The sequence below is a fragment of the Caulobacter sp. 602-1 genome (genome assembly GCF_003931565.1).
In the GTDB taxonomy this organism is placed as follows: Bacteria; Pseudomonadota; Alphaproteobacteria; order Caulobacterales; family Caulobacteraceae; genus Caulobacter.
The window spans coordinates 168,778-280,070 of record NZ_RRYI01000003.1 but is presented as its reverse complement, the minus strand read 5'-3'; the positions used below and the strand labels follow the sequence as shown (position 1 = coordinate 280,070).

Sequence of the window (111,293 nt, the reverse complement as noted above, 5' to 3'; positions counted from 1 at the left end):
CGGCCCACTGGCTGACGCGCGGGGTCGCGGTGACGGCCATGACTAGGCCGCGCACCATCCACGACTTCGGGGCGTCCTTTCCCAAGGCGTTGTTCGACCAGCAATATCCGGCGCCCGGCTCGCCCGAGCTGGCCGCGCGGGTGCGCGAGGTCCTCAGTCCTACGCCTGTAGCCCTGGACGAGAGTGGCTGGGGCCTGGACCACGGAACCTGGTCGGTGCTGGGCAAGGCGTTCCCGGACGCCGACGTGCCGGTGGTGCAGCTCAGCATGGACGCGACCAAGCCGCCGGCCTGGCACTTCGAGATCGGCCAGCGCCTGGCGCCCCTGCGCGACGAGGGCGTGCTGATTGTCGGCACCGGCAACATCGTCCACAACCTGCCGGCCATGGACTGGGGCGACCGGAACTGCGCGCCCTACGACTGGTCGCAGCGGTTCAATGACTACATCAAGACCGCCATCGCCGAGGACGCCCCGCAGCGCGCCGTCGACTTCGAGAGCCAGGGCCAGGACGCCAAGCGCTCCGTGCCGACGCCCGACCACTACTGGCCGCTGCTGTACGTGCTGGGCGCGCGCCTGCCCGGTGACGTCCCGACCTTCGCCCCCGACCATATCGAGCACGGCTCGCTGAGCATGACCTCGGTCACGCTCTCCACCCCCCATTTGGCCAGCGTCTGAGGACCGAGACCCGATGCCCTTCATCTGTGAACCCGGCCAGACCCGTCCCGACGTCATTCCCGGCGCCCTGCACACCCTGAAGGCCACGCCCCAGACGGTGCACTGGGGCTATTTCGATCCGTCGACCCCGCCGTCGCTGCGGATCAAGAGCGGCGACCTCGTTCAGGCCGAGGCCATCACCCACCACGCCGGCGACGCGCCTGAGTTGATGATGGACGAAGGCGTCACCCGGATCTTCAAGGAGATCCCCGAGGAAGACCGCAACCCGGGCGTCCACATCATGACGGGGCCCATCCATGTCGAAGGCGCCAAGCCTGGGGACGTGCTGGAGGTGCGCTACCTGCGCATGGTTCCGCGCAACAACTACGGCTCCAACCTCGCGGCCAACTGGGGCTATCTCTACAAGGAGTTCGGCGAGAAGGAGCGGGTGACGATCTACGAGCTGGATCCGAACACCAACACCGCCAGCGCCCTCTACGCCTACGACTTCGAGGGCAAGTACCTGATCCCGGGCACGATCACCCATTGTCCCGAGTGCGACCGCCAACCAGCCCTGAAGGGGATCCGGATTCCGGCCCGGCCGCACCTGGGCACCGCGGGCGTGGCGCCCGCCGTCGACGGCCGCGTCAGCACCATCCCGCCCGGCGAGCACGGCGGCAACATCGACAACTGGCGCATCGGGGCGGGGGCCACGATGTACTACACGGTGCAGGTCGATGGCGGGCTGTTCTCGATCGGCGACCCGCATGTCAGCCAGGGCGACGGCGAGCTGTCCGGCACGGCCATCGAGAGCTCGCTGAACGTCCTGATGCAGATCGTGCTGCGCAAGGACATCCAGACGCCCGGTCCGCTGCTGGAGACCCCCAAGTGGTGGATCGTCCACGGCTTCAACGAAGACCTGAACCTGGCCATGCGCGACGCCTCGACCAAGATGCTGAGCCTGCTCAGCGACCAGGTCGGCCTGTCCAAGAACGACGCCTATTCGCTGATGAGCGTGGCGGCCGACTTCGGGGTCACCCAGGTGGTCGACGGCACCCAAGGCTGCCACGTCAGGATCCCGCGCGACATCTTTCCAAAGCTCAAGGCATAGACCCATGAAGGCCTGGTCGTTCAGCACCGAAAGCCATCCCCGCGCCGAGCGCGCGGAGGCCTGGCGCGAGGCGATGAGCCGCCTGGGCCTGCCGATCGAGGGACTGTCGGACAACGAGCCTGCGGCGGCGTCGGTCGTCTGCCTGACCTCGCCGCTGGGGATCGAATTCGCTCTGGTCGAGGCCGGCGCCCAGACGATCGCCGGCCGCCTCACGGCGCAGCCGGCGGCGATCTGGCTGGCGGTCCTGCTGCATGGCGAAGCCACGCTGGTCACCGACGAGCTGGCGGTCAGCGTCGGGGCGGGCGACATCGCCTTCGGCCCGACGGGACAGGCGGCGGCCTTGCGGCTCGACACCCGCTCGCGGCTCCTGTTCGTGCGCGCGCCACGCGTGGCGCTGGACCACCGGCTGATCCGGCCCTTCAACCTGCGGGTCGGCTGGCTGGACGGATCCAAGGGCGTGCCGCGCATCCTCTCGAGCCTGCTGCGCGCGACCGCCGAGGAACTGGAGAACCTTTCCGTCGACCAACTGCGGCCGGTGGACCTGGCCTTTACGGAGTTTCTCGCGCAATGCCTGCTCGAGCAGGGGGCGGCGGTCTCCGACGCCTATGAGACGACGACCCCGACCGCGCACCTGCAGCGACTTTGCCAGACCATCGAGACCTTGTTGCCCGACGCCGAGCTGTCGCTGCGGCGTGTCGCGGACGAGGAGGGGGTCTCGCCACGCTACGTGCAAAAGCTGTTCGCCTCGGCCAACGAGACCTTCAGCCACTATCTGCGATCGCGCCGGCTGGAGCGGTGCCGGATCGATCTCGCCAGCCCACAGCACGCCCGGCTGTCGATCTCGGAGATCTGCTTCCGCTGGGGCTTCAACGGCTCGGCCCACTTCAGCCGGGCCTTTCGCGAGCAGTACGGCCTGTCGCCTCGCGAGTTCAGGCAGGGCCGCGGTCATGCCGACGCCGAGGCCTTGAACTGAGGTCGCCGCCGCCAAAGTGCTCCCGCTTTGACCTTGATCAAGGGATGCGCGCATAAGGTTGGGTTTCATCATTCCCGGGCGATCGAGCTTCGCTCTTGGACGCTCAGGGCGAGGCCGCGGTGTCGGATCACAAGTTTGATTGGGCGCTTGACGAACTCTGGTCTCGCCGCCTGCCCGCGCCGCCATCGCCGGCGGCCCAACCCAGCGGCTTCGCGGGCGCGCGACTGAGTTTCGAGGAAGCGGAAGTCTCGCTCCGGGCCGCCGCCGACCGCCTGGCGCTTCCCCAGCCTCGGCTGGGCGGCGACGAATTCAACGTTCTGGCGATCTCGGGCGGCGCGGCGGGCGGAGCCTATGGCGCCGGCGCCTTGGTGGGTCTTGGCCAGGCCGGATGCCGTCCCCGGTTCGACATCGTCACCGGGGTGAGCACGGGCGCCCTGATCGCGCCGTTCGCCTTTCTGGGCCCCGCGTGGGACGAGCGGCTTAAGGAGGCCTATACCGGAGGGCGGGCGGCCGAACAGTTCCGGTGGACGGCGCTCGCGGGCGTGCTCCAGGGTGGGCTGCTGAGCGCCGAGAGCCTTGATGGTTTGATCGCTCCGTTCATCGACGAGGCTCTGGTCGACGCCGTCGCCGCGGAACATGGCCGCGACCGCCGCCTGCTGATCGCCACCACCGATCTCGACAGCCAGCGTCCGTCCATCTGGGACATGGGCGAGATCGCGCGCCGGGGCGGATCCTCCGCCGTGGAGATGTTCCGGCTGGTTCTCGCCGCCTCGGCCAGCCTGCCGGGCCTGTTTCCGCCGCGGCTGATCCACTGCGAAGCGGACGGCCAGTTCTTCGACGAACTGCACGTCGACGGCGGCGTCACCACGCCGCTGTTCATCCTGCCCGAAGCCCTGCTGCATTGGCTGCGGGTCGGCCGGCGACTGCGGCGCGGTCGCGTCCACGTCCTCATCAACACGGTGATCGATCCATCGCCGCGCACGACATCACCGAGTCTGCCGGGCGTCCTGATCCGCAGCTTCGACACGATGCTACGGGTCTCCTATCGTCAGGCGCTGAATGTCGCGACCACGTTCTGCATAGGCAACAACATCCCCTTGAGCGTCGCCTCGATCCCCGCCCGCCCTGCCGCGACCGCCAACGGCTCCATGCTCGACTTCGACACCGAAGCCATGAAAGCCTCCTTCGAGGCCGGCCGAGCGGCCGCCGCGAAGGCGGACTTCTGGAAAAACCCCGCGGTGCGTCTGGAGCCATGGGAAGAGTTCCTCAACGCGCTGTGACGCTTCCGCGCTCGGCGAAGCGCGCGCCAGCGATGAGGAGGATCGGCCTCGCCTTGCGGGCCGTAGCTCCGCCGCTTTCCGCCGAGGTTCGCCTCCGGTAGGATTTTCAAGCCGGTTGAACATCGATTAGAGAAGCTTGGCCTCTGGGCAGGAAATCTCCATTTCAATTCCCATCATTTCGATAGGAATTCTAATCCCGCAAACGCGGCGCGTTCTCCCGGCGTCGACAATGGGGATAGACCAGTGATCAAGCGTCTTCTTATCGGAACCGCCGCTGGCGCCCTAGGCGCGGCTTTCGCGGGCTCCGCCTGGGCTCAGGCCGGCGTTCAGGCATCCGGCGACGCCGCCGTGGAGCAGGTGATCGTCACCGCGCAGCGCCGCGAGCAATCGGCCCAGGACGTGGGCGTGGCCCTGTCCGTGATCTCCGGCGAGCAGCTGGTCGCGCGCGGCGTGGCCACGGTGAACCAGTTGCAGTACGCCACGCCGAGCCTGGAGATCACGCCCCAGTTCGGTAGCGGCCAGCCCAGCTTCCGCCTGCGCGGCGTCGGCTTCGATGACTACGCCTCGAACAACTCCTCGACCGTCGGCGTCAGCGTCGACGAGGTGGCCTATCCGATCCAGGCCCAGACCCAGGGCCTGCTGTTCGACATCGCCCGCGTGGAAGTGCTGCGCGGGCCGCAGGGCACTCTGTACGGCCGCAACACGACCGGCGGCGCGATCAACTTCATCACCAACCGGCCGACCCCGTCGCTGTCGGCCGGCTTGACCGCGGAGTACGACAACAACGATGAATTCAAGGCCGAAGGCCATGTGTCCGGACCGCTCGGCGACACGCTCAGCGGTCGCCTGGCCTTCGTCACCGACCAGGGCGGCGCCTGGCAGAAGAACCGCGCCACGGGTCAGAAGCTGGGCGACAAGGACACCAGCTCGGTGCGCGGCCAACTGGCCTGGACGCCGAACGACAAGGCTGACGTCCTGCTCAGCATCCATGCCGGCTACGACAAGTCCGAGCCGACCGGACTCTATCTGTTCAATCCTCTGGGCTATAACGCCAGCCTGCCGACCATCCCCGCCGACGCCAGCCGCAAGAACACCGGCTGGGGCGGCTCGGCCGCCTTCGCGACGCTGACCGGCATCGCCGCGAACGCCAAGCCATTCCATGACACCAAGAGCAGCGGCGTCTCCCTGCGCGCCCACGGCGAGACCGGGGGTGTCGACCTGGTGTCGATCACCGCGTACGAGAAGCTGCGCCGCAAGGAATATAACGACTGGGACGCCTCCCAGTACGCCTATGCCGGGACCTATTTCGATACCGACGCCAAGGTGTTCTCACAGGAGCTGCGGGCCTCGTCGAAGACCGAAGGCCCGCTGCAATGGCTGGTCGGCGGCTACTATTCGCGCGAGACCATCGATGAGGCCTTCTATTCGGACTTCTACCAGTCGCTGCTGTTCGACACGCGCACGACCTACAGCCAGAAGGTCCGATCGGCCTCGCTGTTCGGCCAGCTGGAATACGCGCTCAGCGACAGGCTGAAACTGGTGGCCGGCCTGCGTGGCGAGGATGAAAAGCGCCAGCAGTTCGACTTCGTCACTGCCGGCGTCTTCGCCCCCGGCGCGCCGCCGACCAACTTCAGCCCGACCGACGACAAGTCGCTGAAGAACAAGGCGGTGACCGGCAAGCTGGCCCTGGAGTACAAGCCGGTCGACGGCGTGTTGCTCTATGCCAGCGTCAGCAAGGGCACGAAGTCGGGCGGCTTCACCTCTTACAATCGCGGCGACGCCGCGGCCGTCGACGGCTTCAAGCCCGAGACCCTGTGGGCCTACGAGACCGGGTTCAAGTCCAGCTTCGCGGCCAACACCGTCCAGCTGAACGGCTCGGTGTTCTATTACGACTACAAGGACCAGCAGGTTCAGTCGGCGATCTACGACATCAACAACGGCCCGATCGGGGCCATCGTCAACGCTCAGAAGTCGCACATCTACGGCGGTGAGCTGGAGCTGACCTGGCGCCCGGTCCCGGATCTCCGGATCGGCCAGTCGCTGGGCTACAAGACCGGCAAGTTCGACAAATACACGAACGATCTGGATATCCCGGCCAGCGTCGCGGCAGGCCACGCCGTTTATATCTCGCGCACCGGGGCCAAGGTCGGCTTCCCACCGCTCAGCTACGGCGGCGACGTGTCCTATACCTGGGCCGTCGGCGACTATGAGGTCGAGGCGCAGGGCAACTACGCCTTCCACGACAAGACCAAGCCGCTGCTGCTGGGGTCGCGCTACGATGTCGACTCCTACTGGCTGGCCAACGCCAGCGTGACCCTGTCGCCGGCCAGGGGACCGTGGGCGTTGACCGCCTTCGCGCGCAACGTCTTCAACACCAGGTACGACCTGACGCGGAACTTCTTCCTGCCGCTGATCGACGTCGCCGCGCCGGGGCGGCCGGCGACCTATGGCGTCCGCGCCCAGTATCGCTTCTAGTTCAGCACCCGCCCGCCCAGGAGCCTCGAACGATGTTGAAGACCCTGTTGCTGATCCTGGGCGGCCTTGCTGTCGTGGTCGTCCTCATAGGCTTCGTCGGCTGGCTGCTGCTGCGCGGCCCCGACATCCCCTACGAGACGCTCGAGGCCAGATACGCGACCAAGGCCTCGCGCTACGCCGACCTGCCCGGCGGCGTGCGCCTGCACTACAAGGACGAAGGCAAGGCCGACGGGCCGCTGCTCGTTTTGGTTCACGGCTTCGGCGACTCGCATTTCTCGTGGGAGGGCTGGGTCGCCCGGCTCGGCGATCGCTACCGGATCATCACCGTGGACTTGCCGGGTCACGGCCTGACCCGCGCGCCGGACGGCTATGTCGCCTCGGCCGATGGCTTCGCCGATCTGGTCGACGCCCTGGCGGCCAAGGAGAACCTTCCCAAGTTCGCCATCGCCGGCAATTCGATGGGCGGCGGCGTGGCCTGGCAGGTCGCGGTGCGCCATCCGGACCGCGTCAACGGTCTGATCCTGGTCGACGCCGCCGGCTGGCCCTCCACGAGCCTGAAGAAGCCGCCCCTGGCCTTCAAGCTGCTGAAGTATTCGTGGGGCCGCGCCTTCCTGCGCTCGATCGACAACAAGCCTCTGATCCGCTCGGGTCTGCGCGGCGAGGTCGGGGATCCGGCCGTGATCACCGACGCCTTCATCGATCGCTGGGCCGAGCTGCAGCGCGCCCCGGGCCACCGCGCCATCCTGATGTCGATCCAGCCCGGCAAGCACAGCCAGGCGACCCGGGAGATCCTCTCGACCATCAAGGCTCCGACCCTGGTTCTGTGGGGCGAGATCGATCCGCTGATCGAGGTCGCCGGCGCCCACAGGTTCGCGGAGGCCATCCCTGGCGCGAAGCTGATCGTCTATCCGAAGGTCGGCCATCTGCCGCAGGTCGAGATCCCGCAGCGCTCGGCCGACGATACGGCCGCCTTCCTCGCCGAGGCTGGCGTCCGCTAGAGTAGCCTTATGCATAGCGACTATCTCGGCAATCCGGTGAGCCCGACGTCCGACACCGCCCTGGCGGCGATCGACACCTTCGTCGACGGCTTCCTCAGCTACGAGACCCAGGCGGCCGAGGTCATCGGCGCGGCCGAGGCGCATCCGGATAGCGTGCTGCTGAACGCCTATGCCGCGACGCTGTGGCTGCTGCTCGAAGCGCCCGAGGCGGCCGAGCGCGCCGCGCCCTACCTGGCCCGCGCCCGGGCGGCGGTGGGCCAGGCCCATCCGCGCGAACAGGCCTTCGTCGCGTTCGTGACGGCGTGGTCGGCCGAAGACATCCCCGGCGCCCTGGCCATCGCCGACACGATCCTGGCGGCCTGGCCGCGCGACCTGCTGGCGCTGAAGCTCTCGCAGTATCACGCGTTCAACCGGGGTGACTTCCCGGCCATGCTGCGGGCGGCCAGCGCCGTCCTGCCCGCCGCCGGGGACGTGGCGCAGCTGCATGGCATGTTGGCCTTCGCCTATGAGCAATGCCACCTGCTGGACGAGGCCGAAGCCGCCGCGCGGCGCGCGCTGGACCTTAAGCGTAAGGAGCCCTGGGCCCAGCACGCCCTGGCCCACGTGATGCTGACCCAAGGCCGCGTCGCCGAGGGCGTCGCGTTTCTGGAAGGCGTTCGCGACACCTGGACCGGCCTCAACTCGTTCATGGATACCCACCTGTGGTGGCACCTGGCCTTGTTCTATCTCAGCCAGGGCCGGCTCGACGCGGCGCTGGCCGCTTATGACGACCACGTCTGGGGGCAGGAGAAGGACTATTCCCAGGACCAGATCGGGGCGGTGTCGCTGCTGGCCCGGCTGGAGCTGGCTGGCGTCGACGTCGGCGACCGCTGGGACGACGTGGCCGATCGCCTGGCCGCGCGCGCCGACGATGTGGTCCAGCCGTTCCTGACCTTGCAGTACCTCTACGGCCTGGCCCGCGCCGGTCGGCCGCAGGCCGATGCCCTGCTGGCCGCCGTGCGCCGCGCGGCGCTGGACGCCCCCGACCATGTCCGCGAGACTTGGCGTGAGGTGGCCTTGCCCGTCGCCGAGGGGCTGGTCGCCCATACGCGGGGCGACTATCCGAGCGCCCTGCGTGGCCTGCGCGCCGCCTTGCCGCGCCTGGCCGAGATCGGCGGCAGCCACGCCCAGCGCGATCTCTTCGAGCAATTGATCCTCGACGCCCTGATCCGGGCCGACCGCCTGTCGGAAGCTCAGCAGGCGCTGGAGCTGCGGCGCGGCTTCGATCCCGACGGCGTCCCGCTGAACCGCGCCCTGGCCCAGGTCTATGACCGCCTGGGCCTGCCCGCCGAGGCCGCCAAGGCCCGGGCGCGCATCGCGTGAAGTTCCGCGCCGTTCTCGGTCTGGCGGCCGCCTGCCTGCTGGCCCTCGCGCCGGCGGCGCAGGCCACGCCCAAGGACACGCTGACGGTCGCGCTGCAGCTGGAGCCGCCCAACCTCGACCCCACATCCGGCGCGGCGGTGGCGACCGACGAGGTCGTCTACGGCAACGTCTTCGAAGGCCTTGTCCGCCTCGACGCGCAAGGGACGGTCAAGCCGTTGCTGGCGACCTGGTGGGAGGTGTCGCCCGACGGCCTGACCTACACTTTCCACCTCCGCGACGGCGTGCGGTTCCAGGACGGGACACCCTTCGACGCAACCATCGTCAAGTTCAGTCTGGAGCGCGCGCTCGGCCCGGCTTCGACCAATGTCCAGAAACAGGCGCTGAGCGTGATCCGTCAGGTCGAGGCCGTCGACCCGCGCACGGTGCGCCTGCGTCTCTCAAGCCCCGACAGCAACCTGCTCTACACCCTGGCCTGGGGCGACAGCGTGATGGTCTCGCCCAAGTCGGCAGGGAGTCTCGCCACCGCCCCGGTGGGCACCGGCCCGTTCAGGTTCGCCAGCTGGCGACGCGGCGACACGGTGACCCTGGTCCGCGACGACGGCTACTGGGGTCAGCCCGCCAAGCTGCGCCAGGTGAAGTTCAAGTTCATCGCCGATCCGGCGGCGGCCTATGCGGCGATCAAGACCCACGAGGTCGACGCCTTCCCCGACTATCCGGCGCCGGAAAACCTGGCTCAGCTGCGCGCCGATCCGGCCCTGAAGGTGGTCACCGCCTCCAGCGAGGGCGAGGTGATTCTGGCGATAAACAACCGCGCCGGCCCGCTGGCCGACCTGCGGGTGCGCCGCGCCCTGCAATACGCCCTGGACCGTCGGGCGATCATCGACGGGGCGATGTACGGCTACGGCACGCCGATCGGCAGCCACTTCCCGCCGCAGAACGCCGCTTACGTGGACCTCACGGGCCTCTACCCGCACGACGTCGCCAAGGCCAAGGTGCTGCTCGCCGAAGCAGGCTATCCCAACGGCCTCGACCTGACCCTGAAGCTGCCGCCGCCCAACTACGCCCGCCGTAGCGGCGAAATCGTCGCCGCCCAGCTGGCCCAGGCCGGTGTCCGCGTGAAGATCGAGAACATCGAGTGGGCCCAGTGGCTGGACCAGGTCTATGGCCGCCACGCCTTCGACCTGACCATCGTCAGCCATGCCGAGCCGATGGACTACGCCATCTATGACAAGGCCGACTACTATTTCGGCTATCATAGCGAAGCCTTCCACGGCCTGATGGAGGCCCTGAAGGGCGCGACGGACGAGGGCCAGCGGGCGGCGATCCTGGGCCAGATCCAGCGCCGGATCGCCGAGGACGCGGTCAACGGTTTCCTGTTCCAGTTCCCGCGTCTGGGCGTGTTCGACGCGCGACTGAAGGACTTCTGGGTCAACTCGCCGACCCAGAACATCGACCTGCGCGCGGCCTCGTTCGACGGCGTCGGCGGGGCGGAAGCCATCGCCAGCGACAAGGCCGGTCCGGCTGGGGCGATCGTCGGGGCCGTGCTGGCGTTCGCCTTGGTCGGGGGCCTGATCCTGCTCGCTGTCCGTTTCGGCGCGGCCTATCTGGGCGGCCGGGCGGCGGTGATGGTCCTGACCCTGCTGGTCGCCAGCATCGTGGTCTTCGCCATCATCCAGGTCGCGCCGGGAGATCCGGCCGCGTACATGCTGGGCCTCAACGCCAGCCCCGAGGCGGTGGCCAACCTGCGCCAGCAGATGGGGCTGGAAGGTTCGGCCGCGCAGCGCTACTTCGACTGGCTGCTGGGCATGCTGCGTGGCGACCTGGGCGTCAGCTACACCTACCAGACCCCGGTCGCGGCCCTGGTCGCCGAGCGGATCGGCGTCTCGCTGCCCCTGGCCACGCTGGCCCTGATCCTGTCGGTTGTGGTCGGCGCGCCGATCGGAGCCCTGGCCGCCGCCCGGCGGGGCAAGGCCGCCGACGCCCTGGTCATGGGCCTGACCCAGGTGGGCGTCGCCATCCCCAACTTCTGGTTCGCCGTGCTGCTGGTCATGGTGTTCTCCATCGGTCTGCGCTGGGTGTCGGCTGGCGGCTTTCCCGGCTGGGACGCGGGCCTGGTCCCGGCGCTGAAAGCCCTGGCCCTGCCGGCCATCGCCCTGGCCGCGCCGCAAGCCGCGATCATCGCCCGCGTCACCCGCTCGGCCCTGATCGACACCCTGGCCGAGGACTATATGCGCACCGCTCGCGCCAAGGGGCTCACCGCCAGCCAGGCGCTGTGGCGGCACGGCCTGCCCAACGCCCTCATCCCCGTCCTGACTATCCTGGGCCTACAGTTCCCGTTCCTGCTGGCCGGCGGGGTGATCATCGAGAACGTGTTCTTCCTGCCGGGTCTGGGGCGTCTGGTCCTGCAGGCCATCACCCAGCGCGACCTGATCGTCGTGCAGGGCGTGGTCATGCTGCTGGTCTTCGCCGTGGTGACGACCAACTTCCTGGTCGACGTGGCCTATGTGCTGGTCGATCCCCGCCTGCGGAGGCGCGGATCATGAGCCGTTCTCGCCTTTCCGCCACGCTCATCGTCGGCGGCGTGATCAGCGTTCTGTTCGTCGTCGCCGCGCTGCTCTCGCTGGTCTGGACGCCCTACGACGTGACGGCCTTCGACATCGGTCACCGGCTGCAAGGCCCCTCCGCCGCCCACTGGCTTGGCCTGGATCACTTTGGTCGCGACATCGCCTCGATGATCCTGCTGGGCGCGCGCAACGCGCTGTCCGTCTCGCTGGTGGCGGTATTGCTGGGGGCGGGCGTCGGCGCGCCGCTGGGCCTGCTGGCCGCCGCCCGTCGGGGCTGGATCGACGAACTGGTCATGCGCGCCTCGGACGTGGTCTTCGCCTTCCCCGCCCTGATCCTGGCGATCCTGATCACCGCCGTCCTGGGGCCCGGCGCGATCAACGCCGTGATCGCCATCGGCGTCTTCAACGTGCCCGTGTTCGCCCGGCTGACCCGAGGTTCGGCGCTGAGTCTGTGGACCCGCGACTACGTCCTGGCCGCCCGCGCGGCCGGCAAGGGCGCGACGCGGATCTCGCTGGAGCACATCGTTCCCGGGTTGCTCAGTGTGCTGATCGTTCAGGCGACCCTGCAGTTCTCGCTGGGCGTCATCGCCGAGGCGGGGCTTTCGTATGTCGGTCTCGGCGCCCAGCCGCCAGCCGCTAGCTGGGGCAAGATGCTGGCCGACGCCCAGACCCTGGTCGCGGTCGCGCCGCTGCAGGCGATCTTCCCCGGCCTGGCCATCGTCATCACCGTGTTGGGCCTGAACCTGCTGGGTGACGGCCTGCGTGACCGTCTCGATCCGCGCTTGGACGAGGACCGCTAGATGGCCCTGCTCGAGATCCAGGACCTGAAGCTGACGATCGGCGACGCGCCGATCCTGCGCGGCCTGTCGCTGAACCTGGAGGCCGGCCAGGTGCTGGGCGTTGTCGGCGAGTCCGGCTCGGGCAAGTCCATGACCGCCCTCTCGATCCTGGGCCTGCCGCCGCGCGGCGCGGCGATGGAGGGCGCGGTCCGGTTCGAGGGCCGTGACCTTGTCGGTCTGCCCGACGGCGAACTGTCGCGCCTGCGCGGCGACCGCATCGGCATGGTGTTCCAGGAGCCGATGACGGCCCTGAATCCGGTGATGACGATCGGCGCTCAGGTCGCCGAGGTCGCGCGCCTGCATCGCGGGGCCTCCCGCGCCGAGGCCAGGGCGGCGGCGCGCCGGACGCTGGATCGCGTGGGCCTGGCCGACATCCCCCTGACCCGCTATCCGCACGAGCTGTCGGGCGGCCAGCGTCAGCGGGTCGCGATCGCCATCGCCGTCGCGCTCTCGCCCCGCCTGCTGATCGCTGACGAGCCGACCACGGCGCTGGACGTCACCACCCAGGCCGAGATTCTCGAGCTGCTGCGCCACCTGGTGCGCGAGGATGGCGCGGCCCTGATCCTGATCAGCCACGATCTGGCCCTGGTGGCTGAGGCCGCCGACCATGTCGCGGTGATGAAGGATGGCAAGATCGTCGAGCAGGGCGACACCGGCGCCGTCTTCAAGGCCTTGGCGCACCCGTATACCCGCGCCCTGGCCGCCGACGCCGAGCGGATGCCGATCAGGACCCGGGCGCCGGACATCCAGGCCGCGCCGATCCTGGAGGCGCGCGGCGTGGTCCGCGACTATCCCGGCCGGCGCGGCTTTCTCCGCGCCGGCCGGCCCGTGCGTGCGCTGCAGGGCGTCTCCCTGGAGATCCGTCCGGGCGAGATCGTCGGCCTGGTCGGTGAGTCCGGCAGCGGCAAGTCGACGCTGCTGCGCGCTCTGCTGGCCCTGGACTCGATCCAGGGCGGCGAGGTGCTTCTGGCTGGCGCGCCGTTCACGCCGGCCTCGCCGCGCCGCCGGCGACGCGCCATCCAGCTGGTCTTCCAGGACCCGAGCGGCAGTCTCGATCCGCGCTGGACGGTCGAGCGGCTGGTGGCCGAGCCTCTGCACCTGCTGGAAGCGAAGCTCTCGCCCCCGGCGCGCCGCGCCAAGGTCGAGGCCGCGCTGGCCAAGGTCGGCCTGCCGGCGCAGGCCGCCGATCGCTATCCGCACCAGTTCAGCGGCGGACAGCGCCAGCGCATCGCCATCGCCCGCGCTCTGATCGTCGAGCCCGAGGTCATCGCCCTGGACGAGGCGGTGTCGGCCCTCGACGTCACCGTCCGCGCCGAGGTGCTGGACCTGCTGGCCCGGCTCTCAGACGACCTGGGCGTGGCCTATCTGTTCGTGACCCACGACATGGGCGTGGCGCGCGGCCTGACCGACCGGGTGCTGGTCATGCGCGAGGGCCAGATCGTCGAGACCGGACCGACCGCCGAGGTGTTCGCGGCGCCTAAACATCCGTATACGGCGCAATTGATCGCCGCGACGCCGAATCTGGCCCGAGCGCTGGCCGCCCGCCGCTAGCCGCGCGCGGCGTGGACCCCTCGGGCGATGGCGCGGGCCACGCAATCCCCGGCCGCCGAGCCCAGTCGCGCCAGGCGATGCGCGCGCGCCTCCGTTCCGAGCGCCACCGCTCCCGAGGCGGCCGCGAACACCACGTCGCCGTCGAACGGCGTGTGGGCAGGGCGCACGGCGCGCGACAGGCCGTCCTGGGCCATCATCGCCAGGCGCTTGCACTCGCCAGCGGTCAGGTCGGCGTTCACCGCCACGACGGCCAGGGTGGTGTTCGCGCCTGGCGTCAGGCGGCCCTGGCCCGCCAGTCGCGACTCGTCCGGCATGGGCTCGACCGCCCCGGCCGGTCCCGTGGGAACACGGCCGCCGAACTCGCCGTCGATCTCGAACGGCCAGGCCCAGAAGGTCTCGCCGTCAGGCATGAGCACCGAGCCCACAGGGTTTACGGCGACCAGCGCCCCGACCGTCAGACCGTCGCCCAGGTCCAGCGAGGCCGAGCCTAGGCCGCCTTGGACCAGGCCAGCTCGCGCGCCGCGTCCGGCCCCGACCGCGCCCAACGCGAAGGCTTCGCCGGCCGTTTCAAAGGCCGCCTGGCCCAGACGCCGATAGGGCGGATCCAGCGCCCAGCCCTTGTCGCCGCCATTGGCCAGGTCGTAGAGCACGGCCCCGGCCACGATCGGGGTCCGGGGCGTGTCCGGTCGCAACAGGAAGCCCTCGCCCGCTTGCGACAGGGCGGCGGTCACGGCGTCGGCGGCGGCCAGGCCGAAGACCGATCCGCCGCTGAAGGTCAGGGCGTGCAGCCTGGAGTAACCGTTCTCGGGCGACAGGGCCGCGGTCTCACGCACGCCCGGCCCGCCGCCGCGCACGTCGACGCCGGCTATCCAGCCCCCCGGGAAGCGCACGACGGTCACGCCGCTACGCGCCGCCTCGTCCGTGGCGTTGCCGACCGTCAGGCCGGGCACATCGGTGAGCAGATTGCGCGGACCGGGTCTAAGCAAGGCGATGTCCTTCCAAGGATTCGCCGGCACTCTAGCGAAGCCGCCCCCGCCGGGCCTAGTCTTCCCGCATGAGCGAGCTTCCTGATCTGACCGCCGTCGAACTCTCCCGGCTCTATGGTGACGGGAGCCTCTCACCGGTCGATGTGACGACGGCGGTGCTGGCGCGGATCGAGGCCTGGGAACCGGACCTCGCGGCGACCTGGGCGCTGGACGGGAAGGGCGCGCTGGCGGCGGCGCGCGCGTCCGAGGACCGCTGGCGGCGTGGAGAGGCGCTGGGGCCGCTCGACGGCGCACCCGTCACGATCAAGGAGCTGATCGCCACCCAGGGCGTACCCAAGCCGATCGGCTCGGCCGCGTCCGACCTGGTTCCAGAGCCTGTCGACGCCCCGCCCGCCGCCCGCCTGCGCGAAGCCGGCGCCGTGATCGTGGCCAAGACCACCAATCCCGACTTCGGCATGCTGTCGTCGGGCCTGTCGAGCTTCCACGCCCTGTCGCGCAATCCCTGGGACCTGGCCAAGACGCCCGGCGGTTCCAGCGCGGGGGCCGCCGCGGCCGCTGCGGCGGGCTATGGGCCGCTGCACATCGGCACCGACATCGGCGGCTCCATTCGCCTGCCCGCCGGCTGGTGCGGAATCTTCGGCTTCAAGCCCAGCAACGGTCGGATCCCGATCGACCCGCCCTATATCGGCCGTTGCGCCGGCCCGATGACCCGCACGGTCGAGGACGCGGCCCTGGCCATGTGCGCGCTCAGCGCACCAGACTGGCGCGATCACATGAGCCTGCCGCCGGCGGACATCGCCTGGACCGATCTCGACATCGACCTGAAGGGCCTACGGATCGGCCTGATGCTGGACGCCGGCGTCGGTCTGCCGGTCGAGCCGGAAGTCGCCGAGGCGGTGACCGCCGCCGCCCGGGCCTTCGAGGCCGCCGGCGCGATCGTCGAGCCGTTCGCGCCGTACCTGACCCGCGAAATGCTGGACGGCCTGGACCTCTTCTGGCGCACGCGCTCACTGAGCGACCTGGACGCCCTGCCGCCGGAGCGGGCCGAGCGCTGCCTGCCGTATATCCTGGACTGGGCCCGGGCGGCGCGCGGGGCCGACGGCCTGTCGGTCTATCGCGGCTTCAACCAGATCCAGCGCATGCGCGAGGCGGGCGCCAAGGCCTTCCAGCCGTTCGACTTCCTGCTCTCGCCAACCGCGCCCATGCCGGCCTTCGACGCGCATCTGCCGTCGCCGACCAATGACCCGACCCGGCCGTTCGAGCATATCGGCTTCACCGTCGCCTTCAACATGACCGAGCAGCCCGCGGCCTCGATCAACTGCGGCTACACCGCCGAGGGCCTGCCAATCGGGCTGCAGATCGTGGGGCGGCGCTTCGACGACCTGGGGGTCCTGCGCCTGTCGCGCGCCTATGAGCGACTGCGGCCGGCGCCGAGACCCTGGCCGACTAGGCCGTTCAATGACAGCCGGCCTGGGTCGACGCCAAGCGCCTGAGCCCCGCCAGCACGCAGACCTCGCCGCCGAGGGCTGTGTTCCGCACCTGTCGCGCGCCCAGGGCGGTGGCGTATCGGTCGCCGAGGGCGCGGGCCCCGATCAGGATCACGCGCTCGGCCTTGAAGGCTGCGGCGCCTTCGGCCACCTCGGTTCCGATCGTCAGGCCCGACAGGAAGCCCCGCGCCCAGGCGCCGGTGCGGCCCTCGCGCAGCTGAGCGCTTCGGGCTTCGAACAGGGCGCTCAGCAGGTGGCCCGCGCGGGCGCGCTCCAGGCCATGGGCGAAGCCGGTCGCCTCGTGCTCGGCGTTCTCGACGGCGTCCGCGCCCAGCAGCAGGCTGGAGCGGGTCGAGAGCAGGGCGAAGAGTTCGCCGGTCAGGAAGGTCTGGAAGCGCACCATGCGGCCGTCCCGCGCCTGGCACCACTTGCCGTGGGTTCCGGGCAGCACGAACACCTGATCGCCCTCGGCGAGCTCGGGATACAGGGCCATGGCCCCGAACACCTGGGTCTCCTCGCCACGCATAACGTCCGGCGCGCCGCTGGGGGCGATCCCGGCCACTCCCGGCGCGACCTCAACCAGGAGGCCGTCCAGCGTCACGGTGGCGGTCTGGCGGACCCAGTCATCGACGCCGGCGGGACATTCGACATAGGGAGCCTCGACCACGCCGGTGCGCGAGCCGGCCATGCCGGCCAGCACGACCCGTGACAGGCCGCGCCGCGCGCGCCAACTGGCGACCGCGCCCAGCAGGGTCTCGGCGGGAGAGGCGCTGAGCCCGCCGATGCCCGGGCCCTCCACGGACTCGAGCTGGGTGTCGCCGTCGTACAGGCCCAGGCGGAGACGGCTGGTGCCCCAGTCACCGAAGGCGATCAGGTCAGCCATCAGGCGCTGGCCTTCCAGGCGGCGACGAAGGCGTCCGCGGCGATGCGGACCTCGGCCGCCGTCTTGCCGGGCTTGTAGAGCGCCGAGCCCAGGCCGAAGCCGTTGGCGCCGGCCGCGCGCCAGGTCGCGACATTGCCGGGCTCGACACCGCCGACCGGGAAGACCGGCGTCGTCTTCGGCAGCACCGCCTTCATCGCCTTCAGCATGGCCGGACCCGCGGCCTCGGCCGGGAACAGCTTCAGGGCGTCGGCCCCGGCGGCGATGGCCGTGAAGGCCTCGCTGGGCGTGTAGAAGGCCGGGAACGAGATCAGGCCGGCGGCCTTGGCCTCGCCAATCACGGCGACGTCTGTGTTCGGCGAGATGATGATCTGGCCGCCGGCCCCCGCGACATCGCGCACGGCCGGGGCGGTCAGCACGGTGCCGGCGCCGACAATGGCGCGGTCGCCGAGCGCCTCACGCAGGCGACGGATGCTGTCCAGCGGCGAGGGCGAGTTCAGCGGCACTTCCAGGCAGAGAAAGCCGGCGGCGACCAGGGCCTCACCGACCTCGACCGACTCGTCGGGCGCCAGGCCGCGCAGGATCGCCACCAGCGGAAGGGTCGTCAGGACTTTGGTCCACGCGGTCATGCGCTCTGCCTCCAAAACTGGCCGGGCGTCAGGCCGCGCGCGCCGGCATGCGGCGGTTCAGCCGAACGTGAAAGCATAGGCCTGGGCGCCGGCGTCCAGGAACCTTATCTCGAAGGTTCGGTCGTCGATCGCGCCCTTCTGCCGGACCAATTGATAGAGTCGCTGGCCGGTAATCACGCCGTTGCCGGCCGCGTCGGTGTCCATGCCGTGGTCGGCGCCCGGCGGCTTGCCGTCGAGGGTCATCTGGAAGCGGACCCTGGCGCCGTTCGCCGCTGGACCTAGCACCAGGTGCAGGTCGCGGGCGTGGAAGCGATAGGCGATCTTGCCGCCGGCCACGTTCAGGCCCGCCTGCTCGGCGCCGATCGTCCAGTCGCCGGCCAGACCCCAGGCGTTGAGCTTCAACGGCTCGGCCAGGGCGTAGACGTGGCGCGCATCACGCACCGCCCCGCCGGCCGAGGCGAAGTTTTCTGCGCGGCCATAGCCGACATAGGTTTCCGGCGAGCCGACGTCTTTGCCATTCGAGGGCGCCTGGGCGCCGGTGGCCTTGACCGCCACCAGGCCGCCTTCGACCCCGGCGCGGCCGGCCTCGGCCAGCAGCTGCTGGATCACCCGCTCGGACTGGTCGTAGTCGCCTTCGCCGAAGTGGTGGTGGCGCACCCGGCCCTGGGCGTCGATGAAGTAGTGGGCCGGCCAGTACTGGTTTCCGAACGCGCGCCAGATCGCGTAGTTGTTGTCGACCGCCACGGGGTAGCCGATCTTCAGGTCGGCGACGGCCTTGCGGACGTTCTTGACGTCCTTCTCGAAGGCGAACTCCGGCGCGTGGACGCCGATCACCACCAGGCCCTGGTCCTTGTACTTCTCGGCCCAGGCCCGGACATAGGGGATCGAGCGCAGGCAGTTGATGCAGGAATAGGTCCAGAAGTCGACGATCACGACCTTGCCCTTCAGCTGGGCTTTGGTCAGGGGCGGTGAGTTCAGCCAGGTCACCGCGCCGTCCAGCGGCGGGGCTGCGCCTTCGACCGGCAGGGCCTCGCCCTGGCCGGGCTTGGCGCGCATCATCATCGCGCCGCCGGGAGCGCCGGACATCATGGCCGGATTGGCGGCCATCATGGCGGGACTGCCGCTCATCGCGTCACCGCTGGCGGGCAGCAGGACCGACTCCCGCTGAGGGTGCAGCCTGTTGACCAGGCCCTGCTCCAGCGCGGCTGTGCTGGTCTGCGAGACGCGGGTCAGGAAGCCGGTGTCGACACCCAGCGCGATGGCCGCCACGGCGACCAGGATCACCGCCCCGGCGCCGCGCCGGATCCATTCGCTGGCCCCCAGCGAGCGCTTCATCACCGCATAGACCTTGCCGCCGACCAGCAGGGCCAGGCCCAGCGAAGTCGCCGCGCCAGCCGCGAAGGCGACCAGCAGCAGAGTCGTCTGGGCGTTGGCGCCCTGCAGGGCCGCGCCGGTCAGGATCAGGCCCAGCACGGGACCCGCGCACGGCGCCCACAGCAGGCCGGTGGCGACGCCGAGCAGGGCCGAGGCCAGGACAGTCGAGCCGCCGGCGGCCTCTTGCGCGTCGGCGCGCTGGGACAGCTGCCCGCCCAGGGCGACCAGCGGCCGGGTCAGGCGGTCGGCCAGGCTCGGGATCAGCAGGGTGAGGCCGAAGAAGGCCATCAGGGCCAGGGCCGCCCAGCGGCCGTACTGGTTGACGCGCACCGCCCAGCCGCCGCCCACCGCCGCCAGGGTGGCGATCAGGGCGAAGGTCACGGCCATGCCGGCCAGCATCGGCAGGCCGCTCCGGACGAAGGGCTTGTCGGCCCGCGCGAACACGAACGGCAGGATCGGCAGGATGCACGGACTGACGATGGTCAGCACGCCGCCCAGATAGGCCAGCAGGAACAGGATCATGGGAACGCGGACTCTAGACGGCGCGGAAGGTCAGGGCGACGCCGTTCATGCAGTAGCGCAGGCCGGTGGGTTTGGGGCCGTCATTGAACACGTGGCCCAGGTGGCCGCCGCAGCGCCGGCAGTGAACTTCCGTGCCCCACATGATGCTGCCGCCTGCGCTCTTGGCCGTGGCGTTGGGCAGGGGCTGCCAGAAGCTGGGCCAGCCGGTGCCGCTGTCGAACTTGGTGGTCGACGAGAACAGCGGCAGGTCGCAGCCGCGGCAGCTGTACGTGCCCTTCCTGTAGTTCTTGTCGAGCGGACTGGTCCCGGCGCGCTCCGTGCGGGCGTGGCGCAGCACCTCGTAGGCGTCCGGCGGCAGCATGCGCTTCCATTCGGCGTCGCTGCGGGTGACCTCGAACGTCTCGGCCCGCGCGCCGAAGCCGGCCAGGCCCAGGGCCGCTCCAAAGGCCGAGAGGCCGCCCGCGGCCAGAAGGTTTCGTCGCGTCGTCATCGCAAATCTCCGTTTCGCCGTCCGCGATCAGATACGTCGCGGCGAGCCGAAAGGTTACGCGCCGCTCGCTGATTTCGCCGGGCCTGGTTTCAGCGAGGCGCAGGCTGACGGAGCGGAACGCGGTCGATCAGCCCGATTTTCCATAGACCTTGACCAGATAGGCCTGGGCCTGCTTGGCCTCGTCGTCGCTCAGCTCGGCGCCGTTCGCGCGCATCCGCTGGATGACGCTGGTCCATTCCGGGGCGGTGTGGCGCGCTTCGGTGACCATATCCAGGTCGTGGCATGACTGGCAGGTCTTGGTGACGACGGCCTTGCCGGGATCGGGGGGCAGGTTGACCGGGGCGTCGGCGGGCGCCGAGGCGCCGGCGGTGGTCAGCCCACACGCGAGGGCGACCCCGATCATGAGCGCGTCTTTCAGAGGCTTTCCGAGCATGTTCCCTGAGGGGCCCTCCAGTGTCGGCCTGCGCGGGGCGGGCGTCAGGTCCGACCCGCGCCTCCCTCCAGATTGGTCAGGCCACAATAGGCAAATCGTGGCCCAGATCCACGGCGATTCAAGGGTGACCCGATATGCGCCGCGCGTCGCTCCGCAGCCACCATTCGGCGATCAGCAGGTTGGGAACCCAGCACAGGAAGGATATCGCACGATACCAGGGCAGGAAGGGCAGGTCGAGAATCTGAACCGTTGGCAGGTAGAGCCGCAGGGTGACGGCCGCGAGCGTCAGGGCCCAGGAGCGGATCATCCAGCGGCGGTGGTCGACAAAGCGCCTGTCCAGCGCGGCGCGCCAGCCCAGCAGGTTCACGGCGATCCAGATCACGGCCAGGCCGCCGAAACCGGCGGTGGCGATCGGGCCGGCGAAGGATCCTGGCGCCAGGATCAGGCCCGCTACGCCGCCGACAAGGCAGCCCAGCACATAGACCCGGCCGATCCACCGATGAGCGCCGCTTTTGCGAAGTCCGGGCAGGAACTGCAGCGAGCCTAGCAACAGGGCGATGACCGCGCCGGCGACATGCACGACCAGCCATGGCAGGCCCAGCGCATTGCCCAGGGCTTCCTTTATCGTCGTGGGGGGATGCAGCAGGTAGCGCGCGGCATAGGCGACAATGCCCAGGCTCAGGAGAGCGCCCAGGCCCCACAGGGCGCGGGCGGGCCAGCGGGGTGTCTTGATCAGGGGCGTGGTGTTCACGGTCGGTCCTTCGGCGGTGGTCGCCGAACCTCGTTGCGGCCCAAGCGACGTCTCGCTAGGCCTTGTTTCGCGAACGGCGCCAGGCTTGCGCGAATGGGACGGCATGAACGAGGAGGCGACGATTCCGGTGGGCGGTGCCGCCGCGCGGCGGTGGGCGGTCGATGTCGCGACAATGGCCGTGATCGGCCTGCTGATGGGCTTCCTTGGCCCGTTCGCGTCCGAACGCGCGCCGATCGTGGGACGCTATGTCTATTGGCTGATCTGCATGGTCGGCGGCGGGTTGATCGGCGTCGTGCTGGACGAGAGGCTGGCCCGTCGCGTGCCTGAAACGTGGCGACGCGTGGCGGTGGTCTCGGTGCTGATGACGCCGCTGGTGTCGTTGCATGTGCTGGCGACCGAGCACCTGGTCATGGGCGGTCCGTTCGGCTGGGCGGGCTATGGACGGCTGCTCTGGCAGGTGTGGCCGATCTCGCTGGCGGTGATGGTCGTGCGGGCCCTGGTCTGGCGCCGCCTGCCGGGTCGGGTCGAGACGCGCACCGTCGTCGCCCCGCCGCTGCCCGAGGCCGAGGCGGCCTTCCGCCGCCGGCTGTCGGCCAAACGGCGCGGCGCGCGGCTGATCGCCGTCGAGGCCCACGACCACTATCTGAAGGTCCACACCGACGCCGGCGAGGACCTGATCACCCTGCGTTTCGCCGACGCCTTGAGCGAACTGGAACGCGCGCACGGCTGGCGCGTCCACCGCTCCTGGTGGGTGGCGGCCGAGGCGGTCGAGGCGGTTCGCTGGCGGCGCGGCGCAGGCGTGGTTCGCCTGACGGGCGGCCTGGAGGCGCCGGTCAGTCGGACCTATGCGCCGGTCCTGAAGGACGCCGGCTGGTTCTAACCCTGGCGGACGGCGACGCGATCGGCCATCGGACGCGGACCGTCGGGGAAAGCAGCGTCGTCCAGCTCAAGTCATCGAACTAAAGTTTTTACGCAACAGTGCGTCTGTCAAGCTTCCAAAGCAATTGTCGGCCGGCCCCGCGCTCTGTAAGCAAGCCCCTTGCTGGTCGCCGTGAGGCGTTTTGGAAGGTCGCGAATGCCGAGTCCCTTGATGGCGGCGCTAAAGGATGTGGGAGACGGCGTCCGTCTCGCGCCCCTGTGGTGGCGGCTCGGCCTGGACCAGACGGCCTCGCGCTTCCAGCGGTCGATCCTGGGGCCGTTCTGGATGGCCTGCAACCTGCTGGTCGTCGCCTTCGCCCTAGCCTTCCTGGTCAGCGCCCTGATGGGCGTGGACATGTCGAAGAGCTATCCGCAGGTGGTGGCCGGTCTGCTGGCCTGGTCGCTGGTCGGGACGACCATCGCCGAGGCCCAGGCGATCTTCCTCTACAACGCCGGCCTGATGCAGAGCCAACGCCTGCCACTGACATTCTACGTCTTCCTGCACGCCCAGAAGGCGGCGACGAACTTCCTGTTCCAGGCGATCGCGTTCTGGGCGGTTATGCTGATCATCGGCCGGTTCGCCGTGCCGCACTGGACGCTGATCCCGGCCGTCGCCCTGATGCTGGTCATCGTCTGCCTGCAGGGCTTCATCATCGCCGTGCCGTCGACTCGCTTCCGCGACGTGGCCTACATGATGAGCTACGTCGTCCAACTGCTGTTCTACGTGACGCCGGTGTTCTGGATGACCGCCAATGTCAGCGCCAAGCACCGTTGGGTGGTGGAGCTGAACCCGCTGGCCCATCAGGTCGAGCTGCTTCGCGCGCCGCTGACCGGTCATGCCCCCGCCGCCATCGACTGGTATTGGACGCTGGGAACCACCGGCGTTCTGTTCGTGATCGCCTTCGCGCTGCTGGCCTTGTTCCGCAAGCGCGTGGTCTTCTGGCTGTAGGAGACGGCGATGACGCACCAGATCAAGCTGACGAACGTCGACCTCGACTATTTCGTCTACAGCCTGCGCTCGCAGTCGCTGCGCAGCGCCGTGTTCAACCTCGCGGTCGGCGGCAAGATGTACAAGGCCGCCGGCGACGTCGCCGCGGTCAAGGCGCTGCACGACATCAATCTCGAGATCAACGAGGGCGACCGCATCGCCCTGGTGGGCCATAACGGCTCGGGCAAGACCACCCTGCTGAAGGTCATCGCCGGCATCTATCATCCGACGCGCGGCGAGCTGTCGATCGATGGCGACATCACCTCGATGATCGCCATCAACGCCGGCATAGACATGGAGGCCACCGGCCTTCGCAACATTCACAAGCTTGGCCTTATGCGCCGGCTGCCGCGCAAGGTGATCGACAGCCGCGTCGACGCCATCGCCGAGTTCTCGGGGCTGGGCGATTTTCTCCATCTGCCCGTCCGAACCTATTCGGCAGGCATGCTGGCGCGTCTGATGTTCACGGTGGCGACCGAGTTCGAGGCCGACATCCTGGTGCTGGACGAGTGGCTCAGCGCGGGCGACGCCGCCTTCGTGCAGAAGGCCGCCGACCGCATGCAGCGCATGGTCGAGGACGCCAAGATCGTGGTGCTGGCCACGCACGACGACGACCTGGTCCGTCGGGTCTGCAACCGCGTGTGCGAGCTGCAGGCCGGCAAGATCGTCTTCCTCGGCTCGACCGAGGACTGGCTTGTCCACCGCGAGGCCAACGCCGCATGACCGCTCGTCTCCTCGCCCCCCGTCTTTTGGCCCACGAGGATCTCCGCGGCCTCGCCCCCGAAGTCTGGCTGGCGCGCCTGAAGCGCTCGGTCGTCGAGCGGGTTCAATGCGGGCTGACCTATCCCGACTTTCCGTCGGCGGAGATTCAGCGTCAGTTCGTCGGTTCGGCCTATGAGGACGCCCTCGACGAGGCCGGCAAGTTCTACGCCTTCGCCCAGGAGGCCATGGCCGACCGCGCCTACAAGACTTCGGCCGGACAGGGCTATCTGGACTTCGGCTGCGGCTGGGGCCGGATCGGCCGGTTCTTCCTGCGCGACTTCGACGCCAAGGACATGGTCGGGGTCGATATCGATCCGGACATGGTGGCCTTCTGTGCCGGGGCCGACCTGCCGGGCCGCTTCGAGACCATCGCCAACGGCGAGCCGCTGCCGTTCGCCGACGGCCAGTTCCGGCTGGTCACGGCCTATTCGGTGTTCACCCACCTGCCGCCGCACCTGTTCCGCGCCTGGCTGGGTGAGTTGCTGCGCGTGCTGGCCCCCGGGGGGCAGCTGGTGTTCACGGTCGAGCCGCCGCGTTTCCTGGACATGGTCGAGGCGATCGAACCCGACGCCGAAAACGCCTGGATGGCGGCCCTGTCCGTCTACAAGGACCAACTGCCCAAGCTGCGCGCCGATCTGGCCAACGAGGGCATCGCCTATCTGGCGTCGGGCGGCGGCGACTACCGCGGGCCGGACGTCTATGGCGAAGCGGTGGTGACGACCAAGTTCGTGGCCAAGGAAGCCGCCCCGCACGGCGGCGAGGTGGTGCGCTACATCGACGACCCGGCCCAGTTCTGGCAGGCCGCGGTTGTGATCCGCAAGCGTAACCCGAACGCGCGGCGGGGCTTCTTCGCGCGACTCATGGGCAAGGCATGAGCGCCCTGCCGGCAGGTCTCAAGCCCGGCCGCGACGTCACGGTCCAGGGTCTGGACGCCCAGGGGCGTACGATCCTGGCGGCGGCCGGCGGCGATCCGCAGATGGTCTGGACTCCGACTCGAGAACAGCGCGCGGGCCTGCGCGCCGCCAAGGCCGTCCGGATCGACCTGAAGCTGGAGGCCACCGAAGGCCAGTTGGTGGGTCCGGCTCTCTATGCCGACTGGGGTGACGGCTTTTCCGACGACTCCTACACGCGGCTGAAGGCCGGCCCGGACGGCTGGTTCGCCTCGCTGCCGGCGCGCAGCTTCCAACTGATCGGCGTGCGCCTCGACCCGTCCGAGGGCGAATGCCGGTTCACCGTGTCCGACTTCAAGGTCACGCGCATCGGCGACCTGGGCCAGGATCCGCGCGGCCTGCGCGGGGCGGCGATCCAGGCGGTCAAGCCGCTGCTGGGTCCCTTGCGCGGCCCGGCGGGCGCGCTCTGGCGGCGCGGCCGGGCGCTGTTGCAAGGTTCGCGCGCGCCGCGTGGCGGCGGCGACGCCGGACCGGCGCAGGCGACCTACCTCCATGCGATCGCGGTCGCCAGGAACCTGCGCAGCCCGCACTTCGCCGCGCCGATCGCCGCGCCGATCACCCTGCCGGCCGACGCGCCGAAGGTCATCGCCTTCTACTTGCCGCAGTTTCATCCGTTCCCGGAAAATGACCTCTGGTGGGGCAAGGGCTTCACCGAGTGGACCAACGTCTCCAAGGCCCAACCGCAGTTCCTGGGCCACTACCAGCCGCGCTTGCCGGCCGATCTCGGCTTTTACGACCTGCGCCAGCGCGAGGTGTTGGCCCAGCAGATCGAGCTCGCCAAGGGCGCGGGCGTCTCGGCCTTCTGCTTCCACTACTACTGGTTCGCCGGCAAACGCCTGCTGGAGCGGCCGATCGAGCTCTATCTGGCCGATCCGACCCTGGACCTGCCGTTCGCCCTCTGCTGGGCCAACGAGAACTGGACGCGGCGCTGGGACGGCGACGAGAGCGACGTCCTGATGGGCCAGGAGCATTCGCCCGACGACGACCGCGCCGTGTTCGAGGACATAGCCCGCTATATCCGCGACCCGCGCTACCTGAAGGTCGGCGGCAAGCCGGTGCTGGTGCTGTATCGCCCGGAAATCCTGCCCGACAGCAAGGCCACCACCGACCGCTGGCGCGACCAGGCGCGGGCCATGGGACTGGGCGAGCTGCACCTGCTTTGCACGACGGCGTTCGGCTTCCAGGACCATGCCTCGCACGGCTTCGACGGGATCATCGACTTCCCGCCGCACGCCATCGTCGAGGGCGAGATCACCCGGCAGGTGACGCCCCTGCACGCGAACTTCACGGGCAAGGTCTATGACTATCCGGTGGTGGTGCAGTCCAAGCTGGACGAGCTGACCGCCGTCCCGGCCGCCTTCGTGCCGGGCGTCATGCCGGGCTGGGACAACCAGGCGCGCAAGCCCTGGGCCGGCCACGCCTTCCATAACGCCGACCCGGAAAGCTACCTGACCTGGCTGTCGGGCGCGCTGAAGCACGCGGAGGCCAGGCATCCGCGCGGCCAGGCCATGGTCTTCGTCAACGCCTGGAACGAGTGGGGCGAGGGCGCCTATCTCGAGCCCGACCGCTGGTTCGGCCACGGCTATCTGCACGCCACCCGCACAGCGCTGGCCGCCTATGCGCCGCGCCTGACCGACGCCCATCCGCGGGTGGCGGAGGCGCAGGCCGGGTTCGTCAAGCGCACCGAGGCGGTGACGCTGCTGCACCTGTTCTATCCGGAATTGATCGACTGGTTCGCCGAGCGCCTGGCCGCGAGCACCGACGTGCTGGACTTGATGATCACCGTGCCGGAGACCTGGGGCGAGGCGGATCTCGCCCGCGTCAGGGACGCCTTCCCGGCCGCGCATCTAGCCATCGCCGAGAACCGGGGGCGCGACATCCGTCCGTTCGTCGAGACCCTGCGCCGGGCGCGGGCCCTGGGCTATTCGGTGTTCTGCAAGCTGCACTCCAAGCGCTCGCCGCATCGGGCCAAGGGCGACCAGTGGCGCGCGGAACTGGTCGATGGCCTGCTGGGCGGCGAGGCGGCGGCCCTGGCCCTGCGCGCCTTCGCTCAGGACCCAAGACTAGGCCTGCTGGCCTCGTCGGAAGCGCGGATGCGGATCGGCGATCCCGACGTGATGGACAACAATCGCGCGGCGGTCGAACGCCTTGCGGCGCGCATGGGCCTCAAGCCCCGGCCCGAGACGCCGTTCGCCGCCGGCTCGATGTTCTGGGGGCGGACGGAAGCCTTCGCGCCGCTGTCCGACCTGACCGACGCCGAGATAGGTTTCGAGCCCGAGCTGGGGCGTGTCGACGGCACCACGGCCCACGCGATCGAGCGGCTGACCGCCGCCATCGTCGCCCGCGCCGGCTATCGGGCGAGCTTCGAACTGTGAGCCCGATCAAGCGTCTGGTCCGCCGGGTCGGCCGCAAGCTGAAGGCCATGGTTCCTGAACCGCCGCCGCCGCCGGGCCTGCTGCTGACCACGGTCGAGGAGGGCGAGGCCCTGTCGCGTGTCGCCGATCCTCTCAACGGACGACCCGGGACGATCGGTGCGGCGGGCGGTGGCTTCGACCTGGCGCGGGTCGAGACCGTCTGGTGCGCGCCGGCCTTTGGCGTGGTGCTCGACGAAACCGGACGCGTTTTCGCCGGAACGGCCCGCGAGGCGCGTCGACTGACCCCGACTTTGGACCGCCTTCCAACCGCCCGGCGCGAAGAGGGCGAGACGCGGCTCGTCCCGCCGGACGACGCCCAGAGTGTGTCCGCCGCCACGGTCTTCATGGGGTGGGGCGCCGCCCACAACTACGCCCAGTTCCTGCTGAGCGCCCTGCCGACCCTGCTGGCGGCCGAGCGCGCGGGCGCCTTGGCGCGCTTCCCGGCCATCGCCCCGCCGCTATCGCCGTGGCACACCGACCTCCTGGCCCTGGCCGGCGCTCCTTCGCCGACCGAGGTCGACGCGCCACTGGTCAAGCTGAGCGAGGCCGTGTTCCTGACACCGACCGCGCAACGCCCTGGTCTGGACGCCATTCGCGCCCGGATTCTGGCCCAGGTTGCGCCGGCCGCCGACGCGCGCCGCATCTATGTCAGCCGTCAGGGTTCCCTGAAGGCGCCGCAGGAGACCGAAGCCTGGCTGGAAGAAGGCTTGGCCGCGCGGGGCTTCACGATCGTCAGGCCCGAGACGTCTTCGGTGCGGGAGCTGGTCGCCCTGTTCCGGGGCGCGGAGGTCGTTGTCGCGACCTCGGGCACGATTCTGGCCAATGTCCTATTCTGCGCGCCCGGCGCCAAGATCATCGAGATCCAGCCCACCCCGCCGGCCGAGCCCTGGGCTCGCGACCTGGCCGTTCAGGTCGGCGCCGCGTGGCATGGGTTCGTGTCCGGAATGGGGATCATCCCGCCGGAAATCCCGTTGGAGCCACGCCTGCGCCCGGCCTCGGCCTATGGCTGGCGGCTTGACGTGACCGCCTTCCTGGCCTTCCTCGACGGGCTGATCTAGGACTCCAGGGTGGTCTCTTCGATCGATCTTTCCGGCGGCGAGCAGGTTCCTCTGGCCCAGGCCCTGCACGGGCCCGACCGGGTGGCGCGCACGCTGCTGATGCGGGGCGGCGCGCCGATCCCGCCGCGTCCGATGCTGTGGCCCTGCGCCGGCGACATGCTGAATGGCCTGCACGCGCTGGGCGATCTCGTCTCGCCCGACATCGACCTGCTGGTCGCCAAGCGCGTCGTGGCCGGCGGCACCGGCGCCCACCTGAAGCTGGACGGCCAGCTGATCTACGCGGAGGGCGCGTACCCCTACTACATCAAGCACTGGTACGATCACGACATCACGCGGCCGGCCTGGGATTTCGACGCGCCGGCGCGGATCAGCCTGGATCGGGCCTTCGTGATCACCCACTTCAACTTCGTCTGGGGTCACTGGCTGACCGAGATGTATCCGAAGCTGTTCGTGATCCGGGCCCTGAACGCTGCCGGGATCACCGCGCCGTTGGTGTTGCCGCGCACCGCGCCGGGCTATGTCTTCAAGATCATCCGGATGATGCTGCCGGCGCAGGAGATCGTTACCTACGATCACCGCGACGAGGCGGTCGAGATCGGCGCCGCCCTTCTGCCGCACATGCTGCATCACAACTACAGCTTCCACGACTTCCTGCGCTGGAACCTGGAGCGCGAGGCGCTGGCCTGGCCGCGCGGGGCCGGCGAGGACATGATCTTCGTCAGCCGGGGCGGGGTACGCACCAGCCAGTCGTTCCGCGAGTTGGCCAACGAGGACGAGATCGAGGGCATCGCTCAGGATCTCGGCCTCATTCTGCTTCGCCCCGAGACCAAGAGTTGGGCCGAGCAGGCGCGGATCTTCTCACGGGCGCGGCTGGTGGCGGGGGAGTTCGGCTCGGGCCTGCATAATGCGCTCCTGTCGCCCGAAGGTTGCCAGGTGGTGTCGATGAACTGGCTGGTCGAGGTGCAGTCGCGGATCGCCAACTTCCGCCGCCACGATGTGGGCTACATCCTGCCCGCCGATGGCGAGGCGCGCCTCTACACGATCGCGCCGCAGGAGAACCAGCCGTTCACAATCGACCCCGACGAGTTCCGCCGCAAGTTGAGCACCGCGGTCGAGCGGGCCGAGACCCGCAAGGCCATGGCTGGCTGGGACGACGGCCCGCCGCCCGGCGAGCCGGAGTTCCTGCTGTGAAGGCGCTGATCCTCGCCGCCTTGCTGGCCGCCGCGCCCGCCATGGCGGCCGAGCGCGTGTCGTTGCTCAAGGCCTGCGAGACGCCGAAGGGGATCGAATTCCAAGGCGGCGGCTACGGCGGCATCTCGGGCGTCGACTACGACCCGCGCGCCGGGCTCTGGGCCTTCATCAGCGACGACAAGTCCGAGCACGGGCCGTCGCACTTTTTCCTCGGCAAGCTGGACGTGCGGCCGGGCAAGGCCTGTGGCCCGGAGCTGACGGCGATGGTTCCGTTGCGCCGCGAGGACGGCGAGACCTTCCCCGACCGCAAGGCCGGGACGGAGGCGGCGGACGGCGAGGCGATCCGCTTCGACCCGCTGAACGGGGAGCTCGTCTGGTCGACCGAAGGCGACTTCGACCACGGCTATCCGCCGGCCATCCGTCGCATGAAGGCCGATGGGACCCCGGTCGCGCGCCACGTCGTCCCCGACGCCCTGACCTTCCACGACGGCGGCGAGACCGGCGCGCGCAAGAACGCCACGACAGAGGGAATCAGCTGGTCCGTGGGCGGACGGTCGTTGTGGGTGTCGATGGAGGGGCCTCTGGTCCAGGATGGCCCGATCCCGTCTGTCGCCGGGGGAGGGCTGACGCGGCTGAGCCGTTTGGACCGGTCCGGCAGGCTCGTCGCCCAGTACGCTTATCGCATCGACCCGGTGCAGGTCGCCTCGCCGGTCGGTGTCGGCGACAACGGGGTCAGCGAAATCCTGACTCTGGACGATCATCGCCTGCTGGTGCTGGAGCGCTCGGGGATCAAGCATGCCGACGGCCGCTACAGCTACCATGTCCGCCTCTACCTCGCCGATGTGAGCAAGGCGCTGGACGTTTCCAGGGTCGATAGCCTGCTGGAGACGTCGGTCCGGCCGGTGGAGAAGCGGCTGTTGCTGAACTTCGACACGCTTGGGATCCGGATCGACAATCTGGAGGCCATGGCGTGGGGGCCGCGCCAGGCGGACGGGGCTCGGACCCTCGTCCTGGCCTCGGACGACAACTACGACGCCAGGCAGATCAACCAGATCCTGGTGCTGCGGTTCACGCCGTAGGCGGGGCGGCCTGTCGACCGCCCCGATCACTTACGCCGTCGCGTCTTCCTTCGGGAAGTCGGTCGACACCGCCACCGCGCGCCAGTCCTTCAGCACGGCCAGATGCGCGGCCGCCACGGCCTCGGTCGCCGCCGCCGTGTCGCTGCCCAGCGGCAGGCGAACCGGCGGGTTCGGGACGTCGACAAAGTCGATCAGCACGTCGGCCAAGCGTTGAGGGTCGCCGGGCTGATTGTGGCTGATCTGGGCCGCGTGGGTCCGCACCGCGCCGGCCGTCGCGTGATAGTCGGCGATGGCGGCCGGGCTGACGCTCAGCGAGGTCGCGTCCAGGAAATCGGTGCGGAAATAGCCCGGCTCGACGGCCGTGGCGAAGATTCCCAGCGGCGCCAGTTCGGCGGCCAGCGCCTCGGTCAGGCCCTCGACGGCGAACTTTGTCGAGCAGTAGACGCCAAAACCGGCCGCCGAGCGTAGGCCGCCCACCGACGACAGGTTCAGGATCCGACCCGAACGTTGACGGCGCATGTGCGGCAAGACGGCGCGGGTCACGGCCAGCAGGCCGAAGACGTTCGTGCGGTACAGGGCTTCGATCTCGGCGCCAGTGGCCTCCTCCACCGCGCCCAGCAGGCCGTAGCCGGCGTTGTTGACCAGCACGTCGATGCGGCCGAACCGCTGGACCGCGGCCTTCGCGGCGGCGTGTCCTTGGGTCTCGTCGGTGACGTCGAGGGGGACGGCCAGCAGATTGGGGGGCTCGCCGAGGCGGTCGGTGACGGTCTTGGGGTTGCGCGCGGTGGCGACGACGGCGTCGCCGGCGGCCAGGGCCTTTTCCGCGATCAGGGCGCCGAAGCCGCGCGAAGCGCCGGTGATGAACCAGGTACGCATGTTCGTTTCCTTCGTTAGGCCGGGGCGGTGGAGCCGCGGCGACGGAGGACTGTCTAGACCTCGGCCTTCGATGAGATAATCATCGCAGTTGTCGTCGACATAGTGAGTTGTAATCATCAATGCGGCCCGTCGTTCCCGCCGATCTGGTCAGCTTTCTGGCCATCGCCCGCCACAAGAGTTTTCGCCGCGCGGCCGACGAGCTGGGCTGCACGCCGTCCGCCCTGAGCCACGCCTTGCGCGGCGTCGAGGAGCGGCTGGACCTGCGCCTGGTCAATCGCACCACGCGCAGCGTCGCCCTGACCGAGGCCGGGGAGCGGCTGTTCGCCCGGGTGTCGCCGGCCTTCCGCGACATCGACGACGCCCTGGACGACCTTAACAACTTTCGGGGACGGCCGATGGGCGCGCTGCGCTTCAACGCCTCGCGCGGCGCGGCCCAGCTGGTGCTGTTGCCGGCCGTGGCCCGTTTCATGGCCCTGCATCCAGGGGTGAAGGTCGAGATCGTCGCCGACGGGGCGCTGGTCGACATGGTGGCGGAAGGCTGCGACGCCGGCGTGCGCTTCGGCGAGACCATAGCTCAGGACATGGTCGCCGTGCCGATCGGCGGCCGCCAGCGCACCGCCATCGTCGCCACGCCGGCCTTCTTCGAAGTTCATCCCAAGCCGACGGCGCCCGAACAGCTGAAGGCGCTGCCCTGCATCCGCTTCCGGTTCGCCAGCGGGCGACTCTACGCGTGGGAGTTCGAACGGGACGGCGTCGAGCTGAACATCGAGGTCGATGGTCCCCTGACCCTCAACGATCAGGAGCTGAGCATTCAGGCCGCCCTCGACGGACTGGGCGTGACCTTCGCCTTCGAGGACCAGGTCGCCGACCTGATCGCCCAGGGACGTCTGGTGCGCGTGCTGGAGGACTGGTGCCCCTATTACAGCGGCTTCTATCTCTACTATCCGAGCCGACGCCGGGCGCCCGCGCCGTTGCGGGCCTTCATCGACTTCCTGAAGGAGGAGGGGGCCTAGTTTTCGGAGTGGAACTTGCCGACGGCCTGGCGCAAGGCGCCGATATTGATCGGCTTGGCCAGCACCTCGACGCTCTCGAAGCCCTTGCGGGGCAGGTCGCCATAGCCGGTCGCGAACACGAAGGGCACGCCCTGCTCGCGCAGCGCCTCGGCGACGGGAAAGACCATCTCGCCGCCGATATTGACGTCCAGCACCGCGCCGTCGGGTCGCGGCTGGTCGCTGCCTAGAAAGGCCAGGGCGTCGTGCACCGCGCCGAACGAGCCGGCGATTTCGTAGCCCATGTCGCCGAGCATGTCCTCGACCATCATGGCCACCAGGGCCTCGTCCTCGACGATCATCACCCTGGAGGATTTCATGCGGCCAGGCTCAGCCGTTCCGACAAGGGGGCGCGAAGCGTGTAGACGAAGCCTGACGGAGCGAAGTCCATGGTGGCCGCGCCGCCCAGATCGCGGGCCAGGCCGCGTTGGATCATCTGCGAGCCGAAGCCGCGGCGTTCGGGTAGGGCGGCTACGGGCGGACCGTCGACCTCGCGCCAGGTCAGGGTGAGCATCGGCGGCGCGGCGGCCTCGTCGACCGACCACCGGATCACCACCCGACCCGCGGACGTCGAAAGAGCGCCATACTTTGCCGCGTTCACGGCCAGCTCGTGCAGGGTCATGTGGACCGAGACCGAGGTCTCGGCGCTGAACGTGATGGCCGGGCCGACGATGTCGAAGCGCTCGGCCCGGTCGACCGTGAACGGGGCCAGGGCCTTGTCCAGGATCTCATGCATTCCGGCGCGGCCCCAGGCGCGGCGGGTCAGCAGCTCGTGGGCCTGGGACAGCGCCAGGAGGCGGTCCTCGAACACCTCGGCGAAGGCTTCGGGCGAGGGGGTGGCGCGGAGGGTCTGACGGGAGATCGACTGAACGATGGCCAGGGTGTTCTTCACCCGGTGATCCAGTTCCTGCAGCAGGAACGTGCCATGGTGACGGGCGTCGACCAGGCTGTCATGCAGCCGGCCGCTTTCCAGGGCCGAGGCGGTGGCGCGGGCGATGACCTGCAGCTTCTGCACGGTCTCTGGTGAAGGCGTATGCGATTCAGCCCAGTAGGCGCCGATCGCGGCCACGGGGTCTTCCATGCGCACCGGCGTCATCACCAGGCTTTTGACGAAGGTCGGGCGGTAGGCGTCGTGGGGGATGCGATCGTCCAGATAGATGTCGGAGATCACCACCGTCTGGCGGTTCAGCATCGCCCAGCCGGAGATGCACGCGGTCAGGGGAAAGCGCTTGCCCTTCCAAAGCGGGCCGATCGCGTCCTCGTCGAAATACCAGCACTGTTCGTTGTCACGCAGGACGAAGGCCACGCCGTCCGCCCCAGAGATGCGTCGGGCCGCCTTGCGAACGACGTCCGCCACCTCGGCGAGCGTACGCGTCGCCGACAGCGCTTCGATGGTTTCGATGAGCGTCATCAGGCCCGTATCGGGCGCCGCAACCTCGTCTCGGAGCGCTAAATCCAGCATGTCTCGAGCGTTGCACGTTGATTATGGTTGAAACCCTAACACGCAGACGGCGCCGGACAAGCTGAGCCGCTAGTCCGCGATGCGGGCGATCGCACCCGTGGACGGGACGCGCTCTCATTCGACGGCCTTGGGACCGAGGGCGAACGCGACGAGGCCTTTGGAGAAAGGCGGCGGGGCAAGGCGTCAGCGGGGATTGGCGCTTTCTAGGCGCGGAGAAGGGGGCCCGGGGCGATCGGTTTCATTCCACGTGTCGCGCGTCAAACGGTCGCGGCGAACCGCGACCGACCCGTGGAGGCGACGCTCAACGTCGAGCGCCCGAGACGTGTCGCCGCGACGGGCGTCGATCTCTGTCAGGATGCGGCTGTCCAGCGCATCTCGCGATAGACGCCGTCGTCCGCGATCGTCTCGAAGCCCAGGCGATCATAGAGCGCCGCGGCCCGCGCGTTGTCGCACGCCACCTGCAGTGCGAGCGCCGCTCCGGTCGCGCGCGCCTCGTCCATCAGCGCGGTGATCAAGATCGAGCCCAGGCCCTTGCTTCGCCACGCCGGCGCCAGAGCGATATCAACGAGACGCATTTGGCCATTCGTCCGATTGCTGATCATGCGCCCGATGGGCGCGCCGTCCACCTCGATGATCTCGCGGCGCGCCCCGGGATACTGGGCGGCGTAGCTGGCGCTCTGAGCCAGGAACTGCTGGCGCATCAGCATGTCCAGCACCGGAGCGGGCAGGTTGAGCGGCGCAAAGTGCTGGGCGCGGGCGGCGATGAAGAGGTTCAGCAGCAGCGCCTGATCGGACGCTGCTTCGGCGCGACGGACGGGCGGCGCCGCTTTACCTTCGAGGTTTTCAGACGTCATAGTTGAGTCTCAAAGACGTAGAACCTGTAGCGAGCACCCATTCGATGTCAGACGCCTTCGTCGCTCTCACCGCCGACTCCTTCTCACCGCACGTCGGCGCGCTTTTCCAATTGGGCGACACCGAGCTGTCGCTGACTCTGGTCGAGGTTGATGTCCAGGACGCGCCGGCCGGCGAGCGCGCGCCCTTCACTCTGGTCTTCCGAGGTCCCAAGTCACCCTGGGCGCCGGAAAACATGTGGATGCTGAAGGGGCCGGACGGGACGACGCACGAACTCTATATCGCGCCAATCCACACCCCGGACCCCAGCTGCCAGGACTATCAGGCCGTGTTCAACTGAGCCGTCTTCAGACCAGATCGTCCGCGCGCCGGCCTGGGAGGAGCGCGGATGCCATCGCTGTCGAGATCAGTTGCGTGACGGGAAGATGCCGTTGAGCGCGATACAGACGGTCAGCGCCAGGAAGGGCTGGCGGTTCTCATGCGGTTGCGAGCCGCCTTGGGAGCCCAGCGAGCGGGGGTCCATGGGCGTCAGGCTCGCGGTGTTGGCGCTGTAGGGCAGGAAGGGCGGGGTCGAGCCGGAGCTGGCCTTGCCCGCGGCGTTGCCGAGGATCGTATTGTTCGTCGGCAGAGAGACGTTGCTCGTCCCGGCGACGCTGGTGTTGGCGTTCAGGACGTGGAAATGCTGCGGCATCTCGGTGCTGATCAGCGTGTGCGTGAACTCGCCGAGCACCGCGCCTAAAGGCAGGCTATCGCTCGTATGGAGGGGGGTGCGGGCGCGCAGGTCGGGAAGGGCGAAGTTGTTGACGCCGTTGCCCCCGTACGTCGTGCCCAGAAGCGAAAATAGCGCCTGGTTCTGCTGGATGGACAGCAGCTGACCGTTGCACAGCGCCCAGTTCTTGGGTGCGAAGTTGAAACTCATGATGCGAATTTCGCCCATGTAGTAATCGCTCATGGCGATACGCTCCGAAGTTTGAAGGCGGCTAGTTGCGCGCCGGGAAGACGCCACGCAGCGCGATGCAGTAGTTCAGCACCAGCGAAGGCATCATGTTGTTGTGGGGCTGGCTTCCGCCGGCGGCGCCGATCGATTGCGGCGGCATCTGCACATTGGGCGCGCCGGTGCTGTAGATCAGGCCCTGGCTGTTAGACTGGAAGTTGCCTGAAAAGGCGCGCGCCAACTGGTTGTTGGTCGGCGTCAGCGTCGTGCCATTGGCGCTGGAGACCGACAGGCCGTGCGTGTGCAGCGGCATCTCACTCTGCAACAGGGTCACGCTTTCCGACCCGCCGGTCTGGCCAAGGTCATAGACGCTGAGCCCCGGGCCCGGCTGGTTGCGGCCGGTATGGAGCGCCGCCAAGCCCATCAGGTTCGGCAGGGCGAAGTTGCTGGTGCCGTTGCCGCCATAGGTCGTGCCCAGCAACGAGAAGAGCGCGGTGTTCTGCTGGATCGGCAAGAGCTGACCGTTGCAGAGCGCCCAGTTTGCCGGCGCGAAATTGAAGGCGAAGATGCGGATTTCCGCGACGAACTGATCGGACATGAAGATTTCCTCGAGCTGGCGCGGTCAGTTCTGCGACGGATAGATGCCGTACAGCGAGATGATGAAGTTCACCGCCAGGTACGGCTGCATGTTCTCGTGCGGTTGAGAGCCGCCGCTGGAAAGCGTGCTGGCGCCCGAGGTGACCACCTGGTTTCCGCCGTAGGTCCCATAGGGATAGAGGGTGCTCCCGCCGGGGCCGCCCGTCGCGAGCATCGTGCTGGCCGTGGGCGCCCCCGTATCGCCCGTGGCCGTGGTGGCCGCGACCGGGTGCGTGTGCTGCGGGATCTGGCTGGTCGTCAGGGTGACGGTTTCCACGCCGCCCTGCTGGCCGATGACGTAGGTTTCGCCTTGCGACGCGCCCCAGTGGGTCACGACCCGTCCGCGCAGGTCGGGAATGCCGAAGGTGTTCTGGCCGTCGCCGCCGTACGTCGTGCCGATCAGGTTGTAGAGCGTGTCGTTCTCGGCGATCGACATCAGCTGCCCATCGCAGAACGCCCAGCCGACCGGAGGAAAGTTGCCTCCGAACATGCGGATTTCGCCAATATAAGGCTGACTCAAGACGGACCTCCCCAAATTCCAGCGAACGCTGATTTTTCGCCAGGATAGGGGTTGCGCGCAGATAGTACAGGGAAAAGAGATCGCCCTATGGACGCATTTTCGCTTGCCGCGGCGGCTATGAGGGGGCGGCGACTTCCGGAGCGGCGAGTCCGCCATGCAGGGCCCGCTTGAGGCGGTCTCGATCCAGAGCGCCTTCCCATCGCGCGACGACCAGGGTCGCCACGCCGTTGCCGACAAGGTTGGTCAGGGCCCGGCACTCGCTCATGAAGCGGTCGACGCCCACCAGCACGGCCAGGGCCGCGATCGGGATGTCGGGCACGACCGCCAGGGTCGCGGCCAGGGTGATGAAGCCCGCGCCCGTGACGCCGCTGGCGCCTTTCGAGGTGAGCATGGCCACGCCCAGCAGGGCCAGCTCCTGCCCCAGACTGATGGGGGTGTTGGTCGCCTGGGCCAGGAACAGGGTGGCCAGGGTCATGTAGATGTTGGTGCCGTCCAGATTGAAGCTGTAGCCCGTCGGGATCACCAGGCCGACCACCGAGCGGCGGGCGCCGGCGTTCTCCAGCTTCATCATCATCTGCGGCAGCACCGACTCCGACGAACTGGTGCCCAACACGATCAGCAGCTCCTCGCGGATATAGGCCAGGAACCGCAGGATGGAGAAGCCGCAGGCCCAGGCGATCAGGCCCAGCACCACCAGCACGAACAGCAGCGAGGTGATGTAGAAGGTCGCCACCAGCGCCCCCAGCTGGACCAGGGCGCCGATACCGTACTTGCCGATCGTGAAGCCCATGGCCCCGAACGCGCCCAGCGGCGCCAGGCGCACCACCACCTGGATGACGCCGAAGAATAGCTTGGCGGCGTCCTCCAGCACGTTGGCCACCTTGTCGCCGAAGTCGCCCAGCCGCGTGCAGGCGAAACCCGTCAGGATGGCGATCAGCAGCACCTGCAGCAGATTGCCCTCGGAGAAAGCCCCGAAGAAGGTGTCGGGGATCAGGTGCAGCAGGTAGGCGACCAGACCCTCGCCATGCTTGGCCTTTTCCAGGTAGCCGGCGGCGATCGACGGATCGAGCGTCTTGGGATCGATGTTGAAGCCGGCGCCCGGCTTCAGGGTGCGCCCGACCAGCAGACCCAGCGCCAGGGCCAGGGTCGAGACGACCTCGAAATAGAGCAGGGCTTTGAGGCCCACCCGGCCAAACGCCTTGATGTCCCCCATCCGGGCGATGCCGCCCGCCACGGTGCAGAAGATCACCGGCGCGATGACCAGCTTGATCAGCTTGATGAAGCCGTCGCCCAGAGGCTTGACCGCCACGCCGATCTTCGGCCACAGCGCGCCGACCAATATGCCCAGGGCGATGGCGATCAGGACCTGGACATAGATCGATTTCAGATGCCGCAACGCGTTCGTCCCCCGGAGAGCTTCGCTCAAGCCATTTGCCGGGGTTCGCACGCCCGCCATCTTGCGCTATTGACCCTGCGCCTCGCACGCGGAGGCCCAGTAGCTCAGCAGGATAGAGCAGCGCTTTCCTAAAGCGAAGGTCGGGGGTTCGAGTCCCTCCTGGGCCGCCAGCGGTGTATCGTTGCAACTTAACGCCGCCCCAATTGCAACTTAACACTGACGATAGTGCGAGGCAGTCGCCGGTGCGGTCGTCTCCGCCGCGAAGCGGGCGGCGAAATCTGACTCTTCTGAGAAGTTCGGAATGGCCGCTGGCAAGTGGGCTGAAACGTAAATTTTTTGCGCTCGGCGCGTTGGGTTCGACTCAAGAGAGACGTTCGGAAGACCTTGCGGCTGGTGTTCCTCGCCGACCGGTTCGATCCCCAAGCCGGTCAAACAGGGCGCAGTAGTCCTGATGGTCATCGTGCTCGACCGGAATCAACTGGAAGCGCCCGGAGTCGCGAATCCGCATGAAATTGCCCGGGATCGCCCGGAACCCGTCGAGGTGGAAGACCGATCAGGGCTGCGCCGACATAGAGCAGGATCACGCCCGACCAGCCCAACCCCTCGGCCAGGGCGCCGGCGCGCCGGGCGAGCGCGACAAACACGCCGCCGCAGACCCATGCCCCGATGGCCGTCCAATAGACGATCGTGATCTCGCGCGAGAAGCGCACCGGTGGCGCCAGTTGCGGGATGCGCTCCATAAGAATGTCGATGGGGTAGGGGTTTTCCGCCGACGTTGGGGCCTGGGAAGAAGATCTGCTCACGGAACCCTCGCGGTCACGGGCGACAACAATTTCGGCACCCCCGCTCGAACTGCGCCCTTGGCGTTAATGTCAGATTGAAACTCTCAATAGTTGCGCTAAACTCAGCGGGCGAACTGCCTGGTGCCCGGATCCGGCTCGTCCTGACGAGGGCCGCGTGGCGTCCCCGAACCGGTCGGCTCGCGCCAAGCGCGGGGGCGCAATCATGCTGGCTATCTACCGCCGTGGCGGTGCTTTAGGATTTCTGGCGAGTTTGATGATCGGCGGCCTGGCCCGGGCGCAGGAACCGCCGCGGTCGACGACGCCCACCATCACGCCGGCGCAGGTCGAAGCCCAGATCAAGCTGCTTCAGGCCCAGGCCGAATTGGGTCGAGCGACGGCCGCCGAGGTGAAAGCCGCGCCGCTGGACCAGATCGTCCCAAAGCTGAGAACCGCCGAGTCAGAGGGTCTGGCCAACGCCTGGCTGCCGCGTCGCCGGATCACGGACGCGAGCGCCGAAACTTCGACTTCCGTCAGCGAAGCCGATCGCCAGCAAGCGCTGCACATGCTGCAGGGACAGGCCGATCGGCAAGACGAGTTGGCAAGAGACCTTCGCCGAGCCGTCATCCGGGCACGCGGGTCGGCCGAAGAGTTGGTTGGCCGCATCCAGGCCATCAAGCCGAGCACGGCGGTCGGGATCATGATCTCCGCGCCTGTCGATCCCGCGTCGGGCAAGGTGGGCGGAGAAGTCGCATCACCCATCTCGCTGTTCGTCTACGGCGTGGGGGCGGCGGCCACAGCCGATTTTCCCTCTGTCGCCGCGGTCGTTATGCGGCACGATAATGTCGACTGGGTCGGCTGTACGGGTACGCTCATATCCGCCCGGGTGGTCCTGACGGCGGGCCATTGCCAGGACGTCGGGGACCCCGTCAGCGTCTTTTTCCAAGGGGTGGGCAGCCGCGACATCGTCCAAATCGTCCGCCATGAAGACTACGCTCTGGTCGGCGCCATCCAGGAGCCTGTCAACGACATCGCGCTCCTGATCCTGTCCGAACCCGTCGTGCAAATCCGCCCCGCCGTCCTGGCGGCCTCACCGACCGAGATAGGCGCCCTGGGCCGTATCGTCGGCTTTGGATCGCGCAGCGTGCTGGCGAGCAACGGCGCGGCTGATGGGTCCAACGGCATCGTAAGGGAAAGCGGCCTGAAGCTGTTTGGGCAGATCGAGACGACCGGATGTACGGCGACCCATCAGCCCAATCGGGTGTGCTGGCAGTTCAAAGGTGGCCGCAACGCCTCCACCTGTACCGGCGATTCCGGCGGCCCCTTGTTCGTGCAGCAGGGCGGGGAGGTCGTCCTGTCGGGCGTGACCTCCTTTGGTCTTGGTGGGACCTGGGAAAATCCATGCCCGCCGTCGGTGTCCCCGGTCGATACCGACGTGGCTCCTTATGTTCCCTGGATCCAGGCCAAGCTTGCCCTGCTGGACGCCAGTCCCGGTGCGCCGGTCGCTGACGCGCTCGCCGCCGCTGATAATCCCGATCTGCGCTATGTGCTGCGCAAGAAATACCAGCGGGTCTCCTCGGCGACCAAGCCGAGCGCCTACGCCTTTTCGGTCGCCGCGCCGCGCGATCTTCGCCTGACGATCAACGGCACCGACCTGGGCGCGACAGGGCGACTGGTCGTGCGCGATCCCAAGGGGGCGGTGGCTTGCGACACCATGATCGCGCCGATGCTGCTAACCTGCAGCCTGCCGGCGGCCGCGCCGGGCGATTGGGTCGCCGAACTGACGGCCAGGGCCGGCCAGGAAATGCAGGTCGCCGCCGTGGCCTTCTAGCTTTGCTTTAGTCCCGCCGCAGCGTCGGTTCCATGCAAGACAAACCAAAGGAGGGGGTCATGAACGTGAAGTCCTGTCTGGTCCTGATCGCGGGCGCGCTGAGCCTTGGGGCCTGCGCCAGCATGCCGGACGCAAAGGTCAGCTACTACCTGCCCAAGGCCGAGACCCGTGTGCAGGTGTTGCAGACCATCGCCTGCAACGAAAAGAAGGACCTGGTGATCGGCCATGATGTCTCGCAAGTCACCGAATTCAAGGCCGACACCGATCGTGCGCGCGGCTCGGTCCGCCTGAAGGATGTCGACGGGACGTTCTCGACCGGCGAGTTCACGTTCGTCTTCACCGAGGACAATCGGCTCAAGAGCGTCAACGCCAGCTCGACCGGCAAGGGCGAGGACATAGTCAAGGCTGCCATGACCCTGGCCAGCAGCGCCGCCCTGGTGCTGGGCGGCCCGCCATCGCCGACACCGACGCCGTGCGAGTACATCGCCCTCCTGGCCAAGGATAAGCCGATCACCCTGAAGTACTTCGCCTCGACCAGCTACGGGGCAGGCGCGGATGAAAAGCTTGAGGCGAACCCCTTCGCTCCCACCGGCCTCCCGGCCCTGACGGCCTCGCAGGACTTCATGCCGGAGGGGGGCAGCGAGCCGGCAGCGACCTTCCTGAAGGACCGACTCCCCGTCTTGAAGCTGCGGCTGAAGGACCAAACCGAGGTCCCCGCCGCGGCGCTGTATGAGCCGACCGACGACAAATTCGCCTCGCTCACCATGACCCGGCAACAACGGCTGCTCCTGGAGGTGGTGGACGTCAGGGACAGCGCCAATCCGGTCGTGATCTGGACGCAGGCCGTCACCGTGCCCAATCCCATCCGGCGCTATGACCTTCGCGTGCCGCAGGCCAAGACGTTCGGCAAACAGACTTTCGCGATGGTGCAAAGCGACTCCGGCGCCCTGACGACCTTGACCTACACCAAGGAACCTGGGGCCGCCGGCGCGGCCAATGCGCTGAACGCCGGTCTGGAGCCCTTCAAGCCGGAAACCGATACAGCGAGAGCCGCGGCGCTCAAGGCTGAAGCCGATGTCATCCTGCAGCAGCAAAGGCTGATCAACTGCAAGGCCAAGCCCGCCGAATGTAAGTGACGAGCGCCGCGGAAGTTACTTCCGCGATGCGCCGGTTGCTTCAAAGCGATCGAGTTGACGCTGCCGTACTGAGTGACGCGATGTACTGGTCAAGGCCGCTTCGTTCGGCACTTGTCCGTCTGAATGAGCACGACGAATCACTCAGCTGGGTCCACAGAATCGCATCTTTCGTTGAACTGTCTCGAGTGGTGTTGATCGTCCAGTTTCTGGAGGCGCACCAATGTCAGCATATGGCGCGTGCATGCCGCCTAAGTCTCAGGGCGCCAGGATGATCTTGCCGAAGCCGCCGCCACGCTCCAGCCGCCGATGCGCCTCGGCCACCTGATCCAGCGGCAGAACCGTATCGATCACCGGCCTCAGTTCGCCTTTCGCCAGGCGCGGCAGCGCACCAGCGGCGAAGCGGGCGACCATGGCGCGCTTCTCGTCGAGGGTGCGCGACTTCATCACTGTGCCGATCAGGCGCAGGTGGTTATGCAGCAAGAGGTCCAGCGGGATCGCGGGGTCGGCGTCGCCGCTGAGGATCCCGACCTGCACCAGCCGGCCACCCGGCGCCAGGCTGCGCAGGTTGCGCGCCAGGTACTCGCCGCCGATGAAGTCAATCACCGCGTCCGCGCCCGCTCCGCCCGTCAGGCGCAGGGTCTCGGCCTCGAAGTCGGCGGCGCGGTAGTTGATCACCGCGGTCGCGCCCAGGCCGAGCACATCCAAAGCCCGCTCGGCCGACGCCGTCGCGTAGACGCTCGCGCCCAGCGCCCAGGCGATCTGCACCGCGGCTGAACCAATGCCGCCGGCCGCGGCGTGGACCAGCACGTGCTGTCCTGGGCGGACTTCGGCCAGATGGGCTACCGCCTCCCAGGCGGTGACGAAGGCCTCCCGGCCGCCTGGACTAGCGGAAGTCCGCTCGGAACCTTGACGGCCATGCCGTGATCGACCCGGGCGAACTCCGCATAGGCGCCGCCGCCGACGATCGCCATCACCGGGTCTCCCACGCTGAATCCCGTGACCTCGGCCCCAACCTCGATGACTTCGCCGGCGAGCTCCAGGCCCAGCAGGGGGCTCTCGCCGAAGCTCTGGTCACCGTAGAAGCCGGTGCGCTGCATCAGGTCGGCGCGATTGACGCCGGCGGCGGCGACGCGGACCAGAAGGTCCGTGGCCCGCGGCTCCGGAGCGGGCGCCTCGACCAGCCGGAGGACATCCGGCGGGCCGAAGCGGTCGTAGGCGATGGCTCTCACGACATGGCCTCGTCGGCGCGAGCCAGAGCGCGGCGAGCGATGCTCTCGGCGAACATCGGGGTTTCGCGACGATTATGGTCGCCACCGGCGGCTTGGCGCGCGGCGGCGGCGTGGTCGTAGTCCAGGCCATGCTCGGCCAGGAAGTCCATGAACACGTCGGTGGGGTGGGCGGTGACGCGATTGGTGTAGCGGGTGCGCTTGTCGTCGATGGCTTCGGCGATCAGCTCCCAGATGACATTGACCTGGGTGCGGCCGTTGGCGGTGAAGACGTCCGAGATCGAGTTCATCCGGCAATAGGTCGGGCCGGCTTCGTCGGCCACGTAGTGCTGGACCACCAGGCCCGAGCCGATCTGTTCGACATTGATCGACATGCGCCGGCCGTCGTCGGTGGTGGTCACGCCCGCTGCGACGTGATCGGGCGCGCAGCAGCGCAGGTATTCGGCCTCGGGCAGGGTGAACAGCCAGTCGGCGATGTCGATCTTTTCGATCGGAACGTTGATCTCGTGGCTATAGGCCGATTGCGAAAGGATGCGATCGAGGACAGTGACCATGACGGTTGCTCCTGGTTGTTGGTTCGGCGGGCGGAAGCGCCGCGTCCGATGAGCCAGACCATGCGACCAGGGGCGGCGCGTGATAACGCAGCCATTGCCCGCAACCGTTTTGCCCCTGGAGCAAAGATGAAGGATCCAAGGTTCGCCGAGTTCGTGGCCGTCTTTGTCGATGTCGTGCGCGCCGGCAGCTTTTCCGGTGCGGCGCGGCGTCGGGGGGTGACGCCTTCGGCGATCGTCCGGCAGATCGACGCCCTGGAGCACGGCTTGGGCGTCCGGGTGCTGGTTCGCTCGACCCGGGCTCTGGCGATGACCGACGCAGGCCAGAGGCTGTTCGAGCGGGGGCAGCGGCTGATCGACGATCTTGTCGACGTGCACGCCGAGATCGCCGCCTTTGACGGCGCGGTCGCTGGCGTACTGCGGGTCGCCTGCTTTCCCACCTTCGGCAAGCGCTACGTTCTGCCGGCGGCTGGCGCCCTCATGCGCCAGCACCCTGGCCTATCGGTTGAGCTGGACCTGACCGAGCGCCTGGCCGACCCAGTGCTGGATCGCCTGGACGCGGTCATCCGCATCGGACAGCTGACCGACAGCGGCCTGATCGCCACCAAGCTCGCCGATCAAGCGAGACTACTGGTCGCCAGTCCGGACTATCTGGCCCGATATGGCGCGCCCGGCTCTGTCGAGGACCTGCGCGGCCATCGGGTGCTCGACAAGTTGCATGGGGCCGATCTCTTGGGCTGGACGGACCTTCTGGGCGGCGCGGCTGGTCAGTCTAACGGCGGTCAGGTCGTGTTCCGATCCGACGACTTCGAGGCGCTGCGGCTTGCCGCCCGGGAAGGCGTCGGCATGGCCTTGCTGCCCAGCTGGGTGACGGGGCCGGATGTCCGAGAGGGCAAGCTCGTTCGACTTCAGTTGCACGGCGAGCCTTGGAATGCGCGGCCGAGCGGCATCTACCTGCTCAGGGCGCTGCCTGAGCCCTCCGCTAAGTTGCGAGCTTTCACCGTCGCTCTGCGCGCCGCCATAGGGTCTCCGCCCGTCTGGACGCCGTAGCGCTCCGGCAGCGTCAGGATGTTCGCCAATTCGAACTGGCTGAGGGTCGCCTTTCTGGAGGTACGCCAATGTCTGGTATTGGCGCAATCCGGCCGGCGCCGGGCCGCGGGGGACAGGGCGTTCGCGCAGCGCGCCCACGTAATCTCCCATGGGACGGCTGGCGTTAGAACCTTAAGGTCAAGGCTCGTCCACTGTACAAGACTGTACGATCGGTCGACAGCGGCCTGAGCGCGCTTGCTCCGGCGGCGCCGATCACCACGATCTTGAGCTTTCGCTGCTTGACCATGCCGACGAACGCGCCGCGCTGAGGTCCCACCGTCAAGGTCCGCGTCGCATCGTTCCAGTTGAGGTCGTAACGCGCCGATTGGCCTTGCTCGTAGGTGTAGGTTTCGTTGTCGTCTTCGTAGAGCGTGAACTTGCCGTCCGCGCCGGGATAGACGCGGACCTCGTAGGGCGCGTCGGGGCGCTCGGTCGCGTATTGCACGACTGGCCCCATCGGGATGATCGCGCCGGCCCGGACATAGAGCGGCACGACGTCGAGCGGCGCCTGGCGCGCGATCGTCTGGCCGCCGCGGTAGCGCTGGTCGCTCCAGAAGTCGTACCAGTCCGCGCCCTTGGGCAGATAGGTTCGCATCGTCAGGTCGCGAGGCGCGCTCATCACTGCGGCGTCCCGCTTCAGTTCGCTGGGCGTGCGCCAGACGAAACGGAACACGCGGCCGCCCTCGGGATGGGAGAACTCCAGCCGGACCGACAGCTTTTCGCCCTTCTTCAGCGTGCGCCGCACCAGACGCGTGCGGGTCGCCGCGCGGGTCCACTCGTCGATCGCCGTCTCACCGCCCAGGGCCAGGCGCATCCCGTCGTTGCCCGTCAGCCCGATCTCGTACTCGCCGTCTTCCGGCGCGATCAGCTCACCCTCCCATCGCGCGGAGAAGTGGCTGAGCGAGGTCAGGCCTGGCGGAAGCTCCGCGAGGGGCGGGTCGGGCCAAGTGTGGTCGATCTTCGCATCGACCGCCTGGCCGCGCGGCGTCTCGAAGTTCTCGCCCGCGAAATACCGCACCGCCAGGCCCGACTGGCCGTCGGCCGTGCGCAAATGCTGCGCTGGCACCGTCGTGGGGACGGATGGGAGGATATTGTACATGGCCCGCGTGACGGGGTGGACCAGCAGCGAGGGGCCAAACATGAAGCTGTCGTTTATATCGAACGTCGCGGGATCCCGCGGAAAGTCCATCGGCAGGGCGCGCATCAAGGTGTATCGATCGGTCGTGACCTTGGCGCTGAGGCTGTAGGTGTAGGGCAGCAGCCGGTAGCGCAGATGGGTGGCGTCCAGCAGCGCCTTGTAGACCGGCGGATCTAGCGTCTTGAACAGATAGGGCTCCCGCTCCACGCTGGTCCCGTGGACCCGCATGATCGGGTTGAAGGCCGCGTATTGGAACCAGCGCGCGTAGAGTTCGCGCCAAGCGGGGTTCTTCTCGCCGCCGGGAAAATCGGTGACGAAGAAGCCGCCGGTATCCTGGGTCCAGTAGGGATTGCCAGTGATCGTGACGTTGACGCCGCCCGCCACCTGCTGGGCGAAGGTCTTCCAGCTCGCATAGATGTCGCCCGACCATGAGGCCGCGGCCGTGCGCTGCGCGCCGGCCCAGGCCGACCGGGTGAGCGTGAAGACGCGCTTGTCGCTGGTCGCCCGCTGGCCCTTGTAGGTCCCTTCGGTCGTCAGCAGGGAATAGGGGTTCAGGTAGCGGGTGAAGTCTCCCATGGCGTTGACGCCCAGGGCCTTGGTGTCGCGGACATTGTCGACCGGGTTCCACATCGCCGAACTGACCTCGACCTCGGTCCCGTCCATCCATAGGGCATCCACGCCCTTGTCGAGCAGGCCCGACTTGATGTGCTTGAAATAGATTTCCCGGCCCAGCGGGCTGTAGGCGTCGTAGACGCGCGCCTGCTTGGAGATCCAGTGCGGCGGCTTGAACCGCAGACCGTGCTGGTCGAGTTCTCGGCCCAGCGCCGTGTCATTGCCGACCGAAGGCCAGATCGACACCATCAGCTTGAGGTGAAGGTCGTGGATCGAGCGCGTCATGCCCACTGGATCGGGAAAACGCTCGGGATCCCAGGTCATGCCTGACCACGTCCCATCCTTGTCCGACCCCCAATACTGCCAATCCTGGACGATGTAATCGAGCGGGAACTGGTCCTTGCGAAAGGTGCGCGCGACCTCGAGCAGCTGTTCCTGAGTCTTGTAGCGCTCCTTGCTCATGAACAGGCCGAACGCCTGCTTGGGATACATCGGGGCGTCGCCCGTCAGCCACCGATAGGCGCCGACCACGCCGTCCATCGTGTCGCCGGCCATGAAATAGTAGTCGACGCCGCCCGGCGCGCTTTCCGCCCAGAGGCGTGCGCCTTGCGCATCGTCCTTGAAGCGCATCTGCGAATAGGTGTCCCACAGGACGCCGTAGCGCTCGGTCGAGACCATCACCGGGATGATGATGCCGACATTGGTCTGCACCAGCAACAGGTCCTTGCCCCGGCGGTTGACCTCGTCGTCGCCGGTGAAGCCGAAACCGTAGACGCCTTCGCCAGCCTTGAGCGTGAAGCGGTTCTCGACCTCGTAGGTCGGCGCGTCGCTGATGGTGCGCTTGTCGATCGACTGAGGGGCGTCTGCCTTCTCGCGCGTAAGCAGTCGGCCCGAGGCGTCGTGATAGGTCAGGGCGCCGGTGCGCTTGTCGATGACGACGCGCAACTTCTGGCCGACCAATTCCACCGCGTTCGGCGCCTCGCGCACCGTGAAGGCCACAGTCTCGGGCTGGCGGATCACCACGAGGCTCGGCGCGGTCCAATAGGTTTGGCCCAGATTGGCGTTCACCCGAACGACCGTCGGCGAATAGAAAAGCACCGACTTGGTGACGCCGTTCAGCTGGAATTGCACGCCGTTGCGCAGTCGCTGGAGACGGAACGCGGCGCCGGTCGCGGGCGCCAAGGCCGGCAATTGACCCAGCACGTCCAGACCGGTGGGGGGCGGGGCCTGCCTGGCCAGCGCGGGGGTGGCCGCGACCATGGCGACCATTGCCGCCGCAATCATCCAACGTGTCTTCATGCCACACCTGCCCCGCGGTCGCGTTGTCGTCACTGTTCGAAGCGCCAGTAGTCGAAATCGAACAGCGGACTGTCGCCCGAGCCCTTGAACACCAGGAACAGGTCCCGCACTCCAGTCGCCGCCGTGACAAGGGTCGACTGCTCGCGCCACTGGCCCGCCGCGCCGGTCGCCTCGACCCGCAGCGTGCCGATCACCGGGCCATCGACCCTGTCGAGCCGCAGCTCGATGGCCCCGCCGGGCCGGCCGTTGGCGAGGCTGGCGACGAAGGTCTTGGCGCCGATCCGGCCGAAGTCGACGCCGGCGACCTTGATGTAGCTGCGGTCGGTGATCCGCGTGACGTATACCCCCGCACGATCGTCCTGCGCCGTCGTCACCCCCGGCGCCCAGGCGTATGGCCGGTCGCGATCGCGTTTGAGGCGGGAAGTCCAGGCGATCGTCTCTGCCTCGACCCGCCTGTAGGGGTTGAGCGTCCCGATCTGCGGCGCGCTGGCCTTGTCCCACCAGCCCAGGTTCGGAATGGTCCCGTCTGCGTTGTAGTCGAACTTGGCCACCGACACCGATCGGCGTTCGTGATGGATCGGCGTCAGCGCGAAATTGTGCTCGTAACTGAAGCCGAAGACATAGGAGCCGCCCTTGTAGTCGATAATGCCCGGGTGATTGCCGGTCGCGCGCGGGTCGTGGTCCATGATCGGACCCTTGTAGGTCCATGGCCCCGTCGGCCTGTCGCTCATCGCGTAGCCGATGCCCTCCGGGCAGCAGGTCGAGGCGAAGGCCATGTAGTAGCGGCCCTGGCGCTTGTAGAACCACGGCCCCTCCTGGTAGTCGCGCACACTAGGCTCGACCTTGGTGATGGGCCCGGAATAGGACACCATGTCCTTGTTCAGCTTGACGTACCAAAGGTTCGGGTTGCCCCAGTAGAGATAGGCTTGGCCGTCGTCGTCGATCCACGCCGTGGGATCGATGTTGTCGCGAGCTGGCCCGATCAGCGGCTTGCCAAGCGCGTCCTTGAACGGTCCCGCAGGATTGTCCGCCACCGCCACGGCGATCACATTCTTGGGCGATCCGGCGACGCTGATCGGGACGTAGAGATAGAACTTGCCGTCGCGAGCAATGACCTGCGGCGCCCAGGCATCGTTGGTCTGCACCGCCCAGGGGAAGGTCTTGAGCGAGGCCACGACGCCCTGGTCGGTCCAGTTGGCCATGTCCGTCGAGCTATAGAGCCGCCAGTCGAGCATCTTAAAGCCCTCGGCGTCGTCCTCGTCATGGCTCGTGTACAGATAGACAACGCCGTCGTGCACGAGCGGGGCCGGATCGGCGGTGAAGCGGGTCTGGATGATCGGATTGTCGGCCCGCGCCTTGGTCGCGAACAGACCGATCATCAGCGCGGCCAGCGCGAACAGGACAGGTCTCGCGAGCAGAAACGCCTGCGCGTCGCCGCCGGTCGGCCGCCGAGCCGCGAACAAGTCCGTCGCGCCGCTCATTTGGCCGCTAGGCGCCGGTGTCCGGATTTGGCGTTCTCGTGGCGAATGCAACACCAGCCTATCATTGAACGCCTTCCCCTTTCTTTTGTCTGACTAATGCTAGCGTAGCCATCGAGGCATGCGAAGCCTGAAATGTCGCGAGGTAACAGGCGTGGTGGGGCCCGGCGCCCTTCTAGACCAAAGACGTAGAGGGACGCCCACCGGGCGCCACCGTCCAGGGTTAGGGCGCGGATCGCAAAGGACCCGTCGGGAATTCATCCAGCTAGCGCCAGACGGCCTAAACTTGTCGGACTAAATATCGGACCTGGCGTTCGGCCGTGGATTTGCGCCCCTCGCCCTCGCCCTCGTTCAACGATCCGAGCCATCTCGCCTTTCGTCCCGCGGCCTGAACGTCGCCTTCCTGGAAGTGCGCCAATGGCAGCTACTGGCGCCATCCGGACTTCGCGAGCCTCCTGCGTCGCGGGGCCTCACCCCGCGACGCCGCCATGCTGCGAAAGCGCGCCGCCCATGCGGCGCCGGCCTATTCCGCTGCGCCGATGATCGCCTTGGTCAGGCCGTCGGGATCGGTCAGGAACGGCAGGTGGCCCGTCTGGAGGGTGACGGTCTTGCGCACGGGCGTGGCCGCCAGCATGCGGTCCTGGAAGGTCGGACTGATGACCTGGTCCAGGGCGGTGCGAACATAGACCTTGTCGATCCGGCCGAACCGGTCGTCGCTGATGCTGACGGGCGTGGCCAGCGGGGCCAGTGGCTCGTCCAGGATCAGATCCGGCAGCTTGGCCTTCAGGCCCTCGGGGCCGTCATTGGCGAACAGTTCGGCGCGGGCGGCGTAGTCGACGACGGCGATCGCCTTGTCATGGTCGATGCGCAGATTGGGGCCGATCCTGGCGTCCGGATCCTGCTGAGCCAGCGACACCAGGGAGTCGCCGTTCTTGGGCAGATAGGCGGCGACGAAGACCAGGGTGCGGACGCTCTCCGGCGCCTGCTCGGCCGCGGCGGCGGCGACGATGCCGGCGAAGCTGTGGCCGACCAGCACGGCGGGACGCCCCAGGACGCGCAGGGCGTTGACCACGGCGTCGCGATGCAGGTCCAGGGTAACCTTGCCGGGCTCCATCGGCGCGCCGGGGCGGCCCGGCAGGTCGACGGCGGTGACTTCGTGGCCGGCGGCGCGCAGCCGGGCGGCGACATGACCCCAGACCGGCGCGTTTGCGAAGGCTCCGTGGACCAGGACGATCGGCGGCTTTTCTGCAGCCATGGTGACGGCGGGTGAATTCGTGGTTTCGATGGTCATGTTCGTATCCCCGTGAAGCGAAAAGTGGCTTGTTTCAGCCTGCGTCGATGGGGGACAACCTGGGCCCCGCGGTTTGGGCGGGATATGCCGTCGCCTCCGAATAATATGATGGATCGTCCGGAATGACCCAAGACTTCGGCATGTCGGCCGCGCGCAATGACGTGCTCTCCGAGGTGCTCACCCTGATCCGGCTGCGCGGCGAACTTGTCTACACCGCCATTCTCGGGGCGCCGTGGGGGCTGCGATTCCAGGCAGGACCGGCCCACTTCCATTTCGTCGAGAGCGGCGAGATGTGGATCACGCCGACCGGGGAAGGGCCGATCCTGACGCGGGAGGGCGACCTTGTCCTCCTGCCCCAGGGCAAGGGGCACGTCATGACCGACGCCCTCGGCTCGCCGGTCGAAAGTATCGAGACGGCCGCCGCGGACCACTTCGACCGCGATGGCCTGGTCCTGCGCCACGGCGGCGACGGGGAGGGGGTCAGGCTGGTCGGCGGCTTCTTCAGCTTCGAGGGCAGTCCGCTGCCGGCGATCATGTCGTCCCTGCCGTCGCTGATTCATATTCCCAAGGGCGAGAACGGCGCGCCGCCCTGGCTGGCGGCGATTTCGCGGTTCCTGTTGGCCGAGGCGCAGGAGCCGAATCCGGGTTCGTCGCTGATGATCTCGCGCCTAATCGATCTGCTGGTGATCCGCACCCTGCGCAGCTGGGCGGCCAGCGAGGCCAATCGGATGGGCTGGTTGGGCGGCCTGGGCGAGGAGCGCATCGGCCGGGTGCTTAGCGCCATGCACGCCGATCCCTTTCATCGCTGGACGGTCCAGTCGCTGGCCGAGATCGCCCGGATGTCGCGCTCGATCTTCGCCGAGCGCTTCACCGCCGCCGTGGGCGAGCCGCCGCTGCGCTACCTGTCGCGCTGGCGCCTGACCATCGCCGCCGACCTGTTGCGCAGCGGCGGGCTGAAGGTGACCGAGGCGGCCTATCGCAGCGGCTACGCCTCGGACGCCGCGTTCAGTCGGGCTTTCAAGGCGCATTTCGGCTACGCGCCGAGCGAGGTTCGTCGCCAGTCGCCCGCCTAGCTCGAAAATCCGGACGATGGAGCATGCCATCCGGAGGCCCGAACATGGCCGGAAGACGACCGCGCCGCCTAAGTTCCTCCTCGCCGCACCGATGAAGTCCGCGGAAAAGATTAGAGGAATGGGAACGATGAAAACGATTGTCGCCGCTCTGGCCACTTCCGCCTTCGCCCTTGGCGCCAACGCCATGGCTGCAGAAAAGCCGCCCATCGTCCTGGTGCACGGCGCCTTCGAGAACGGCCAGGTCTGGGGTCATGTCACTGCGAAACTGCAGAAGGACGGCTATCAGGTCATCACCGTCGACCTGCCGGGCCGCCCCAGCAATCCGATGACACCGGACAAGGTCAGCCTGGACGCCTACCGCGACACCGTCGTCCAGGCTCTGGACCAGGCCAAGCAACCGGCGGTCGTGGTCGGCCACAGCTTCGGCGGCATCGTCGTCTCCGCCGCCGCCGAGCAGGCACCCCAGAAGATCAAGACGTTGGTCTATTTGGCCGCCTATCTGCCGCAGGACGGCGACTCGCTGGTGTCGCTAGCCCAGCGGGACCCGGACGCCAAGATCGGCCCGCACCTGCAGATTCAGAAGGACAAGGGCATCGCCTCGATCGAGTATTCGGCGCGCGCCGACCTGTTTGCCAACGGCGGACCCGAGGGCCTGCGCAAGGCGATCCCGGACCTGATCCTGGACGAGCCGCTGGCCCCGCTGGCTACTCCGGTCAAGGTGACCGCCGCCAACTTCGGCAAGGTCGACAAGGTCTATATCCACACCGCCACGGACCAGGTGATCAGCCCGGCCTTTCAGGCTAAGATGGTCGCCGCCACCCCAGTGCGCGTCGAGTATACCCTGCAGACGGGCCACACGCCGTTCCTGACCGATCCGGACGGCCTCGCAGATGCGATCGAGAAGGCCGCCCAGTAGACCCTCCAGGCGCACGAAAGGGGGGGAAGGGCCAAGGCTGTTCGCCCCTTCCCATCGTGCAGCGACATCAGAGATGATCAAGTCACCCACCGGTCCGCGCGGTATGCGGGCGTCTCCGAACCGACCCCGAAGGGAGCTTCCCATGCTGCGCGCAGCGCTCACCGCCGCTATCGCCCTGACCCTGGCCGCCCCGGCCGCCGCCCTGACCCAGGATGTTTCCAGCGAGACCCAGATCGCGCCGGAGTTCCGCCTGAAGGGTGACACCGTCTCCTTCCCCTTCGTGATGGTCCGCGAGTTCCCGTTCGTGGAGGCCAAGATCGCTGGGGTGAAGGGCAAGCTCCTGCTCGACACCGGCGCGTTCGAGGCCCTGGTCCTGAACCACAACCACCTCGACCTGCCCGCCGGCCGCGTCATCGGACGCGGAGTCTTCGGCAGCGGCCAGACCTACGAGAAAGTCCTGCGCCCCAGCGTCGACAACGTCCAGCTACCCGGTGGGCTGAGCTACGGCCGCGTCACCACCTTCCGCAGCCAGGACGCGGCCCAGCTGGAGCGTATTACCCCCGACTTCATCGGCTGGCTGGGCTATCAGTTCTGGGACGGCTACGCGGTGAAGGTCGACTACAAGGCGTCGAGGGCGACCTTCTACAAGGGCGGGTCCAAGGCCTTCCTGAAGGGCGAGACGGTGGTCGCCGCCATCCTCTTCGAGACGCTCAAGCTGCCCAACAATCCCGTGCTGACTGCCAAGGTCGGCGGCCTGGATTTCGAGACCGTCCTCGACACCGGCCAGTACGGTAACCTGTTCGCCGACAAGGCGACGCTGGAGCAGTTGACGGCCGCGGGGGCGATCACGCCCGTCGCCGGCGAGGACGACGCCATCGACATCAAGGCGGTCCAGTTCGCCAAGGGCCCCTCCATCCCGCTTGCCAAGATCGGCGGCCATCCGATCGAGGACGCGGCCCCCTTCGCCAAGGCGATCGGCCTCACCTCGTCCCGGATCATGAGCCTCGGTTACGCCTTCCTCCAGCAGTACAAGACTGTCTGGGACTACCCGAACAAGACGTTCTATCTGCTCAAGCGGTAGGCCCCTCCACCGTCGATCATCTTGTGATCGGGCCCGCCGCCGAATGTCAGCTTCTTGGACACTCGCCAAGTTCCGCTCCTGGCGCTTTGCGGCACGCCCGCATTCGGCCGCGGCGCCAAGTTCTGCTTCTGCGCAGCGTGGACTTCGCGTCGAGGCTCTGGCGCGCATTGGGGGCGCAATTCCGCGTCGACGTTCGAAGCTCATCTATCTCGGGTGCGGTCGCGACCGAAGGAGAAGTCCGGGAAAACCCATTGATGGCTGAATGCCCAGAAGCCGACAACCAGCATGGTCACGCCAATATCTGCCAGGCCGTCGCCATAAGGGCCACTCCAAGCGAGCAGCATTCCAATCAGGGCAACTGCGACGGCCAGGTCCCAGGCGCCTTTCTGGATCGCCGCCTTCTCCTCTCGTTCGAGCAACGCGCGGACTGCGATTCTTTTGGCGCTGTGATCGACGAAGTCCGGGTCCGGCTCGCGCGGCGGCTCGGGCAGCGACGACGCAAGCAGCGCGTCCAATTCCTCGTTGGTCATTCGACTTAGCCTCCAGTCGTCAGGAACGCGCGCAGCTTGGCCTTGCCGCGCGAGATCAGGCTCTTGAGCGTGCCTAGCGGCAGATCGAGCATCGCGGCGGCTTCCTCGTGGGTCCATCCCTGGCCGTCGCAAAGCGCGATAGCGGCGCGGGCCTGCGGGTCCAGGCGCTCGAGCGCGGCCGCCAGGTCGAGACCCAGATCGCCTCCGTGGGCTTGGGTGTTCGCCAATTGCTCGGTCGCGGTCACGTCGCGCTTGGCGCGCGATGTGACGCGCCGGCGCTCATCGAGAAACAGTCGCCACCCGATCTGCGTCAGCCACGCAGCATAGCTCCCGCCCGCCTGAAACTGCGCAGCGCGCTCCCAAGCGCGCACGAAGGTGTCCTGCGCCAGATCGTCGGCGTCGGAGGGGCTGGCGATCCGGCGTAAGAACCCACGCAACCGCGCTTCGTGGCGCGCGACGAGCAACGCGAACGCTTTCCGGTCTCCGTTGGCGGCGCGCGCGTTCAAGAGGGCGTCGTCCACCACCGGTCAATCGCGTTGGCGGCGGAGCGTTATGCCCCCCCAGACCGTCATCAGCGAACCGACGAGTAAGGGAAAGGCGCCGACGCCGAAGGCCATTCGGCGGATTGCGCTGTCAGTCTGGATTAGCGCGAAGAAGGCGCAGGCCAGGGCCAGGGCGAGAAGCAATGATCCGTTGCGAAGGTCCGACAGCCCGCGCTCGACGCGGGGACGGTCGCCCAGTGCGCGGTCGAGGAGGTCGATGTCGATCGGCAAGCCCGCGTCGATAATGCGGCGGAGCGTCTTATGAAGCATCGCCAAGCGCACCAGCCGCAGCGCCTGGATAAGGCCCGTCAGCGCGATGATGGCGATCGCGACGCTGACAATCGTCGCTCCCGCGAAATGGGCGTCCAGCATGGCGCTTCCTCATTGAGCCTGTCTTCAGACGAACCTCGGGCCGCTGGCGGATGCAACGTTGGGGAAAGAAATTTTCGGCTTCGCCGCATCTCGATAGGCCAGCGTCGCCGTCATGCCCTGACCGAGAGCTGTTGGCTCTTTGCAGGACTAGCATCATGCCAAACCGTCGCCTTCTGCTTGTCGCAACCGTAGCCATTGCCTTGACCGCCGGAAGGCGCGCCATCGCGTCGACGCCGGTCGGCCTGGACATGGAGGGGATGGATCGGTCGGTGCGCCCAGGCGACGACTTCTACGCCTTTGCAAACGGGACATGGCAGCGCGCAGCGACGATCCCACCGGATCGAGCCTGGACGGGGGCGCCGATCACGATGCAGGACCGGACGGCCGCCGACATCCGCAGCATCATCCAAAATGCCGCCAGTCGGCCTGGATCGCGGATGGGCGATCTCTATGCGAGCTACATCGATCAGTCGACGATCACGGCGCATGGCCTTGCAAAGCTTCGGCCCTGGCTGAATCAGGTTGCCGCCGCCGCCGATCATTCTCGGCTGGCCGCGGTGATGGGGCGGCTCGCGCCCTATGACGTCGGCGGACTTTTCGCCATCGGCATTGGCGAAGACGACAAAGCGCCTGGCGCCATGGTGGTGACAATCAAACAGGGCGGGCTGGTCCTGCCTGGCCGCGACCTCTATCTCGCCGGCGGCGGAGCCAGCGTGCGCCTGTCGGCCTATCGGTCGTATCTGGAGCGCATCCTTACCCTGAGCGGCGTCGATACCGCCCTCGACCGCGCGGACGCGATCGTAGCGTTCGAGACGGCGCTGGCCCAGGTTCATCGGGCGCCCAGCGACGCCCGCAACGCCGACGCGTCCTACAACGCCTACACCGTCACCGATCTTGAGCGGGAGGCTCGGGGCTTCGACTGGAGGTCATGGCTGGGCGCGATGAAGCTGGACGGCCGCCCACGCTATATCGTCGCCCAGCCCGACGCCCTAGCGGGCGAAGCAGCGGTATGGGCAAGAACGCCAATTCGTGTCCTTCAGGATTATCTGCGCGTCAGGGTGCTGACGACCTACGCCCGCTATCTGCCGCCCGCCTTCGCCGACGCGCGCTTTGCCTTGTTCGGGACGGCGCTGGCTGGGACCGCCGAGCAGCCCCCCCGTTGGCGCCAAGGTGTGTCGCTCGTGACCAACCTCTTGGGCGACGACGTCGGGCGGGCCTATGTCGCGGCCCACCTGACTCCTGAGGCGCGAGGGCAGGCCGCTCGTCTGGTCAAGAACATCGTGGCCGCGTTGGACGCTAAACTGGCCGCGGCTGCGTGGATGACGCCGACAACGCGGATACGGGCGCGGGCGAAGCTAGCCCAGACCCGCCTTAAGATCGGCTATCCGGATCGTTGGCCAGCCGGCGCGCAGGTTCCGATCGCGCGCGATGACTTGATTGGCAATGTGGCCCGTCTCAACGCCGCGCGGTTCGCCGATCTGGTCGCCAGGCTCGACCGGCCGATCGATCGCGACGCCTGGGTGGCCCCGGTCACCGTCCCCAACGCCTTCGCCAGCGCCGGCGCCAACGAGATCATCCTCCCCGCGGCCATTCTTCAGCCCCCGCTGTTCGATCCGAAGGCCGACGCGGCCGTCAACTACGCGCGGATAGGCGCAACGGTGGCCCACGAACTGTGTCACCTGTTCGATGACCAGGGGCGCAAATACGACGAGCATGGCGCCCTTCGCGACTGGTGGACGCAGGCCGACGTCGAAGCCTTCCAGCAGCGCGAACGAGCGCTGATCGCCCAGGCTTCCAGCTACGAACCGCTCAAGGATGTTCCGGTGAACGGCGCACTGACGATCGGCGAGAACATCGCCGATCTAGCAGGGCTTGAGGTCGCCTACGCAGCGTTTCGTAATCTTCCCGCAAGCGCCCGGCCAATGCTCGACGGCATGACCGCCGATCAACGCTTCTTCATTGCGTGGGCGCAGGCTTGGCGCTCCGCCTATCGCGAACCCTTCCTAAGGACCCTGCTCCAATCCGACGCACATGCGCCAGGGCGCGAACGGGCGCTGACGGTCAGGAACATGGATGCCTGGTATGCGGCGTTCGGCTCGGCGGCTGAGGGCCGGCTCTTCTTGCCAGAGCACGAACGGGTGCGCTTCTGGTAGTCGCCAGCCAAGGCGCGGCGGCGCCCCGCTTTGACGATGAGGGCTGGGGCGCTCATTGGCCACTCCAGTGTGGAAATCAGCCAAGCTGGGCTGCGGTCAAGTTTTCGGCTTCGACATAAGAGGCATTAGCGCGGAGGTCGATGGCTACGGCGGGGCCGCTATCGTTTCGTCATCGGGCCGGACGGCATGTGAGTGGATGAAAGGCGCTCAGCTTCGGCGGGCGCGACCCCCTCACGGATCAGCGCCTCCGTGAGAGCGCGTTCCCGAGGCGCGGTAACGTCGGGAGCAACCCCCGTCCCGTCCCATCCGGATGATCCTGGAAAGTAGCTACGGCCAACCGGAATGAAGGCAGAATAACCGCCCGGCAGCTCCACGGTTCCACCGTAGCTTCCCGCTCCAGCGGTCGTCTCGCCGATGAGAAGGCCCCGGCCCGTTCCCTTGAGCACGGCCGCGAGATGCTCGCCAGCGGACACCGTCCGGCCGGAGATCAGATAGTAGATCCTTGCGGAGCGCCATGGCGTATCAGCGCCAAGCACGGCGCGCTGCTCGAAACGTCGAACCGCCTTTGGAGCCTCGACGCGCACAAAAGCCGCAGAGGGGCGTCTTCACCGTCGTCCTACGCCCGCGCGGGTCTCCATCACCATGAGGGTTCCGGGCTTTGAAAAGATCCGGGAGAAAATCTCGTTCATCTCCTCGAGCCCGCCGCCATGGTGAGTGCGGCCATCGATGATCAAGGCCTTGGCCTCCTGGTGGGCGTCGAGGAACCGCGCCACATGACGGGCCTCGTCGCCGCCCGCGAAGGCATTGAAACGGACATAGGCGATGTTGGGCGCGATCCAGCCAGCCTGTTCCATCGGGTCGGGGCGGGGCCGTCGCGGCGGTGGCGTGGCGGCGGTTGTCGCCGTGGTCTCCGGCTTGTCCGCTAAGGTGAAGATGTCCGTCCGGCGCCACCGCCTGCAGGTCCGCCGTTACGGTTCTCGCCAGGGTTTCGGCGTCGGATATGTCGGCGTAGCCGCCCGCGTCGAGCTTGCGGCGCAGCATGGCCGCATAGGCCTCTCCTCTCTCAGGAAAGACAAAGCGTTGCTCCAGGGCCTCGGCGAGGCGGCGCACGACCGCCGTCGTCGTGGCGGGGGTTTGATCGGCCGCGCCACAGGGCGTCGCACCAATCGTTGCGGCGGCGACCAGCGCGAGCAGAATTTTCACCATCGTGAGCCCCCAAAAATGCCAAGGTTGCGCGTAGGAGAACGTCTTCTAGCCCTGCGGCGACGCTCTTAGGGCGCGAAGTCGGGGCCTTGCGCGCATGAAACCTGCAGAGAGGGGAGCTATGCCGCCGACAAAGATGTCATCGCCCGACGGGGCTGATCTGAAGCTCATGGATCTTCTGCAAGGCGACAGCCTCGCGACCGCCGAGCAGTTGGCGCGACACGTGCCCCTGTCGCCAAGCGCCATCACCCGACGCGTTCGCCGTCTTCGATCTGATGGATGGATCGAACGTGATGAGGCGGTGGTGGCTCCAAAGCTCCGCGACGCTCGCCTACGCGCCATGGTTCTCGTCCAGGTTCAGGAGCATGCCGAAGCGCGTGGAATCGCCGCGCTGCGTGCGCGCCTTGGTGCGTCGCCCGAGGTGCAACTGCTGGCCGACAGCACGGGCGAGAACGATGTGGCGCTGTTGATTTCGGCGCGGGACATGGCCGACTTCAACGCGTGGACCGCGCGGATGCTGGAAGGCGACCCCGCGGTGCGACGATATGAGACGCTGGTGATCAAGCGTGTCTACAAGCAGACGAATTTCGTACCGCTTCTGGAGAGCCAAAGCAGCTCAATGCAAACCGGTTGAAATGCGCCAGCGGGGCGTCGTGCGCATAGCTCGGAGCGCGCTGATGGTCAGAGCGCCCCGCTCCATCCCAAGGAACATGCCCAGGCGATACGGTCAGGTCGCCACCAAGAGTTGGAACAGGTCCTGGTAAATACCTTGGCATCGAAGTCGATGACGAGCTGGAGATGTCTGAGCAGATCGACGTCAAGCGATCAGCTCAATAACTTGGGGCAGTTCCAGTGCACGAGGCACCGGCGTTGAATGTCGCGTTTCTGGACCGCGCGAAGGTCAGCAATTGGCGCATACCCTCCAGTCCACGGGCGGGCGTATGACGAGCAATCAGTTAGCATGACTGTTCACGAGCTGCCTGAGCAAAGCGGCCGGGTCGTGTTCAAAGGCTTCTTGGAGCGGTCGGGGACCCCTGCGTGGCTCAGCATCACCCGGATGTCTTCAGGAAGGCTAGAACAGAGCGGTTGAATGCCGCCGGCTGCTGCCACGGTGCGAAGTGGCCGCTGCCGTTCAGGACGTCGAGTTCGGCCCCGGGGATGGCGCGCGCAATCCAGGCCGCATGCTGGGGAAGGATGAACTCGTCGCTGTCCCCCGTCGCGATCCTCACCGCACGGGCGTGAATGCGGGCCAGGTGGCTCATATCGTAGTCGAGGCGCGAGCTCTGCATCACCCTGACCGCTCGCGACAGGCCAGCAAAGTTCGGGGCCGGCGAAAGCTCGGCATAGTCGGCCGCAAGGCGCGGTCCGATCTCCTTGAGGATCGGCGCGTCGCCGGCGTTGGGCCGCACGCCCCCATGGTTCATGTTGGCGCCGAAGGCATAGATCAGCCCCAGGTCCGCGGCCGGATCCATGGCCCGCACCAGGGCGATGATCGCACCGTCGCTCCAGCCGACAAGCGCGGGCCGCCGAAGGCGCAGGCGCGCGATCAGGGCGCCGACGTCTGCGGCCATGAGTTCATAGGTGAGGGGCGCCTTGCCCAGGGTGCTGTGGCCATGGCCGCGGCTGTCCATGAGGACGACGCGGTATCCGGCCTGCACCAGCGCGGAGAGCTGGCCCCTCCAGGCCCTGTGGCTCGACAGCCCCCCGTGGAGCAGTATCACCGGCGGGCCTTCTCCGACCACCCCGTACCAAAGCCGGGCGCCATCGCGCTGGAAGTAGCCCTGCGCCCACATCGGCGGCAGGCCCGTCGCCCGATCGGTTTCGTCACCGCGCCGGCGCGCGCATGCCGCCAGGCCGCCGAGCGCGAACGCGGCCAGGCCGCCGGCCGCGCTCGTCAGGATCTGCCGCCGGATCACCAGGTCACCTGCAGGCCGTCGATGCGGCGGATGCCGGCGTAACCTTCGATTCTGGGCCTAGGACCGACCAGCCTCAGATCCGGCAGGCGACGGCTGAGCGCTATCAGGCCCTCCTCCAGCTCCAGGCGCGCAAGGGCCTCGCCGATGCAGCGATGGGCGCCGCCGCCGAACACCAGATGCCAGCGCGGATGGTCGGTGCGGTCGACGACGAAGGTGTCGGGATTGGCGAACCGGGCCGGATCGCGCATCGCCGACAGGGTCGAAAGCGACACCAGGCGGCCGGCCGGGATGACCCCGCCGTCCAGCACGATCTCCTCCATCGAAAATCGCGGGACCGAGCCGACGGACGGCTCCAGGCGCAGGGCCTCGGTGACGGCGGCGCGGGCCAGGCCCGCATCCTCGCCCAGCCGCCGCCAGGTACCGCCCGCCTGGGCAAGAATGCTGACCTGCAACGCCATCGCCGCCCGCGTGGTGTCGCTGGCGCCGATGATCAGGGTGACCAGCTGGGCGGCGGCCTCGGCGAGGGTCAAGGCGTCCATGGCGATCGCCGCCAACATGTTGTCCAGCAGCTCCGAGCCTGGCGCGTGGCCCCTCATGGCGCGGGTCAGGCACTGTTCGACATAGGCGGTCAGCCGGGCGGCCCCGTCGACCATCGCCGCCATGTCCTCGCCCGGCAGGGCGGGCGCGAAGGCCGGGGAGACTTGGTAGACCCAGTGGGCGAAGGCCTGGGCCTCGCCCGCCGGAGCCCCAAGGAGGCGGCCCATCACCAGCGGCGGCAAGGGCGCGCAGAACGCGGCCATCAGATCGACCTGGCCTGCAATCGCTCCTTGTGCCTCGACGCCATCGATTAGGCTTTCGGCCGCTGATCGAACGGTCTCGCGCATGGCTTCCACAGCGCGGAACGCCAGGACCCGGGACATCGGGGTGCGCCGGCGCCGGTGCGCCTCGCCCTCCGACATCAGGAGCGACTCGACCATGAGGTCCTGCAACGGTCCTGCGGGGACGCCGCGGATGCGGGTGTAGAGCGCCCCGTCGATCTGGCGCGTGCGCAGGTCGGTCAGCAGGCTCTCGACATCGGCGGCGCGTAGCACCAGGCACGCGCCGTCCTCGCGCTGGATGACAGGCGTCTTGGCCCGCCAGTAGCGAAAGACGGCGTGGGGGTCGCGCTCCAGCTCGGACGAGGGAACGAACGGCGGCATGTTCGGGGCCGCGTCCTTGGTGGCGAGCTCTCGGCTTCGCGGGGATGACGTCATCGTGGGGTCCTCGGCGAAATGGTCGCAAGGCCCTACGAATGGCGGCGACCGATCGCTCCATCCTGCCCACCGGCGATCACCCTCACGCTGCAAGACACGCGCTTGTTGGTGACCACTGTAACCGTTCTTTGCGCGCCCTAGCGCGACTTGCGATCCAAGACGTCCATCGCCCGCCGCAACCGCCCGTCGGTGACGCGCAGCTTGATCTCGTCCGACACCAGCGAGGCCAGGTTGGTGAGGATCGCCTGCTGGGTCTCGTCCAGTTTGCGCGGCTGGGTGTCGATCACGCAGAGCGAACCGAGGGTGAAGCCGTCGGGATCGATGATCGGACAGCCCGCGTAGAACCGAAAGTGCGGTGCGTCGACGACGGCCGGATTATCCGCGAAGCGCTCATCGGCCGAAAGGTCTTCGGCCACCATGCAGCGTTGCTGCAGGATGGTGTGATTGCAGAAGGCCCAGCTTCGGGGCGTGTCTGCCATATCCAGGCCATGGCGCGACTTGAACCACTGGCGGGTCGGGGTCAGCAGGGTGATCAGCGAGATCGGCATGCCCAGCGTCTGGGCCGCCAGCCAGGTCAGCCGGTCGAAGGCGTCCTCAGGCGGGGTGTCGACAAGACCCGAGCGCTCCAGCGCCAAGAGACGCTGGGCTTCGTTGCCGGGGAGGGGGACCAGCGATCCTGCTTCCGCCGCCACCGCGACGGCCACGGGTCCTCGTACCGCCGCCTCGGTCGCCGCGGCCAGGGTGTCCAGATCCTCGATGAAGACGACCCTGCCGCCACTCGTTACGGCGAAGGTGGCGGTCGCGGCCTTGGGGCCGACCAGGAGGATCGCCGTCTGCGACAGCGCAGGATCCGAGGCCAAGGCCCGCAGTAGGTCGGAGGCCATTGGCAACGAGGCCGCGTCGATGACCACGGCGGCCGGTGAGCGGCCGCCGATATTCAGCAAGGCCGAAAAAGGTTCGGGATAGGCGTCGACGAAGCAGGACGGCGCGCTCGCCAGTCGCGCGGTCAGCGCCGACAGGGAGGCGGGACCGGCGATGACGATCACCCGCGCCGATACCGCGAGGGCGCTCGCGCCTTCGCCGGGCACCAGCGCCAGGACGTCAGAGCGATAGACGCGGCGGTGACCGCCCGGCGTCTTCCAGGACGGGATCGATCCGCCTTCGATCAGCAACTGCGCGGTGCGGACCGACACACCCAGGATCTTCGCCACGTCCGTGGTGGTCAGGATGTCCTTGTCGGGTGTGTCCATCGTCTCTCCAGGCCTTCTGCCGCGCTGCACAGATGCTCGCAGCCCCTTGTCTTGACAAGGTCTAAATTCGATGTATTTGCTGAAATCGATAGATTTGATACGTCATTTCGAGTTTGGAGTAAGGCCATGATCAACTACCAACCTAGTGACCATCCCGATTTCGCCGCCCGCGCTGCGGCCAACCAGGCCGAGCGAGCCGCCGATCTCAAGACGACCTACGACTTCATCGTCTGCGGCGCCGGAAGCGCCGGCTCGGTGCTGGCGCGGCGGTTGGCGGAGAACCCGGCGGTCCAAGTGCTGCTGATCGAAGCTGGCGGCAGCGACGAGCGCACCAGCGTGATGGAACCGGGGGCCTGGCCGACCAATCTGGGGACCGACACCGATTGGGGTTTCATGGCCGAGCCCAATCCGGCGCTGAACGGCCGCGCCATGCCCATGTCGATGGGCAAGGTCTGCGGCGGTGGCTCCAGCATCAACGTCATGGTCTGGGCCCGCGGTCACCGTAGCGACTGGGACCATTTCGCCGCCGAAAGCGGCGACGCCTCGTGGGGCTATGAAGCCGTCCTGGGCCTTTATCGCGAGATCGAGAACTGGCAGGGCGCGGCCGATCCTGCTCGGCGCGGCTCGGGCGGTCCGGTGTTCGTGCAGCCCGCTCCCGATCCTGGTCCGGCGGCCTATGCCATGATCGACGCCGCCCAGGAGCTGGGCATCCCGACCTATGCTTCGCCGAACGGCCAGATGATGGAAGGGGCGGGCGGCTGCGCCATCAGCGATCTGGTGATCCGAAACGGCAAGCGCCATTCCATGTTCCGCGCCTTCACCTATCCCTTCCTCGACCGTCCGAACCTGACCCTGCTGACCGATACCCAGGTCAATCGGGTGCTGATCCAGGACGGGCGCGCCTTCGGCGTGGAGGTGCTGCGCAACGGCGCCCTGCACCGGTTCAAGGCCGCGCACGAAGTGATCCTCTCGCTCGGCGCCATCCAGACACCGACCGTCCTGATGCGGTCGGGCATCGGCGAGGAGGCCGAACTGCGCGCCCACGACATCAAGCTGGTGAGCAAGCTTTCTGGCGTCGGCGCCAACCTGCAGGACCACGTTTCGTTCGGCTGCACCTGGGAATACCGCGAACCGATCGCGCCCAGGAACAACGGCAGCGAGGCCACGCTCTACTGGAAGTCGGACGCGGCCCTGGCCGATCCAGACCTGCTGTTCTGCCAGGTCGAGTTCCCGGTCCCGAGCCCCGAGACCGCCCCCCGCGGCGTTCCCGAGCACGGCTGGACGATGTTCGCAGGCCTGGCCCAGCCTAAGAGCCGCGGCCGGGTGCGGCTAGTTTCGGCCGATCCGAACGTCGGGCCGAGGATCGAGCTCAACACCTTCGGTCATCCCGACGATCTGAAGGCGGCGCTCGCCTGCGTGGAACTCTGCCGGGATTTGGGCAACACCCAGGCCTTCGCGCCTCTGGTCACCCGTGAAGCCATGCCCGGGTCACTGAACAAGGCGGACATGGAGCAGTATGTGCGTGATGCGGCGGTGACCTACTGGCACCAGACCTGCTCGGCCAAGATGGGGCGTGACGCCATGTCGGTGGTCGATGCCGAGCTGCGTGTTTATGGCATCGAAGGTCTGCGCGTCGCGGACGGGTCGATCATGCCCACGATCACCACCGGTAACACCATGGCTCCCTGCGTGATCATCGGGGAGAAAGCCTCGCGCTACATCCGCGCGACCCACGGCCTCTAAGCTCTGAGACGACGACGCGGCGGCGACTTGCGAAGGTCGCGGCCGCGTTCGCTACGCAAGCCCCGATTTGCAGGAAGCCGCAAGCATGCCCCACGCTCAAAGGCACGTCCTCGTGGTGGACGACGACCCCCAGTTCCGCGACGAGTTTCAAGGGTACCTTAGCGCCTACGCCTTCAAGGTCAGCACGGCCCCGGACGGCGCGGCCATGAAGCGGATCCTGGCCGCCAGACCCGTGGACCTCGTGGTCCTCGATCTGGAGTTGGGCGCCGAAAACGGACTGGATCTCATGCGCGGGGTCATCGACCGTGACGAGGCGCCCGTCATCAGCCTGACCAGCGCGCCCGGGGAAGGCCCCGACAAGGTGGTGGCGCTGGAACTGGGCGCGGACGACTGCATGAGCAAGCCCGTCAGCCCTCGCGAGCTGCTCGCCAGGATCCGCACCGTGCTGCGGCGCGCGGGGCCGGCGCGTTCGACGCGCCTGCGCCAACGCGTTCGCTGGCGTTTCGTCGGTTGGGAAGCCGACACGCGCCGGCGAAGCCTGACCGCGCCGGAAGGCGACACGGTCAAGCTGACGGCCGCCGAGTTCAACCTGCTCGTGGCCCTGCTGAAGGGGCCGGGCCAGGTGCTCAGCCGTCAGCAACTGGTGGCCGCTTGCCGCGTGCATCCCGATGAGGTCACCGACCGCAGCATCGATGTGATGATCCTGCGGTTGCGCCGCAAGCTGGCCGCCTGGCCGGGCGGTGAGCGCATCATCCGCACCGAGCGCGGGCTGGGCTACGCCCTTGCCGTGCCGGTAGAAATGGCCTGACGGCTCCCACCCCGTCGAACGGCGCGCGCGTTCAGATCGGCTCGACCTCCGCCCTGAACGCATAGCCCACGCCATGGATCGTCGCGATCACCTCGGGGCCCGGAAGGCCGCGCTGCAGCTTGCGGCGCAGCCGGCGGACCCGGGTGTCGATACTACGGTCGAATAGGTCGGCGTGGCCGCGCGTGGCGTGCAGGAGATCGCCGCGCGTGAGCACCTTCTGCGGCGCCTGCAGGAAGGCCGTGAGCATGGCGAACTCCCCGCGGGTCAGTTGAACCGGCGCCTGCCCGTCTTGATGGAGGAGGCGCGTGGCGCCGTCCAGGTCCCACGCGCCAAAGCGCAGGCGCGTGCAGGAAGCGCCCATGGCGCCTCGCGCGAGACCGCGCCGGCGCAGAATGGTGCGAATACGGGCGGTCAGCTCGCGAAGGTCGATCGGACTGGCCAGATAGTCATCCGCGCCCAGTTCCAGCCCGAGGATAAGATCGGCCAGATGCCGTCGATGGGCCGTCACGAGGATCAGCGCGCCGTCATAGCGCGCTCGCAGGCGACGCATGATGTCGAGCCCATCTTCGGCGAACGTGTCGAGGTTCAGCACGACGAGGCTGGGTCGATTGTCCAGCGCCGCGAGCAGCGCGATCTGGTCCTGGGCGAGCGCGACCCGCATGCCGGCCTGCCGCAGGTACGCGGCAAACCGCTCGGGCAGCACCTCCAGCCCCCCGGCCGCCAGAACGCGCGGCTGTATGCAGAGGAGCTCATGGCCCGCCGCGAAGGTCTGTGGGGAGACGGAGGGGCCGGACGCATCCCTCCGGCCTTGGCGGGGGCGGTTGCGATCGCCGCTCATCTCGCCCCGCCCAGGTCCCGGGTGTCCGTCAGCTTGACGACCAGAAGGCCGACGACGACGCCGGCGACCACGTCGCTGGGCCAGTGGGACCGCGAAAAGATCCGCTCGGCGCAGATCACGACGAGCGCGGCGAGCGCGGGCAGACTCAGCGACGGCCGCCAGCGCACGAGGGTCAAGGCCAGCGCCGCGGCCACGGCGCTGCTGCTGGACGGCAGCGACTGGAAAGCGCGATCGAAGGCGCCGGGAGCGAACGCCATCGGGTCCGCGTCCGCCCCGCCGGGCCTGGCGCGCCCGATCATCAGCTTGAGCACCAGGCTCGCGCCCAAGGCGAAGAGGCCCGTCGCCAGCAGGCGGGCGAGCACCGGCGCCTCCGCGCCGAGCTTGCTCGCCTGAGGGCGAGGCCGCCGCGCCGCAAGCTTCGCCAAACCGGCCGATGCGCCGAGCAACCCCAGCAGGATCTCGGGCTTGGCTAGAAGCCACAGGGGGTGGTCGAGGATCGCGGGCGGCGGATGCGCGGCGAGCCGGCGCTGGGTCCAATCGTCGAGCGCCGGCGCGGCGGCGACGAAGAGCAAGGCGCTCGCCAGGAGCGGGCCGCGCGGCGATCTTGCGCGCGAGCGTTCGGGGCCGACGGCGCAGGAGGTCGGATCGCGCCCGGTCTTGAGAGGTTCTGGCGACATGAGCCGACCCTCGTGGGCGCGCGTGTCGGCTCCATTGCGGAAAACCGTAAAGCCGTTACGGCGGTAACACGACGGACGCCGATCAAGCCTTTGCCGGGCTGCGGCGAGGCAGTTCGATACGCTAGGCTCGCTCGTCGCCCCCGCCGGGTATCTCTCTATGGATTGCGTAACGCGATGACCGAAAGGCAAAGACCGCGCATGTCGAAAGTCTCGCCGCATCCAGGTTCCAGGTTTGGCGCGCTCTTCGCCGGCGGCCTCATCCTGTTGGCCTGGCCGAGCGCTGGGCTAGCCAAGGCCGCTCCGCCGCCGGCCGCTGCCGGCGACCAGACCGCCTCGGCCCTTCGGGCTCGGATCGGTCCGCCGCACGACGAGACCCTCAAGGCCTATGTCGAGGCGGGCGCGAAGGACGCCAAGGCCCATGTCCTCACCGACCGCGAATGGACCTTGATCGAAAGCGCCATCGCCGATCTCCCCGTCTTTTACCGGCAGGTTCTCGAGCGACGCCTGGCGCGCTTGAGTTTCATCGACGCGCCGTCCAGCACCGGGACGGCGCTGACGCGGGCTTCGGAGGGACCGAACGGAGAGCTGATGTTTGACATCACCATCCGCGCCGAGGTGCTCGACAAGTCGCTGTCGGAGTTCCTGACCCAGAAGGAGGCGATGCTCTTTTCCCCGGACGGATCGGGCTACAGCGTCAAGGTCACGGCCGGCCAGGCGTCCGCCCTGACCTACATCCTGCTGCACGAGACCACGCATGTGATCGATCGCGCGCTGGACATCACCATGGCCGGCGGCCCCTTCAAGACGGTTTGGGTCGACTATCGCGGTCTGGCGCCGCCCTATGCGCAAGGTGCGATCGCCCATTCGGTCTATCGGCGCGAGCCCAAGCTGCCTCTGTCGCAGAGCCCAACACTCTATCGGGCGCTGGCTGGGGCGCCGTTCGTGTCGCTCTACGCCACCGCGTCGGCCGGCGAGGATTTCGCCGAACTCTTGGCCTGGCGCGAGCTCTCCAGCCGCTTCGGGACGCCGCTGAAGTTCCAGGTCCTGGACGGGCGCGGCGTCGAGGTCGTCTCGGTCGAGCCGCTCAAGTCTGCGGCCGTACGATCGCGTTTCGAGGCGGCGCAGGCGGCTCTGGCAAATGCGCGGGCGGCCAGCCCGGACAAGCTCTGAAAGATCGGCGGCGGGCTTGCTGGCCCGCCGCCGTTCGGCCGGCTGACGCCGGAAATCCCGGCGCGTGTCTTGGGGGACGTCGATCGCGCCGGTTGGACCGGAAGGACGCGCGCGTGACAAGGGGGAAGCGTCGCGTCGAAGGTGTCGTCCCTTAAGGTCGGGGGGAGGGAACGAAGGACGAGCGCCTTGAGCGTGTCCGTCCCGATGCTCGAAGGACGGATGGGCGTGGCGCTTTCTTGAGATTGACTGTCGCCTTTGCCGGGCAGGTGTTCAATCAAAGGGCGGTTTCAGCGGTAATAGTCGCGCAGATTGTTCGAGCGCTTCAGTGACCTCGGCGTCGCCCTACCGCTTAGGCATGGGTGGACAGCACTGATGCGATCGCCGCGGCGGCGAAGGCGAAGCTGATGATGAGGCGGCGCAAGAGACGAGACATGGAGCTCAGGGTGCGTCCGGTGCGACCGGGACCATGTCGATGACGGGCGTCGAAGGCCTTTCGCCGGGCGCCAGGCGCTGCGGCGCGGGCGGCCCTGCCGGCCGGAGCGAGCGGATATAACGGTAGAGCGAGCGGTGGTTGCCCGAGCTCATCGCCCGGGTGATCGGCCAGGGCATGGGCGGCGCATCGCTGCGGTGCGCCAGCATGGCCACCCAGTCGTCTTCCGAGACCGTCTGCGTCGTCAGGCGCAGGTTGCTGGCGTAGGTCACACCCCAGGGGCCGCGGAAGCCCACCGGATTGCCGGTCAGCCACTGGGACTCGGGGAGCTTGCCGTCCGCCTGCAGATAGCCTGGCGTGTGGCAGTCGTTACAGCCGCCGATCCGGATCAGGTAACGTCCGATCTCAATGTCGCTGGGGCCCGCGACCTCGGTGGTCGCCGGTGCCGGGGCAGGCGGCGCGCAGGCGCAGAGCAAGCCGGTGAAAACAAGCGGCGCGAAGACTTTCATGGTCGACTCCATACGAGCGATGTCGATCGCTTGATGGAGCGCGCCGGCTACCCGGAAAGGTCGGGCCAGGGTCTTCGGGTTTCAACCGTAACCCGACGGGGCAAGGCTCAGATCTGAGGAACCTGGTCGGCCCGCGCGCGGCGGCGCAAAAGTGCTCGAACGCCGAGGGCGAGGAAGCCCGCCGTCAGGCCCCAGAACGCCGAGCCGATACCAAGCAGCGACAGCCCGGAGGCCGTGGCCAGGAAGGTGACGATCGCCGGGTCGCGGTCGGCGGTCGGGGCCAGCATCGCTTCGAGCGCGCCCAGCAGCGCGGGGATCAGAGCCAGCCCGGTCAAGGCCGCGATCGCGGTGTGCGGCAACGCCAGGAAGACGCCGACCAGGAACGGCGAGAACAGCGCCAGGAGGAGATAGAAGCCCGCATAGATCACGCCGACGACCCACCGCCGCGCCGCGTCCGGGTGGGCTTCGGGATTGGTGCAGATGGCCGCGGTGATGGCTGCGAGGTTCACGCCATGGGCGCCGAATGGGGCGGCCAGCAACGACGCCAGGCCGACCCCGGCCAGCAGTGGGCGCGGCGGAGGGCGATAGCCGGCCGTGCGCAGCACCACCAAGCCCGGCAGGTTCTGCGAGACCAGCGTGACCAGGAATAGCGGCAGGGCCAGGCTGACGATCGCCGCGGGCTGGAAGACCGGCGCCTGAGGCGCCAGGGTCCCCAGCACCTGGTCGGAGGACGGCAGGGACAGGCCGCCGCGCGCCAACGTCAGCGCCACCCCGGCGGTCAGGGCCAGAAGCAGCGCATAGAGCGGCGCGCGCTGGCGCGCCGCCAGGAAGGCCGCCAGAAGCACGCCGACCAGAAGCGGATCGACCGAAGCTGTTCGAAAGAGCGTTAGGCAGAACGGCAGCAGGACGCCGGCCAACATGGCCGAGGCGACGGCGCTGGGGATTTTCTCAGCCAGCCGGCCCAGGGCCGGGACCAGGCCGAGCACGATGGCCAGCAAGGCCGCGACCACAAAGACGCCTACGGCTACGGGCCAGGAAACCTGGGCGGTCGTTCCGGCCAATAGGGCCGCGCCGGGCGTCGACCAAGCCAGGACGACGGGCATCCGCAGGCCTAGCGATAGCGCGCCGCCGGCCAGGCCGATCCCCAGGCACAGGGCGGTGACGGCCGATCCGGTCTGTTCAGGGCTCGCGCCCAGGACGCGCATGGCCTGCACGACCAGCGCCACGGTGCCGCCGAACCCGATCAGGGCGGCGATGACAGCGGCGGACCAAGCGGTGACGGGGGGCGTTTTGAAGGTCATGGGCCTTGTCGCATAGCAGGAGAGCGGCGGCCGTTTCCAGCCGCGCCCACGCAAGCGGACGCCGGCGCGTCTGGCGCGCCGGCGTCCGGCCCATCGGGCCTCGGTTGTGGTCCTACTTCGCCTTGGACGCGGCGGTCTTGGCGGCCTTGTCGATCACGTCGGCCACCGCTTGCGGACGGCTCAAGAAGACGACGTGGCTGCCCTTGATCTCTACGGCTTCGGCGCCGATGCGGGTGGCGGTCTTGCGCAGCAGCTTGGGATCGATGGCGCCATCCTCGGTCGCCACGACGAACCAGCTGGGCTTCACGCGCCAGGCCGCCTTGGTGACCTTGTCGCCGAAGGCCGACATGGCGATCGGCACTTGGCTGTCACGCATGAAGGCGGCGTCGGCGTCGTTGATGTCGGCGGCGAAGCCGGCCTTGAACTTGGCCAGATTGACGAAGCCGAAGCCGTCCGATTGCGGCTCGATCACGAAGCCGGGAGGGGCCGGGATCTCGGCGAACTGGTCGCCGGTCGACTCGCCGGTATCCGGCGCCAGGGCGGCGACATAGACCAGGCCCGCGACCTTGGGGTCGTTGCCGGCCTCGGTGATCACCGTGCCGCCGTAGGAGTGGCCGACCAGGATGGTCGGGCCGTCCTGGCGGGCCAGGACGCGACGCGTGGCGGCGACGTCGTCGGCCAGCGAGGTCAGCGGGTTTTGAACGATGCTGACCTTGTAGCCCTTGGCGGTCAGACGGTCATAGACCCCGCGCCAGCCCGAGCCGTCGGCGAAGGCGCCGTGGACCAGGACAACGTTGCGAACCGCCGGAGCGGGTGCGCCGTTCGAGGCTTCCGTCTGGGCGTGGGCGGCGCCGGCCAGGCCGGTCAGGGCGGCGGCGACGAGGAGGGTGCGGGCTTGGCGGATCATGGTGGTTCTCCCTGTTTGGTCGGTTGAGTGTGTAAATTATTGCGATAACAGTTATCGCGATATGTATTTTGTAGAGACACCTCGAACGGCTGTCCAGAGAAAAGTTATCGCGATAGCTATTTTTCTGATTGAACCTATATGAGGGGAAGGAGATCGCCATGAACCACAGCCCACCGCCCTCGCTCGACGATCAGCTCTGCTACGCCATCTACTCTGCGGGCATCGCCATCCAGCGGACCTACAAGCCCCTGCTCGACATGCTCGGTCTGACCTACCCACAGTATCTGGTCCTCAATCTGTTGTGGGCCGAAGACGGGCAATTGGTGGGGCGGCTGGCCGAGCAGTTGGCGCTGGAGTCCAGCACCCTGACACCGTTGCTCCAGCGTCTCGAGGCGGCGGGCCTGGTGAACCGAACTCGCGACCCCGCCAGCGCCCGCCAGGTCATCGTCGCCCTCACGGACGCAGGACGGGCGATGCAGCAGAAGGCCGGTTGTCTGGGCGCGGCTCTGCTCGAAGCCTCGGGCCAGTCGCCAGACGCGCTCAACGACCTGAACGACAAGGTCCGAGCACTGAGGAACGACATCTATGGCGCTATCGGCGGATGGGGGCAGGAGCGTCCTCTCCCAAGACCGGAAAACAACCTTAGAGCGCTGCGAGGGTAGACGGTGGGATCGTTCGCCCATCCCTGTTTCAAGCTGTGCCGGCGCGCCTTCCATCGAAAATCGAGCGCGCCGAACGCGGTTACTTCGATGTGGACGCAGCGCCCTCAAAGAGCGCGCCGAAATAATCTCCTCGACGCCATGCCGGTCGCCGGCGCTCGTCGGCGATCGCGCGCACAATGTCGAAGTTGAGTTGGACGAAGTTGGCTGCGGCCTCCCAATCCAGCGGCTGGGCCAGGTCATCCGACGGTTGATGATAGTGGTTGCTGCAGTAGGTGGCGCTGGCGGCCTTGCCGGCGCCAGCCGGTCCGGGATGTAGGAACAGGGACGGGACGCCAGCTTTCACGAAGCTGTAGCTGTCCGTCCGCGCGAACAGGCCCTGCTCGGGCTCTGGATCGGGGGTCAAGGTCAGGCCCGCATGCTGGGCGACCCTCCTTGCCACATCGCCTAGAGTGCTGTGCTCGCCGCCGAAAGCGACAGGGTCCGTGAACTTGTAGGTCAGGATGACCGCGTCACGCCCCATCGGTGACGACGCCGCCAGCCTTCGAGCAGTGACTTGCGGCCATTCTAACTAGGCGCTTCCCACCACACGGCACTCGTCCCCTCTTAAGACGAATGTCGTCGCCGTTCCGCGTACTACATGTCGAGGAGGCGGCCCTGGAGTTCGAGGTGCTCGAAGCTGGGGGCCGATGCGCGCACCTGGATGCGACCGAACGGGACCTAGTTGGCGCAGACTTCGTCGTCGGCGACGCCGTGATCGAACTGAAGATCCTCGAAGAAGACGGCCTCGACAATATCGAGCGGCGGGACAACCGTTTCTCGTTTGAAGGTCTCCGGAAAGACCCGACGCTTCACGCTCATCAGACACTCCTCTCCAGCTCCGAAAAGCTAGCATGGGTGTCCACTCAAACGAGGGAGGATCACGACTAGCGCAGCCTAGGTCCAAAAGCGCGTCGGCGTGTTCGGCGCGCGGCGCCCATGAAAACAGTTTAGAGAGACGCAACAGAAGCCTGGCCTGGCTTTTGACATGCCCGCGCACCTGCCGGAGCGTAAGTTCGGCGCGGACGCTCAAGATGACATGACGCAACGCTTGCAATAGCCTGAGGGCGGTATTGGAGTTTTGAATGTCGCCGCGTGCAACGTCCCCCGAAGATCCCCGCATGGTCTTTTGGAACCGTCGCGCGACGCCGCCTTTCACGGCCCTGCGCGCGTTCGCGGCCGTCGGCGAATTTGGCGGCATCCGCAAGGCCGCCGCGGTGCTGGAGCTGGACCACGCCGCGGTCAGCCGGCATCTTCGCAGTCTGGAGGTCTGGGCCGGCGTCCCGCTGGTCGAGCGCGGCGCCAATGGCGGCAAGCTGACGCCAGAGGGCGCGAAGTTTCACGCTCGCATAACCTCCGCCCTCAACGAAATCGCTGTTGCTTCCGCCGATCTCCTGCATGGCTCGGACGAGCGCACGCTGCAGATTTCCTGCATCCCCGGTCTGGCCTCCAACTGGCTCCTGGCGCGCCTGGCCGACTTTCGCCAGTCCCATCCCGAGATCCAACTGGTGCTGCGTCCCTCGGACACCGCGCCGGACTTCACGCGGCGCGATATGGACGGCGACATCCGCTATGTGATCGACGCCGCGCCGGACAAGCCGCCCGCCGGAGAGATCGAAACGGTGCAACTGGCTCGCCCGCCGGTTCTGGCTGTCGCCAGTCCAGCGCGCCTTGACACCTTGGGCCGACCCTCGACCGCGGCGGATCTCTTGCAGGGGCCGCTGCTGCACGAGGAGAACGCCCGACAGTGGACCGCCTGGTTCGAGGCCAATGGCGTCACCTCGGAGCCGGATCTGCCCGGCCACCGGCTCTGGCATGCCCACCTGGCCGTCGACGCCGCCCGGCGCGGGGAGGGCCTGGCCCTGGCCAACGCCTTCCTGGTCGGCGACGATTTCAAGGCGGGCCGGCTGGTGGATGTCGGCGCGTTGGTCGGCGCACAGCCGATCGTCATGGGCCGCTATGTGTTTTCGGCCCGACGCGACCGCTGGCGCACACCGGCGCTGCTGGCCTTCCGGCGATGGTTGGTGCGAGAGGCCGAAGGAGAAGCGGCGCGCTGGTGACGCGTATCGGTGACGTTTTGTCACCACTCGCAGCGGAGTTGTCATCTCCGCATCGCGGCGGTTGTGATCGAGCATCCTCTCAGGTGTTTTGTTTCCTGAGAGAGCTGCCTTGTCCGCCTTCGCGACCGCTCCTGTTTCCAACGCTTCCCTCCTGGAGCGGCGCCGCGCGGCGGTGTCCTCGGGCGTGGCCAGCTCCACGACGGTCTATGCGGACAGAGCGTTCAACGCCGAGATCTGGGACGTAGAGGGACGCCGCTACATCGATTTTGCCGGCGGCATCGCCGTCCTCAACGTCGGCCATCGTCATCCTCGGGTGATGGCGGCGGTTCAGGACCAGTTGGAGCGCTTTACCCACACCGCCTTCCAGGTGCTGGCCTACGAGCCCTATGTGGCGTTGGCCGAGCGCCTCAACGCCCTGGCCCCGATCGACGGACCGGCCAAGACGATCTTGTTCACCAGCGGCGCCGAGGCCGTCGAGAACGCGGTGAAGATCGCGCGGGCGGCCACGGGCCGGCCTGGCGTGATCGCGTTCACCGGCGCTTTCCACGGCCGTACGACCCTGTCCTCGGCGCTTACCGGAAAGGTCGCGCCCTACAAGCGCATGTTCGGCGGCGCGCCGGCCAATATCTTCCATGCGCCGTTTCCGATCGCGGCGCAGGGCGTCAGCGTCGAGGACAGCCTCAAGGCCCTCGACTTCCTGTTCGCCGCCGACCTGCATCCCAGTTCCGTGGCGGCGATCATCATCGAGCCCGTGCAGGGCGAGGGCGGCTTCCATCCCGCGCCCGACGCCCTGATGACCGCGCTGCGGGCCATTTGCGACACGCATGGCATCCTGCTGATCGCCGACGAGGTCCAGACCGGCTTTGGCCGCACGGGCAAGATGTTCGGCGCCGAGCATTGGAGCGTGCGGCCCGACCTGATCACCGTGGCCAAGTCGCTGGCCGGGGGCTTTCCCCTGTCCGGCGTCATTGGACGCGCGTCGCTTTTGGACGCCGTCGAGCCCGGCGGCCTGGGCGGGACCTACGGCGGCTCACCGGTCGCCTGCGCCGCGGCCCTGGCGGTGCTCGACGTCATGGCGGCTGAGGCCCTGTGCGCGCGCGCCGACCTCATAGGCGCGCGGCTGCGCGAGCGCATCGCGGGCTTCGCCGGGCGCAACGACCTGATCCCGACCCGCGGCCTGCGCGGCCCGGGGGCGATGATCGGCTTCGATGTCGTGACCGCCGATGGACAGCCCGACGGCGCTGGCGCCAAGGCCGTGGCGGGGCGGGCCCTGGAGCGCGGGCTGATCCTGCTGACCTGCGGCGTCGGCGGCGAGACGATCCGGGTGCTGGCGCCGTTGACCATCCCCCTCGAGCAGCTGGACGAGGGCCTCGACATCCTCGAGGACAGCCTGCGCCTGGATATCGCCTGATGGACGGCGCGACCCACCTTCCGGCCCTGGCGCTGAGACGGCCCGACCTTCTGCGCCAGGCCGCCTATGTCGATGGTCAATGGATCGGCGGCCCCGAGGAGATCGCCGTGAGCTCCCCCGCCACCGGCCAGCGCCTTGGCGCCGTTCCGGATCTCGGCGCGGATGTCGCGACCCAAGCCGTCGCCGCGGCTCATGCCGCCTTCGAGCCGTGGCGCAAGCTGAGCGCCAAGGCGCGGGGCGCGATCCTGCGGCGCTGGCGCGACCTGATCCTGGAGAACGTCGAGGATCTGGCCCGGTTGATGACCGCCGAACAGGGCAAGCCCCTGGCCGAGGCGCGCGGGGAGGTGGCCTATGCGGCCAGCTTCCTTGAGTGGTTTTCCGAGGAGGCCAAGCGCGTCTACGGCGACGTCATTCCGGGGCACGACGCCAGCAAGCGCCTGTTGGCGCTGAAGCAGCCGATCGGCGTGGTGGCGGCGGTGACGCCGTGGAACTTTCCGGCGGCGATGATCACCCGCAAGGTCGGCCCCGCCCTGGCGGTGGGCTGCACCGTGGTGCTCAAGCCGTCCGAGCTGACCCCGTTCTCCGCCCTGGCCCTGGCGGCCTTGGGCGAGGAAGCGGGCGTGCCCCCGGGCGTGTTCAGCGTCGTGACGGGGCAGGCCGCCCCGATCGGCGAGGTGCTGACCGGCGATCCGCGGGTGCGCAAGTTCACCTTCACGGGATCGACGCCGGTCGGGAAGATGCTGGCCGCCCGCTGTATGGCCACGGTCAAGCGCGTATCGCTGGAACTGGGCGGCAACGCGCCGTTCATCGTCTTCGACGACGCCGACCTGGACAAGGCCGTCGAGGGCGCGATGGCCTCGAAGTTCCGCAACACCGGCCAGACCTGCGTCTGCGCAAACCGCCTGCTGGTGCAGGCCGGCGTCTACGAGGCCTTCGCGCGGAAGCTGACGGCGCGCGTGGAAAAGCTGGTGGTAGGCGACGGCCTGTCCGGTCCCACCGACCAGGGGCCGCTGATCAACGCCGCCGCCGCCGCCAAGGTGGCCCGTCATGTCGAGAACGCCGTCGCGGGCGGCGCGGTCGTCCGCACCGGCGGCCAAGCGCTCGCGGGGGCGGGCTACTTCTACGCGCCAACCGTGCTGACGGGCGTCACTGGAGACATGGCCATGGCCCGGGAAGAGACCTTCGGTCCCGTCGCCGGCCTGATCCGGTTCGAGACCGAAGCCGAGGCCATCGCGATCGCCAACGACACCAGCGCCGGCCTGGCGGCGTACCTCTTCACGCGTGACCTGGACCGCTCGTGGAGGGTCGGCGAGGCGCTGGAATACGGCATGGTCGGGCTGAACACGGGCCTGATCTCCACCGAGGTCGCGCCCTTTGGCGGGGTCAAGGAGTCGGGCCTGGGCCGCGAAGGATCTCGCCACGGCGTCGACGAGTTCGTCGAACTCAAACTTCTGTGCAGCGATATCGCGGAGGACTAGGCCATGATCATCAAATTCGCGCCGGCCGAGCTCTTCGCCGCCATGCCGCCCGCCAATCCCGCGCCGGTCCCGATCGGCGATCCCGTTTCTCAGATCGCCGTGCGCGGCTTCGCCTCGCAGGCCGCCGCCTCCACCCGGACGGGCGTTTGGGAGTGCAGCCCAGGCCGCTGGCGCCGGCAGGTGCTGGCCGCCGAGTTCTGCGTCTTCCTGGAAGGCGAGTGCGTGTTCGAGCCGGACGAGGGGGAGCCGATCCGCATCGTGGCTGGCGAGGCGGTCTATTTTCCGGCCAACACCGGCGGCGTCTGGACGATCGAGACCAAGGCCCGCAAGGCCTATGTCATCTTCGATGAAGCGCGATGAACATGCGGCCACAGCCTCTCACGGTCGCCACGGAAACGCAGGCCTATCGCGACACCAGCTTCTGGCTGGAGACCTGCAACGATGATCTGAGGCCTCGCGCCCCGCTCAAGGGGCAGGTGAGCGTCGATGTCGCCATCCTGGGCGGCGGCTTCTCCGGCCTGTGGACCGCCTACTATCTGATGCGCGACAATCCCGGCCTGCAGGTGGCCATCCTCGAGAAGGACATCTGCGGCTACGGCGCCTCGGGGCGCAACGGCGGCTGGTGCTCGTCACGCTATCCGCTGGATGCGAGCACCCTGGCCAGGCGCTACGGCGTCGAGATCGGCCGCAAGACCCTTCTGGCGATGTATGACGCCGTCGAGGAGGTCGGGCGCGTCTGCGCGCGCGAAGGTATCGACGCGGAGTACCGCCAGACCGGCATTCTCAGCCTGGCGCGCGGCAAGGCTCAACTTCCGGCGGTCCAAGCCTCCCATCGCGCCTACGAACGCCTGGGCCTGGCGGATCAGAACCTGCTGCTCGGCGCCGAAGCCGCCCGCGAGAAGGTGCGGGCCACCGAGATCGAGGGCGCGCTGTTCTCGCCCAAGAGCGCCACTGTCCATCCGGCCAAGCTGGTGCGCGGTCTCGCCCAAGCCGTCGAGCGCCTGGGCGGGGTGATCTACGAGCAGTCGCCGGTGACCCGCTTCGAGCCGGGCGAGACGCCCCGCCTGCACACCGACAGCGGCGTGCTGGTCGCCCGCAAGGCGATCGTCGCGGCGGGCGAAGCCTATCTGACCCAGCAACCGCGCTTCCGCCGCAAGCTTCTGCCGATGTCGTCGCTGATTGTGCTGACCGAGCCCTTGACCGCCGCGCAGTGGGCCAGCATCGGCTGGGCGGACGGCGAGGGCCTGGGCTCGCAGGTCAATATGGTCGACTACTTCACCAAGACCACCGACGGCCGCATTCTCTATGGCAGCCGCGGCGCGCCCTATCACCTGAACTCCAACATGGATCAGCCCTGGGACGCGGCCACGGCCAAGACCATGCGCGAGACCCTGGTCGAGTGGTTTCCCGCCCTTGAAGGCGTCGCCTTCTCCCACAGTTGGGCGGGTTATCTGGGGGTCTCGCGCGACTGGACGCCGACGATCAGCTTCGATCCGCGCACCAAGATCGGCCAGCTGTTCGGCTATACCGGCCGGGGCGTGTCGACGACGAATATCTCCGCGCGCATCCTGGCTGGGATGATCACCGGCAAGCCGACGGGCCTGGAGTTCCTGCCCAGCGTCGGCAACCACTCGCCCGACTGGGAGCCCGAGCCGGCGCGCTGGCTGGGCGTGCGCTACGTCCAGGACGGCTTCGCCCGCATGGACGCGGCGATGAAGGCCAAGCGGCCCGCGCCGCTGGACGCCCCCCTGGTGCGCCGGCTCAGCAAGCAGTAGGGCAGGCCCGAGACGCGGCGGCGGGGATTCCATGGACGCTCAGGGCAAGACGGTTGTGCTGTTCGCCTGCTTCGGCGTCCGGCCCGAGCCATGGCTGGCGGCTTTCGATCAGACCGCGCCGGACTTCGACTGGCGCGTCTGGCCCGACAGTGGCGCGAAGGAAGAGGTCGATTACGTCGTCGTCTGGGCCCAGCCTGACGGCTTCCTGCGGCAGTTTCCCAATCTGCGCGCGGTGTTGTGCATCGGCGCGGGGGTGGATCGGATCCTGCAGGACAGCGACCTGCCGGACGTGCCGATCGCACGCATGCGCGATGCGGGCCTCACCCAGGGCATGGTCGAGTTCGTGCTCGCCCGGGTGTTGCACTATCACCGCCTGATGCCGGCCTATGAAGCCCAGCAGCGCGAGGGGGTCTGGCGCCAGCTGGCCGCGCCGCTGGCGGGGGAGCGAACGGTCGGGATCCTGGGGTTGGGCCAGTTGGGCGGAGCCTGCGCAACCCGTCTTGCCGCCAACGGCTTTTCCGTGCGCGGCTGGAGCCGGACACCAAAGGATCTGCCCGGCGTCGCCGCGTTCGACGGACCCATCGAGGCCTTTCTCGAGCCCTGTGAGGTGGTGGTCTGTCTGCTGCCCCTGACGCCGGCGACCCGTGGCGTGCTGAACGCACGGACGCTGTCGCATCTGTCGGGCGCCAGCTTGATCAATGTCGGCCGGGGCGCGCATCTGGTCGAGGCCGACCTCATCCCGGCGCTCGACGCCGGCCATCTGTCCAACGCCACCCTGGACGTCTTCGCGACCGAGCCCTTGCCGGCCGGTCATCCGTTCTGGTCGGACCCGCGCATCACCGTGACGCCGCACGCCTCGGCCCTGACGCCGCCAGGGACGGCCGGACCGACGATCGTCGCCAATATTCGCCGGCATCTTGCTGGCGAGGCGCTGCTCGACCTCGTGGACCGGGACGCGGGCTATTAAACCAGGCGGGCGCCGCTGAGCCGGAAGAGCAGCCCGACCTGCCCGTTATCCTGCACATCGAACCGCCCGCGCAGGCGGATCTCCTGGCTCTTCTGCTGCAGGACCGGCTCATCGGCGAAGACCTCGATGATCTCGTTGGGCTGGCCCTCGGGGCAGCACTCGATCGAGTAGCGTGAGACGATGAACCGCTGCGCCTGGCGCTCCATGGTCAGCGGCGTGATGAAACCGGAGATCTCGATCTCGCGGCCGCTCATCGTCTGAACGGCCGCCGGGTACTGGGCCCTATAGGCGTAGTCCGGCGGCGACTGGCTGAGCGTGGTGGCGCCCAGTACGGCCCAGAGCGGGTCGCGCGAGATATCCCGCTCGTCGCCGCCGGGATGAGCGACGGCTTGCGACAATGGCGCCAGGGCCGCCGTGGTCGTGAGGCCGGCGAGCAGCTTGCGTCGATCGATCATGCCGAGGCCTCCTGGCGCTAGAGGGGATTGAGCACCCGGTCGAGGAACACGCGGGTGCGCTCGACCTTCGGCGCGGTCAGGACTTCCCGCGCCGGACCACTCTCGACGATGCGGCCGCGGTCCATGAACAGAACACGGTCGGCGACTTCGCGAGCAAAGCCGATCTCGTGCGTGACGATGACCATGGTCATGCCCTCGTCGGCCAGGGTCCGCATCACCTTCAGCACCTCGCCGACCCGTTCGGGGTCCAGCGCCGAGGTCGGTTCGTCGAACAGGATCGCTTGCGGCTTCATGGCCAGGGCGCGCGCGATGCCGACCCGCTGTTGCTGACCGCCGGAGAGCTTGGCGGGGTAGGCGTCGCACTTGTCGCCCAGGCCGACCCGCTCGAGCAGGGTTCGCGCCTCGGTCATGGCCTCGGCGACCGGCCGCCCGGCGACATGGATCGGACCTTCGGCGACGTTTTCCTGGGCCGTGCGGTGGGGGAAGAGGTTGAACCTCTGGAACACCATGGCGACCTTGGCGCGAATGGCCGGCAGGGACTTTTCGCCGAGCACGGACCCGTCGACCACGATCTCGCCGCCGTCGTGCCGCTCCAGGCCGTTGATGCAGCGCAGGATTGTCGACTTGCCCGAGCCGGACGGCCCGATCAGGCAGACCACCTCGCCGCGCTGGATCTCGAAGCTGATGTCCTTGAGCACCTGGGTGTCGCCGAAGGACTTGCTGACGTTCTTGAGGCTGATCATTTGCGGGCGAACCTGCGTTCGAGGCGGCCGACCAGATAGGTCAAGGGCAGGCTCATGGCCAGGTAGAGCAGGGCGATCAGGGTGTAGACCGACATGTTCTGGAAGGTGCTGACGGCCAGGAGCTGACCGGCGCGCGTGAGTTCGGCGACGGTGATCGTCGAGGCGATCGAGGAGTCCTTGAGCAGCATTACAGACGTGTTGCCAAACGGCGGAAGCGTGACGCGGATGGCCAGGGGCATGATCACGCGCAGCATGATCTTGCGCTCGCTCATACCCAGCGACTGAGCCGTCTCGATCAACATCGGATCGACAGACGAGAATCCGGCCCGGAAGTTCTCGGCCTGATAGACGGAGTAGGCCACGCCCAGGCCGATCGCGCCGGCCACGAAGGCGTCCAGCTGGACGCCCAGCTCGGGCAGCACGAAGTAGACATAGAACAGCTGGACGATGATGGGGACGCCGCGGACGGTGTTGATCACCACCCGGCTGATCGCGCGCAGCATGCGATTCCTGGAAATGCCCATCAGGGCCCAGACCAGGCCCAGGATCACGCTGATCACGAGCGCCGCCAGGGTGACGGCGATCGTGACCCCAAGCCCCGACATCAGGATGGGCAGGAACTTCACCGCGTCGGTGAGGAACTGGTCCATCAGAGGGACCACTTGGTCAGGATCGCGGCGATTTCCGTCGCCTTGATCTGGCCGATGGCGGCGTTCAGCTTGGCCAGCAGGGCCGGGTCGTCGCGGCGCACCAGCAGGCAGACATCCTCGCGCGAGGGGGGCGTGAAGTCCGGGGCCAGGCGCAGCGCGGCGTTGGGCGTCGTGCGCAGCCGATGCGCCAGGATCGGCGCATCGCCGTAACCGGCCGCGATGCGGCCGTTGCCCAGGTCCTGCAGGATATCGCCCAGATTGTCGTAGGTCTTGACGTCGGTGACGCCGGCCTGGGCCAGTTGGTCGACGAAGCGAGTGCCAACCTGGGCGCCGACGGAGAGGCCCTTGAGGTCCGCCAGCGCGCGGATCGGACGGGTCTGGCCCTGGGCCGTGACCACGCCGCCGCCATAGGCATAGACGGGATCGGTGAAGGCCACGACCTTTTCCCGTTCGGGCGTGCGCAGGATGCCGGCCGCGATCATGTCGATCTTGCGGGCGGTCAGCGACGGCACCAGCGCCGCGAAGGTGGTGGTCTGGATGCGGATGGCGAGCCCGGCCTTGGCCGCGACCGCGTGGGCGATGTCGATCATCGCCCCGGTCAACTGGTTGGTCTTGAGGTCCAGGAAGCTGAACGGAGCGCCGGTGGCGGTCGAGCCGACGACCAGTGCGCCGGGCGCACCGGATTTTCGGCCGCAGGCCCCGAGCGCCAAGGCGGCGCCGCTCATCGCCATAAGGGTCCGGCGGGTAGGATGGGTTTGGGTATTCACTCGGGCCTCTTGGTGTCGGCGCATTTGGGCCGGGGGCGCTGGACCGGGCCGGGGAGGAGTCTCCGGTCCAGCGCCCCTGCGTCTGCCTAGTAGCGGGCGATGGCCTGAAGGCCGATCGTCCGGGGGCGAAGCGTGGCGCCGGTCCAGAGCGGACCGTTCACATAGGTCGACGACTCGGCGATGTAGTCGACATTGTTCAGAATGTTCTCCCCGTAAATGGAGAGGTTGACCCGGCCCAAGTCAACGCCGGCGCGCAGGTCCAGGGTCGTGGGCTCGGACGGCAGCGGCCGGCGCGGATCGTAGGTCGTCGCGGTCGGGACCTGGTAGAGGAACGGCCCGTCATTGACGCTGCGATAGTTGTACTGGGCGCGTACGAAGCTCTCCCGGCCCGCGACCGTGAAGCGGTACTCGGCGCTCAGATTGACCGTCCAGGGCGTCTGGCCCAGCGTCTGGCCGGCGATGACCACGGGGGCCGTGCCGATCTGGATGGTCTTGTCGTAAGTGGCGTCGTTGTAGCCCAGGCCCAGGCCGAGCAGCAGATTCTCGACCGGCCGGACGTTGAGATTGACGTCGACGCCCTTGCTGGTGGCGCTGGCGGTGTTGGCTACCAGGCTGAAAGCGCAGGTCAGGCGCAGTTGCTGCTGGATGTTCTTCCATTCGATATAATAGGCGCTGGCCTCGAACTGCACCTTGCCGCCGAAGAGCCGGTTCTTAGAGCCGATCTCGTAGCTGTCGGTGGTGTCCGGTTGATAGGTGGCGGCCTTGCCCAGGCCCAGAGCCGAAGATTCCGCCGCGCAGACGTCCGGCAGGGCCTTGTTGACGCCGCCCGTCCGATAACCGCGAGCATAGGAGGCATAGTAGAGCGCTGCCGGCGTGGCTTGCCACGACAGGGCGACCTTGGGCGTGAACGGCTTGGTGGTCATCGAGCCCGACGCGCGCGACACGCCACCGGCATAGGAAACGCCGCGCTCGAGCACGTCGAAGTCGAGGTTGTCCTTGGAGTAGCGCCCGCCCAGGGTCAGGGTCAGGTTGTCGAGGATCTTGTAGTCTAGGTTGGCGAAGACGGCGGTCGTCTTCTCGACCGTCCATTCGTTGCCGTAATAGCGGGCGACGCCATTGACCAGGGGCGAGACGCCCGCGGCCTGCGGCGTGCGCCCATAGCGGACCAGGTAAAGCGCGTTGTAATGCGGCTCGTTGATCGGCAGGTCCGAGCGCAGCGAGCTTCGCGAGAAGTAGGCGCCTACGCTCCATTTCAGGCGCGCGTCGGGATTGGTGTTGTTGACCCGAAACTCTTGGGTGAACAGGTTCTGATAAATGTTGGGGTTCTGCCAGGTGATCGACTGGGGGAAGCCCGGCGTGACAGGATAGAGATAGGCGTTGCCGAACGAGGTGCGGTCGTTGCCGTGGGTGGCGTCGTTCGTCTCCTTTACGTGGCGCTTGAAGAACGAGCTGACGCTGGTGAAGTTCAGGTCGTCGGTCGCGGCCACCATCTTCAGCGCCGGCACCGTGAAGTGGTCGCTGCTGGGCTGTGGGATCGAGGCGTAGCTGAGGAACTTGCCGTTGTCCGGGTCAGAGACGCCGAGCGGGCAGGGGTTCAGGGTCGGGTTGATCACCGAACCGGTCGTTGCTGGGCACCGCGTGGTCAGCGCCGTGCGGTCGTCGAACTTGCTGTTCTGGTGGTAGACGCTGGGCGTAATCGTCAGCCAGTCGGTAGGCTGGATGGTCACAACGGCCCGGAAGACGGTCGCGGCGCTGCTGTTGACGTCCTCATCGCGGCTGGCGGCGTTCTGCCAGCTCTGACGGTCGATCCAGCCGGCGTCCTCGCGATGGTAGAAGCTGATCCGCGCGCCGACCTTGTCCTGAACGATCGGGCCGCCGACGGCCACGCCCAATTCATAACCCTCGCCGCCGTTCTTGGTCTTGCTGACGGCGGCGCGGCCATAGCCGCTGTAGCTGGTCAGGCTGGGCGTGGGCGTGATGAAGCGGATGGCGCCGCCCTGCGAGCTGGCGCCGAACAACGTGCCCTGGGGACCCCGCAGCACTTCCACGCGCTCGAGATCGAAGATGTAGGGCAGGGTGCTGCCGTTGTAGTTCAGCGAGGCGTTGCGGGCCTGGATCGGCGTGTCGTCGATATAGATCGCCGAGGTCGCCGCGCCGGCCGTCGAGTCGATGCCCCGAATGGTCACGCGGGTCGCGCCGCTGCGGGTGATGTCGACGCCCGGGGTCTGGTTGATCACGTCGCGGATGTCGCGAACGCCGCGCTTGTCCAAGGCCTCCTGCGAATAGGCGGCGATCGAGATCGGGGTTTTGGACAGAACCGTGCTTTGCTTGGTGGCGGTGACGATGATTTCCTCGATGCTGTCGGCACCCGAAGCCGTCTGCGCCATGGCCTGTCCGCCGCCGATGATCGCCGCGGCCGCGCCGCACAGCAGCACCTGCTTTGAAATTCTGTCGCGAAGCATCGCTATCCCCTTGTGATGCGCCAGTTCCGAACGCTGAGCCGGCGCCTGAAGGGTTCGGTCCTTCATCGGAAAGCCCGCAAAGGCTCGCCTCTCAGTCCCCATGAGAGTTCCAGCAAGATCGCTTTGCGTAAGGTGAGAAACAGGACTGCAGTGGTGTCAAACCGACACCACTGTTCGATGAGGCTCGTGCGGCGTAGGGGGCGTCTTCGTCAGAGGTCCTTGTGGCGCGCGGCTGTCTGGGCGGCCAGAAAGTCCATCACGGCTCGGACGCGGGGAATCTTAGCCTGGTCGGCGTGGGCGCAGAGCCAGTAGCTGCGCTTCAGGTCGAGGGCTTCTGGTAGCACCCTGACCAGCCGAGGATCTTGCGATGCCGCAAATTTGTGCAGGACGCCGAAGCCGAGCCCCGAGGCGATCGCCGCCTGCTGGGCGGTGATCGAGTTGGACCGGAACATGGTCGGCGCGCCGTCGGCGACCTGGTCCAGGTAGCGAAGCTCGGGCACGTCGATCAGCTCGTCGATATACCAGACGAGCGGTCGGCCGGGCAGGTCGGCGAGGCTTTCGAGCGCGCCGTGCGCCTCAAGATAGCTGCGCGAGGCATAGAGGCCCAGGGTGTAGTCCGCCAGCCGTCGGGCGACCAGGCGGCCCTGGGTCGGCCGGCTCAGCATGATGGCGATGTCGGCCTCGCGCCGGGATAGGTTCACCGAACGCGATTCCGGAACCAGTTCCAGCTGCAAGCCAGGATATTGGTCATGAAACGCCTTGGCGGCGGGCGCGACTAGCCAGGCGCCGAAAGCCTCGGGCGTGGCCAGGCGCACCGTGCCCGACAGAGGCTGCCCCTCGACCCCCAGCCGCTCGGCCGCCGCGATGGTTTCGGCCTCAATGCGCTCGGCGTACTCCACTAGGGCCTGTCCCTGGCCGGTCAGGGTCACGCCGCGGGGCGAGCGGTCGACCAGCCGCGCGCCGACCGCCGCCTCCAAGGCCGACAAGCGTCGGGCGACGGTCGTCTGGTCCACGCCGAGGCGTCGAGCCGCCGCTAGCAATCCCCCGCCCCGTGCCGCCGCCAGAAAGAAGCGAAGATCGTTCCAGTTTAGTGTTTGCATTTTTGCAGGTCAGGCCGCGAATTGGGGCACTATTGCTGCATGGATGCGCGCGGTTAGTCGAGAGGGGTAACTTCAGGAGCCGCCATGCGCACCATTCCTCACTTCGTCGGCGGTCGCGCCGTAGAGGGCACGTCCGGCCATTTTGGCGAGGTCTTCGATCCCAACACCGGCAAGGTCCAGGCGCGGGTCGCTCTGGCCACGGCCTCCGAGTTGGATGCGGCCATCGCCAACGCCAAGGCCGCGCAGCCCTCCTGGGCGGCGACCAATCCGCAACGCCGCGCCCGGGTGATGTTCGACTTCGCGCGGCTGCTCAACGCCCGCATGGACGAACTGGCCGAGCTCCTGTCGTCCGAACACGGCAAGGTCATCGCCGACAGCAAGGGCGACATCCAGCGCGGCCTGGAGGTGATCGAGTTCGCCTGCGGGATCCCACACCTGTTGAAGGGCGAATACACCCAAGGCGCCGGCCCCGGCATCGATGTCTATTCGATGCGCCAAGCCCTCGGCGTGGTGGCGGGGATCACCCCGTTCAACTTTCCGGCCATGATCCCGATGTGGATGATGGGGCCGGCCATCGCCTGCGGCAACGCGTTCATCCTCAAGCCCTCCGAGCGGGACCCGTCCGTGCCGGTTCGCTTGGCCGAACTGATGATGGAGGCCGGCCTGCCGCCGGGGATCCTGAACGTCGTCCACGGCGACAAGGACTGCGTGGAAGGCATTCTCGACCATCCGGACATCAAGGCCGTCAGCTTCGTGGGGAGCTCTGACATCGCCCAGTCGGTGTTCCAGCGCGCCGGCGCTGCCGGCAAGCGCGTTCAGGCCATGGGCGGCGCCAAGAACCACGGCCTCGTCCTGCCCGACGCCGACCTCGACCAGGCGACCGCCGACATTATCGGCGCGGCCTATGGTTCGGCGGGCGAGCGCTGCATGGCCCTGCCAGTCGTGGTCCCGGTCGGCGAGAAGACCGCCGTCGCCCTGCGCGAGAAGCTGGTCGCCGCGATCAGCGGCCTCCGCGTCGGCGTCAGCACCGACAAGGACGCCCACTACGGCCCCGTCGTCAGCGCCGCCCACAAGGCGCGGATCGAGCGCTACATCCAGATGGGCGTCGACGAGGGCGCGGAGCTGGTCGTCGACGGCCGCGGCTTTAGCCTGCAAGGACACGAGGACGGCTTCTTCGTGGGGCCGACCCTGTTCGACCACGTCAAGCCGACCAGCCTTTCGTATCACGACGAGATCTTCGGTCCGGTGCTGCAGATGGTTCGCGCCGAGAGCCTGGCCGAAGGCGTCGGTCTGGCCTCCCGCCACCAGTACGGCAACGGCGTGGCGATCTTCACCCGCAACGGCGACGCCGCCCGCGAGTTCGCCGACCAGGTCGAGGTGGGCATGGTCGGGATCAATGTCCCGATCCCGGTGCCGGTCGCCTATCACAGCTTCGGCGGCTGGAAGCGTTCGGGCTTCGGCGATCTGAACCAGTACGGCATGGACGGCGTGCGTTTTTATACGCGGACCAAGACCGTCACCCAGCGCTGGCCCAAGGGCGGGGCGGTGCTGGACCAGAGCTTCGTCATCCCGACTATGCGGTGATGATTTCCAGCCATGGGTGGTGTCAGGAAGACACCGTCCATGGCCGGAATGGCAACTCCGCCTTGGCGGTGGCGCGGGACATGATCGGCGTCATAGATTTGAAAAGATCAGGGGAGCTTCGCGTGCGCCGTCCAGCCCAATCCGTTCTCGCGGGCTTCGCCCTGCTGGCGACCTCCGTTCTTTGCACGCCAGCGTTCGCCGCCCCGAAGGCCGACCTGATGTTCATCAACGGCAAGGTCATCACGGTCGACGACAAGGACACGGTGGCCACGGGAGTCGCGGTGGTCGGCAACAAGATCGCCGCGGTTGGCGACGTGAAGGCCTGGCGCGGTCCCCAGACCAAGGTCATCGACCTGAAGGGCCGGGCGCTGCTGCCGGGGTTCATCGACTCCCACTCTCATGTGGCGGGCATGGCCAATGTCGAGGCGCACTACATCAACATCCAGGTCCCACCGCTGAAGGATGGAGCCGCGGTCATCGCGCGCCTCAAGGAGGTCGCCGCCAAGCTGCCGCCCGGCGCCTGGCTGACCGGGCAGGGCACCTACAACCAGGTGATGCCGACCCGCGCGGAGCTCGATGCGGCCTTCCCAGACAACCCCGTCGACCTGCAGTGGAGTGTCCACGACCACCTGATCAACCACAAGGCCGCGACGGTGATGGGCATGGGCAAGGCCTTCCCCGATCCGGCAGCTGGCGCGACGGGGCGCTACGAGCGCACCGCCGAGGGCGAGGTGGCGATCATTCGCGACGCGCCCGCGCCCTGGCCCAAGAACAAATCGCCGGCCTTCAACCCCGCTGAGCTGAAGGAGGCGTTGCGTTACATCCTCGGCGACTTCTACCTCAAGCGCGGCGTGACGACGGTGTCGGACATGTCGGACATGGACTCTTACAGGGCCTATGCCGAACTTGAGGCCGAGGGCCGCCTGCCGACTCGGGTGCGCATGAACTACATGCTGCGCGGTCTCAAAAGTGTTCCCGGCGTCAATACCGCGACGGATCCGTCCGTCTCGCCTCTGGCGTCGCTACGGGCCGCTGGAATTACGCCCGGTAAAGGCGATGACTGGTTGCGCGCGGGCGCCATCAAGTACATCGCCGACGGTGTCTGGGGCACGACGGCGGCGGTCTACAAGCCGGTCTGGAACGGGGCGGGCACCACCTGGACGCCGAACAACTACGGCGGCACCGGCATGACCCAGGAGGAGATGACCGCGGCGGTGATCGAGGCGGCCAAGGATGGCTGGCAGGTGCAGATCCACGCCAACGGCGACAGGGCCCAGGACATGGTTCTGACGGCCTACGAGGCCGCGCAGAAGGCCTACCCGCGTCCCGACCCGCGCTATCGCATCGAACATTTCGGCCATTTCCTGGTCCAGGACCCGGAACGGACCGAGGCGCGGCTGAAGCGGATGAAGGACGACCACGTCATTCCCTCGCCGCAGCCGGCGTTCCTGTGGCGGCTGACGGACGTCAACGTCAAGGAGCCGGACGTGAAGTTCTTCCCGATGAAGACCTTGATCGATCGCGGCTTCCACCCGGCGGGCGGTGTCGACACCGTGGGGACGCAGAACTTCGCGACCTATCCGATGTTCTCGATCGCTCGCGCGGTCAACCGCGACACCAAGTACGGCACGGTCACCCAACCCGAAGAGGCGATCTCGGTGATGGATGGCATCCGCATGTTCACCGCCTGGGCCGCCTACGCCAACTTCATGGAAAAGACCCAGGGCAGCATCGAGGTTGGCAAGCTGGCCGATTTCGTGGTCCTGGCCCAGGATCCGCTGACCGCGCCAAAGGCCAAGCTGGCCGACATCCCTGTCGACATGACGGTCCTGGACGGCAAGGTGGCCTATCAACGCTAGGCTCTGTCCATCGGAGGCGCGGCAGCGTTGCAGCGATGACGGACGAAGGGCGCAAGGGCGTGTTTCCACGCCTTACGATCTGGGCGTCCGGTTCTTTGCGGGAAGCGAACGCCAGGTATTTGGCGCGTGCATGTCGCCTAGTCTCAGGGCGCCAAGATGAGGGTCGTCTTGGCGTAGCTGCGAACGTCGGGTTCCTGGACTAGGTCCGGCTTCTGCTCATGGCGCGGCCCAGCCGCTGGCTCGGACGCGTTGACTGACCAGGGAAGGGACTTCTCGCCCACTCGGATGGCGGGCGAGAAGTAACGAACTCCAGTCTGGAGATCTGGACCTCAAGAGGCCACTGAGCTCACGACCGCGCAGCGCAGGCTCCGGCGTCGAAATCGACGAACGGCGCTGCCGACCTAGACCTGGGTCATGCCGCCGTCGACACAGAGTTCGGCGCCGTTGACGAAGCTGGCGTCGCCGCTGAGCAAGAAGGCGGTCGCCGCGGCGACCTCGTCCGGGCGCGCCATGCGACCCAGCGGGATTTGGCCGACGAGCGCCGCACGCATCTCCTCGCTCGTCGCCGCCATCATCGCCGTGTCGGTGGGGCCGGGGCTCACCACGTTCACCCGGATGCGGCGCGGCCCGAGCTCCGCCGCCCAGGTGCGGGCGAATGAGCGGATCGCCGCCTTGGTGGCCGCGTAGACGCCGTAGTTGGGCACCCCGATCGCGTCGGCGATCGACCCGACCAGCACTACGGCCGCGCCGTCCGGCATGGTCGCCAGGCTGGCTTGCAGCGCCAGCATCGCGCCCCGGACATTCACGGTGAAATGACGATCGAAATGCTCGACGCTCGCGTCGGCCAGCGAGGCTGGTTCGGCCAAGCCGGCATTGAGCACAAGGGCGTCGATGCGGCCGTCCTGAGCCCTCACGGTCTCTACCACCTTGGCGAGGTCGCCAGCCTCGCTGGCGTCCGCGACCAAGCCGACAGCATTGTGTCCCACCTGCTCGGCCGCCTTCTCGACCTCTGCCGCGTTTCGGCCGGTGAGGTAAACCCGCGCGCCATCGGCGGCCAGCCGCTCGGCGACCGCCAGGCCGATGCCCTTGGCGCCGCCGACAACCAGGGCGATATCGTTATCCAGTCGAGCCATCATGTTGCTCCTCATGCAATGACGGCGGTTTAGATATACGGAATATATCTGCTATCAAGAACGCACCATGAGTAGCCTAGATATCCCCGACGATACCGATCTGGACCAACTGTCCGAGCGCGCACGCCAGGACATGGCGCAGGTGCGGCCGGTGCTGGAGAAGATCGCCGACAAGTGGACGATCATGATCCTGACCGTCCTCTGCCCTCGGCCGTCACGCTTCAACGAGATCAAGCGACGGCTGGACGGCATCACGCATAAGGCGCTGGCCGACGCGCTCAAGCGGCTCGAGCGCCATGGCCTGGTGACCCGAACGGTGCTGCCGACCGCTCCGATTGGGGTGGAGTACGCGATCACACCCTTGGGCCATTCGCTTCGAGAGCCTTTCGAGGCCCTGTGCGCCTGGGCCTTGGCCCATGCCGACGAGATGCGCCGCACCGAGCGGTGATCGCCTAGCCACCAATAATCGCGCTGCGACGGAGGAACTTGGAGAAGGCGTCATGGCAAGCTGGAAGTCGCCGCCGCCATCCGGTCGTCGAAGGTGGCGCTCAACATGGAAATGAAGGCCCGGACGGCCGGGTTGCTGCGCCGGCTTTCCGGCCACAGGGCTGTGACGTTGTGGCGTTCCACCGCGAAAGCTGAAAGGACCGGCGTCAGCTGTCCACGATCCACATACGGCGCGGCCACGAAGGAGGCGCCGACGCCGATCCCGCCGCCCGCCACCAGCGTCGCCATCAAGGCCTCGCTGGCGTCGATCACGATGTCGGATCTGGGCAGGATCTCGATTTCACGATCGGCGATCTTGAACGGCCAGCGAAACATCTGACCGCTGCTCTGATAGCGTAGATTGACCGTATCATGGGCCTCGAGGTCGTTTGGATGCGATGGCGTTCCACGCGCGGCCAGGTAGTCCGGAGAGGCGAAGCAGCAAAGCCGATAGGGCGCGAGCTTGCGCGACAAAAGGCGGCTGTCGGGGACTTCGCCGATACGGACGGCGACATCGATCCCGTCGTCGATCAGGTCCGTCGTCCTGTCCTCGAGACGAAGATCGATCGAGAGATCCGGAAAGCGCCGCCGGAACGCGGGCAACGCAGGCGCGATCACATGCAGGCCGATCGGGAGGGACGCGGCCACCCGAAGCTTGCCACGCGGCTCCGACCGCGCCGTCAGCGCTACCTGCTCGATCTCCTCGGCCTGGCGGATCAGGTTCAAGGCGCGCTCGTGCAGGTCGCGACCCTCTGGCGTGAACGCCAGTGAACGCGTGGTGCGGGTGAACAAGGAGACGCCCAGCCGCTGCTCGAGCCGCTGGATGCTTTTGCTCACGGCCGAGGGGGAGATCGACAGCGACCGCGCGGCCGCCGTGTAGCTGCCCATCGCGCCGACCCGCGCGAAGGCGATCAATCCCGTGAGGCGGTCGAGGCTAATTTGTTCCATGGCGGCACTATTGAAGTGATTTTTGGCCTGATTATCAACCTTATCGCCGCCCGCTAAATCAGCCGTCAAGCGCCGTGCGAGGAGATTGATCATGGGCGAGACGATGAAGGCGGTCCGACTGCACGCCTTTGGCGGACCCGAAGTGCTGACCTACGAAGACGGCCCCAAGCCTGACGTTAGGCCGGGCGAGGTCTTGGTCCGTGTCCGGGCCGTCGGCCTCAATCCGCCGGACTGGTATCTGCGCGACGGCTATCGCGCCCTGCCGCCCGAGTGGCGACCGGACGGGGACTTCCCGCTCATCCTGGGAACCGACGTCTCCGGCGTTGTCGAGGCGACGGCCGCTGACGTCACCGACTTCCAGGTCGGGGACGAGGTCTTCGGCATGGTGCGCTTCCCGGACGGCGTCATGACCGGCGGCGGCGCCTACGCCCAATATGTCAGCGCGCCGGCCTCGCATCTGGCGCGCAAGCCGGCCAAGCTGGATCACATCCAAGCCGCCGGCGCGCCGATGTCCCTGCTGACGGCGTGGCAGTTCCTGATCGAGCTTGGCCACGACGCGCCCAATCCCTTCCAGACCTTCCCGCATGCGCCGGTCGAGCTTGAAGGCCGGACGGTGCTGATCAACGGCGCCGGCGGGGGCGTCGGCCATCTGGCGACGCAACTGGCCAAGGCGCGGGGCGCGCGGGTGATCGCCGTGGCCTCGGCCAAGAACGCGGCGATGCTCGGCGCGTTCGGGGTCGACCAGTTCATCGATTACGGAAAAGCCGCCGTCGAAACGGTCGTCCGGGATGTCGACCTGGTGCTCGATGCGGTGGGCGGCGCCCGGATGGAACGGCTTCTGGACGTGATCAGGCCTGGCGGCGCCCTGTTCCTGGTCAACCCGCTGGGCTTCGAGGGCCACGACGTCGCCGCGCAGCGCGGGATCAAGGTCTCGTCGACCCAGGTCCGCTCGAATGGCGCGCAGCTGTCGCGGGCCGCCGCATTGCTCGACCAGGGGGCCGTCCGCGTGGTGATCGACAGCGTCTTTCCGTTGTCGGAAGCCTCGCGCGCGCACCAGCGCGTCGCCGAGGGCGGCATCCAGGGCAAGATCGTCCTGACCGTCGCCTGACGCCGACGCGCCTGCTCGTCGCGGCGGGATCCGTTTCCTTGTTCGAGCTTCCGGAGTCGCTCGCCATGATCATCGTCACGGGCTACGTGCAGGTCCCGCCCTCGGACCTTGAGGCCTTCGCCCGCCATCTCGCCGATCTCGCCGAAGCCACCCGCCAGCGCGACGGCGTCGTGTCCTACGACGCTGCCGTGGTCGACGCGTCTCGCGGGCGGCTGCTCGTGATGGAGCGCTGGCGAGACCAGCAGGCCCTAAGCGCCCACCTGGCGGCCGCCGACACCGTCGCCTTCGTGGCGCGATGGGGGCCGCGGCTCTCGGCGGACGTCAGAAAGTACGATGCGACGCGCGAGCGGGCCTTGGCGGACGCCTGAACCTTCCAGGCGACCCGCGCCGCGTTTGTATTCGGGAGAACGCGACGCTCCTCTATCGAGCCGATGCGGGGAAGACCGGAATGGCGCCAAAGCTCCGCGAGTCATGCGCCGGGAGCGGATGGATTTGAGGGAATTTCTCGCGGATGGCTCTGACGAGAGCGGTATCCTTGCGCACCACGATGTTGTTTTCGCCGATCAACCAGCGAAGCATCCAGGGCTTCTCCGCAGGGATATCGACGCCTTCCATTTGGAACACGAGGTCCCCGATCAGGGCGTATCGAGCGCCTGAGGGCAGGCTCACGAAAACGACGACGGAGTCCGGCGTATGACCGGGAGCCGGGACGATGACCACCGAGCCGTCTCCGAAGACATCGTGGCTTCGTGGAAAGCCAAGATAGGGCCCGCCGTCGAAATCATACAGTCTATAGTTGATGCCCCTAAGGCTGTTGATCACCTCCGTGCCTTCCGCCTTGGACGTGATCCAGCGTTTTCCGGTCGCGGTCTCCATGACCGGGACGCCGCGGAAGTCGTCGACGCCGCTGACGTGATCCCAATGACCATGGGTGGGTATGATCGCGGCGATGTCGCCAGGATGGACGCCGCCGGCCGCCAACCGATCCACGGCCGGAACGCCCTTGGTTTGCGGGGTCCGCTGCATCGGCGGGATCAGCTTGATGTGTTCGTCGATGCGCCGGCCGAAACCCGTGTCGATCAGCAGGTTTCCCTTCGGATGCCGGACAAGGATGGCCGTCGCCGCCAGGTGACGGGTCTCGGACCACGCGCCGCCGCGATAGGTCAGGGCGGCCGGACTGTCGTAAGTCCCGGTTGGCAGCGCGCTGATCGACATGCTGGCTGGAGGCGATGCGGGCGGCAGGTCGCCTATATTCACCGCCGGAAGCTCAAGCCTCGCGGGCCTGAACGTCAGGGCTAGGACGGCGATCGCGACCATGATCACCGTCGCCAGGACAGCGAAGGCCCACAGGACGATCCTGGCGACCCTCGTCTTGGCGACGCCTCCCAGCCTGTCTGAGATTCTGACCATGACTCGCTTCACCTTTCCGTTCGGCGCATTGGATGTCGCCGCGCTGCCCATGCAGTGATAGTGGATGTTATCGTATCATCAGAAGATACGATAATCGTCATTATCGTTTGGAGTCAACGAGCGGTGAAGGATTGGGCGGAGGGTCACCCCAAGGCGAAGCTGATGGCGCGCAAACGCGCCGCGATCGTGGACGCGGCTCGCGAAGCCTTCCTTCGTGACGGCTATGGCGGGGCGAGCATGGAGCGGATCGCCAAGGACGCCGGCGTCTCGATCATGACCCTCTACCGGCACGCCGAGGGGAAGGATGATTTGTTCTCGGCTGTCATTGCGCAGGCCTGTCATCCAGCCGATCAAGCCGAGCAGGCGCGCATCCACGAGTCCCTTCAAAAATCGCTGCAGGACGTCTTGGTCTTCATCGGCGTGATGTTTCAGGAGCGGATCGCCAGCCCGGCGACAATAGCCTTGTTCCGAACGGTGATGGTTGAGACCCTCCGCTTTCCACACCTGGCGGAGATCGCCTATCGCGGCCTGATCGGAGCGCACCAAGACGCTCTCGACGCCTTTCTCGGCGAGAGAGATGAAACCGTCTCTCTCGACGCGGGACAGCGCCGGAAGCTCGGCGCGGCCTTCCTCGATCGCCTCGTGGGACTCGATAGCTTCCGCGTGCTTCTGGGGCTCGAGGGCGCAACGGACGCTGAACGCCTGGACCGCGCCATGTCAGCCTCCGCCGAATTGATCTCCGCATTGCCCGCCCCGACGGGCGGCAAGCACTAATCCAGCCAGATCCCTGACCGCTCGCAGCCTCCAGAATGGGCGTCGTGGGTAGGCGCCGGCGCTGCGGTCGCTTACCACGCACGCCGGATCAATGCTCCGCGCACGGCGTTAATTGACGACATCCGACAGGACCTTGCCGTCACAGCGGGTCCTGTCTGTCGCCTTGTGAGAAGGAGCCGATCATGAAATTCGCTATCTTGGGTTTTTCCCTCGCCGCTGTCGCCACTGGTGCGCTCGCTCAAACCACCATCGCCCAGCTTGAAAGCCAGCCGGCCAAGGGCGCCTTCACGGTTGGCCAGATCGAAGACGCCGATGTCATCGACGCCGCTAACCGCAAAGCCGGCGAGGTCGAGCACGTGCTTCTCGATGCGGCCGGCAAACCCACAGCCATCGTGATCGAGATCGACCGCATGGGCCCGGATAAGAAGGTTGTCGTGGCCCTGGCCGATGTAACCGTGGCGCCCGAGCCGGGCGATCCGGACGACCACATCGTTCGCGCCAAGCTGACGAAGGCTCAGCTGGCTGCGCTGCCTGACTGGAAGGGTTAGGACGGGCGACCTTTAGGGCGCGTCCCATGAACCGGCCCCACCTTATCGGGTGGGGCTTTTCATTTGCGCGCCAGCCGAGTTGGAAGGGGCTTGGGCGCCGTTTGCGCGCGCTGAGTGTCTGGTTTCCGGAGATGCGCCAAAGTCAGTCCATGGCGCTTGCTTGCCTCCATCATACGCCAATCACCCCTTGGCGACTGCGTCGCATTTTTGACGGCCCTAACCTGTTTCCGGGACACTTCTAGCCTGCACCGACAACCGGCTGGCGGCTGGACGCCGCGGGGACGTCCCACACTTGGAGGACTATCTCTGCGGGGCCGAGGCGGCCAGTTCGGCGAGGCCCTCGGCGAGGGAGACGACGGGCGCATAGCCCAGTTCGCGGCGAGCCTTGCCGATGTCGAGCGTCACCTCGACGGCTGAGGCGGAGAAGCCCTGCAGGGTGAGGGGAACGGGCTTGGCGCCGCGCGTGGCCGCGCCGATCAGGTCGCCCAAGGCCGCGACCACCCGCACCACCGTGCGAGGCGCGGTCTTGTCCGGCGGGGCCTGGCCCTGGGTCTCCAGCAGCGCCGACACGAACGCGCGGAAGGTCGCCGGCTCACCGTCGGACAGGAAGTAGATTTCGCCGCCGCGTCCGGCCCGCAGCGCCAAGTCGACGCCGTGGCAGAGGTTGTCGATGTGGGTTGTCGACGTCAGATAGCCGCCGCCGTCGATCCAGGCCAGCTGTCCCGACCGCGCGGCCTCCACCAAGGCCGGCAGGGCCGTGGTGTCGTCGCGCCCCCAGACGAAGCGCGGGCGCACCACCAGGACGTCGAACCCCACGTCGTTCATGGACAGGGCGATCGTCTCGGCGGCGATCTTGCTGCGCGAATAGGAGCCCGCCGGGCGCGCCGGATAGGGCCGGGTCTCGTCGACGTTCCTCAGCGGACGGCCGTCGCCCAGCACCGATTCCGTGCTCAGGTGCACGACGCGGCGGACGCCCGCCGCCCGCGCGGCGCAAAGGACGTTCCGCGTCCCCTCGGCGTTCGTCCGCATCTGCGCGGGGCCGCCATGGCCGTGATCGGTGTCGGCCGCCGCGTGGATCAGGGCGTCGCAGCCGGCCATGGCCTCGCCGATCGCCGGGTCCAGGATGTCGCCGACGACCGCCACGGCGCCCATGGCCTGCAGGCGCTCGGCGTCCTGCGGATTGCGCGACAGGGCCACCACCTGGACGTCGTCGCGCAGGAAGCGGCGGGCCAGGTTGCGTCCCACATAGCCGGCGGCGCCGGTCAGGAAGAGGCGGCGCGGGCAGGCGTGCGAGATCGTCGCCGCGCCGGGGGCGGCGGAGGGGGTGTTTGTCATCTTGAAAATCCGGTAGGGGGAGGGATCAGCCGCCGGCGGGCGCGCCGTCTTGCGGGTGGGCCTGCGACAGCCATTCGATCTCTCGAACGATCCTGTCGCGCTCGGCCGGCGGGAAGTGGTGGAAATCCAGATGCTCGAGGAACTTCAGGCCCTCGAGGGCCAGATAGGCCAGCTGCGCGCCGCGCGGCGAGGCCGAGGTCGCCAGCACCCGGGCGACGACGCTGGCCTGGCTGGCCTGCATCTTACGCCGCAGGTCGGCGTCCAGTACCAGGGCGGCGCTGAGGTTGAGCGCGACGGCTCGGAAGTCCTCGGGCGGGGCATGGGCGCCGCCCCGGATGCGGCCGCGGATGGCGCGGCTGTCCTGGCCTTCCAATTCTGCTTCCAGCGCCGCGTGGCGGGCGGCGTCGGCCTGGAACGCGCGATCCACCACGGCCTCGATCAGGGCCTGCTTGGTCTTGAAGTCGTAGATCACCGTGGCCTTGCCGACCCCGGCCTCCTTAGCCACCGCGTCCAGCGTGAGGTTCGTGGCGCCATCGCGCGCGACGACGCGTTCGGCGGCGTCGAGGATAGCTTGCTGGTCAAAGACGCGTCGACGTCCCATGGCCGCTCCGATTCATAACCGACCGGACGGTTATAAATAATGCGAGACCTCGCGTAAAGCCTGTGGACCAGAGCGGGAACCGCCTCGTGACGATCTAGGCGCGCTGATGGGGGCTTGGTTCAGCGGCAGCTCCTCAATTTCGACTGTCTGGAGGCGGGGGAAGTTCCGCTAGCGCCGCGTTGTAGTCGCCGGGGTCTCCAACGGAAGTTTCACACGATTGTCGTCAGGCGCTGGCATGGCCGGCTCATGTCCATCCCAGCCTCCGATCAGGGCCTGGCGCGCGAGTCGGCCGGCCCGCCAGGCGCCGAGCGCTTTGAGGCCCTGACCCGACGCCTTCGCATCCCGCTGCTTCGTTACTTCACCCGCCGTACCGGCTCGCGGCCTGACAGCGAGGAATTGGTGCAGGACCTGTTCCTGCGACTGCTGCGCCGCCCTGGCCTGATGGCCCTGGAAAGCATCGACGGTTATGTATTCGAGGCTGCGGCGAACCTCCTTCGCGACAAGGTAAAGCGGGAACGGGCGCGGCCGCTGCTGAGCGCGGTCGACTTGGATCGTATCGACCTGGCTGACGACCTCCCGGACGCGGAGGACGTCATCGGCGGGCGACAGAACCTGGAACGCATCCAGGTCGCCCTCAAGTCGCTGTCGCCTCGGGCGCGCACGATCGTCATTCTTCGTCGCTTCGAGGACATGAGCCACGCCCAGATCGCCGCCCGACTGAACATCTCGGTCAGCGCCGTTGAGAAGCATCTCGTGCGGTCGATGGCTGTTCTGCGCAACGCCTTGCAGGAGCAGGGCTGATGGGGCGTCGCATCGTTCACGAAGATCAGGCCGCCCAATGGTTCGCCAAGGCCGATCGTGGGCCGCTGGCGGCGGACGACCGCAAGGCCTTCCTTGAATGGCTCGAAGCGCCCGGCAACGCCGAGGCCTATCAGGAAACCGCCGACGCCTGGTCGTCCCTGGCGGCGGCCAAGGGGGCCGATGGCCTGATAGCGATGCGCGCGGCTGCTTTGCGCGACGCGTCCGGGATCGGCCGTCGGCGCATGATCTTGGGCCTCGTCGGCGCCGCGACGGCGGCCGGCGGGGGCGGCGTCGCGGTGATGATGGCCAGCACGGCCGGCGCGACGATCCGCACCGGTGCGGGTGAGCGTCTTACCGCCCCGTTGCCGGACGGATCGAGCGTAACCCTGGCTCCGCTGTCGAGGGTGCGTGTGCAGTACGACACTCAGCGTCGTCGTGTGCGGCTCGTCGAGGGACAGGCCTACTTCGACATGCGCTCGGCCCCCGACCGGCCGTTCCAGGTCGTTGTCGGCGATGAGCGCGCCCAAGGCAGCGGCGGGCGCTTCCAGGTGACCAGGCAGGGCGATACGGCGCAGATTCTTATCGAGGACGGAGCGCTCGACGTCGTCGCGGCTGGACAGGCCGCGGCGCGAAGGCTGACGACCGGCCACATGCTGTCGGGTCAGGCCGGGCCAAAGTCCGTAGCGGCGGCCGATCTCAACGCGCTGACGGCTTGGCGCGATGGTCGGCTGGTGTTCAACGACACGCCGTTGCCGCAAGTCGTCGCGGCGTTCAATCGCTACTCCAGCGACCAGTTGTCCCTGGTTCCGGGCGCGCGGCTGAACGACATCCGGATCTCCGGATCGTTCCGCTACGACGGCGCGCGCGAGTTCGCCAACGCCCTGCGGGCGGGCTTTGGCGTGCGCGTCCAGCAGGTCGACCGGACGACCTGGGAGATCGCCGAATGACGGCGGCTAGCGTTCCGGCATTCGATGAAATTTTCACGACAAGGTGAGGCTTTCAGCGGGGCCGCAGTTCCTGGGGATGATCGGTCGACGGGGGCCGGATTGCCTAGGAAAGCACGATGACGAACCGAGTTTCCCACGCCGCTGGTCTTCGGCGCGGCCTGATGGCCTGCTGCGCCCTGCTGGTCCTGGGCGCGGCCGCGCCGGCCCTGGCCCAGGAGCCCGCCGCGCCGCCGGTGGCCTTCACCCTGCCCACCCAACCCCTGGACCTGGCCCTGCCGGCCTTCGCCAAGCAGGCCGACGTGCAGGTGCTCTATGCGTCGAACCTCGTGAAGGGCAAGCGGGCCAACGCCGTGATCGGCACGCGCCCGCCCGCCGAGGCGCTGCGCGACCTCCTGGCGGGTTCGGGCCTGAAGGCGACGGCTACCGGACCGCGGACCTTCCTGATCTCGGCGCAGGAAAATCCGGTCGTCGCCGAGCTGGAAGAAGTGATCGTCACGGCCCAGAAGCGCTCGGCGCGGATCGAGAACGTCCCGATCGCCGTGACCGTCGTCGAGGGCGGTGACGCCCAGCGGCGCGGGATCACCAATGTCGTCGATCTGGTCGATCAGGTCGCCGGCGTGTCGGTGAACTATGCCTTCGGCGGCACCAACTACGGTCTGATCAGCATCCGCGGTATCGGCGGCGCCGACGACTACAAGCCCAACGGCAACCCCTCGGTCGCCCTGCATATCGACGGCGTCTACCAGACCTCGAACGCCTATCTGGGCATGCCGTTGTTCGACCTCGATCGCATCGAAGTGCTCAAGGGCCCGCAAGGCACGCTTTATGGCCGCAACACCACGGCCGGCGTCATCAACGCGATCACCCGGGGTCCTGGTCAGGCTCTCGAAGGCTCGGGCCGCGTCGAGTACGGCAGCTACGACTACACGGAGATGGAAGCTTCGGTCGGCGGGCCCGTCAGCGAGACCCTCGGCGTGCGTCTGGCCGTCCTGGCTCAGAATGGCGGCGGCTTCATGGATGGCGCCGGTGCGGGCCTTCTGGCCGGCTTCCGTCCGTCGGTGCGCGGCGTGGTCCAGACCCAGGTGCCGGCGCTGGTTGATCCGGGCCGCCGAAAGGGTTTCGGCGACAAGGACCTGGTCGCCGGCCGCGCGACGTTTGACTTCAAGATGGCCCCGGAGAGCGATTTGGTCGTGAAGCTGTTCGGCAGCCGCGACCGGGGCGACACCCGTCAGTACGATCGGATTTCGCGGGCCCAGGACGCCACGGTCGCCAACGCCGGCGAGAACAACGATCCTTACGAGTTCTATTCGACGGGTTATCCGACCCAGAGGATCGACATCTACGGCGGCTCGGCGAGCTTCAGCCACAAGGTTCGCGAGAACCTGAACTTCACCGCCATCGGCGGCTGGCAGGGCAGCAAGCGTTCGGTGCAGGGCAACGGCGATGGTTCGCCCTATCCAGCCTCGTATTTCGACGCCAACGAGAAGCTCAGCCAGTCGTCTCTGGAACTGCGCCTGGCCGACGACACGGGCGGCAAGCTGGACTGGATCGCCGGCGCCTTCTACGTGACCGACGACGTCAAGTTCAACACCAACTGGATCAGCTACTCGGCGCTGACCAACTACGACAACCTGCACCGCCAGGAACGCAACAGCTTCGCCCTGTTCGGCCAAGCCGACTACCACCCGCTCGAGCGCCTGCAGGTGTCGGCGGGTCTGCGCTACACGCGCGACAACGCCCACTATGTCGGCCGCAACGTCGACCACAATCCGTGGGGCATCAGCACCTTCTCGACGACCTTCGCCACCACAAACCCGTTCGCATGGGACGAGAAGTTCGACGACGACAACGTCTCGGGCCGCCTGACCGTGAAGTACGACGTCACGCCCAGCCTGAACGTCTTCGTGTCGGCCGGCACGGGCTATCGCGGCGGCGGTTTCGATGGCACCTCGATCTTCACCGTGGCCGAGACCAAGCCCTTCGCCTCGGAGACCGTGCGCGCCTACGAGGCGGGCCTGCGCTGGACCACGCCGCGCCTGCGCCTGTCGCTGGACGCGTTCGACTATCGCTTCAGCGAACTGCAGGCCACGACGCGGCTGGCCAACGATACCAACGGTCGGGCCAATGTCGGCAAGGCCAGCAGCAAGGGTATCGAGGTGGCGCTCAGCGCTCAGTTGCTGCGCACCGAGCGCCAGAGCCTGAGCTTCGACGTCAACGCCGCCTGGCTCGACACCGAGGTCCTGTCGTTCTCATCCAACCGGGTGGCCGAGGTGCTGCAGACGGTCGGGGATCCGCTGCCGGGCGCGCCGGACGTGTCGGCCACCGCCAGCCTGAACCACAGCATCACCCTGAAGGAAGGCTGGTCGCTGCGCAGCCGCGTGGGCGTCACCCACCATGGCGAGGAATCCAACCGCCTGAACGCCACGCCGGGCAACACGGCCAAGGCCTACACCCTGGTCAACGCCCGCGTGGACTTGGCCACCCCGTCGAACTGGACGCTCTATGCCTATGGCCGCAACATCACCGACGAGGTCTATTTCCCGGAGCTGAACGGCGCGGCTCGACTGGTTGGGGCGCCCGCCACCTACGGGATCGGCGCGCGGTTCGACTTCTGATCGCGGGGCGATCCGGTCCTTGGGCCGGATCGCCTCACTTCGTTCTCCTGATGGGATCCCAGCTATGTCCCTGCTGACCCGCCGCGCGGTGATGGCGGCCTCGACCGGCCTTTTCCTGGCCCGCGCGACGGCGACGCAGGGACTGGAGATCCGCCGGGCCGCGCCCGCCGAGCCCTTTGCGATGGGCGTGGCCAGCGGTGATCCGTCGACTGACGGCTTCGTACTGTGGACCCGCCTCAGCGCCGGCGGCGCGTCGCTCGACGCTCCGGCCGTTCCCGTCGCCTATGAGGTCGCCGAGGATGAGGCCTTCCACCGTATCGTGCGGCATGGCCGCCGCGCGGCGACGCCGACCTTGGGCCATTCGGTTCACGTCGAGCTCTCGGGTTTGCGCCCCGGCCGACCCTACTGGTACCGGTTTCACGCCTTGGGCGCGGTCAGCCCGGTCGGCCGCACCGCCACCGCGCCGGAGCACGCCGAACGCGCGCGGATCGCCGTCAGCTCGTGCCAGCATTTTGAACTAGGCTGGTTCAGCGCCTATCGCGACATGGTCGCCGCTCAACCCGACCTGATCGTGCAGTTGGGCGACTACATCTACGAGAACAGCTACGCCCAGTTTCCAAAGGTCCGTCGCTTCGACGCGCCCGAACCCACGGACCTGGACGGCTATCGTCGGCGGCACGCGACCTACAAGTCCGATCACGACCTTCGCGAGGCCCATCGGCTGGCGCCCTGGATCGTGACCTGGGACGATCATGAGGTCGAGAACGACTATGCCGATCTGGCCAACCTGAAGGGGCTGGATCCTCAGGTCTTCGCCCGTCGGCGGGCGGCCGCCTACCAGGCCTACTTCGAGCACCTGCCGGTGCGCCCCAGTCTGTGGGCCCGTCCAGGCGAGCCGCGACTCTATCGGCGCCTCGCGTGGGGGGATCTGTTGAGCCTGCCGGTATTGGATGGGCGGCAGTATCGCTCGCCCCAGGCCTGCAATCCTCCAGGTCAGAGCGGGAACCGAGCGCGCCGCGACTGTCCCGGGCTGAGCGCGCCAGGCCGCACCATGCTGGGCGCGGCCCAAGAGGCTTGGCTGGACCGGACGCTGAAGGCCGAGCGCGGGCGCTGGACCCTGCTGGCTCAGCAGACGGTGGTCGCGCCGATCGAAACGCCGGACGGCGTGATGTCGGATCAGTGGGACGGCTACGCCGCCGCGCGCGACCGCCTTATGCGCAGCATGACCCGTCCATCGGTGCGCAACGCCGTGGTCCTAAGCGGCGACATCCATGCCTACATGGTCAACGACCTGCGGATCGGCCGAGCCGACGCGGCGCCCGTGGCCACTGAGCTCGTGACGACATGCCTGGCCGCCAGCCACGCGCCGCCGGCGCGTTATGGCGATGTCCGGGCTCGCAATGACCACGTCCGCTTCGCCGACATCGAACGCTCGGGCTACACCTTGATCGAGGCGACGTCCCGGAAACTGGACATTGATCTGAGGGCCGTCTCGGATCAGGCCGACCCCAAAGGTGTCGCCCAAAGCCTGGCGCGGTGCGTGATCGAAGATCAACGCCCGGGCGCGCAATTCACCGTATGACCTCCGGCTCGCCCACGGCTTCTTCATAACCCAAGCGGTGAGGCGCGGAACTCAGGTGGCGGAGGCCCCGCGCCGAGACGGCTGCGCCATCGACAAGGCGGTTGAAGTCTGGAGTACGGACGGACAACGGATCATCGTCATCGCACGGACGGGGTAAGACCCTCTCCTGGCGCGAACCACGACGGGCGCGCCACGAACTTCAGGTCCAGCGGATCGGGCGCGCCTGGATAGTAGTCGGTGCTGATGATCTGTGCGCCCGATTGCTCGGCCGACTTCAGGCGGCCAAGGTCGTGGTTGCGGGCCTCGCTGGTGTCGGCGTCGCTGCGCGTGCGGACCAGGAAGCCTTGGGCGGCCAGGGCCTTGATACGGGCTTCTTCCGGACGCGGATCCTGGATGTTGAACACCGCCGCTTCGGCCTGGTCCTCGGCATAGAGGCCGAATAGGACACGGCCCTTCAGCGACGGGTGACCGACGCGGTAGGCCTCCTCGACGCGGGGATTGGCGTCCAGCACCAGCAGCACCTTGCCGCGCGCGCTGTCGGCTGTCGGCCAACCGCCGCCGGTGACGCCTTCGCGCAGGGTGGCGCGCGTCCCGCGAACGTCGTCGGGCGTGATGATGCGATCCCGGCCGAACGCCTTGATCGCGTCGGCGTCCAGGCTGGCGAAATCAGCCTCGGTCCACAGCGGCGGGTTCGGAATGGCCGGGTTGTTGAACGGCTCTTCCTTGGTGTTGACGAAGATCACGATCGGCTGGTGATCGGGGTGGGCCTCGGACCAGGTCGCGACCTCGACGAAGCAGTCGGACAGACGCAGGCACAGGGTGCGGGCGTCGACGACCGGGGCGTGCAACACCTTGGCGCCGGGCGTCTTCATGATCGCGAGCTTGGCCGGGTCCTTGGCGTAGGGGCCGGCGTAGAGGCCTCCGGCCGTGTCGGCGTAGGGATCGAATTCCAGCTGCCGGATTCCCAGGTCCAATTGGGCGCTGATCGGCGGATGGCCGTATTCGACGCCGCGCGAGCGCTCGCCCATCACCTGGCGCTGGTGCGCGAGGGCGGCGGGATCGAGCTCGGGACGGTAGCTGTTGTGCGAACCCAGCCAATGCAGGCTGTTGATCTTCGGCGCTTCGGCCGCCTGGGTTGCGAAGGCGAAGACCGACAGGGCGGCGGCGAGAAACAGCGGGCGCATGGCGACCTCGTGGGAGGGAAAAGGCGCGAACCGGCCGGCGTATGACCGGTCCGCGCGAGGTGACGACCTCTAAAAAGAGAGGGCGTTCAGGGGAGGGATCAGAACTTGCCGCGGAGCGTCAGCGAGACCGTGCGGCCCCAGTGATAGATCTCCATCGGCTGGTCCTTGGTCTTGCCGTAGGTGAAGCGGACCTCGTCGGTCAGGTTCGAACCTTCCAGGGTCACCGCGTATTGCGGGGTGATCTGGTAGGAGAGCGATCCGTCCAGCGAGCCGTAGGGGGCGATATAGGACTGGGCGGTGGCGGTGCTGCCGATCGACTGCAGATACCGCGAGCGCCAGAACCAGCCGAGGCGGGCGCTGATCGGGCCCTTCTCATAGTAGCCGACCAGGTTGTAGCTCTGCTTGGACAGGCCCACGAGGTCGTCCTTGATCTGGCGGTTGCCGGCGAAATAGTTCGCCTTGCTGTCCACCAAGGTCACCGAGGCCTGCACGCCGAGGCCATCGAAGGGGCCGGGCAGGAACGACAGCGACTGGTTGTAGGCGGCTTCGAAGCCGCGCACCTCGGCGTCGCCGCCGTTGACGCTGGCCGACAGCAGCACGTCGCCGCGGCCGGGCACCTGGATCGTGGTGTTCTGGGCGGTGATGTAGTTGTCCATCGTCTTGATGAACACCGCGGCGGTCACGGCCGTGGTCGGGGCCGGATACCACTCCAGCGAGGCGTCGTACTGGTCGGCCAGGAACGGATCCAGGTCCGGATTGCCGCCCGAGGCCGTCGGCGAGTCGCGGCTGACGCTGATGCGCGGGGCGCTGTCGGTGACGTTGGGACGGTTGACGACGCGCGAGGCCGACAGGCGGCCGACCAGGTCGTCACGCAGGTCGAGCTTGACGTTCAGGCTGGGCAGCCAGTTCTTGTATTCCTTCAGATAGCCGACCGGCACCGGCGTCGAGCCGCTGGTCAGCGTGCCGCTGGCCAGTTGCTTGGTCTCGGCGTAGCGGACGCCCAGATTGCCGCTGACCGGCACGCCGCCCAGGTCGAACTTGAAGTCGCCGCGCACATAGGCGCTGTGGATCTTCTGGTCGACGATGAACGAGTTGCGCAGGTCGGCCGCCGACCACGGCTGAGCCGCCACGGCCGAGGTGAACATCTTGTTGTAGTAGGCGTCGCTGGTCGGGGTGACCCAGGTGCGCGGCGTGTTGCCGGCGAAGTCCTTGAGGAAGCCCGTATAGGGCATGGTCTCGTAGAAGCTGGCGCCCAGGGTCGTCAGCGGCGTGTTCAGGATGTCGTTCAACACCCAGTCGCGACGCAGATAGGTGCGGTTCATGTTGTGCTGTTCGGCGCCGAACGCGATCTTGGTGAACCAGCCCGAGAAGACGCGCGAGCCGTCCAGGCGGAACGTCTCGTCGCTGTCGCGCGAGTCCTTCCAGGTGTAGTCGAACGCCTGGCCCACGAAGTTGGCCGGGTTGGTGTAGTCGACGGTGGTGGTCAGCTGCGGGATCGACGTCGAGCCGCGCGAGAAGTCGAAGCTCAGCGGCGCGAAGAACGCGATGCGATCGCGGGTCGTGGCCTTGCCGTCCGGATGGTAGCTGCGGGCGCGCGAATAGCCGTACTCGGCGTTGAACGCCCAGGCGCCCGGCGTCCAGGCCTGCTTGATCCCGAAGATCGTCAGGTCGTGGCGGTTCAGGCTGGTCTCGCGCGAGGCCATCCAGCGCACGTTGTTGATCGTGCCGGCCACGACGGTGTCGCCGACGACCTTCTGGCTGCCCGCCACGAACTGCGGCGTCGCGAAGGTGGCGTCGTCCGGATAGATGTCGAGGCCGAACTCGTCGTAGTCGACGTCCAGCCGGGTCACCAGCAGGTCGACGTCCGTCTGGAAGTCGCTGTTGGGCTTCCACTGACCCGAGAGGGCGCCCGAATAGAGCTTGCGGTGCTCGGTCTCGACGGTCGGGCGCGTGCGGGTGGGCGTATAGAGGCCCGAGCCCAGCACCGATTTGAACTTATCGAGGTTCCAGCCGACCATGTACAGGCGGTCGTTGCGCACATGGCGCTCGTCATAGAGGCCCGAGGCCAGCACGCCGATGGTCTTGTCGGCGTTGGTCCAGCTGCCCAGGCCCGAGACCGAAGGGTCGGCCTTCTTGCGCACGTCGTTGTAGGTTTCGCGCACCGAGAAGGCGGCCTTCTTGCCCAGATCGAACGGCTTGAAGGTCTTGATGTTGATATTGCCGCCCAGGGCGCCTTCGTCCATGTCGGCCGTCGGCGTTTTCACCACCTCGATCTGCGAGATCAGCTCGGTGGGCAACACCTCGAAGCGAAACTGACGGCCCTTGGCGCCGCCGTTCTCGATCAGGTCGTTGACGGCGATCGAGCGGCCGTTCAGCTCGGTATACTGGAACTGAGGACCCAGGCCCCGAACGCTGACATAGAGGCCCGAGCCGCGCTGGCGGTCGATGGTGACGCCGGTGACCAATTGCAGCGCATCGGCGGCGTTGCGGGTGGGGAATTTGCCGATGTCCTCGGCGTTGACGGCGTCCAGGCCGTACGCGGCCGAGCGCTTCAGGGCGGCGGCGGCCTGCAGGCTCTTGCCGTACGAGGTGATGACGACGGCGTCGACGGCGTCGGCCGGTTCGGCGGCTGGCGCGGTCGCGGCGGTGTCGGCGGCCTGGGCCTGGCCCGCGCCGAGGGCGGCGAAGGCGAGGACGGCGACGGCGCCCGCGCACGGCGCGGACAGGAACTTCGAGCTGGACATGGTATCCCCCGGTCTTTGCTGGGCCCGCGGGGAGGCGCGGGTCAGGGCAGAAGAACGAAGGGGGCGACGCCGAACCTCACTCCGGCATCGGTGAAATATTTGCGACGATCCTGTTGAAAAGTCTATATTTTATCCGTGCCGAGACGAACCGGCGACCGGAGACAGCTTCAGGTCCCCCTCGGGCGTGAGGCGCGCACGCACCGGAAGCAGGGCCTCCAGAGCCGCGCCGACGTCGTCCATCCGGCCGATGTCCAGCGAGCCCGAGAGGCGCAGGCGGGCCAGCGCGGGATCCGTCAGCGCGACGTGACGGCCCGAGGCGCGCGACAGCCGTTCGGCCGCTTCGGACAGGCTGACATCGGCCAGCACGACGCGGCCGTCGGTCCAGGCCGCGTCGGCCTTCACGTCGCCGGCCTGGGCGTCGCCGCCCACCCCGGATGTCCCGACATAGCGCTGGCCGGGACGCAGCAGCACGCTGGCCGCGCCCGGCTGGCTGACGCGTAGCGAGCCCTCGACCAGCGACACGGTCAGGCGACCGCCGCCAGCCACGTTGAAGCGGGTGCCCAGCACGGTCAGCGTCCGGCCCGAGGTCGCCACCTCGAACGGTCGGGTCTTGTCGTGCGCGACCTCGAAGAAGGCGTCGCCGGCGTCCAGCGAGACATCGCGGGCGCGGGCCTTGAAGCGGGTTGTCAGGCGGCCGCCGGGGCTGAGCACGACATGGCTGCCATCGGCCAGTGTCAATCGGGCCGGGGCGTGCGCGGGCGCGGCATAGGTGTCGACCTGCGGCTGGATCTTCACGACCACGCCCACGACCAGGGCGGCGGCGAGCAGGGTGAGGCCCGCGATCAGCGGGCGACGGTCCGGCGCGGCCGGGCGATCCAGGCGCGCCTCACGGCGGACGTCTCGGCGCAGGGCGCGGACGGTCGGATCGTCGGCGGCCAAGCCCATGGCCAGCCACACCTCGCGCGTGCGAGCGATCTCTTCGCGCGCCTCGGCGGACGAGGCCGACCAGGCGTCCAGCGCGGCCTGTTCGGCGGCGCTCAGCGGGCGGGTCAGGCTGGCCGCCATCAGGCGGCGGGGATCCATGTCGTCGTCAGGCGTCATGCGCGGTCTCGATGGCTTCGCGCAGGTGCGCCAGGGCGTTCATCATGTGCTTCTCGACGGCGCTCAGCGACAGGTTCAGCCGCGCCGCCGCCTCGGCTTGGGTCAGGTTTTCGAACCGACACAGCACGAAGACCGCGCGCGCGTTCGGGTGCAGGTCGTCCAGGGCCGCCACCAGCTTGGCCAGCCGCTCGCGTCCGGCCAGGGTCGCCTCGGCCGTGGGCTCGTCGGCGGGGAGGGCGGGATCGACCTCGACGTGGCGTCCGCGCTGGCGCGAGCGCTGATGCCGCTCGTGGTCAACCAGGGCGTTGGAAGCGACCGTGAACACCAGCCCGTCCGGATTGCCCCAGTGCAGGCGCGAGAACCGCTGCGATAGCCGCATGAAGACCTCCTGCGTCAGGTCCTCGGCGTCTTCGACCCCGACCGACCGGCGCTGGAAGAAGCGCAGCAGCGGACGACGATAGCGCGACACCAGAGCCTCGAAGCGCGGCGCCGCCAGCGGCGGGCTGACTGGCGCGGACTCGCTGGGCCCATCGGGCGGATCGGCGCGCGCGCCCGCGCCACGGAAGGTCAGAACGCCCATCTCATCCTCGCGGACAGGTACCGGCCCCAGTGATGGATCTCCATCGGCTGGTCGCGGGTCTGGCCATAGACGTAGCGGCGGGCGTCGGCCAGGTTGACGCCCTCCAGGGAAAGGGTGGCGTGGCGGCTTAGCCGCCATGAAGCCGCGCCGTCTAGCGAGCCGAACGCCGCCGTGGTCGCCGGCGCGGTGACCGAGCTGCCGATCGAGGTCAGGTACGCTCCGCGCCAGTTGTAGCCGAGGCGCACAGAGCCGCGGCCCTTTTCATAGAAAACGACGGCGCTCCAGGTTGAGCGCGACAGACCCAGCAGTGCGTTACGGATCACCCGGTCGCCGGCGAAATAGTTGGCCTGGCTGCGCACCAGGGTCGCCGCGCCCTGCACGCCCAGCCCGTCGAACGGCGCCGGCAGTTCGCGGAACACCCGACTGAAGGTGGCCTCCAGACCCTGCAGCCGCGCGTCGCCGCCGTTGACGTTGGTCGACAGCAGGATCTGACCGCGCCCCGGCACGTCGATGAAGGTGTTCTGGGCGGTGATGTAGTTGTCCAGCCGCCGGTCGAACGCCGCCAGGCTGACTGCTCCGCCGCCGGGGAAGTACCATTCCAGCGAGACGTCCGCCTGGGTGGCCAGGAACGGGGCCAGCTCGGGATTGCCGCCATTGGCGGTCGGGGTGTCGCGCGCCAGCGTGATGCGCGGGGCGCTGTCGATGACGTTGGGCCGGTTGACCACCCGCGAGGCGGCCAAGCGCAGCAAGAGGTTCGATGTCAAGTCGACCCGCAGGTTGGCGCTGGGCAGCCAGTCGCCATAGTCCTTGCGCCATTGAACGGGCAGCGGGTCGTCGCCGCTGGAGACCACCCCGACCGAGGTCTGGCGGGTGCGGGCGTAGCGCAGGCCGACATCGCCGCTGACCGGCCGGCCCAGCACGGCGGCGAAATCGTAGCGGGCATAGGCGGAGGTGATCGCCTCGCGCACCACGAACGAGTTGCGCAGGTCCGTCAGGGACGGCGCCTGGGCGGCGATCGCGGGCGTGTAGAGCAGGTCGTAGAAAGCGCGGGCGTTCGGCGCGACCCAGCGGCGCGGCAGGTCGGCCGGCGACCCGGACAGGAAATCGTCGAACGGCGTCCGGCCGTAGTACTGGGGTCCCAGGCTGGTCAGCGGCGCGCCGACCAGGGTGTCCAGGTTCCAGTCGCGTCGCCGGTAGTCGCGCTTGCGGATGTGCGATTCCCAGCCGAACGACAACTTGTTGTCCCCGAGGTCGCGGCGCGCGTCCAACCGGTAGAGCTGGTCGGTGTCGCGCGAGTCCTTCCAGGTGTAATCGAAGGTCTGGCCGGCGAAACTGGCGGGATCGGCATAGTCGCGTGTCGTGCGCAGGGTGGGGCCGCCAGCCAGCCCGTGTCCGAAATTGTATTCCAGGGGCGCGTAGAAGGCGACGCGGGCGCGGACCGTGCCCCGGCCGTCCGGGTGGTAGCTGCGGGCGCGGGAAAAGGCGTAGTCGGCGTCGACCGTCCAGGCGTCGCTCTTCCACTGCTCGTGGACGCCAAGGGCGAACAGGTCGTGACGGTTCAGGCTGGTCTCCCGCGAGGCCATCCAGCGAGCGTCCTCGATGATCCCGGCCTGCGCCGTATCGCCCATGACGACCTGACTGCCCGGCACAAAACGCGGGTTCGAGATCGAGGCGTCATCGGGATAAATGTCCAGGCCGTACTCGTCGTAATGGGCGTCCAGTCGCGTCGCCAGGAGATCGATGTCCAGCCGCCAGTTCGGCGACGGCCGCCACTGCAGGGTGAAGTCGCCAGACGCCATGCGGCGGTCCTCGAGCTCGATCGTCGGCCGCGTGCGGGTCGGG

102 protein-coding genes, 1 tRNA gene and 2 pseudogenes (2 of these 105 only partly in view) are annotated in these 111,293 nt (G+C 67.9%); 52 read left to right on the top strand and 53 right to left on the bottom strand.

What is annotated here, in order from left to right:
* The 10 genes from ygiD to EIK80_RS10225 form a co-directional block, all read left to right on the top strand.
* Nucleotides 1-674, top strand: partial view of a 4,5-DOPA dioxygenase extradiol gene (gene ygiD, locus EIK80_RS10270; protein WP_125156890.1) — the 3' portion only. It extends 130 nt beyond the left edge of the window; the window shows 674 of its 804 coding nt (coding positions 131-804); its start codon lies beyond the left edge, outside the window; its stop codon occupies nucleotides 672-674.
* Between the two features lie 13 nt (nucleotides 675-687).
* Complete coding sequence (locus EIK80_RS10265) at nucleotides 688-1,764, top strand: acetamidase/formamidase family protein (protein WP_125156889.1); 1,077 nt, start codon at nucleotides 688-690, stop codon at nucleotides 1,762-1,764.
* Nucleotides 1,765-1,768: 4 nt separating this feature from the next.
* Nucleotides 1,769-2,737 (top strand): AraC family transcriptional regulator, encoded by a 969-nt coding sequence (locus tag EIK80_RS10260; RefSeq protein ID WP_125156888.1) that lies wholly within the window; start codon nucleotides 1,769-1,771, stop codon nucleotides 2,735-2,737.
* Between the two features lie 119 nt (nucleotides 2,738-2,856).
* Entirely contained in the window at nucleotides 2,857-4,017 is a 1,161-nt protein-coding gene (locus EIK80_RS10255) for a patatin-like phospholipase family protein (protein ID WP_125156887.1), read from the top strand.
* 243 nt (nucleotides 4,018-4,260) lie between these two features.
* The gene (locus tag EIK80_RS10250) at nucleotides 4,261-6,492 is read left to right on the top strand and encodes a TonB-dependent receptor (protein ID WP_125156886.1); all 2,232 of its coding nucleotides are present in this window, start codon (nucleotides 4,261-4,263) and stop codon (nucleotides 6,490-6,492) included.
* A 32-nt stretch (nucleotides 6,493-6,524) separates the two neighbouring features.
* Nucleotides 6,525-7,490 carry an alpha/beta fold hydrolase gene (locus tag EIK80_RS10245; protein ID WP_125156885.1) on the top strand — a complete coding sequence of 322 codons (966 nt, stop codon included), beginning with the start codon at nucleotides 6,525-6,527 and terminating at the stop codon, nucleotides 7,488-7,490.
* Nucleotides 7,491-7,499: 9 nt separating this feature from the next.
* Nucleotides 7,500-8,852: a tetratricopeptide repeat protein gene (locus EIK80_RS10240; protein WP_125156884.1), complete on the top strand. Its 1,353-nt coding sequence runs from the start codon at nucleotides 7,500-7,502 to the stop codon at nucleotides 8,850-8,852.
* Complete coding sequence (locus EIK80_RS10235) at nucleotides 8,849-11,395, top strand: ABC transporter substrate-binding protein (RefSeq protein WP_125156883.1); 2,547 nt, start codon at nucleotides 8,849-8,851, stop codon at nucleotides 11,393-11,395. The genes EIK80_RS10240 and EIK80_RS10235 overlap by 4 nt, the downstream gene beginning before the upstream one ends.
* A complete protein-coding gene (locus EIK80_RS10230; RefSeq protein WP_125156882.1) occupies nucleotides 11,392-12,216 on the top strand; it encodes an ABC transporter permease in 825 nt (274 codons plus the stop codon). The genes EIK80_RS10235 and EIK80_RS10230 overlap by 4 nt, the downstream gene beginning before the upstream one ends.
* Nucleotides 12,217-13,806: an ABC transporter ATP-binding protein gene (locus EIK80_RS10225; protein ID WP_125156881.1), complete on the top strand. Its 1,590-nt coding sequence runs from the start codon at nucleotides 12,217-12,219 to the stop codon at nucleotides 13,804-13,806. It begins immediately after the preceding gene.
* Here the strand turns inward: EIK80_RS10225 and EIK80_RS10220 are convergent.
* Nucleotides 13,803-14,792, bottom strand: coding sequence for a P1 family peptidase (locus tag EIK80_RS10220; RefSeq protein WP_125156880.1), 990 nt, complete (start codon nucleotides 14,790-14,792; stop codon nucleotides 13,803-13,805). The two genes, EIK80_RS10225 and EIK80_RS10220, sit on opposite strands and share 4 nt — an antisense overlap.
* A 68-nt stretch (nucleotides 14,793-14,860) precedes the next feature.
* On the opposite strand from EIK80_RS10220, the gene EIK80_RS10215 reads away from it, so the two are divergent.
* The gene (locus tag EIK80_RS10215) at nucleotides 14,861-16,285 is read left to right on the top strand and encodes an amidase (RefSeq protein WP_125156879.1); all 1,425 of its coding nucleotides are present in this window, start codon (nucleotides 14,861-14,863) and stop codon (nucleotides 16,283-16,285) included.
* Here the strand turns inward: EIK80_RS10215 and EIK80_RS10210 are convergent.
* The 6 genes from EIK80_RS10210 to EIK80_RS10185 form a co-directional block, all read right to left on the bottom strand.
* Nucleotides 16,248-17,162 carry a 2-dehydro-3-deoxygalactonokinase gene (locus EIK80_RS10210; RefSeq protein ID WP_125156878.1) on the bottom strand — a complete coding sequence of 305 codons (915 nt, stop codon included), beginning with the start codon at nucleotides 17,160-17,162 and terminating at the stop codon, nucleotides 16,248-16,250. The genes EIK80_RS10215 and EIK80_RS10210 overlap by 38 nt on opposite strands.
* Nucleotides 17,162-17,788, bottom strand: a complete 627-nt coding sequence (locus EIK80_RS10205) for a 2-dehydro-3-deoxy-6-phosphogalactonate aldolase (protein ID WP_125156877.1) — start codon at nucleotides 17,786-17,788, stop codon at nucleotides 17,162-17,164. Before EIK80_RS10205 ends, EIK80_RS10210 begins: the two co-directional genes overlap by 1 nt.
* Nucleotides 17,789-17,845: 57 nt before the next feature.
* Complete coding sequence (locus tag EIK80_RS10200) at nucleotides 17,846-19,684, bottom strand: cytochrome c biogenesis protein DipZ (RefSeq protein WP_125156876.1); 1,839 nt, start codon at nucleotides 19,682-19,684, stop codon at nucleotides 17,846-17,848.
* Between the two features lie 13 nt (nucleotides 19,685-19,697).
* Nucleotides 19,698-20,174: a peptide-methionine (R)-S-oxide reductase MsrB gene (msrB, locus tag EIK80_RS10195; RefSeq protein WP_125156875.1), complete on the bottom strand. Its 477-nt coding sequence runs from the start codon at nucleotides 20,172-20,174 to the stop codon at nucleotides 19,698-19,700.
* 127 nt (nucleotides 20,175-20,301) lie between these two features.
* Complete coding sequence (locus EIK80_RS10190; protein WP_125156874.1) at nucleotides 20,302-20,577, bottom strand: cytochrome c; 276 nt, start codon at nucleotides 20,575-20,577, stop codon at nucleotides 20,302-20,304.
* A gap of 148 nt (nucleotides 20,578-20,725) precedes the next feature.
* On the bottom strand, nucleotides 20,726-21,358 hold the full coding sequence (locus EIK80_RS10185; protein WP_233586546.1) for a DUF2306 domain-containing protein: 633 nt from the start codon (nucleotides 21,356-21,358) through the stop codon (nucleotides 20,726-20,728).
* Between the two features lie 85 nt (nucleotides 21,359-21,443).
* Between EIK80_RS10185 and EIK80_RS10180 the strand changes: the two genes are divergently transcribed.
* From EIK80_RS10180 to EIK80_RS10145, 8 genes are all read left to right on the top strand, one after another.
* Entirely contained in the window at nucleotides 21,444-22,238 is a 795-nt protein-coding gene (locus EIK80_RS10180) for a LytTR family DNA-binding domain-containing protein (protein WP_233586545.1), read from the top strand.
* Nucleotides 22,239-22,433: 195 nt separating this feature from the next.
* Entirely contained in the window at nucleotides 22,434-23,225 is a 792-nt protein-coding gene (locus EIK80_RS10175; RefSeq protein ID WP_125156872.1) for an ABC transporter permease, read from the top strand.
* A 9-nt stretch (nucleotides 23,226-23,234) separates the two neighbouring features.
* Entirely contained in the window at nucleotides 23,235-23,987 is a 753-nt protein-coding gene (locus tag EIK80_RS10170) for an ABC transporter ATP-binding protein (protein WP_125156871.1), read from the top strand.
* Nucleotides 23,984-24,901: a class I SAM-dependent methyltransferase gene (locus EIK80_RS10165; RefSeq protein WP_125156870.1), complete on the top strand. Its 918-nt coding sequence runs from the start codon at nucleotides 23,984-23,986 to the stop codon at nucleotides 24,899-24,901. Before EIK80_RS10170 ends, EIK80_RS10165 begins: the two co-directional genes overlap by 4 nt.
* A complete protein-coding gene (locus EIK80_RS10160; RefSeq protein WP_125156869.1) occupies nucleotides 24,898-27,351 on the top strand; it encodes a glycoside hydrolase family 99-like domain-containing protein in 2,454 nt (817 codons plus the stop codon). The genes EIK80_RS10165 and EIK80_RS10160 overlap by 4 nt, the downstream gene beginning before the upstream one ends.
* The gene (locus EIK80_RS10155) at nucleotides 27,348-28,448 is read left to right on the top strand and encodes a DUF563 domain-containing protein (protein ID WP_125156868.1); all 1,101 of its coding nucleotides are present in this window, start codon (nucleotides 27,348-27,350) and stop codon (nucleotides 28,446-28,448) included. The genes EIK80_RS10160 and EIK80_RS10155 overlap by 4 nt, the downstream gene beginning before the upstream one ends.
* A gap of 9 nt (nucleotides 28,449-28,457) precedes the next feature.
* Nucleotides 28,458-29,639, top strand: a complete 1,182-nt coding sequence (locus EIK80_RS10150) for a DUF563 domain-containing protein (RefSeq protein ID WP_125156867.1) — start codon at nucleotides 28,458-28,460, stop codon at nucleotides 29,637-29,639.
* Entirely contained in the window at nucleotides 29,636-30,718 is a 1,083-nt protein-coding gene (locus EIK80_RS10145; RefSeq protein ID WP_233586543.1) for an esterase-like activity of phytase family protein, read from the top strand. Before EIK80_RS10150 ends, EIK80_RS10145 begins: the two co-directional genes overlap by 4 nt.
* Before the next feature lie 30 nt (nucleotides 30,719-30,748).
* Here EIK80_RS10145 and EIK80_RS10140 read toward each other — a convergent pair whose 3' ends face one another.
* A complete protein-coding gene (locus EIK80_RS10140; protein ID WP_125156866.1) occupies nucleotides 30,749-31,594 on the bottom strand; it encodes an oxidoreductase in 846 nt (281 codons plus the stop codon).
* A gap of 119 nt (nucleotides 31,595-31,713) precedes the next feature.
* On the opposite strand from EIK80_RS10140, the gene EIK80_RS10135 reads away from it, so the two are divergent.
* Complete coding sequence (locus EIK80_RS10135) at nucleotides 31,714-32,607, top strand: LysR family transcriptional regulator (RefSeq protein ID WP_125156865.1); 894 nt, start codon at nucleotides 31,714-31,716, stop codon at nucleotides 32,605-32,607.
* Here the strand turns inward: EIK80_RS10135 and EIK80_RS10130 are convergent.
* From EIK80_RS10130 to EIK80_RS10120, 3 genes are all read right to left on the bottom strand, one after another.
* Nucleotides 32,604-32,963 (bottom strand): response regulator, encoded by a 360-nt coding sequence (locus tag EIK80_RS10130; protein WP_125156864.1) that lies wholly within the window; start codon nucleotides 32,961-32,963, stop codon nucleotides 32,604-32,606. The two genes, EIK80_RS10135 and EIK80_RS10130, sit on opposite strands and share 4 nt — an antisense overlap.
* Complete coding sequence (locus EIK80_RS10125) at nucleotides 32,960-34,054, bottom strand: sensor histidine kinase (protein ID WP_233586542.1); 1,095 nt, start codon at nucleotides 34,052-34,054, stop codon at nucleotides 32,960-32,962. Before EIK80_RS10125 ends, EIK80_RS10130 begins: the two co-directional genes overlap by 4 nt.
* A 401-nt stretch (nucleotides 34,055-34,455) precedes the next feature.
* Entirely contained in the window at nucleotides 34,456-34,959 is a 504-nt protein-coding gene (locus EIK80_RS10120; protein ID WP_125156862.1) for a GNAT family N-acetyltransferase, read from the bottom strand.
* 44 nt (nucleotides 34,960-35,003) lie between these two features.
* Here EIK80_RS10120 and EIK80_RS10115 point away from each other — a divergent pair, with 44 nt between their 5' ends.
* Entirely contained in the window at nucleotides 35,004-35,297 is a 294-nt protein-coding gene (locus EIK80_RS10115; protein ID WP_125156861.1) for a hypothetical protein, read from the top strand.
* Between the two features lie 66 nt (nucleotides 35,298-35,363).
* Here EIK80_RS10115 and EIK80_RS10110 read toward each other — a convergent pair whose 3' ends face one another.
* From EIK80_RS10110 to EIK80_RS10095, 4 genes are all read right to left on the bottom strand, one after another.
* On the bottom strand, nucleotides 35,364-35,909 hold the full coding sequence (locus tag EIK80_RS10110) for a phage tail protein (protein ID WP_125156860.1): 546 nt from the start codon (nucleotides 35,907-35,909) through the stop codon (nucleotides 35,364-35,366).
* Nucleotides 35,910-35,937: 28 nt separating this feature from the next.
* Nucleotides 35,938-36,489: a phage tail protein gene (locus tag EIK80_RS10105; protein ID WP_125156859.1), complete on the bottom strand. Its 552-nt coding sequence runs from the start codon at nucleotides 36,487-36,489 to the stop codon at nucleotides 35,938-35,940.
* Between the two features lie 24 nt (nucleotides 36,490-36,513).
* Nucleotides 36,514-37,017: a phage tail protein gene (locus tag EIK80_RS10100; RefSeq protein ID WP_233586540.1), complete on the bottom strand. Its 504-nt coding sequence runs from the start codon at nucleotides 37,015-37,017 to the stop codon at nucleotides 36,514-36,516.
* Nucleotides 37,018-37,162: 145 nt separating this feature from the next.
* Complete coding sequence (locus tag EIK80_RS10095) at nucleotides 37,163-38,434, bottom strand: dicarboxylate/amino acid:cation symporter (RefSeq protein WP_199743461.1); 1,272 nt, start codon at nucleotides 38,432-38,434, stop codon at nucleotides 37,163-37,165.
* Between the two features lie 102 nt (nucleotides 38,435-38,536).
* Here EIK80_RS10095 and EIK80_RS10090 point away from each other — a divergent pair.
* Nucleotides 38,537-38,613 (top strand) — tRNA-Arg (locus EIK80_RS10090).
* Between the two features lie 285 nt (nucleotides 38,614-38,898).
* Here EIK80_RS10090 and EIK80_RS10085 read toward each other — a convergent pair.
* Nucleotides 38,899-39,246: a hypothetical protein gene (locus EIK80_RS10085; RefSeq protein ID WP_125156856.1), complete on the bottom strand. Its 348-nt coding sequence runs from the start codon at nucleotides 39,244-39,246 to the stop codon at nucleotides 38,899-38,901.
* Nucleotides 39,247-39,448: 202 nt separating this feature from the next.
* Between EIK80_RS10085 and EIK80_RS10080 the strand changes: the two genes are divergently transcribed.
* Complete coding sequence (locus tag EIK80_RS10080; protein WP_125156855.1) at nucleotides 39,449-41,053, top strand: trypsin-like serine protease; 1,605 nt, start codon at nucleotides 39,449-39,451, stop codon at nucleotides 41,051-41,053.
* 59 nt (nucleotides 41,054-41,112) lie between these two features.
* The gene (locus EIK80_RS10075) at nucleotides 41,113-42,189 is read left to right on the top strand and encodes a hypothetical protein (RefSeq protein ID WP_125156854.1); all 1,077 of its coding nucleotides are present in this window, start codon (nucleotides 41,113-41,115) and stop codon (nucleotides 42,187-42,189) included.
* Between the two features lie 255 nt (nucleotides 42,190-42,444).
* On the opposite strand, the gene EIK80_RS26375 is transcribed toward EIK80_RS10075, so the two are convergent.
* The 3 genes from EIK80_RS26375 to EIK80_RS10065 are packed head-to-tail and all read right to left on the bottom strand — an operon-like array spanning nucleotide 42,445 to nucleotide 43,969.
* Nucleotides 42,445-42,996 (bottom strand): zinc-binding dehydrogenase, encoded by a 552-nt coding sequence (locus EIK80_RS26375; protein WP_199743440.1) that lies wholly within the window; start codon nucleotides 42,994-42,996, stop codon nucleotides 42,445-42,447.
* A 32-nt stretch (nucleotides 42,997-43,028) separates the two neighbouring features.
* The gene (locus EIK80_RS26370) at nucleotides 43,029-43,418 is read right to left on the bottom strand and encodes an alcohol dehydrogenase catalytic domain-containing protein (RefSeq protein ID WP_199743439.1); all 390 of its coding nucleotides are present in this window, start codon (nucleotides 43,416-43,418) and stop codon (nucleotides 43,029-43,031) included.
* Entirely contained in the window at nucleotides 43,415-43,969 is a 555-nt protein-coding gene (locus tag EIK80_RS10065) for a hypothetical protein (RefSeq protein WP_125156853.1), read from the bottom strand. The genes EIK80_RS26370 and EIK80_RS10065 overlap by 4 nt, the downstream gene beginning before the upstream one ends.
* Before the next feature lie 126 nt (nucleotides 43,970-44,095).
* Between EIK80_RS10065 and EIK80_RS10060 the strand changes: the two genes are divergently transcribed.
* On the top strand, nucleotides 44,096-45,016 hold the full coding sequence (locus tag EIK80_RS10060) for a LysR family transcriptional regulator (protein ID WP_125156852.1): 921 nt from the start codon (nucleotides 44,096-44,098) through the stop codon (nucleotides 45,014-45,016).
* A gap of 163 nt (nucleotides 45,017-45,179) precedes the next feature.
* On the opposite strand, the gene EIK80_RS10055 is transcribed toward EIK80_RS10060, so the two are convergent.
* The 3 genes from EIK80_RS10055 to EIK80_RS10045 all read right to left on the bottom strand — a co-directional run bounded on the left by EIK80_RS10055 (nucleotide 45,180) and on the right by EIK80_RS10045 (nucleotide 50,873).
* Complete coding sequence (locus tag EIK80_RS10055) at nucleotides 45,180-48,089, bottom strand: TIM-barrel domain-containing protein (RefSeq protein WP_370450213.1); 2,910 nt, start codon at nucleotides 48,087-48,089, stop codon at nucleotides 45,180-45,182.
* Nucleotides 48,090-48,133: 44 nt separating this feature from the next.
* Nucleotides 48,134-49,585, bottom strand: coding sequence for a glycoside hydrolase family 43 protein (locus tag EIK80_RS10050; protein WP_233586538.1), 1,452 nt, complete (start codon nucleotides 49,583-49,585; stop codon nucleotides 48,134-48,136).
* Nucleotides 49,586-50,105: 520 nt separating this feature from the next.
* Complete coding sequence (locus tag EIK80_RS10045; protein WP_125156850.1) at nucleotides 50,106-50,873, bottom strand: alpha/beta fold hydrolase; 768 nt, start codon at nucleotides 50,871-50,873, stop codon at nucleotides 50,106-50,108.
* 122 nt (nucleotides 50,874-50,995) lie between these two features.
* Between EIK80_RS10045 and EIK80_RS10040 the strand changes: the two genes are divergently transcribed.
* The 3 genes from EIK80_RS10040 (at nucleotide 50,996) to EIK80_RS10030 (ending at nucleotide 53,943) form a co-directional block, all read left to right on the top strand.
* Entirely contained in the window at nucleotides 50,996-51,946 is a 951-nt protein-coding gene (locus tag EIK80_RS10040; RefSeq protein WP_199743438.1) for an AraC family transcriptional regulator, read from the top strand.
* Nucleotides 51,947-52,073: 127 nt separating this feature from the next.
* Nucleotides 52,074-52,862, top strand: a complete 789-nt coding sequence (locus EIK80_RS10035; RefSeq protein WP_125156849.1) for an alpha/beta fold hydrolase — start codon at nucleotides 52,074-52,076, stop codon at nucleotides 52,860-52,862.
* Nucleotides 52,863-53,004: 142 nt separating this feature from the next.
* Nucleotides 53,005-53,943, top strand: a complete 939-nt coding sequence (locus tag EIK80_RS10030; protein ID WP_125156848.1) for a hypothetical protein — start codon at nucleotides 53,005-53,007, stop codon at nucleotides 53,941-53,943.
* A 200-nt stretch (nucleotides 53,944-54,143) separates the two neighbouring features.
* On the opposite strand, the gene EIK80_RS10025 is transcribed toward EIK80_RS10030, so the two are convergent.
* The 3 genes from EIK80_RS10025 to EIK80_RS10015 are packed head-to-tail and all read right to left on the bottom strand — an operon-like array spanning nucleotide 54,144 to nucleotide 55,387.
* Nucleotides 54,144-54,473: a hypothetical protein gene (locus EIK80_RS10025; protein ID WP_125156847.1), complete on the bottom strand. Its 330-nt coding sequence runs from the start codon at nucleotides 54,471-54,473 to the stop codon at nucleotides 54,144-54,146.
* Between the two features lie 5 nt (nucleotides 54,474-54,478).
* Nucleotides 54,479-54,994, bottom strand: a complete 516-nt coding sequence (locus EIK80_RS10020; protein ID WP_158624665.1) for an RNA polymerase sigma factor — start codon at nucleotides 54,992-54,994, stop codon at nucleotides 54,479-54,481.
* Between the two features lie 6 nt (nucleotides 54,995-55,000).
* Complete coding sequence (locus tag EIK80_RS10015; RefSeq protein WP_125156845.1) at nucleotides 55,001-55,387, bottom strand: hypothetical protein; 387 nt, start codon at nucleotides 55,385-55,387, stop codon at nucleotides 55,001-55,003.
* 155 nt (nucleotides 55,388-55,542) lie between these two features.
* Between EIK80_RS10015 and EIK80_RS10010 the strand changes: the two genes are divergently transcribed.
* Nucleotides 55,543-57,540 carry a M13 family metallopeptidase gene (locus EIK80_RS10010; protein ID WP_158624664.1) on the top strand — a complete coding sequence of 666 codons (1,998 nt, stop codon included), beginning with the start codon at nucleotides 55,543-55,545 and terminating at the stop codon, nucleotides 57,538-57,540.
* Nucleotides 57,541-57,698: 158 nt separating this feature from the next.
* Here the strand turns inward: EIK80_RS10010 and EIK80_RS26665 are convergent.
* Both EIK80_RS26665 and EIK80_RS27015 read right to left on the bottom strand, forming a co-directional pair.
* Nucleotides 57,699-58,394: pseudogene (locus tag EIK80_RS26665) on the bottom strand (S41 family peptidase).
* Nucleotides 58,395-58,458: 64 nt separating this feature from the next.
* Nucleotides 58,459-58,746: pseudogene (locus tag EIK80_RS27015) on the bottom strand (hypothetical protein); the annotation flags it as partial.
* A gap of 118 nt (nucleotides 58,747-58,864) precedes the next feature.
* Between EIK80_RS27015 and EIK80_RS09990 the strand changes: the two are divergent.
* A complete protein-coding gene (locus tag EIK80_RS09990) occupies nucleotides 58,865-59,377 on the top strand; it encodes an Lrp/AsnC family transcriptional regulator (RefSeq protein WP_158624662.1) in 513 nt (170 codons plus the stop codon).
* 415 nt (nucleotides 59,378-59,792) lie between these two features.
* Here the strand turns inward: EIK80_RS09990 and EIK80_RS09985 are convergent, their stop codons facing one another.
* From EIK80_RS09985 to EIK80_RS09975, 3 genes are all read right to left on the bottom strand, one after another.
* Nucleotides 59,793-60,659, bottom strand: a complete 867-nt coding sequence (locus EIK80_RS09985) for an alpha/beta fold hydrolase (RefSeq protein WP_125156840.1) — start codon at nucleotides 60,657-60,659, stop codon at nucleotides 59,793-59,795.
* Nucleotides 60,656-61,912: a cytochrome P450 gene (locus tag EIK80_RS09980; RefSeq protein WP_125156839.1), complete on the bottom strand. Its 1,257-nt coding sequence runs from the start codon at nucleotides 61,910-61,912 to the stop codon at nucleotides 60,656-60,658. Before EIK80_RS09980 ends, EIK80_RS09985 begins: the two co-directional genes overlap by 4 nt.
* A 137-nt stretch (nucleotides 61,913-62,049) precedes the next feature.
* The gene (locus EIK80_RS09975; RefSeq protein ID WP_125156838.1) at nucleotides 62,050-63,162 is read right to left on the bottom strand and encodes a GAF domain-containing protein; all 1,113 of its coding nucleotides are present in this window, start codon (nucleotides 63,160-63,162) and stop codon (nucleotides 62,050-62,052) included.
* A 126-nt stretch (nucleotides 63,163-63,288) separates the two neighbouring features.
* Here EIK80_RS09975 and EIK80_RS09970 point away from each other — a divergent pair, with 126 nt between their 5' ends.
* Together EIK80_RS09970 and EIK80_RS09965 are read left to right on the top strand one after the other, a co-directional pair.
* Entirely contained in the window at nucleotides 63,289-64,905 is a 1,617-nt protein-coding gene (locus EIK80_RS09970) for a GMC family oxidoreductase (RefSeq protein ID WP_125156837.1), read from the top strand.
* 85 nt (nucleotides 64,906-64,990) lie between these two features.
* On the top strand, nucleotides 64,991-65,713 hold the full coding sequence (locus tag EIK80_RS09965) for a response regulator (protein WP_125156836.1): 723 nt from the start codon (nucleotides 64,991-64,993) through the stop codon (nucleotides 65,711-65,713).
* Between the two features lie 31 nt (nucleotides 65,714-65,744).
* Here EIK80_RS09965 and EIK80_RS09960 read toward each other — a convergent pair whose 3' ends face one another.
* Complete coding sequence (locus tag EIK80_RS09960) at nucleotides 65,745-66,551, bottom strand: winged helix-turn-helix domain-containing protein (RefSeq protein ID WP_125156835.1); 807 nt, start codon at nucleotides 66,549-66,551, stop codon at nucleotides 65,745-65,747.
* A complete protein-coding gene (locus tag EIK80_RS26090; RefSeq protein ID WP_158624661.1) occupies nucleotides 66,548-67,123 on the bottom strand; it encodes a phosphatase PAP2 family protein in 576 nt (191 codons plus the stop codon). Before EIK80_RS26090 ends, EIK80_RS09960 begins: the two co-directional genes overlap by 4 nt.
* A 303-nt stretch (nucleotides 67,124-67,426) precedes the next feature.
* Between EIK80_RS26090 and EIK80_RS09950 the strand changes: the two genes are divergently transcribed.
* Nucleotides 67,427-68,398, top strand: a complete 972-nt coding sequence (locus EIK80_RS09950; protein WP_125156833.1) for a hypothetical protein — start codon at nucleotides 67,427-67,429, stop codon at nucleotides 68,396-68,398.
* 438 nt (nucleotides 68,399-68,836) lie between these two features.
* Here the strand turns inward: EIK80_RS09950 and EIK80_RS09945 are convergent, their stop codons facing one another.
* The 3 genes from EIK80_RS09945 to EIK80_RS09935 form a co-directional block, all read right to left on the bottom strand.
* Nucleotides 68,837-69,337, bottom strand: coding sequence for a cytochrome C (locus EIK80_RS09945; protein WP_125156832.1), 501 nt, complete (start codon nucleotides 69,335-69,337; stop codon nucleotides 68,837-68,839).
* A 107-nt stretch (nucleotides 69,338-69,444) separates the two neighbouring features.
* Nucleotides 69,445-70,638, bottom strand: coding sequence for a benzoate/H(+) symporter BenE family transporter (locus tag EIK80_RS09940; RefSeq protein ID WP_125156831.1), 1,194 nt, complete (start codon nucleotides 70,636-70,638; stop codon nucleotides 69,445-69,447).
* Between the two features lie 112 nt (nucleotides 70,639-70,750).
* Nucleotides 70,751-71,545: an alpha/beta fold hydrolase gene (locus tag EIK80_RS09935; protein ID WP_125156830.1), complete on the bottom strand. Its 795-nt coding sequence runs from the start codon at nucleotides 71,543-71,545 to the stop codon at nucleotides 70,751-70,753.
* 158 nt (nucleotides 71,546-71,703) lie between these two features.
* Between EIK80_RS09935 and EIK80_RS09930 the strand changes: the two genes are divergently transcribed.
* A complete protein-coding gene (locus EIK80_RS09930) occupies nucleotides 71,704-72,207 on the top strand; it encodes a MarR family winged helix-turn-helix transcriptional regulator (protein ID WP_125156829.1) in 504 nt (167 codons plus the stop codon).
* Nucleotides 72,208-72,286: 79 nt separating this feature from the next.
* On the opposite strand, the gene EIK80_RS09925 is transcribed toward EIK80_RS09930, so the two are convergent.
* Together EIK80_RS09925 and EIK80_RS26085 are read right to left on the bottom strand one after the other, a co-directional pair.
* Nucleotides 72,287-72,727: a M28 family peptidase gene (locus EIK80_RS09925; RefSeq protein ID WP_125156828.1), complete on the bottom strand. Its 441-nt coding sequence runs from the start codon at nucleotides 72,725-72,727 to the stop codon at nucleotides 72,287-72,289.
* Between the two features lie 197 nt (nucleotides 72,728-72,924).
* Nucleotides 72,925-73,065, bottom strand: a complete 141-nt coding sequence (locus EIK80_RS26085; RefSeq protein ID WP_158624660.1) for a hypothetical protein — start codon at nucleotides 73,063-73,065, stop codon at nucleotides 72,925-72,927.
* A gap of 299 nt (nucleotides 73,066-73,364) precedes the next feature.
* On the opposite strand from EIK80_RS26085, the gene EIK80_RS09915 reads away from it, so the two are divergent.
* The 6 genes from EIK80_RS09915 (at nucleotide 73,365) to EIK80_RS09890 (ending at nucleotide 79,934) form a co-directional block, all read left to right on the top strand.
* Nucleotides 73,365-74,303, top strand: a complete 939-nt coding sequence (locus tag EIK80_RS09915; RefSeq protein ID WP_158624659.1) for a LysR substrate-binding domain-containing protein — start codon at nucleotides 73,365-73,367, stop codon at nucleotides 74,301-74,303.
* A gap of 109 nt (nucleotides 74,304-74,412) precedes the next feature.
* The gene (gabT, locus tag EIK80_RS09910; RefSeq protein ID WP_125156826.1) at nucleotides 74,413-75,714 is read left to right on the top strand and encodes a 4-aminobutyrate--2-oxoglutarate transaminase; all 1,302 of its coding nucleotides are present in this window, start codon (nucleotides 74,413-74,415) and stop codon (nucleotides 75,712-75,714) included.
* Nucleotides 75,714-77,192, top strand: a complete 1,479-nt coding sequence (locus tag EIK80_RS09905) for an NAD-dependent succinate-semialdehyde dehydrogenase (RefSeq protein WP_125156825.1) — start codon at nucleotides 75,714-75,716, stop codon at nucleotides 77,190-77,192. Before gabT ends, EIK80_RS09905 begins: the two co-directional genes overlap by 1 nt.
* 3 nt (nucleotides 77,193-77,195) lie before the next feature.
* On the top strand, nucleotides 77,196-77,552 hold the full coding sequence (locus EIK80_RS09900) for a cupin domain-containing protein (protein ID WP_125156824.1): 357 nt from the start codon (nucleotides 77,196-77,198) through the stop codon (nucleotides 77,550-77,552).
* Nucleotides 77,553-77,554: 2 nt separating this feature from the next.
* Entirely contained in the window at nucleotides 77,555-78,967 is a 1,413-nt protein-coding gene (locus EIK80_RS09895; protein ID WP_158624658.1) for an FAD-binding oxidoreductase, read from the top strand.
* Between the two features lie 31 nt (nucleotides 78,968-78,998).
* On the top strand, nucleotides 78,999-79,934 hold the full coding sequence (locus EIK80_RS09890; protein ID WP_125156822.1) for a glyoxylate/hydroxypyruvate reductase A: 936 nt from the start codon (nucleotides 78,999-79,001) through the stop codon (nucleotides 79,932-79,934).
* Here EIK80_RS09890 and EIK80_RS09885 read toward each other — a convergent pair.
* The 6 genes from EIK80_RS09885 to EIK80_RS09860 form a co-directional block, all read right to left on the bottom strand.
* Nucleotides 79,931-80,389: a DUF3299 domain-containing protein gene (locus tag EIK80_RS09885; protein ID WP_125156821.1), complete on the bottom strand. Its 459-nt coding sequence runs from the start codon at nucleotides 80,387-80,389 to the stop codon at nucleotides 79,931-79,933. The two genes, EIK80_RS09890 and EIK80_RS09885, sit on opposite strands and share 4 nt — an antisense overlap.
* 17 nt (nucleotides 80,390-80,406) lie before the next feature.
* Nucleotides 80,407-81,132, bottom strand: a complete 726-nt coding sequence (locus tag EIK80_RS09880) for an amino acid ABC transporter ATP-binding protein (protein ID WP_125156820.1) — start codon at nucleotides 81,130-81,132, stop codon at nucleotides 80,407-80,409.
* Complete coding sequence (locus tag EIK80_RS09875; protein ID WP_125156819.1) at nucleotides 81,129-81,782, bottom strand: amino acid ABC transporter permease; 654 nt, start codon at nucleotides 81,780-81,782, stop codon at nucleotides 81,129-81,131. Before EIK80_RS09875 ends, EIK80_RS09880 begins: the two co-directional genes overlap by 4 nt.
* Entirely contained in the window at nucleotides 81,782-82,549 is a 768-nt protein-coding gene (locus EIK80_RS09870) for an ABC transporter substrate-binding protein (RefSeq protein ID WP_233586536.1), read from the bottom strand. The genes EIK80_RS09875 and EIK80_RS09870 overlap by 1 nt, the downstream gene beginning before the upstream one ends.
* An 86-nt stretch (nucleotides 82,550-82,635) precedes the next feature.
* Nucleotides 82,636-85,011 carry a TonB-dependent receptor gene (locus EIK80_RS09865; protein WP_158624657.1) on the bottom strand — a complete coding sequence of 792 codons (2,376 nt, stop codon included), beginning with the start codon at nucleotides 85,009-85,011 and terminating at the stop codon, nucleotides 82,636-82,638.
* Between the two features lie 209 nt (nucleotides 85,012-85,220).
* On the bottom strand, nucleotides 85,221-86,111 hold the full coding sequence (locus EIK80_RS09860; RefSeq protein ID WP_125156816.1) for a LysR family transcriptional regulator: 891 nt from the start codon (nucleotides 86,109-86,111) through the stop codon (nucleotides 85,221-85,223).
* 84 nt (nucleotides 86,112-86,195) lie between these two features.
* On the opposite strand from EIK80_RS09860, the gene EIK80_RS09855 reads away from it, so the two are divergent.
* Both EIK80_RS09855 and EIK80_RS09850 read left to right on the top strand, forming a co-directional pair.
* On the top strand, nucleotides 86,196-87,695 hold the full coding sequence (locus EIK80_RS09855) for a CoA-acylating methylmalonate-semialdehyde dehydrogenase (RefSeq protein WP_125156815.1): 1,500 nt from the start codon (nucleotides 86,196-86,198) through the stop codon (nucleotides 87,693-87,695).
* Nucleotides 87,696-87,817: 122 nt separating this feature from the next.
* Entirely contained in the window at nucleotides 87,818-89,554 is a 1,737-nt protein-coding gene (locus tag EIK80_RS09850) for an amidohydrolase (RefSeq protein WP_158624656.1), read from the top strand.
* A gap of 401 nt (nucleotides 89,555-89,955) precedes the next feature.
* Here the strand turns inward: EIK80_RS09850 and EIK80_RS09845 are convergent, their stop codons facing one another.
* Nucleotides 89,956-90,687, bottom strand: coding sequence for an SDR family NAD(P)-dependent oxidoreductase (locus tag EIK80_RS09845; protein ID WP_125156813.1), 732 nt, complete (start codon nucleotides 90,685-90,687; stop codon nucleotides 89,956-89,958).
* Between the two features lie 67 nt (nucleotides 90,688-90,754).
* On the opposite strand from EIK80_RS09845, the gene EIK80_RS09840 reads away from it, so the two are divergent.
* Nucleotides 90,755-91,135 (top strand): helix-turn-helix domain-containing protein, encoded by a 381-nt coding sequence (locus EIK80_RS09840; protein WP_199743437.1) that lies wholly within the window; start codon nucleotides 90,755-90,757, stop codon nucleotides 91,133-91,135.
* 50 nt (nucleotides 91,136-91,185) lie between these two features.
* On the opposite strand, the gene EIK80_RS09835 is transcribed toward EIK80_RS09840, so the two are convergent.
* A complete protein-coding gene (locus tag EIK80_RS09835; RefSeq protein WP_233586535.1) occupies nucleotides 91,186-92,214 on the bottom strand; it encodes a LysR family transcriptional regulator in 1,029 nt (342 codons plus the stop codon).
* Between EIK80_RS09835 and EIK80_RS09830 the strand changes: the two genes are divergently transcribed.
* Both EIK80_RS09830 and EIK80_RS09825 read left to right on the top strand, forming a co-directional pair.
* Complete coding sequence (locus EIK80_RS09830) at nucleotides 92,213-93,229, top strand: NADP-dependent oxidoreductase (protein WP_125156812.1); 1,017 nt, start codon at nucleotides 92,213-92,215, stop codon at nucleotides 93,227-93,229. The genes EIK80_RS09835 and EIK80_RS09830 overlap by 2 nt on opposite strands.
* Before the next feature lie 65 nt (nucleotides 93,230-93,294).
* Nucleotides 93,295-93,597, top strand: a complete 303-nt coding sequence (locus tag EIK80_RS09825; protein WP_125156811.1) for a putative quinol monooxygenase — start codon at nucleotides 93,295-93,297, stop codon at nucleotides 93,595-93,597.
* Between the two features lie 52 nt (nucleotides 93,598-93,649).
* On the opposite strand, the gene EIK80_RS09820 is transcribed toward EIK80_RS09825, so the two are convergent.
* Complete coding sequence (locus EIK80_RS09820; protein ID WP_158624655.1) at nucleotides 93,650-94,546, bottom strand: MBL fold metallo-hydrolase; 897 nt, start codon at nucleotides 94,544-94,546, stop codon at nucleotides 93,650-93,652.
* Here EIK80_RS09820 and EIK80_RS26080 point away from each other — a divergent pair.
* The 3 genes from EIK80_RS26080 to EIK80_RS09810 all read left to right on the top strand — a co-directional run bounded on the left by EIK80_RS26080 (nucleotide 94,545) and on the right by EIK80_RS09810 (nucleotide 95,961).
* Nucleotides 94,545-94,697, top strand: coding sequence for a hypothetical protein (locus EIK80_RS26080; RefSeq protein ID WP_158624654.1), 153 nt, complete (start codon nucleotides 94,545-94,547; stop codon nucleotides 94,695-94,697). The two genes, EIK80_RS09820 and EIK80_RS26080, sit on opposite strands and share 2 nt — an antisense overlap.
* Before the next feature lie 104 nt (nucleotides 94,698-94,801).
* Nucleotides 94,802-95,413 (top strand): TetR/AcrR family transcriptional regulator, encoded by a 612-nt coding sequence (locus tag EIK80_RS09815; protein ID WP_199743436.1) that lies wholly within the window; start codon nucleotides 94,802-94,804, stop codon nucleotides 95,411-95,413.
* A 182-nt stretch (nucleotides 95,414-95,595) separates the two neighbouring features.
* Complete coding sequence (locus tag EIK80_RS09810; protein ID WP_199743435.1) at nucleotides 95,596-95,961, top strand: PRC-barrel domain-containing protein; 366 nt, start codon at nucleotides 95,596-95,598, stop codon at nucleotides 95,959-95,961.
* A 300-nt stretch (nucleotides 95,962-96,261) separates the two neighbouring features.
* On the opposite strand, the gene EIK80_RS09805 is transcribed toward EIK80_RS09810, so the two are convergent.
* Nucleotides 96,262-97,296 carry an NAD(P)-dependent oxidoreductase gene (locus EIK80_RS09805; protein WP_125156808.1) on the bottom strand — a complete coding sequence of 345 codons (1,035 nt, stop codon included), beginning with the start codon at nucleotides 97,294-97,296 and terminating at the stop codon, nucleotides 96,262-96,264.
* Between the two features lie 25 nt (nucleotides 97,297-97,321).
* The gene (locus EIK80_RS09800) at nucleotides 97,322-97,897 is read right to left on the bottom strand and encodes a TetR/AcrR family transcriptional regulator (RefSeq protein WP_125156807.1); all 576 of its coding nucleotides are present in this window, start codon (nucleotides 97,895-97,897) and stop codon (nucleotides 97,322-97,324) included.
* Nucleotides 97,898-98,143: 246 nt separating this feature from the next.
* Here EIK80_RS09800 and EIK80_RS09795 point away from each other — a divergent pair, with 246 nt between their 5' ends.
* From EIK80_RS09795 to EIK80_RS09780, 4 genes are all read left to right on the top strand, one after another.
* Nucleotides 98,144-98,698, top strand: a complete 555-nt coding sequence (locus EIK80_RS09795) for an RNA polymerase sigma factor (RefSeq protein WP_125156806.1) — start codon at nucleotides 98,144-98,146, stop codon at nucleotides 98,696-98,698.
* Nucleotides 98,698-99,645 (top strand): FecR domain-containing protein, encoded by a 948-nt coding sequence (locus EIK80_RS09790; protein ID WP_125156805.1) that lies wholly within the window; start codon nucleotides 98,698-98,700, stop codon nucleotides 99,643-99,645. The genes EIK80_RS09795 and EIK80_RS09790 overlap by 1 nt, the downstream gene beginning before the upstream one ends.
* A gap of 116 nt (nucleotides 99,646-99,761) precedes the next feature.
* A complete protein-coding gene (locus EIK80_RS09785; protein WP_199743434.1) occupies nucleotides 99,762-102,260 on the top strand; it encodes a TonB-dependent receptor in 2,499 nt (832 codons plus the stop codon).
* A 64-nt stretch (nucleotides 102,261-102,324) separates the two neighbouring features.
* Nucleotides 102,325-103,842: an alkaline phosphatase gene (locus EIK80_RS09780; protein WP_125156804.1), complete on the top strand. Its 1,518-nt coding sequence runs from the start codon at nucleotides 102,325-102,327 to the stop codon at nucleotides 103,840-103,842.
* Between the two features lie 137 nt (nucleotides 103,843-103,979).
* Here the strand turns inward: EIK80_RS09780 and EIK80_RS09775 are convergent, their stop codons facing one another.
* The 5 genes from EIK80_RS09775 to EIK80_RS09755 form a co-directional block, all read right to left on the bottom strand.
* Nucleotides 103,980-105,026, bottom strand: coding sequence for a phosphatidylinositol-specific phospholipase C domain-containing protein (locus EIK80_RS09775; RefSeq protein ID WP_125156803.1), 1,047 nt, complete (start codon nucleotides 105,024-105,026; stop codon nucleotides 103,980-103,982).
* A gap of 98 nt (nucleotides 105,027-105,124) precedes the next feature.
* The gene (locus EIK80_RS09770; RefSeq protein WP_125156802.1) at nucleotides 105,125-107,770 is read right to left on the bottom strand and encodes a TonB-dependent receptor; all 2,646 of its coding nucleotides are present in this window, start codon (nucleotides 107,768-107,770) and stop codon (nucleotides 105,125-105,127) included.
* Between the two features lie 129 nt (nucleotides 107,771-107,899).
* On the bottom strand, nucleotides 107,900-108,871 hold the full coding sequence (locus EIK80_RS09765; RefSeq protein WP_125156801.1) for a FecR family protein: 972 nt from the start codon (nucleotides 108,869-108,871) through the stop codon (nucleotides 107,900-107,902).
* The gene (locus tag EIK80_RS09760) at nucleotides 108,861-109,451 is read right to left on the bottom strand and encodes an RNA polymerase sigma factor (RefSeq protein ID WP_125156800.1); all 591 of its coding nucleotides are present in this window, start codon (nucleotides 109,449-109,451) and stop codon (nucleotides 108,861-108,863) included. Before EIK80_RS09760 ends, EIK80_RS09765 begins: the two co-directional genes overlap by 11 nt.
* On the bottom strand, nucleotides 109,439-111,293 hold the 3' portion of the coding sequence (locus EIK80_RS09755) for a TonB-dependent receptor (protein ID WP_125156799.1). It continues 983 nt past the right edge of the window; 1,855 of the gene's 2,838 nt are visible here — the last part of the coding sequence; the start codon falls outside the window, past its right edge; the stop codon is at nucleotides 109,439-109,441. Before EIK80_RS09755 ends, EIK80_RS09760 begins: the two co-directional genes overlap by 13 nt.

Excerpts from the sequence above, each read along its gene's own strand:
- EIK80_RS10265 (WP_125156889.1), top strand. The coding sequence starts at position 688 with ATGCCCTTCATCTGTGAACCCGGCCAGACCCGTCCCGACGTCATTCCC.
- EIK80_RS10260 (WP_125156888.1), top strand. The coding sequence starts at position 1,769 with ATGAAGGCCTGGTCGTTCAGCACCGAAAGCCATCCCCGCGCCGAGCGC.
- EIK80_RS10245 (WP_125156885.1), top strand. The coding sequence starts at position 6,525 with ATGTTGAAGACCCTGTTGCTGATCCTGGGCGGCCTTGCTGTCGTGGTC.
- EIK80_RS10240 (WP_125156884.1), top strand. The coding sequence starts at position 7,500 with ATGCATAGCGACTATCTCGGCAATCCGGTGAGCCCGACGTCCGACACC.
- EIK80_RS10230 (WP_125156882.1), top strand. The coding sequence starts at position 11,392 with ATGAGCCGTTCTCGCCTTTCCGCCACGCTCATCGTCGGCGGCGTGATC.
- EIK80_RS10225 (WP_125156881.1), top strand. The coding sequence starts at position 12,217 with ATGGCCCTGCTCGAGATCCAGGACCTGAAGCTGACGATCGGCGACGCG.
- EIK80_RS10215 (WP_125156879.1), top strand. The coding sequence starts at position 14,861 with ATGAGCGAGCTTCCTGATCTGACCGCCGTCGAACTCTCCCGGCTCTAT.
- EIK80_RS10210 (WP_125156878.1), bottom strand. The coding sequence starts at position 17,162 with ATGGCTGACCTGATCGCCTTCGGTGACTGGGGCACCAGCCGTCTCCGC.
- EIK80_RS10205 (WP_125156877.1), bottom strand. The coding sequence starts at position 17,788 with ATGACCGCGTGGACCAAAGTCCTGACGACCCTTCCGCTGGTGGCGATC.
- EIK80_RS10200 (WP_125156876.1), bottom strand. The coding sequence starts at position 19,684 with ATGATCCTGTTCCTGCTGGCCTATCTGGGCGGCGTGCTGACCATCGTC.
- msrB (WP_125156875.1), bottom strand. The coding sequence starts at position 20,174 with ATGACGACGCGACGAAACCTTCTGGCCGCGGGCGGCCTCTCGGCCTTT.
- EIK80_RS10190 (WP_125156874.1), bottom strand. The coding sequence starts at position 20,577 with ATGATCGGGGTCGCCCTCGCGTGTGGGCTGACCACCGCCGGCGCCTCG.
- EIK80_RS10175 (WP_125156872.1), top strand. The coding sequence starts at position 22,434 with ATGCCGAGTCCCTTGATGGCGGCGCTAAAGGATGTGGGAGACGGCGTC.
- EIK80_RS10170 (WP_125156871.1), top strand. The coding sequence starts at position 23,235 with ATGACGCACCAGATCAAGCTGACGAACGTCGACCTCGACTATTTCGTC.
- EIK80_RS10165 (WP_125156870.1), top strand. The coding sequence starts at position 23,984 with ATGACCGCTCGTCTCCTCGCCCCCCGTCTTTTGGCCCACGAGGATCTC.
- EIK80_RS10160 (WP_125156869.1), top strand. The coding sequence starts at position 24,898 with ATGAGCGCCCTGCCGGCAGGTCTCAAGCCCGGCCGCGACGTCACGGTC.
- EIK80_RS10140 (WP_125156866.1), bottom strand. The coding sequence starts at position 31,594 with ATGCGTACCTGGTTCATCACCGGCGCTTCGCGCGGCTTCGGCGCCCTG.
- EIK80_RS10135 (WP_125156865.1), top strand. The coding sequence starts at position 31,714 with ATGCGGCCCGTCGTTCCCGCCGATCTGGTCAGCTTTCTGGCCATCGCC.
- EIK80_RS10130 (WP_125156864.1), bottom strand. The coding sequence starts at position 32,963 with ATGAAATCCTCCAGGGTGATGATCGTCGAGGACGAGGCCCTGGTGGCC.
- EIK80_RS10125 (WP_233586542.1), bottom strand. The coding sequence starts at position 34,054 with ATGACGCTCATCGAAACCATCGAAGCGCTGTCGGCGACGCGTACGCTC.
- EIK80_RS10120 (WP_125156862.1), bottom strand. The coding sequence starts at position 34,959 with ATGACGTCTGAAAACCTCGAAGGTAAAGCGGCGCCGCCCGTCCGTCGC.
- EIK80_RS10115 (WP_125156861.1), top strand. The coding sequence starts at position 35,004 with ATGTCAGACGCCTTCGTCGCTCTCACCGCCGACTCCTTCTCACCGCAC.
- EIK80_RS10110 (WP_125156860.1), bottom strand. The coding sequence starts at position 35,909 with ATGAGCGATTACTACATGGGCGAAATTCGCATCATGAGTTTCAACTTC.
- EIK80_RS10105 (WP_125156859.1), bottom strand. The coding sequence starts at position 36,489 with ATGTCCGATCAGTTCGTCGCGGAAATCCGCATCTTCGCCTTCAATTTC.
- EIK80_RS10100 (WP_233586540.1), bottom strand. The coding sequence starts at position 37,017 with ATGTTCGGAGGCAACTTTCCTCCGGTCGGCTGGGCGTTCTGCGATGGG.
- EIK80_RS10080 (WP_125156855.1), top strand. The coding sequence starts at position 39,449 with ATGCTGGCTATCTACCGCCGTGGCGGTGCTTTAGGATTTCTGGCGAGT.
- EIK80_RS10075 (WP_125156854.1), top strand. The coding sequence starts at position 41,113 with ATGAACGTGAAGTCCTGTCTGGTCCTGATCGCGGGCGCGCTGAGCCTT.
- EIK80_RS10065 (WP_125156853.1), bottom strand. The coding sequence starts at position 43,969 with ATGGTCACTGTCCTCGATCGCATCCTTTCGCAATCGGCCTATAGCCAC.
- EIK80_RS10060 (WP_125156852.1), top strand. The coding sequence starts at position 44,096 with ATGAAGGATCCAAGGTTCGCCGAGTTCGTGGCCGTCTTTGTCGATGTC.
- EIK80_RS10055 (WP_370450213.1), bottom strand. The coding sequence starts at position 48,089 with ATGATTGCGGCGGCAATGGTCGCCATGGTCGCGGCCACCCCCGCGCTG.
- EIK80_RS10050 (WP_233586538.1), bottom strand. The coding sequence starts at position 49,585 with ATGAGCGGCGCGACGGACTTGTTCGCGGCTCGGCGGCCGACCGGCGGC.
- EIK80_RS10045 (WP_125156850.1), bottom strand. The coding sequence starts at position 50,873 with ATGACCATCGAAACCACGAATTCACCCGCCGTCACCATGGCTGCAGAA.
- EIK80_RS10040 (WP_199743438.1), top strand. The coding sequence starts at position 50,996 with ATGACCCAAGACTTCGGCATGTCGGCCGCGCGCAATGACGTGCTCTCC.
- EIK80_RS10035 (WP_125156849.1), top strand. The coding sequence starts at position 52,074 with ATGAAAACGATTGTCGCCGCTCTGGCCACTTCCGCCTTCGCCCTTGGC.
- EIK80_RS10030 (WP_125156848.1), top strand. The coding sequence starts at position 53,005 with ATGCTGCGCGCAGCGCTCACCGCCGCTATCGCCCTGACCCTGGCCGCC.
- EIK80_RS10025 (WP_125156847.1), bottom strand. The coding sequence starts at position 54,473 with ATGACCAACGAGGAATTGGACGCGCTGCTTGCGTCGTCGCTGCCCGAG.
- EIK80_RS10015 (WP_125156845.1), bottom strand. The coding sequence starts at position 55,387 with ATGCTGGACGCCCATTTCGCGGGAGCGACGATTGTCAGCGTCGCGATC.
- EIK80_RS10010 (WP_158624664.1), top strand. The coding sequence starts at position 55,543 with ATGCCAAACCGTCGCCTTCTGCTTGTCGCAACCGTAGCCATTGCCTTG.
- EIK80_RS09990 (WP_158624662.1), top strand. The coding sequence starts at position 58,865 with ATGCCGCCGACAAAGATGTCATCGCCCGACGGGGCTGATCTGAAGCTC.
- EIK80_RS09980 (WP_125156839.1), bottom strand. The coding sequence starts at position 61,912 with ATGACGTCATCCCCGCGAAGCCGAGAGCTCGCCACCAAGGACGCGGCC.
- EIK80_RS09975 (WP_125156838.1), bottom strand. The coding sequence starts at position 63,162 with ATGGACACACCCGACAAGGACATCCTGACCACCACGGACGTGGCGAAG.
- EIK80_RS09970 (WP_125156837.1), top strand. The coding sequence starts at position 63,289 with ATGATCAACTACCAACCTAGTGACCATCCCGATTTCGCCGCCCGCGCT.
- EIK80_RS09965 (WP_125156836.1), top strand. The coding sequence starts at position 64,991 with ATGCCCCACGCTCAAAGGCACGTCCTCGTGGTGGACGACGACCCCCAG.
- EIK80_RS09960 (WP_125156835.1), bottom strand. The coding sequence starts at position 66,551 with ATGAGCGGCGATCGCAACCGCCCCCGCCAAGGCCGGAGGGATGCGTCC.
- EIK80_RS09950 (WP_125156833.1), top strand. The coding sequence starts at position 67,427 with ATGTCGAAAGTCTCGCCGCATCCAGGTTCCAGGTTTGGCGCGCTCTTC.
- EIK80_RS09945 (WP_125156832.1), bottom strand. The coding sequence starts at position 69,337 with ATGAAAGTCTTCGCGCCGCTTGTTTTCACCGGCTTGCTCTGCGCCTGC.
- EIK80_RS09940 (WP_125156831.1), bottom strand. The coding sequence starts at position 70,638 with ATGACCTTCAAAACGCCCCCCGTCACCGCTTGGTCCGCCGCTGTCATC.
- EIK80_RS09935 (WP_125156830.1), bottom strand. The coding sequence starts at position 71,545 with ATGATCCGCCAAGCCCGCACCCTCCTCGTCGCCGCCGCCCTGACCGGC.
- EIK80_RS09930 (WP_125156829.1), top strand. The coding sequence starts at position 71,704 with ATGAACCACAGCCCACCGCCCTCGCTCGACGATCAGCTCTGCTACGCC.
- EIK80_RS09925 (WP_125156828.1), bottom strand. The coding sequence starts at position 72,727 with ATGGGGCGTGACGCGGTCATCCTGACCTACAAGTTCACGGACCCTGTC.
- EIK80_RS26085 (WP_158624660.1), bottom strand. The coding sequence starts at position 73,065 with ATGAGCGTGAAGCGTCGGGTCTTTCCGGAGACCTTCAAACGAGAAACG.
- EIK80_RS09915 (WP_158624659.1), top strand. The coding sequence starts at position 73,365 with ATGGTCTTTTGGAACCGTCGCGCGACGCCGCCTTTCACGGCCCTGCGC.
- EIK80_RS09905 (WP_125156825.1), top strand. The coding sequence starts at position 75,714 with ATGGACGGCGCGACCCACCTTCCGGCCCTGGCGCTGAGACGGCCCGAC.
- EIK80_RS09900 (WP_125156824.1), top strand. The coding sequence starts at position 77,196 with ATGATCATCAAATTCGCGCCGGCCGAGCTCTTCGCCGCCATGCCGCCC.
- EIK80_RS09895 (WP_158624658.1), top strand. The coding sequence starts at position 77,555 with ATGCGGCCACAGCCTCTCACGGTCGCCACGGAAACGCAGGCCTATCGC.
- EIK80_RS09890 (WP_125156822.1), top strand. The coding sequence starts at position 78,999 with ATGGACGCTCAGGGCAAGACGGTTGTGCTGTTCGCCTGCTTCGGCGTC.
- EIK80_RS09885 (WP_125156821.1), bottom strand. The coding sequence starts at position 80,389 with ATGATCGATCGACGCAAGCTGCTCGCCGGCCTCACGACCACGGCGGCC.
- EIK80_RS09880 (WP_125156820.1), bottom strand. The coding sequence starts at position 81,132 with ATGATCAGCCTCAAGAACGTCAGCAAGTCCTTCGGCGACACCCAGGTG.
- EIK80_RS09875 (WP_125156819.1), bottom strand. The coding sequence starts at position 81,782 with ATGGACCAGTTCCTCACCGACGCGGTGAAGTTCCTGCCCATCCTGATG.
- EIK80_RS09865 (WP_158624657.1), bottom strand. The coding sequence starts at position 85,011 with ATGCTTCGCGACAGAATTTCAAAGCAGGTGCTGCTGTGCGGCGCGGCC.
- EIK80_RS09860 (WP_125156816.1), bottom strand. The coding sequence starts at position 86,111 with ATGCAAACACTAAACTGGAACGATCTTCGCTTCTTTCTGGCGGCGGCA.
- EIK80_RS09855 (WP_125156815.1), top strand. The coding sequence starts at position 86,196 with ATGCGCACCATTCCTCACTTCGTCGGCGGTCGCGCCGTAGAGGGCACG.
- EIK80_RS09845 (WP_125156813.1), bottom strand. The coding sequence starts at position 90,687 with ATGGCTCGACTGGATAACGATATCGCCCTGGTTGTCGGCGGCGCCAAG.
- EIK80_RS09840 (WP_199743437.1), top strand. The coding sequence starts at position 90,755 with ATGAGTAGCCTAGATATCCCCGACGATACCGATCTGGACCAACTGTCC.
- EIK80_RS09830 (WP_125156812.1), top strand. The coding sequence starts at position 92,213 with ATGGGCGAGACGATGAAGGCGGTCCGACTGCACGCCTTTGGCGGACCC.
- EIK80_RS09835 (WP_233586535.1), bottom strand. The coding sequence starts at position 92,214 with ATGATCAATCTCCTCGCACGGCGCTTGACGGCTGATTTAGCGGGCGGC.
- EIK80_RS09825 (WP_125156811.1), top strand. The coding sequence starts at position 93,295 with ATGATCATCGTCACGGGCTACGTGCAGGTCCCGCCCTCGGACCTTGAG.
- EIK80_RS26080 (WP_158624654.1), top strand. The coding sequence starts at position 94,545 with ATGATCACCGTCGCCAGGACAGCGAAGGCCCACAGGACGATCCTGGCG.
- EIK80_RS09820 (WP_158624655.1), bottom strand. The coding sequence starts at position 94,546 with ATGGTCGCGATCGCCGTCCTAGCCCTGACGTTCAGGCCCGCGAGGCTT.
- EIK80_RS09815 (WP_199743436.1), top strand. The coding sequence starts at position 94,802 with ATGGCGCGCAAACGCGCCGCGATCGTGGACGCGGCTCGCGAAGCCTTC.
- EIK80_RS09810 (WP_199743435.1), top strand. The coding sequence starts at position 95,596 with ATGAAATTCGCTATCTTGGGTTTTTCCCTCGCCGCTGTCGCCACTGGT.
- EIK80_RS09805 (WP_125156808.1), bottom strand. The coding sequence starts at position 97,296 with ATGACAAACACCCCCTCCGCCGCCCCCGGCGCGGCGACGATCTCGCAC.
- EIK80_RS09800 (WP_125156807.1), bottom strand. The coding sequence starts at position 97,897 with ATGGGACGTCGACGCGTCTTTGACCAGCAAGCTATCCTCGACGCCGCC.
- EIK80_RS09795 (WP_125156806.1), top strand. The coding sequence starts at position 98,144 with ATGTCCATCCCAGCCTCCGATCAGGGCCTGGCGCGCGAGTCGGCCGGC.
- EIK80_RS09790 (WP_125156805.1), top strand. The coding sequence starts at position 98,698 with ATGGGGCGTCGCATCGTTCACGAAGATCAGGCCGCCCAATGGTTCGCC.
- EIK80_RS09785 (WP_199743434.1), top strand. The coding sequence starts at position 99,762 with ATGACGAACCGAGTTTCCCACGCCGCTGGTCTTCGGCGCGGCCTGATG.
- EIK80_RS09780 (WP_125156804.1), top strand. The coding sequence starts at position 102,325 with ATGTCCCTGCTGACCCGCCGCGCGGTGATGGCGGCCTCGACCGGCCTT.
- EIK80_RS09775 (WP_125156803.1), bottom strand. The coding sequence starts at position 105,026 with ATGCGCCCGCTGTTTCTCGCCGCCGCCCTGTCGGTCTTCGCCTTCGCA.
- EIK80_RS09770 (WP_125156802.1), bottom strand. The coding sequence starts at position 107,770 with ATGTCCAGCTCGAAGTTCCTGTCCGCGCCGTGCGCGGGCGCCGTCGCC.
- EIK80_RS09765 (WP_125156801.1), bottom strand. The coding sequence starts at position 108,871 with ATGACGCCTGACGACGACATGGATCCCCGCCGCCTGATGGCGGCCAGC.
- EIK80_RS09760 (WP_125156800.1), bottom strand. The coding sequence starts at position 109,451 with ATGGGCGTTCTGACCTTCCGTGGCGCGGGCGCGCGCGCCGATCCGCCC.